Annotated in this window: 105 protein-coding genes (1 of these 105 running past the window's edge); 22 read left to right on the top strand and 83 right to left on the bottom strand. The window is 36.7% G+C overall.

Translation table 11 applies throughout. From position 1 onward, the window contains the following. The 12 genes from phaZ to ACWNMY_RS16620 form a co-directional block, all read right to left on the bottom strand. Window positions 1-71, bottom strand: partial view of an intracellular short-chain-length polyhydroxyalkanoate depolymerase gene (gene phaZ, locus ACWNMY_RS16675; RefSeq protein WP_449539385.1) — the beginning only. Its footprint begins 841 nt before the window's first position; only the first 71 of its 912 coding nucleotides appear in the window; it begins with the start codon at window positions 69-71; its stop codon lies off the left edge, out of view. Then, window positions 71-1,084 carry a 3-oxoacyl-ACP synthase gene (locus ACWNMY_RS16670; protein ID WP_449539384.1) on the bottom strand — a complete coding sequence of 338 codons (1,014 nt, stop codon included), beginning with the start codon at window positions 1,082-1,084 and terminating at the stop codon, window positions 71-73. Before ACWNMY_RS16670 ends, phaZ begins: the two co-directional genes overlap by 1 nt. A gap of 6 nt (window positions 1,085-1,090) precedes the next feature. Further along, window positions 1,091-1,270 (bottom strand): hypothetical protein, encoded by a 180-nt coding sequence (locus ACWNMY_RS16665; RefSeq protein WP_449539383.1) that lies wholly within the window; start codon window positions 1,268-1,270, stop codon window positions 1,091-1,093. Window positions 1,271-1,282: 12 nt separating this feature from the next. Further along, the gene (locus ACWNMY_RS16660; RefSeq protein WP_449539382.1) at window positions 1,283-2,287 is read right to left on the bottom strand and encodes a branched-chain amino acid ABC transporter permease; all 1,005 of its coding nucleotides are present in this window, start codon (window positions 2,285-2,287) and stop codon (window positions 1,283-1,285) included. A gap of 4 nt (window positions 2,288-2,291) precedes the next feature. Continuing rightward, window positions 2,292-3,152, bottom strand: a complete 861-nt coding sequence (locus ACWNMY_RS16655) for a branched-chain amino acid ABC transporter permease (protein WP_449539381.1) — start codon at window positions 3,150-3,152, stop codon at window positions 2,292-2,294. A 198-nt stretch (window positions 3,153-3,350) separates the two neighbouring features. Then, entirely contained in the window at window positions 3,351-4,058 is a 708-nt protein-coding gene (locus ACWNMY_RS16650) for an ABC transporter ATP-binding protein (RefSeq protein ID WP_449539380.1), read from the bottom strand. Further along, window positions 4,042-4,809: an ABC transporter ATP-binding protein gene (locus tag ACWNMY_RS16645; protein ID WP_449539379.1), complete on the bottom strand. Its 768-nt coding sequence runs from the start codon at window positions 4,807-4,809 to the stop codon at window positions 4,042-4,044. Before ACWNMY_RS16645 ends, ACWNMY_RS16650 begins: the two co-directional genes overlap by 17 nt. Before the next feature lie 66 nt (window positions 4,810-4,875). Continuing rightward, window positions 4,876-6,081 carry a substrate-binding domain-containing protein gene (locus tag ACWNMY_RS16640; protein WP_449540471.1) on the bottom strand — a complete coding sequence of 402 codons (1,206 nt, stop codon included), beginning with the start codon at window positions 6,079-6,081 and terminating at the stop codon, window positions 4,876-4,878. Between the two features lie 290 nt (window positions 6,082-6,371). Next, a complete protein-coding gene (locus ACWNMY_RS16635) occupies window positions 6,372-9,617 on the bottom strand; it encodes a BTAD domain-containing putative transcriptional regulator (protein ID WP_449539378.1) in 3,246 nt (1,081 codons plus the stop codon). A gap of 113 nt (window positions 9,618-9,730) precedes the next feature. Further along, on the bottom strand, window positions 9,731-10,285 hold the full coding sequence (lepB, locus tag ACWNMY_RS16630) for a signal peptidase I (RefSeq protein WP_449540470.1): 555 nt from the start codon (window positions 10,283-10,285) through the stop codon (window positions 9,731-9,733). Between the two features lie 25 nt (window positions 10,286-10,310). Then, a complete protein-coding gene (locus ACWNMY_RS16625; protein WP_449539377.1) occupies window positions 10,311-10,931 on the bottom strand; it encodes a TVP38/TMEM64 family protein in 621 nt (206 codons plus the stop codon). Between the two features lie 167 nt (window positions 10,932-11,098). Further along, window positions 11,099-13,090, bottom strand: coding sequence for a S9 family peptidase (locus ACWNMY_RS16620; RefSeq protein WP_449539376.1), 1,992 nt, complete (start codon window positions 13,088-13,090; stop codon window positions 11,099-11,101). 178 nt (window positions 13,091-13,268) lie between these two features. Here ACWNMY_RS16620 and ACWNMY_RS16615 point away from each other — a divergent pair, with 178 nt between their 5' ends. Further along, the gene (locus tag ACWNMY_RS16615) at window positions 13,269-13,625 is read left to right on the top strand and encodes a hypothetical protein (RefSeq protein WP_449539375.1); all 357 of its coding nucleotides are present in this window, start codon (window positions 13,269-13,271) and stop codon (window positions 13,623-13,625) included. On the opposite strand, the gene ACWNMY_RS16610 is transcribed toward ACWNMY_RS16615, so the two are convergent. Both ACWNMY_RS16610 and ACWNMY_RS16605 read right to left on the bottom strand, forming a co-directional pair. Beyond that, window positions 13,626-14,192: a competence protein ComK gene (locus ACWNMY_RS16610; RefSeq protein WP_449539374.1), complete on the bottom strand. Its 567-nt coding sequence runs from the start codon at window positions 14,190-14,192 to the stop codon at window positions 13,626-13,628. It abuts the gene before it with no gap. Between the two features lie 146 nt (window positions 14,193-14,338). After that, the gene (locus tag ACWNMY_RS16605) at window positions 14,339-14,551 is read right to left on the bottom strand and encodes a hypothetical protein (protein WP_449539373.1); all 213 of its coding nucleotides are present in this window, start codon (window positions 14,549-14,551) and stop codon (window positions 14,339-14,341) included. 154 nt (window positions 14,552-14,705) lie between these two features. On the opposite strand from ACWNMY_RS16605, the gene ACWNMY_RS16600 reads away from it, so the two are divergent. Next, the gene (locus ACWNMY_RS16600) at window positions 14,706-14,942 is read left to right on the top strand and encodes an IDEAL domain-containing protein (RefSeq protein WP_449539372.1); all 237 of its coding nucleotides are present in this window, start codon (window positions 14,706-14,708) and stop codon (window positions 14,940-14,942) included. A gap of 73 nt (window positions 14,943-15,015) precedes the next feature. On the opposite strand, the gene aceA is transcribed toward ACWNMY_RS16600, so the two are convergent. The 3 genes from aceA to ACWNMY_RS16585 all read right to left on the bottom strand — a co-directional run bounded on the left by aceA (window position 15,016) and on the right by ACWNMY_RS16585 (window position 20,588). Next, complete coding sequence (aceA, locus tag ACWNMY_RS16595; protein ID WP_449539371.1) at window positions 15,016-16,293, bottom strand: isocitrate lyase; 1,278 nt, start codon at window positions 16,291-16,293, stop codon at window positions 15,016-15,018. 32 nt (window positions 16,294-16,325) lie between these two features. Then, window positions 16,326-17,915 carry a malate synthase A gene (gene aceB / locus ACWNMY_RS16590; RefSeq protein WP_449539370.1) on the bottom strand — a complete coding sequence of 530 codons (1,590 nt, stop codon included), beginning with the start codon at window positions 17,913-17,915 and terminating at the stop codon, window positions 16,326-16,328. Between the two features lie 1,410 nt (window positions 17,916-19,325). Further along, window positions 19,326-20,588: a M48 family metallopeptidase gene (locus ACWNMY_RS16585; RefSeq protein ID WP_449539369.1), complete on the bottom strand. Its 1,263-nt coding sequence runs from the start codon at window positions 20,586-20,588 to the stop codon at window positions 19,326-19,328. Between the two features lie 661 nt (window positions 20,589-21,249). Between ACWNMY_RS16585 and argS the strand changes: the two genes are divergently transcribed. Continuing rightward, the gene (argS, locus tag ACWNMY_RS16580) at window positions 21,250-22,935 is read left to right on the top strand and encodes an arginine--tRNA ligase (RefSeq protein WP_449539368.1); all 1,686 of its coding nucleotides are present in this window, start codon (window positions 21,250-21,252) and stop codon (window positions 22,933-22,935) included. Window positions 22,936-22,956: 21 nt separating this feature from the next. Here argS and ACWNMY_RS16575 read toward each other — a convergent pair whose 3' ends face one another. From ACWNMY_RS16575 to ACWNMY_RS16545, 7 genes are all read right to left on the bottom strand, one after another. Further along, a complete protein-coding gene (locus ACWNMY_RS16575) occupies window positions 22,957-23,265 on the bottom strand; it encodes an MGMT family protein (protein WP_449539367.1) in 309 nt (102 codons plus the stop codon). Window positions 23,266-23,276: 11 nt separating this feature from the next. Further along, window positions 23,277-23,582, bottom strand: coding sequence for an AzlD domain-containing protein (locus ACWNMY_RS16570; RefSeq protein WP_449539366.1), 306 nt, complete (start codon window positions 23,580-23,582; stop codon window positions 23,277-23,279). After that, window positions 23,575-24,300, bottom strand: a complete 726-nt coding sequence (locus ACWNMY_RS16565) for an AzlC family ABC transporter permease (protein WP_449539365.1) — start codon at window positions 24,298-24,300, stop codon at window positions 23,575-23,577. The genes ACWNMY_RS16570 and ACWNMY_RS16565 overlap by 8 nt, the downstream gene beginning before the upstream one ends. A gap of 207 nt (window positions 24,301-24,507) precedes the next feature. Then, window positions 24,508-25,284, bottom strand: a complete 777-nt coding sequence (locus tag ACWNMY_RS16560; protein WP_449539364.1) for an enoyl-CoA hydratase-related protein — start codon at window positions 25,282-25,284, stop codon at window positions 24,508-24,510. A 171-nt stretch (window positions 25,285-25,455) separates the two neighbouring features. Continuing rightward, on the bottom strand, window positions 25,456-27,009 hold the full coding sequence (locus ACWNMY_RS16555; protein ID WP_449539363.1) for a fatty acid--CoA ligase family protein: 1,554 nt from the start codon (window positions 27,007-27,009) through the stop codon (window positions 25,456-25,458). A gap of 168 nt (window positions 27,010-27,177) precedes the next feature. Further along, complete coding sequence (locus ACWNMY_RS16550; RefSeq protein WP_449539362.1) at window positions 27,178-28,167, bottom strand: lipoate--protein ligase; 990 nt, start codon at window positions 28,165-28,167, stop codon at window positions 27,178-27,180. Window positions 28,168-28,173: 6 nt separating this feature from the next. Further along, window positions 28,174-28,905, bottom strand: a complete 732-nt coding sequence (locus tag ACWNMY_RS16545) for an MBL fold metallo-hydrolase (RefSeq protein WP_449539361.1) — start codon at window positions 28,903-28,905, stop codon at window positions 28,174-28,176. A gap of 179 nt (window positions 28,906-29,084) precedes the next feature. Here ACWNMY_RS16545 and yhfH point away from each other — a divergent pair, with 179 nt between their 5' ends. Further along, complete coding sequence (yhfH, locus tag ACWNMY_RS16540; RefSeq protein WP_449539360.1) at window positions 29,085-29,213, top strand: protein YhfH; 129 nt, start codon at window positions 29,085-29,087, stop codon at window positions 29,211-29,213. 36 nt (window positions 29,214-29,249) lie between these two features. Here yhfH and hemY read toward each other — a convergent pair whose 3' ends face one another. From hemY to ACWNMY_RS16520, 4 genes are all read right to left on the bottom strand, one after another. Then, the gene (gene hemY / locus ACWNMY_RS16535; RefSeq protein ID WP_449539359.1) at window positions 29,250-30,677 is read right to left on the bottom strand and encodes a protoporphyrinogen oxidase; all 1,428 of its coding nucleotides are present in this window, start codon (window positions 30,675-30,677) and stop codon (window positions 29,250-29,252) included. Between the two features lie 76 nt (window positions 30,678-30,753). Beyond that, window positions 30,754-31,689: a ferrochelatase gene (gene hemH, locus ACWNMY_RS16530; protein ID WP_449539358.1), complete on the bottom strand. Its 936-nt coding sequence runs from the start codon at window positions 31,687-31,689 to the stop codon at window positions 30,754-30,756. A 39-nt stretch (window positions 31,690-31,728) separates the two neighbouring features. Further along, a complete protein-coding gene (gene hemE, locus ACWNMY_RS16525) occupies window positions 31,729-32,766 on the bottom strand; it encodes a uroporphyrinogen decarboxylase (protein WP_449539357.1) in 1,038 nt (345 codons plus the stop codon). 338 nt (window positions 32,767-33,104) lie between these two features. After that, window positions 33,105-35,243 carry a transglycosylase domain-containing protein gene (locus ACWNMY_RS16520; RefSeq protein WP_449539356.1) on the bottom strand — a complete coding sequence of 713 codons (2,139 nt, stop codon included), beginning with the start codon at window positions 35,241-35,243 and terminating at the stop codon, window positions 33,105-33,107. Window positions 35,244-35,551: 308 nt separating this feature from the next. Here ACWNMY_RS16520 and ACWNMY_RS16515 point away from each other — a divergent pair, with 308 nt between their 5' ends. Both ACWNMY_RS16515 and ACWNMY_RS16510 read left to right on the top strand, forming a co-directional pair. Beyond that, window positions 35,552-36,055: an antibiotic biosynthesis monooxygenase gene (locus ACWNMY_RS16515; RefSeq protein WP_449539355.1), complete on the top strand. Its 504-nt coding sequence runs from the start codon at window positions 35,552-35,554 to the stop codon at window positions 36,053-36,055. A gap of 224 nt (window positions 36,056-36,279) precedes the next feature. Then, the gene (locus ACWNMY_RS16510; RefSeq protein WP_449540514.1) at window positions 36,280-36,588 is read left to right on the top strand and encodes a hypothetical protein; all 309 of its coding nucleotides are present in this window, start codon (window positions 36,280-36,282) and stop codon (window positions 36,586-36,588) included. 148 nt (window positions 36,589-36,736) lie between these two features. Here the strand turns inward: ACWNMY_RS16510 and ACWNMY_RS16505 are convergent, their stop codons facing one another. The 9 genes from ACWNMY_RS16505 to ACWNMY_RS16465 all read right to left on the bottom strand — a co-directional run bounded on the left by ACWNMY_RS16505 (window position 36,737) and on the right by ACWNMY_RS16465 (window position 46,820). Next, window positions 36,737-37,777: a GntG family PLP-dependent aldolase gene (locus tag ACWNMY_RS16505; RefSeq protein WP_449539354.1), complete on the bottom strand. Its 1,041-nt coding sequence runs from the start codon at window positions 37,775-37,777 to the stop codon at window positions 36,737-36,739. Between the two features lie 88 nt (window positions 37,778-37,865). After that, a complete protein-coding gene (prpB, locus tag ACWNMY_RS16500) occupies window positions 37,866-38,771 on the bottom strand; it encodes a methylisocitrate lyase (RefSeq protein ID WP_449539353.1) in 906 nt (301 codons plus the stop codon). A gap of 27 nt (window positions 38,772-38,798) precedes the next feature. Continuing rightward, complete coding sequence (locus ACWNMY_RS16495; RefSeq protein ID WP_449539352.1) at window positions 38,799-40,241, bottom strand: bifunctional 2-methylcitrate dehydratase/aconitate hydratase; 1,443 nt, start codon at window positions 40,239-40,241, stop codon at window positions 38,799-38,801. A 25-nt stretch (window positions 40,242-40,266) separates the two neighbouring features. After that, window positions 40,267-41,778 carry a tripartite tricarboxylate transporter permease gene (locus ACWNMY_RS16490; RefSeq protein WP_449539351.1) on the bottom strand — a complete coding sequence of 504 codons (1,512 nt, stop codon included), beginning with the start codon at window positions 41,776-41,778 and terminating at the stop codon, window positions 40,267-40,269. A 14-nt stretch (window positions 41,779-41,792) separates the two neighbouring features. Then, on the bottom strand, window positions 41,793-42,242 hold the full coding sequence (locus ACWNMY_RS16485; protein ID WP_449539350.1) for a tripartite tricarboxylate transporter TctB family protein: 450 nt from the start codon (window positions 42,240-42,242) through the stop codon (window positions 41,793-41,795). Between the two features lie 61 nt (window positions 42,243-42,303). Then, window positions 42,304-43,347 carry a Bug family tripartite tricarboxylate transporter substrate binding protein gene (locus ACWNMY_RS16480; protein ID WP_449539349.1) on the bottom strand — a complete coding sequence of 348 codons (1,044 nt, stop codon included), beginning with the start codon at window positions 43,345-43,347 and terminating at the stop codon, window positions 42,304-42,306. A gap of 253 nt (window positions 43,348-43,600) precedes the next feature. After that, the gene (locus ACWNMY_RS16475; RefSeq protein ID WP_449540469.1) at window positions 43,601-44,275 is read right to left on the bottom strand and encodes a response regulator; all 675 of its coding nucleotides are present in this window, start codon (window positions 44,273-44,275) and stop codon (window positions 43,601-43,603) included. A gap of 13 nt (window positions 44,276-44,288) precedes the next feature. Further along, window positions 44,289-45,884 carry an ATP-binding protein gene (locus ACWNMY_RS16470; protein ID WP_449539348.1) on the bottom strand — a complete coding sequence of 532 codons (1,596 nt, stop codon included), beginning with the start codon at window positions 45,882-45,884 and terminating at the stop codon, window positions 44,289-44,291. Window positions 45,885-45,953: 69 nt separating this feature from the next. Continuing rightward, window positions 45,954-46,820: a LysR family transcriptional regulator gene (locus tag ACWNMY_RS16465; protein WP_449539347.1), complete on the bottom strand. Its 867-nt coding sequence runs from the start codon at window positions 46,818-46,820 to the stop codon at window positions 45,954-45,956. A gap of 169 nt (window positions 46,821-46,989) precedes the next feature. On the opposite strand from ACWNMY_RS16465, the gene ACWNMY_RS16460 reads away from it, so the two are divergent. Continuing rightward, window positions 46,990-48,132, top strand: a complete 1,143-nt coding sequence (locus ACWNMY_RS16460; RefSeq protein ID WP_449539346.1) for an MFS transporter — start codon at window positions 46,990-46,992, stop codon at window positions 48,130-48,132. Window positions 48,133-48,173: 41 nt separating this feature from the next. Here the strand turns inward: ACWNMY_RS16460 and ACWNMY_RS16455 are convergent, their stop codons facing one another. After that, window positions 48,174-49,595 (bottom strand): aldehyde dehydrogenase family protein, encoded by a 1,422-nt coding sequence (locus ACWNMY_RS16455; RefSeq protein WP_449539345.1) that lies wholly within the window; start codon window positions 49,593-49,595, stop codon window positions 48,174-48,176. Window positions 49,596-49,749: 154 nt separating this feature from the next. Between ACWNMY_RS16455 and ACWNMY_RS16450 the strand changes: the two genes are divergently transcribed. Next, window positions 49,750-51,855, top strand: coding sequence for a transglycosylase domain-containing protein (locus ACWNMY_RS16450; protein ID WP_449539344.1), 2,106 nt, complete (start codon window positions 49,750-49,752; stop codon window positions 51,853-51,855). A gap of 104 nt (window positions 51,856-51,959) precedes the next feature. On the opposite strand, the gene ACWNMY_RS16445 is transcribed toward ACWNMY_RS16450, so the two are convergent. The 3 genes from ACWNMY_RS16445 to trhO form a co-directional block, all read right to left on the bottom strand. Then, complete coding sequence (locus ACWNMY_RS16445) at window positions 51,960-52,583, bottom strand: NUDIX hydrolase (RefSeq protein WP_449539343.1); 624 nt, start codon at window positions 52,581-52,583, stop codon at window positions 51,960-51,962. Window positions 52,584-52,599: 16 nt separating this feature from the next. Continuing rightward, window positions 52,600-52,872: a hypothetical protein gene (locus ACWNMY_RS16440; RefSeq protein ID WP_449539342.1), complete on the bottom strand. Its 273-nt coding sequence runs from the start codon at window positions 52,870-52,872 to the stop codon at window positions 52,600-52,602. Between the two features lie 116 nt (window positions 52,873-52,988). Next, the gene (trhO, locus tag ACWNMY_RS16435) at window positions 52,989-53,957 is read right to left on the bottom strand and encodes an oxygen-dependent tRNA uridine(34) hydroxylase TrhO (protein WP_449539341.1); all 969 of its coding nucleotides are present in this window, start codon (window positions 53,955-53,957) and stop codon (window positions 52,989-52,991) included. A 260-nt stretch (window positions 53,958-54,217) separates the two neighbouring features. Here trhO and ACWNMY_RS16430 point away from each other — a divergent pair, with 260 nt between their 5' ends. Then, window positions 54,218-55,033, top strand: a complete 816-nt coding sequence (locus ACWNMY_RS16430; protein ID WP_449539340.1) for a bifunctional hydroxymethylpyrimidine kinase/phosphomethylpyrimidine kinase — start codon at window positions 54,218-54,220, stop codon at window positions 55,031-55,033. A gap of 191 nt (window positions 55,034-55,224) precedes the next feature. Further along, window positions 55,225-55,470 (top strand): XRE family transcriptional regulator, encoded by a 246-nt coding sequence (locus ACWNMY_RS16425; RefSeq protein WP_449539339.1) that lies wholly within the window; start codon window positions 55,225-55,227, stop codon window positions 55,468-55,470. A gap of 39 nt (window positions 55,471-55,509) precedes the next feature. Here ACWNMY_RS16425 and modA read toward each other — a convergent pair whose 3' ends face one another. The 8 genes from modA to ACWNMY_RS16385 form a co-directional block, all read right to left on the bottom strand. After that, window positions 55,510-56,277: a molybdate ABC transporter substrate-binding protein gene (gene modA, locus ACWNMY_RS16420; RefSeq protein ID WP_449539338.1), complete on the bottom strand. Its 768-nt coding sequence runs from the start codon at window positions 56,275-56,277 to the stop codon at window positions 55,510-55,512. A gap of 81 nt (window positions 56,278-56,358) precedes the next feature. Further along, window positions 56,359-57,852: a tagaturonate epimerase family protein gene (locus tag ACWNMY_RS16415; protein WP_449539337.1), complete on the bottom strand. Its 1,494-nt coding sequence runs from the start codon at window positions 57,850-57,852 to the stop codon at window positions 56,359-56,361. Between the two features lie 97 nt (window positions 57,853-57,949). Beyond that, complete coding sequence (locus ACWNMY_RS16410) at window positions 57,950-58,594, bottom strand: hypothetical protein (RefSeq protein ID WP_449539336.1); 645 nt, start codon at window positions 58,592-58,594, stop codon at window positions 57,950-57,952. An 82-nt stretch (window positions 58,595-58,676) separates the two neighbouring features. Beyond that, window positions 58,677-59,516 carry a sugar phosphate isomerase/epimerase family protein gene (locus tag ACWNMY_RS16405; protein WP_449539335.1) on the bottom strand — a complete coding sequence of 280 codons (840 nt, stop codon included), beginning with the start codon at window positions 59,514-59,516 and terminating at the stop codon, window positions 58,677-58,679. A 28-nt stretch (window positions 59,517-59,544) separates the two neighbouring features. Next, window positions 59,545-60,219: a rhamnogalacturonan acetylesterase gene (locus tag ACWNMY_RS16400; protein WP_449539334.1), complete on the bottom strand. Its 675-nt coding sequence runs from the start codon at window positions 60,217-60,219 to the stop codon at window positions 59,545-59,547. A 10-nt stretch (window positions 60,220-60,229) separates the two neighbouring features. After that, entirely contained in the window at window positions 60,230-60,907 is a 678-nt protein-coding gene (locus ACWNMY_RS16395; protein WP_449539333.1) for a YesL family protein, read from the bottom strand. Between the two features lie 27 nt (window positions 60,908-60,934). Further along, window positions 60,935-62,230: a Gfo/Idh/MocA family protein gene (locus ACWNMY_RS16390; protein WP_449539332.1), complete on the bottom strand. Its 1,296-nt coding sequence runs from the start codon at window positions 62,228-62,230 to the stop codon at window positions 60,935-60,937. Window positions 62,231-62,233: 3 nt separating this feature from the next. After that, window positions 62,234-63,346: a glycoside hydrolase family 88/105 protein gene (locus ACWNMY_RS16385; protein ID WP_449539331.1), complete on the bottom strand. Its 1,113-nt coding sequence runs from the start codon at window positions 63,344-63,346 to the stop codon at window positions 62,234-62,236. Between the two features lie 295 nt (window positions 63,347-63,641). On the opposite strand from ACWNMY_RS16385, the gene ACWNMY_RS16380 reads away from it, so the two are divergent. Continuing rightward, window positions 63,642-65,945 carry a helix-turn-helix domain-containing protein gene (locus ACWNMY_RS16380; protein ID WP_449539330.1) on the top strand — a complete coding sequence of 768 codons (2,304 nt, stop codon included), beginning with the start codon at window positions 63,642-63,644 and terminating at the stop codon, window positions 65,943-65,945. Between the two features lie 127 nt (window positions 65,946-66,072). Here the strand turns inward: ACWNMY_RS16380 and ACWNMY_RS16375 are convergent, their stop codons facing one another. The 14 genes from ACWNMY_RS16375 to ACWNMY_RS16310 form a co-directional block, all read right to left on the bottom strand. Beyond that, window positions 66,073-66,969: a pectinesterase family protein gene (locus tag ACWNMY_RS16375; protein ID WP_449539329.1), complete on the bottom strand. Its 897-nt coding sequence runs from the start codon at window positions 66,967-66,969 to the stop codon at window positions 66,073-66,075. A gap of 16 nt (window positions 66,970-66,985) precedes the next feature. Beyond that, window positions 66,986-68,542, bottom strand: a complete 1,557-nt coding sequence (locus tag ACWNMY_RS16370) for a glycoside hydrolase family 43 protein (protein ID WP_449539328.1) — start codon at window positions 68,540-68,542, stop codon at window positions 66,986-66,988. A 245-nt stretch (window positions 68,543-68,787) separates the two neighbouring features. Further along, on the bottom strand, window positions 68,788-70,338 hold the full coding sequence (locus tag ACWNMY_RS16365) for a glycoside hydrolase family 43 protein (RefSeq protein ID WP_449539327.1): 1,551 nt from the start codon (window positions 70,336-70,338) through the stop codon (window positions 68,788-68,790). A 22-nt stretch (window positions 70,339-70,360) separates the two neighbouring features. Further along, window positions 70,361-71,389 carry a dienelactone hydrolase family protein gene (locus tag ACWNMY_RS16360; RefSeq protein ID WP_449539326.1) on the bottom strand — a complete coding sequence of 343 codons (1,029 nt, stop codon included), beginning with the start codon at window positions 71,387-71,389 and terminating at the stop codon, window positions 70,361-70,363. A 33-nt stretch (window positions 71,390-71,422) separates the two neighbouring features. After that, on the bottom strand, window positions 71,423-72,949 hold the full coding sequence (locus ACWNMY_RS16355) for a glycoside hydrolase family 28 protein (protein ID WP_449539325.1): 1,527 nt from the start codon (window positions 72,947-72,949) through the stop codon (window positions 71,423-71,425). 42 nt (window positions 72,950-72,991) lie between these two features. Further along, the gene (locus ACWNMY_RS16350; protein ID WP_449539324.1) at window positions 72,992-74,086 is read right to left on the bottom strand and encodes a hypothetical protein; all 1,095 of its coding nucleotides are present in this window, start codon (window positions 74,084-74,086) and stop codon (window positions 72,992-72,994) included. 169 nt (window positions 74,087-74,255) lie between these two features. After that, the gene (locus ACWNMY_RS16345) at window positions 74,256-75,131 is read right to left on the bottom strand and encodes a carbohydrate ABC transporter permease (RefSeq protein WP_449539323.1); all 876 of its coding nucleotides are present in this window, start codon (window positions 75,129-75,131) and stop codon (window positions 74,256-74,258) included. Between the two features lie 51 nt (window positions 75,132-75,182). Further along, complete coding sequence (locus ACWNMY_RS16340) at window positions 75,183-76,115, bottom strand: ABC transporter permease (protein ID WP_449540468.1); 933 nt, start codon at window positions 76,113-76,115, stop codon at window positions 75,183-75,185. A 262-nt stretch (window positions 76,116-76,377) separates the two neighbouring features. Then, on the bottom strand, window positions 76,378-77,622 hold the full coding sequence (locus ACWNMY_RS16335) for an MFS transporter (protein WP_449539322.1): 1,245 nt from the start codon (window positions 77,620-77,622) through the stop codon (window positions 76,378-76,380). Between the two features lie 120 nt (window positions 77,623-77,742). Then, window positions 77,743-79,224 carry an extracellular solute-binding protein gene (locus tag ACWNMY_RS16330; protein ID WP_449540467.1) on the bottom strand — a complete coding sequence of 494 codons (1,482 nt, stop codon included), beginning with the start codon at window positions 79,222-79,224 and terminating at the stop codon, window positions 77,743-77,745. A gap of 284 nt (window positions 79,225-79,508) precedes the next feature. Further along, a complete protein-coding gene (locus ACWNMY_RS16325; RefSeq protein ID WP_449540466.1) occupies window positions 79,509-80,987 on the bottom strand; it encodes an extracellular solute-binding protein in 1,479 nt (492 codons plus the stop codon). Window positions 80,988-81,268: 281 nt separating this feature from the next. Further along, complete coding sequence (locus ACWNMY_RS16320) at window positions 81,269-82,432, bottom strand: acyl-CoA dehydrogenase family protein (RefSeq protein ID WP_449540465.1); 1,164 nt, start codon at window positions 82,430-82,432, stop codon at window positions 81,269-81,271. A 150-nt stretch (window positions 82,433-82,582) separates the two neighbouring features. After that, the gene (locus ACWNMY_RS16315; RefSeq protein ID WP_449539321.1) at window positions 82,583-82,900 is read right to left on the bottom strand and encodes a GGDEF domain-containing protein; all 318 of its coding nucleotides are present in this window, start codon (window positions 82,898-82,900) and stop codon (window positions 82,583-82,585) included. Between the two features lie 105 nt (window positions 82,901-83,005). After that, on the bottom strand, window positions 83,006-83,347 hold the full coding sequence (locus tag ACWNMY_RS16310) for a DUF2680 domain-containing protein (RefSeq protein WP_449539320.1): 342 nt from the start codon (window positions 83,345-83,347) through the stop codon (window positions 83,006-83,008). 166 nt (window positions 83,348-83,513) lie between these two features. Between ACWNMY_RS16310 and ACWNMY_RS16305 the strand changes: the two genes are divergently transcribed. Together ACWNMY_RS16305 and ACWNMY_RS16300 are read left to right on the top strand one after the other, a co-directional pair. Further along, window positions 83,514-83,675 carry a hypothetical protein gene (locus tag ACWNMY_RS16305; RefSeq protein ID WP_449539319.1) on the top strand — a complete coding sequence of 54 codons (162 nt, stop codon included), beginning with the start codon at window positions 83,514-83,516 and terminating at the stop codon, window positions 83,673-83,675. Further along, a complete protein-coding gene (locus tag ACWNMY_RS16300; RefSeq protein ID WP_449539318.1) occupies window positions 83,675-84,433 on the top strand; it encodes a serine/threonine protein kinase in 759 nt (252 codons plus the stop codon). The genes ACWNMY_RS16305 and ACWNMY_RS16300 overlap by 1 nt, the downstream gene beginning before the upstream one ends. A gap of 39 nt (window positions 84,434-84,472) precedes the next feature. Here the strand turns inward: ACWNMY_RS16300 and ACWNMY_RS16295 are convergent, their stop codons facing one another. Then, window positions 84,473-85,162: a TerC family protein gene (locus tag ACWNMY_RS16295; protein WP_449539317.1), complete on the bottom strand. Its 690-nt coding sequence runs from the start codon at window positions 85,160-85,162 to the stop codon at window positions 84,473-84,475. Between the two features lie 186 nt (window positions 85,163-85,348). On the opposite strand from ACWNMY_RS16295, the gene ACWNMY_RS16290 reads away from it, so the two are divergent. Continuing rightward, complete coding sequence (locus ACWNMY_RS16290) at window positions 85,349-87,490, top strand: GDYXXLXY domain-containing protein (RefSeq protein WP_449539316.1); 2,142 nt, start codon at window positions 85,349-85,351, stop codon at window positions 87,488-87,490. A 191-nt stretch (window positions 87,491-87,681) separates the two neighbouring features. After that, window positions 87,682-88,881: a M20 family metallopeptidase gene (locus ACWNMY_RS16285; RefSeq protein ID WP_449539315.1), complete on the top strand. Its 1,200-nt coding sequence runs from the start codon at window positions 87,682-87,684 to the stop codon at window positions 88,879-88,881. A gap of 54 nt (window positions 88,882-88,935) precedes the next feature. Here the strand turns inward: ACWNMY_RS16285 and ACWNMY_RS16280 are convergent, their stop codons facing one another. The 3 genes from ACWNMY_RS16280 to ACWNMY_RS16270 all read right to left on the bottom strand — a co-directional run bounded on the left by ACWNMY_RS16280 (window position 88,936) and on the right by ACWNMY_RS16270 (window position 91,682). Further along, window positions 88,936-89,649, bottom strand: a complete 714-nt coding sequence (locus ACWNMY_RS16280) for an EcsC family protein (RefSeq protein WP_449539314.1) — start codon at window positions 89,647-89,649, stop codon at window positions 88,936-88,938. A gap of 70 nt (window positions 89,650-89,719) precedes the next feature. Continuing rightward, window positions 89,720-90,949: an ABC transporter permease gene (locus ACWNMY_RS16275; RefSeq protein ID WP_449539313.1), complete on the bottom strand. Its 1,230-nt coding sequence runs from the start codon at window positions 90,947-90,949 to the stop codon at window positions 89,720-89,722. Further along, window positions 90,942-91,682, bottom strand: coding sequence for an ABC transporter ATP-binding protein (locus tag ACWNMY_RS16270; RefSeq protein ID WP_449539312.1), 741 nt, complete (start codon window positions 91,680-91,682; stop codon window positions 90,942-90,944). The genes ACWNMY_RS16275 and ACWNMY_RS16270 overlap by 8 nt, the downstream gene beginning before the upstream one ends. A gap of 599 nt (window positions 91,683-92,281) precedes the next feature. On the opposite strand from ACWNMY_RS16270, the gene ACWNMY_RS16265 reads away from it, so the two are divergent. From ACWNMY_RS16265 to ACWNMY_RS16250, 4 genes are all read left to right on the top strand, one after another. Next, window positions 92,282-92,707: an HIT family protein gene (locus ACWNMY_RS16265; RefSeq protein WP_449539311.1), complete on the top strand. Its 426-nt coding sequence runs from the start codon at window positions 92,282-92,284 to the stop codon at window positions 92,705-92,707. Window positions 92,708-92,867: 160 nt separating this feature from the next. Further along, window positions 92,868-93,950, top strand: coding sequence for a 3-phosphoserine/phosphohydroxythreonine transaminase (gene serC, locus ACWNMY_RS16260; protein WP_449539310.1), 1,083 nt, complete (start codon window positions 92,868-92,870; stop codon window positions 93,948-93,950). Between the two features lie 194 nt (window positions 93,951-94,144). Continuing rightward, window positions 94,145-94,663: a tryptophan transporter gene (locus ACWNMY_RS16255; protein WP_449539309.1), complete on the top strand. Its 519-nt coding sequence runs from the start codon at window positions 94,145-94,147 to the stop codon at window positions 94,661-94,663. Between the two features lie 324 nt (window positions 94,664-94,987). Beyond that, the gene (locus tag ACWNMY_RS16250; RefSeq protein WP_449539308.1) at window positions 94,988-95,185 is read left to right on the top strand and encodes a sporulation YhaL family protein; all 198 of its coding nucleotides are present in this window, start codon (window positions 94,988-94,990) and stop codon (window positions 95,183-95,185) included. Window positions 95,186-95,457: 272 nt separating this feature from the next. Here the strand turns inward: ACWNMY_RS16250 and ACWNMY_RS16245 are convergent, their stop codons facing one another. Then, window positions 95,458-96,312, bottom strand: a complete 855-nt coding sequence (locus ACWNMY_RS16245) for a peptidylprolyl isomerase (protein WP_449539307.1) — start codon at window positions 96,310-96,312, stop codon at window positions 95,458-95,460. 304 nt (window positions 96,313-96,616) lie between these two features. On the opposite strand from ACWNMY_RS16245, the gene ACWNMY_RS16240 reads away from it, so the two are divergent. Continuing rightward, window positions 96,617-96,700 carry a YjcZ family sporulation protein gene (locus tag ACWNMY_RS16240; RefSeq protein WP_449540464.1) on the top strand — a complete coding sequence of 28 codons (84 nt, stop codon included), beginning with the start codon at window positions 96,617-96,619 and terminating at the stop codon, window positions 96,698-96,700. A 155-nt stretch (window positions 96,701-96,855) separates the two neighbouring features. On the opposite strand, the gene ACWNMY_RS16235 is transcribed toward ACWNMY_RS16240, so the two are convergent. Continuing rightward, on the bottom strand, window positions 96,856-97,053 hold the full coding sequence (locus ACWNMY_RS16235; RefSeq protein ID WP_449539306.1) for a hypothetical protein: 198 nt from the start codon (window positions 97,051-97,053) through the stop codon (window positions 96,856-96,858). Between the two features lie 116 nt (window positions 97,054-97,169). After that, complete coding sequence (locus tag ACWNMY_RS16230; RefSeq protein WP_449539305.1) at window positions 97,170-97,706, bottom strand: DUF3267 domain-containing protein; 537 nt, start codon at window positions 97,704-97,706, stop codon at window positions 97,170-97,172. Window positions 97,707-97,938: 232 nt separating this feature from the next. Between ACWNMY_RS16230 and ACWNMY_RS16225 the strand changes: the two genes are divergently transcribed. Then, window positions 97,939-98,286, top strand: coding sequence for a DUF1878 family protein (locus ACWNMY_RS16225; RefSeq protein ID WP_449539304.1), 348 nt, complete (start codon window positions 97,939-97,941; stop codon window positions 98,284-98,286). Between the two features lie 2 nt (window positions 98,287-98,288). Here ACWNMY_RS16225 and ACWNMY_RS16220 read toward each other — a convergent pair whose 3' ends face one another. From ACWNMY_RS16220 to ACWNMY_RS16185, 8 genes are all read right to left on the bottom strand, one after another. Next, window positions 98,289-98,867 (bottom strand): HTH-type transcriptional regulator Hpr, encoded by a 579-nt coding sequence (locus ACWNMY_RS16220; protein WP_449539303.1) that lies wholly within the window; start codon window positions 98,865-98,867, stop codon window positions 98,289-98,291. Window positions 98,868-98,977: 110 nt separating this feature from the next. Continuing rightward, window positions 98,978-99,337 carry a YtxH domain-containing protein gene (locus ACWNMY_RS16215; RefSeq protein ID WP_449539302.1) on the bottom strand — a complete coding sequence of 120 codons (360 nt, stop codon included), beginning with the start codon at window positions 99,335-99,337 and terminating at the stop codon, window positions 98,978-98,980. Between the two features lie 88 nt (window positions 99,338-99,425). Further along, window positions 99,426-100,265 (bottom strand): hypothetical protein, encoded by an 840-nt coding sequence (locus ACWNMY_RS16210; RefSeq protein WP_449539301.1) that lies wholly within the window; start codon window positions 100,263-100,265, stop codon window positions 99,426-99,428. Between the two features lie 113 nt (window positions 100,266-100,378). After that, window positions 100,379-101,323 carry a 3'-5' exoribonuclease YhaM gene (yhaM, locus tag ACWNMY_RS16205; RefSeq protein ID WP_449539300.1) on the bottom strand — a complete coding sequence of 315 codons (945 nt, stop codon included), beginning with the start codon at window positions 101,321-101,323 and terminating at the stop codon, window positions 100,379-100,381. Between the two features lie 75 nt (window positions 101,324-101,398). Next, the gene (locus ACWNMY_RS16200; RefSeq protein WP_449539299.1) at window positions 101,399-104,416 is read right to left on the bottom strand and encodes an AAA family ATPase; all 3,018 of its coding nucleotides are present in this window, start codon (window positions 104,414-104,416) and stop codon (window positions 101,399-101,401) included. A 5-nt stretch (window positions 104,417-104,421) separates the two neighbouring features. Further along, window positions 104,422-105,654 (bottom strand): metallophosphoesterase family protein, encoded by a 1,233-nt coding sequence (locus tag ACWNMY_RS16195; protein WP_449539298.1) that lies wholly within the window; start codon window positions 105,652-105,654, stop codon window positions 104,422-104,424. Between the two features lie 144 nt (window positions 105,655-105,798). Further along, window positions 105,799-107,052: an ABC transporter permease gene (locus tag ACWNMY_RS16190; RefSeq protein ID WP_449539297.1), complete on the bottom strand. Its 1,254-nt coding sequence runs from the start codon at window positions 107,050-107,052 to the stop codon at window positions 105,799-105,801. After that, window positions 107,045-107,944 carry an ABC transporter ATP-binding protein gene (locus ACWNMY_RS16185; RefSeq protein ID WP_449539296.1) on the bottom strand — a complete coding sequence of 300 codons (900 nt, stop codon included), beginning with the start codon at window positions 107,942-107,944 and terminating at the stop codon, window positions 107,045-107,047. Before ACWNMY_RS16185 ends, ACWNMY_RS16190 begins: the two co-directional genes overlap by 8 nt. Before the next feature lie 277 nt (window positions 107,945-108,221). Between ACWNMY_RS16185 and ACWNMY_RS16180 the strand changes: the two genes are divergently transcribed. After that, on the top strand, window positions 108,222-108,404 hold the full coding sequence (locus ACWNMY_RS16180) for a YhzD family protein (RefSeq protein WP_449539295.1): 183 nt from the start codon (window positions 108,222-108,224) through the stop codon (window positions 108,402-108,404). 62 nt (window positions 108,405-108,466) lie between these two features. Here the strand turns inward: ACWNMY_RS16180 and ACWNMY_RS16175 are convergent, their stop codons facing one another. The 5 genes from ACWNMY_RS16175 to ACWNMY_RS16155 form a co-directional block, all read right to left on the bottom strand. Further along, a complete protein-coding gene (locus ACWNMY_RS16175) occupies window positions 108,467-109,255 on the bottom strand; it encodes an enoyl-CoA hydratase (RefSeq protein ID WP_449539294.1) in 789 nt (262 codons plus the stop codon). Between the two features lie 113 nt (window positions 109,256-109,368). Next, complete coding sequence (locus ACWNMY_RS16170; protein WP_449539293.1) at window positions 109,369-110,988, bottom strand: long-chain fatty acid--CoA ligase; 1,620 nt, start codon at window positions 110,986-110,988, stop codon at window positions 109,369-109,371. A gap of 76 nt (window positions 110,989-111,064) precedes the next feature. Further along, window positions 111,065-112,210, bottom strand: coding sequence for an acyl-CoA dehydrogenase family protein (locus ACWNMY_RS16165; protein ID WP_449539292.1), 1,146 nt, complete (start codon window positions 112,208-112,210; stop codon window positions 111,065-111,067). A gap of 239 nt (window positions 112,211-112,449) precedes the next feature. Continuing rightward, window positions 112,450-113,964 carry a coproporphyrinogen III oxidase gene (locus ACWNMY_RS16160; protein ID WP_449539291.1) on the bottom strand — a complete coding sequence of 505 codons (1,515 nt, stop codon included), beginning with the start codon at window positions 113,962-113,964 and terminating at the stop codon, window positions 112,450-112,452. A 274-nt stretch (window positions 113,965-114,238) separates the two neighbouring features. After that, the gene (locus ACWNMY_RS16155) at window positions 114,239-115,102 is read right to left on the bottom strand and encodes a Cof-type HAD-IIB family hydrolase (RefSeq protein ID WP_449539290.1); all 864 of its coding nucleotides are present in this window, start codon (window positions 115,100-115,102) and stop codon (window positions 114,239-114,241) included. Window positions 115,103-115,343 lie beyond the last annotated feature (241 nt).

The raw sequence follows: 115,343 nt of genomic DNA, 5'->3' as shown, positions 1-115,343 counted from the left end.
CCTTCACGCTCACGATAGCCTAATGTTTCTCCATTTGCTAGTTTGACAGATTTCAACTCAATAGCAGACATTAACAATCCCCCCATTTTAGTACCGTGGCACCCCACGCGTAACCGATACCTGCACTTACTAAGACAATAAGATCCCCTTCCTTTATTTTACCGTTTTTTACCGCTAATTCCATAGAAAGTATTTGATCTATTTGTCCAATATGCCCAAATTCATTTAAATAAATAGACTGATCTTCTGATAGTCCTAATTCCTTTAAAACATAGTCATGGGCAGATCTTTTCATATGAAGAATTCCTAAGTAATCTATATCTGCCTCTGTATAGCCGCTTTTTTTAACTGCTATACGAATGACTTGGAGGAAATTTCGCATTGATTTCTCTTCAAGCCGCTGTTTCATACCTACTGGATCAAGAACATCAAGCATATTTAATTTTTGGTCAAGGGCATCTTTTGTAATTGGATGCTTTGTTCCTCCTGCTACCACGACTACATCTTCTGAAAAAGCCCCATCTGTTATAATATGACTTTCGAGCACGTGATTTTTAGAGACTCCCTTTTGTAAAAGTATGGCACCTCCACCTGCACCAAGATTATACATAAAACGTGTTCTTGGATTCTCGTAATCAATAAAATCAACATTACGATAACCGCCAGCTACTAAAACGGTTTTAATGGAGTCATCCGATTTCATCATGTCATTTGCAACTTTTAAAGCCATAATTGTGGTTCCACAACGCATAGCGACATCAAATCCCCATGCATTTGTTGCTCCTAGCTCCTGCTGCATTTTTATTGCAGCTGTCCATAAAGGATATTCCTTGTGTTCTTCTCCTATATAAAGAATCAAATCTATATCTAACGGATCAATGAATGCCTTTTGAATTGCTTCTCTTGCTGCTTTTATACCCATTTCACATGTATGGTCGTTTGGCCCCGGGATTGGCTTTCTTAGTATCCCTAGCTTTGTTTCAACAACTTCCTTTGAAATTCCTGATTTTTTTGAGATATCTTCAGCAGTGAGAAACTCGTTAGGAAGGTAAATACCAGTACTAATTATTCCAACAGTTTGCAAAGCTTGTCACTCCTCTATTACACGTTTCATAAAACGTATCGCATCATCCATATCAGTAACAACTACCTCGTTCTCTCCCTGAACATGACTTACCTTTATACGCCATTGCTTTTTCATCGTCTTATCATCTACTTGAATAAGGGAACATCGGACAACGAATGAAGTAATGGGTTGATTTTCATTCATGACCCTCTCTCCTTAACCAGCCAATTTTTTATCCTTGTCAACCTCATTCTTTTTTTTTCTTCTTTTTGAAAACCAAGACTTCACTGTACCAACTATTCCCATCGGGAAGAACATAACAACTACTATATATAAGATTCCAAAGAAGATCATCCAGCGTTCAAATATCCAGTGAACCTTGGTAAGACCTGTTAACCAGTGATGTGCAAATTCAATTAATCCCGCACCAATTATTGCCCCAACGAGGGTTCCGACTCCACCGATAATCGTCATGAGAAGAGCATCTAACGTAACATCTAGTGCAAAAACAGATGTATTTACGAACCGAAGCGTAAGTACATACATCGACCCTGAGATACTTGCAATAATCCCCGCTACTACACTTGCAATAATTTTATAGTGAATGACATTGTATCCAAGAGACTCTGTTCTAGGCTCATTTTCACGAATGGCTTGTAGCACACGACCCAGTGGAGATTCTGTGAATCTTTTTAACAGTAAAAAAACAACAATCATTAAAGCCAAGGTCACAAAGTAAAGAGTCAAGCGGTCTTTCAAAATATCTGGAATGCGGAAGGTAAATCCATCATTCCCAGCCGTTAGTGACCTCCATTTTTCTGCAACCACTAAAAGTAATCCTGAAAATGCTAGAGTAAGCATGGCATAAAAGTGACTTTTTAGTCGTAACGAAAGTAATCCCACAATATAACTTAATATGGCTGAAAGGACGATTCCGATAAGAATGGAAAGTATGAATGTTGTAAGTGTAGGCTCAAAACGCTTTAAGAGAATTCCCGTTGTATATGCACCTATCCCAAAAAACATGGCGTGCCCAAATGAAACGATGCCTGTAAAACCTAGTAATATATCATAGCTCATGGCAAAAACAGCGAAAATAAATATCTGTGTAAATAAAATTAATATACTCCTTGTGTCGTTAATAAATGGGTAACATACTAGGAATACTGCGAACGCACTATATACGATAGTGGCTTTTGAAGATTGATTGAGTAGCTTCATTTCCTCACCCCTTTACACCGAATAATCCTTGTGGTCTAAAAATTAACACGACCGCCATCAGAAGCATATTCACTGCTAGTGATAATTCCGGGACATAGTAAGCCATAAACGAACCTGATAAACCTACTAAAATAGCTGCAAATAGTGAGCCCGTAATACTTCCCATACCACCAATGACAACAACTATAAAGGCAAGTATTGCAAATTCCATTCCCATTTCCGCATAAATTTGGCCAGAATAGGGACCAAGCAACACCCCACCAAGGGCAGCCATTGCAGCTCCCACCATGAAAACAAGCATAAAAATTCGTTTAATATTAATACCTAATGCTTGCACCATTTCCTTGTTAATAACTCCAGCTCGAACAACTAACCCGATTTTTGTATTTTTTAAAATATAATAAATCAGGAAGAAAACGAGGAACCCAATCGTAATAATAAACAAGCGATACTTGATTAAGATAATTCCCCCAAACTCCCAGCTCCCACTTAAATAGGATGGTGTTTGTGCACTCAACTGATTTGGTCCCCATACTACCTTTAGCATTTCAGAAAGGACAATCATCACACCGAGAGTTATCAAGATTTGTTGTATATGGTTTCCATATACAGGTGTAATGATAAACATTTCCATTAGTAAGCCTAAAATCAATCCGGTAATAAGTGCTGTCAAAATTCCTAGTAAAAAACTTTCAGTAATGGAGTATGACCAAACACCAGCATATGCTCCCCAGGCAAATAAACCACCATGAGCAAAATTAAGGACATCCATAAGTCCAAAAATTAAAGTTAATCCTGCCGCAAGTAGAAAAACAAGCATACCTGTTGCAAGTCCATTGACAGTTAGATTAATTAATACATCCACTTATGCTCCTCCTCTCATCACATCTCAAGAAAAGCTCAAGGTGCCCACTTATCGACGAAAAGGTCAAGCGCTAGAAAAAGCTGATCATGCTTTAACAACGATTGTTTATGTCCTTTAGTCGATAGGCTCCTGTAGCTAGACATCGAAAACCTCGATCAAAATTTACTATTCTATGAGAAAATCGCTCTTGTTTTCACATTAAGCGATACCTAGATATTGTTTACGGAGTTGTTCATTTTCCCTTAACTCCTGCATTTTGCCTTGATGAACAGTCCTTCCATCGTCAATAATATAAAAGTGATCACCGATGTTACTTGCCATAAAAAAGTTTTGTTCAACAAGTATAATCGTCGTTTTTGATTTCATTTCCTGAATGGACTCCATTACCTTCTCAACAACTATTGGTGCAAGGCCCTTACTTGGTTCATCAATTAGTAACAGTTCATTGTTATTGACATAGGCTCTTGCAATTGAAAGCATTTGTTTCTGCCCACCACTTAGGTTGCCGCCCTTTCTCTTCCAGAACTTTTTCAAGTCGGGAAAAAGATTGAGAATATAAGCTAGACGTTCCCTTGTTTCGTCATTTTCTTTTTTTATGGCAACCCTCATATTTTCTTCCACTGTTAATTCTCCAAATATCCCTTGGTCCTCGGGAACATACCCAATACCCTTTGCAGCGATTTGATAGGTTGGTAGTCCCGCAATATTTTCTTTATTGAATTCAATGTTTCCTTTTGAGGGTGGATTTAGCCCCATGATTGATCGAAGTGTTGTTGTTTTACCTGCACCGTTTCGCCCTAATAAAACGGTAACTTCTCCTTTTTTTGCCTCAAACGACACACCCTGTAAAATATGAAACTGATCTATAAAGGTCTCAATTCCGTCTACCTTAAGATGTAGTGTCATCGTATAAACCTCCTAAATACGCTGATTGAACTGTTTCATTGTCCATAATCTCCTCAGGTGTTCCATTGGCTAGCAATCTACCATTGAACAAAACCACCACACTATCGGAAAGGTCGAGGATCATATCCATCTTGTGCTCAATTAAAATGATTGTCCGATTTCCTTCAGACTTAATCTTTTTTATCACTTCTAGAATGGTAGGAACCTCTTCAAGAGACATCCCAGCGGTTGGTTCATCAAGTAACAGGACTTCTGTCTCCAATGCCAAGAGCATGGCAATCTCTAATTTCCTCTTTTCGCCATGAGCTAAGTTTTTTGCAATAGCATCTGCTTTATTATCAAGAAGAACAAGCGATAAAATGTGGAGTGCTTTTTCTTCGAATTGTCGATATTTGCGAAAGTGGGTAAACATTTGGTAACGAACACCGGCTTCCGATTGTACAGCTAACCGAACATTTTCTAGTACAGTTAGATTCGGGAATACATTCGTAATTTGAAAGGAACGACCAATTCCTTTTCTTGTTCGTGCGGTTGAGGGTAGCTTTGTTATATCTTCACCTTTTAAGAAAACCTGGCCATTTGTTGGTAAAAGCTGACCACTTAATAAATTAAAAAAAGTAGTTTTCCCTGCTCCATTTGGACCAATAATGGATGTAAAGTGATTCTGTGGGACTGTAAAATTAACACGATCGACTGCAACATGCCCTCCAAAAGCTATAGTGAGATCCTTCGTTTCAATAATATGTGTCACTGTACTTCACCTCTTTATTTAACAGTAAACTTCGGTAGTATTCCTACCGAAGTTCACGTAAGTATTTTAGTTACGAACTGGTGGTGCTGTTTCCTCAGGACTTAACTCTCGCATTAAAACTGGCACTGGGTAATCAACACCATCAACCTTCTCTAAGCGGATGGCATATAGAGTTTGTAGGGCCTGATGATCTTCTTCGCGGAAGGTCATTTCACCTTTTGGTGTGTTAAAGCTCATTCCTTCCATTGCCTCAATCAGCTTCTGTGCATCTGTATCTCCATCTGTCTTTTTGATTGCCTCAACAATTGCTAGTGCAGCAGTCATACCTCCTGGTGTAAACAAGTCAGGAACTTCGCCATTGAATTTTTCCTTATGTTTTTCAACTAACCAATCATTCACTTCATTTTTAGGAAGACCATGGTAGTAAACAGTGAATCCTTCCATTCCAACTAATGCATTCATTGTTGCAAGCGCTGGAATATCTGGCGCACCTGTAGAAATCTTAATTCCATTTTCCTGTACCTTCATATCCGCAATTTGGTTCCATGGTGAATTTGCACCGGCCCATACTACGAATAGATAATCTGGCTTTGCTTCAATGATTTTTTGGATATTTGATGTAAAGTCTGTTGCTGCTGGATCGGCATATTCTTCATGGATGATTTCAGCACCTAACTTTTCTGCAGCTTCTTTAAAGGCTGCAACCCCATCACGACCAAATGCATAATCTGGTGCAAGTGTCGCAATTTTTACACCATCTTTTGCAATTGCTGCAGCACCTGCTACTGCATCCTGTGAGGAGTTTCGGGCAGTTCTAAAAATGTACTCATTCCAATCTGCCCCTGTAATACTATCCGCTGCAGCTGGCTCAACTATCATAATTTTTTCATATTCCTCGGCGAGTGGTAGCACTGCTAATGTATCCGCTGAGCTCGATGAACCTACTAAGAAATCAACTTCATCTTCTTCTATTAATTTTGTCGCTTTTTGAATCGCTACCTCTGGTTTTGTTTCAGTATCTTCTACTACGAATTGGATTGGATGGCCATTTACCTCCATCTTTCCATCTGTTGCATATTCAAGTCCTAGTTCAAATCCTTGTGTTGTTTGCTTCCCATACGACTCTAGCCCCCCGCTTAATGAAGCAAGTACACCAATTTTGATTGGATCCTTTGCTTCTTCCGTCGGTTTGTCTGAGTCTCCCGAACCTTGATTCTCTTCTTTAGTTGTAGAAGAATCCGAGCTACAAGCTGCTGCAACAATCATTAACATCGCAAGCAAACTCAAAAACAGCATTCTTTGAAATGAGATTTTCTTCAATTTTCCCTTCCCCCTTTTTAGCTTTGAAACTCCTAACACTTTCTGCGTTTATCGTACTTGAGTGTAGTTACAATTGGGTTACACCAAAAAGTGCTTAATGAGAATAGGGCTTGTCAGTAATGATTACGTTCGTAAAAAGGTTACTACCTTAGACTTATGCTTGTTTATGCCAATTTATATATTTTTAGATGATTAAAAAAGGCTGCAACTACATAGAGTAGTCACAGCCTTAATCCCAAAGATTATTTCTCTAGTTTTGATGTTTGAAGAATCAGGTCATACATTTGTAAGGTTGGTTGCATTGGTTTCACACTCAACTCTTCCTCCAATGCAGCTACACATTTCTTGAACCATTTTATCGCTTGTGGACGATTGTTTTTTTTGTAGTAGCAAAACATTAATAGACGGTAAGCTTCCTCCCATGTACGTTCCTTTGACAAAATTTGTTCACACCAGTAAATGGCTTCTTCATAGTTTGAAGTCTGCACAAAGGCTTGTGCAATTCGCTCAGCACCTCGTAAAAACAATACTTGAAGACGTTCTCTTTCATTAAGGCACCAATCCTCATACCTGCGGTTTGGTAAATAATCGCCCTCGTAAAGTTCTAACGCGCGGCGCAAGCATTTAATAACGTGCTCCGTATCTTTCTCGTGTAGCCCTTCATGAATCCATTCTTCAAATTCAATGATATCGAGTTGATAACCTGCTTGTTGGTTCAGACCATATGAGGAGCCATTTCGCTGGATGAAAAAGGGAGTGGATCTTGCAACACGGTTTGGCTCTAATGCATTGTTTAGAGCATTTAAAGCAACTTTAAAATCCCTAGCTGCAGCTGCCTCCTCATGTTCTGGCCATATCGTGTCAAAGATTTCCTCTCTTGCAATCGTTGAAAAGCGTTTCGTTACAAACAATTCAAGTAATTCCTTCGCTTTACCACGCTGCCAATCAGTTTCCTCAACTTCCTGATTACCGAGCCATACCCGAAATCTCCCTAATGTTTGGATGCGTAACGTATACCCTGGGTGTGAGGTAATTCGTGAATACCCAAAATCAGTAAGTAATTTCGTTACATATTGTAATTGAATACCTTCCTGCTGGGCATCTAACAAAAGAGGAATTACATTATATAGATCTGATGGACCAAAGGTAGTTCGTTTTGTCAGAATAAAATCATATCCGCCAACCTGCATTTTTTTTAGAAACTGGCCTATCGCTTCCCTAAATGAATCTCGGTTCTTTTGATGATAATGCAAAAATGAAAGCCAGAGCTGTGTCAATACAATTCCATATTGATCACCACAGTTGGAAAATAAAGCTTCACATCTCGATAGGTAGTTGTGGGCCTCCTCCCACTTTTCATTATGTACAGAGGAAATTCCCATACATAATAAGATTAAGGCAGATAACCATGCGTCTTTTACCTTCTCGGTTTCTTCCAAAGCCTTATTCCCAAACTCGATTGCTCGATCGTAAAGACCCTTGTTACCATATAGAACGCACAAACCCATTAGGGGCTCCGCTTTTCCTCTAGACACATTGATTTCATCCATAATTTCAAGCGCTGTCTCATAGCATTGAGTAGCTAATGATACATCATACTGGTCTAGTTGCTGTACCGCATGTCCCATACGTATCCATCCACAGGCTTCTACAAAGGGAGCCTGAAATTGGACACCCTGTTTGATCCCAGATTCGGCTAGCTTTTTTGCCGCTTGCCCATTCCCCATAAATGCTTCAATTAGGGATAATAAAAGATCTGTTTCACGGTGGGATTGTTGCAAATGTACCGTTTTTTCTTTCTTTTCAAACACTTTCTTTTGTAAAAGGATCTTCTTTGCATCTAGTAGTTTACCAGTTCGTAAATATAACCTCGCTTCTAAATTCCCATCCAAAAGTGATACATTTAATTCTTTTCCTTTTTCGTACCACTTTTTCGCTTTATTAGCTTGGCCTGCATTTGCTAGATTTTCAGCCATTAATTGGTACAACTGACTTTTATCCTCGTTAGACGATGACTCACTTTGCTCAAGTGCTTCAATTGCTTGTAATAAATAACGCTCAGCTTTTCCTGGTTGAATTGTATCGAGATATATTTTCGCTTGCCCCTCATTTGCCTTACTCAGCCCTTGGTAATCCTTAGCCGCTTTTGCCAATTGTATCGTTTTTATATAACAGTCTTCAGCCTCGTCATAGGAACAACGGTATCTAAGGGCCTCTCCCCTATAAAGCCATAGAAGATAATAATGATCCAAAAGTGTTTCTGGGATATTTTTCAGTCGATCAAGAAGTCCCTCAAGCTGTCCATTTTGAATCATTTTCTCTCCATAATGGTGAAGGATTTCTGCTATTCTTTCATAATCTTTTGTTGCTTCTAAATGATAGATTGCTTGATTATAATTTCCCATTCTTTGATAATATCTTGCTGTTTGAACATGTATATTATAAAAATGTCGTTCATTCGTGGAATATAGTCGCTGCTCCAGAAATTCTTTAAATAACGCGTGATATCGATATTGTCCTTCCCCAATTGATAGTAAAAAAAGATTACGGTCAGAGAGCTCCTCTAACATCTCACCTGAGCTTCTTATTCCTAATACTTCATCACATATCCTTCCATTCAACTCTTCAAAAATACAAGTGTTTTCTAAAAATTGTTGAATCATTGGGGGTTGTTTCATAAACACTTCCATTGCAAGGAATCGAAACAGCTCATCTAGAGATTTTGATTTATTTGAGAGGATTGGCTCAATTCCCCCATCAGAAGATAGTTGTTGGCGAATCATCCCTATCGCAATAATCCATCCTTCTGTTAAAGAAAAGATTTTTTCTATATCCGTTTCCGTTATTTCTCCTTCATACAAGTCACGTAATAAGACTTCAACCTCATCAAAGGAAAACATAAGATCCCGCTGCTTAACCTCAAGTATTTCACCCTTCACCATCATAGAAGTAAGAAAATCCCAGTTAGGTTTAATCCGACTTGAAATAACTAGATTCACATTCATTGGAAGATGACGTACTAGCCATGACATCCATTGGTCAATTGAAGAAGAATGATGAATTAAATGATAATCATCAATTACCAGCAATATCTTGGTATTAAGTACAAGTAGCTCATTAATAAACAGAGAGCAAAGTGTCCTTATTTCCTCATCCCGAACATAGCGTTCAATATTCTCGACATAGAGAAGGAGCTCTGTTCCAAAACCTGGGTGATTTTTTCGAATTGCATAAACAACATAAGTTATAAAGGGAATAATGTCATCATCACTGGACCCGACACTATACCAGCACGATGTTGCTTTTTGATCATGAATAAATGAAGCAAGCGCAGTGGTCTTTCCATAACCAGCCCCAGAATGCAAAATCGTAAGCGGATAGTTTGAAATCGTTTTCATTTTCTTCATTAAAGAAGGTCTACGTAATATTGTATCCTTAACATTTGGTGAAGTAATTTTTGTTTGAAGAACATGTATTTTAGCACCCATTTCACTCCCCCTTTCTGTCTAAAATTTTCATAATTTTGGTACCATTTTATCATATCTATGCAAAAAAAGAACTCGAATTTCGGATGAGTTCTTTGTGGAAATGATATTCTTCATTAATGTAAAAGCTCCATTTTATCGAACGGCCAGTATTTTATATTTACCTTACCAACAACTTGGTCCATTCTTACAAATCCAAAATGACGGCTATCCCAGCTATCCAGACGATTATCACCAATTACAAAAATATGGTCGTCCGGAACTGTTGTTGCACCAGTCACTTCTTCAAGAGTAAAGTCCCCAGTTAATTGTCCGACAAAGATTTTCTCTTTAAATTTATCCAAATAAGGCTCTGGTACACTTTTTCCATTTATGTAAAGTACGTCATCTCTATACTCAACCTGATCCCCTGGCAAACCGATCACACGCTTTACAAAATCTTCTTCTTTGTTTTTGTGGAATACAACAATATCAAAGTGGTCCAGTTCCCCTATTTTCATGCCAATTTTATTGACCATCAAAAGATTACCATCCTCTAGGGTAGGCATCATAGATTCGCCTTCTACGATATAATTCGTAAATAGAAAGGTTCGAAAAAAGACAACTAACACGAGACTAACTCCCAAAGATTTTATAAAAGAGAAATTTTTCTTTGCTGGGGCTTCCTCCATTCCAACTCCACCTTTCCCAATATGTTTACGCCTCATCCTCCTTGAGGAGTTTTGGTTTTACTTTAAGCCATGCTTCCACCCTTTTTCCGACAAACCATAGCACAAAGATAATAATCAATACAATAATCGTTCGGACCGGTTGCTGAAAAAGTGCTCGTATATCATAGCCTATGAAGCTTATGGTGAAAATCATTACTAATTTTCCACTTAATACTGCTAAAACAAATTGAGGTGTACTTACCCTTGATAACCCTGCTACAAGATTTATCGCTGCTGATGGAGTAAAGGGGAAACATAAAAGTAGAAATAATGGACCAAATCCATGTCTTTCAACCCAGTTTACAAGACTCTTCACTTTTTTGTGTCGACTTACAAATGAAAAAAATCTCTTTTGTCCGTACTTTCTAACCAGAAAAAAAACAAGAAGTGATCCACCTATTGCCCCAATCCACGAATATAAAAAGCCGAGCCAAAGCCCAAATGCATTGGCATTAGCGACTACGAATGCAAATAATGGGAGAAATGGGAGAAATGCCTCTAGCATTGGAAGAAGAATTCCTGGTAGCGGACCAAATGACCGGTATTCCTTTAATAAATCTTCTATATTATTTAATGTAAGTAATTCTTTAATTGTTTCTAAATCCATATAGTATCTCCTCTATACAATCAAATGCGACAGATGCCTACTTTTTTAGTTGAAGTAGCATAGTTACTTACATATATTGTACACCCAATTGGGCAATCCTACCAAAAAATATCACTTGAAAATATATAGAAAAAAGACACTAGCGGCCTAGTGTCTTACTTTCATTTTTATTTGAGATAGTCAACAAACCAGTCTTTGATATGGTTAAGTCTTGACAATCTTAATTTAGGATGACCACTTCTTGATAATTCATGGTTCGCTCCTGGGAAACGCACAAATTTTGTTGGCTTCTTTTGATGCTTCAAGGCAACATAAAATTGCTCTGCCTGCTCAATCGGGCAGCGGAAATCCCGTTCACCGTGTAAGATTAATAACGGTGTTTCTACATTTCCAACATATTTAAGTGGTGAATGTTCCCAAAGCTTGTCAGCATCCTCAAGCAAGTTCCCCTTAAGCTCCCATTCTGTAAAGAAATACCCGATATCACTTACGCCATAAAAGCTAAGCCAGTTTGAAATAGATCGTTGTGTAACTGCAGCTTTAAAACGATTTGTATGTCCTACAATCCAGTTCGTCATGAAGCCACCATAGCTTCCACCTGTAACCCCTAATTTTATTTCATCGACATAATCAAAATGGTTGACTGCATAATCGGTTGCTGCCATTACATCCAAGTAATCTTTACCACCGTAATCTCCTCTAACAGCATCAACGAATTCCTGACCATACCCATGACTACCACGAGGATTTGTGAAAACAACAACAAATCCCTTACTTGTTAACACTTGAAACTCATGGAAATATGTATTTGCATACATCGCATGTGGACCACCATGTACTTCAATAATCGTTGGGTATTTTTTTCCTTCTTCAAATCCAAATGGTTTCATTACCCAACCATTTATTTCCCAGCCATCTGGTGCCTTGAAAGTAAAAGGTTGTGCGTCTGATAATTCAACATCCTGTAAAAATGCATCGTTTACATATGTGAGTCGATTCAATTCTCCAGTACTTAAATCCAAGTAATAAAGGTCCCCAGGCTGTGTTGGCTTACTGATACCTACAACCGCCTTATGATTATTCACTGCAAGAGCATAAACATGCTGGTTTTCAAATAAGGATGGATAAATTTCACCATCAATTGAACCATAATATACGCCAGTGCTTCCATGGTTCGTTAAGATAAAATAAAAACTTCTGCTATCTTCATTCCAAATAATACCTGGATTCGAACCACCTAACTGAAAATCCGCAGCTACACAATCTCCTACATAAGCATCTAATTCACTTGTCAAGCATGCTAGATTTGAATTTTCAACGGTATATAGCCAAATTTTTGGCAATGTTGCACCAACAAATTCCTTTTCGTGCCCGATTAATGCTATGTACGTACCATCTGGTGACCAAGAAGGATTTCCAAAATTTCCGTTACTTTTTGTAATCTTATAATAGCTCTTATCTTTCACGTTCATCACGTATACATCTGAAGTAAGGTTATAATCGGAATCCTCGCTTATATCAGCAACAAAGGTTATTTTACTTCCATCCGGTGACCAACAACCTGCCGCATAGTCATGTTCGCCTTTTGTAAGCTGCTCTACTTCTCCCGAAACTATATCAAGAACACCAAGGTGCTGATTCTTATCATCTAGAAACCCTGAGGCATCTGATTTATAACGGATTCTATCTACTACTATAGGTTCTAGCTTTTTATCGTCTGTTTCTTTTTTCTTACTTTCCTTATCTGTGATGTTCTCATCTGGAGCAAGAGAGGTTGTAAATAAAATTTTTGCTCCGTCAGGAGACCAAATTGGATTTCTCGCACCATTTACACAATATGTAACTTGCTTTGGCTCACCGCCACTTGCATTCATTACATATATTTGTTGTTTACCTGAACGATTTGACACGAATGCAATTTTTTCACCATTTGGTGACCAACGTGGTGAGCCATCTCTTACATCCCCAAATGTCCACTGAGTTACTGTGCCATCAAAGGTACCTACATATAAATGTGAGTTATACTCATTCTTTTCTTTATTAATTTCTGTTTCCACAAATACAAACTGTTCCCCGGTTGGAGAAAACTGTGGATCATTGACTGATTTTAATTCATATAAATCCTCTGCGACGATTCCTCTGTTCTTCTTTTCTGTCATTCTCTTCCCGTCCTTTTAAAAAATGTCAATTAATTGGAAGAACATATTTCATTCTCCTACATGTTCCTACAGTAAAAGTATTTCGACACTAGAAATACTTTTTCCTTCACCTTCTTGATTCTTCTATAAAAATATTTTATTATATATACAAACGTATGTTCTTTTAGGAGAGGAAATCATGACAAGAATACCCGATGATGACCGTGAGATTTTTGAAAAAGCAATATTTTTGCCAATGGTACTTACCATTCTGAACCGTGACCTTTCAGCAATAGACTCTGCTGGTTTTAAATTAAAGAAGCCATATCTCCAATTAATCGAACACACAATGAAAAAAGTTCAAAAAGATCTCTATATAGTCAAACAACGAATGAAACAGAAAAATATGAAGGTATGGGAAAAGCAAAGAGATGAGGCATTTACCTTGTTTTCGTTCATATATAGAGGTTATGAAGAGGAGCATAACTACTTTAACCCACGAATCCGAAATGAGGTACAACAACTACTCGAATCTTATTTAATTGAAAAACGCTAATTACTTACTTGGTTGAAACTGATCTGGACTAAAAGATGATATTTCTTCATTTTTGGGGTTTATTACAAAATTAATATGTTTATTGTGTTTATCCATTCTATTTGTAACAATTGTCCGGAGCTGTGCAGTTCTATGGAGTTGGTTTTGAAAGGAGCCTTTTGAAATTTGCAACTGGATTGCTTGCTTATTTGAAAAGATTACAGTTGTATTCTCATGTTTGTGATACGTACATTCTGAAATATAGTGATGCGATAGCCATGCACAATCATGCTTAGTTGGAGAAGCAGTCGGAAATAGAAAAATTTTATTGGACGCCTCTACAATAATCGGAGCTTTATGGGTAACTCCCATCATTTCACGCGTACCTTCCTGTCTACCTTTTAATGAACTACCAAAATAACGACAGCTATGATCGACAATGTCGATTGGTTTCATAGCTACTACGTATTCACCTTCAACTTCAAGCACCCTAGAACATGTATTATTTCCTATTTCAATAGGAAGAACTGCCATAGTGTCCGGATTAATTTCATATTCCACTAAATAACTCATTTGCTTACTTTCCATCTATACATCCCCTTTTTATGTTTGCTACTTTTTATAAATGAAAGCGTTTTAATACTATCATTTCTAGGTATATTTAACTATCCTTTTCACAAAATGTTCACAAAAAAAGTGGTATTCTTTAGGAAGAAGACCACTAGACACTTACATTATGAATTTTCATTAATTTGACCTAGTTCTTTATCTGCGATATATGCGTTTGCTTGTTCTAATGTTGTATGCTCATCAACAGAATTGCCCGCATAAACAGATTCTGAAAGAAAAGGGTTATTTGTATCTAGAGAATTTGACATCCCAAATACAGGGTTTAAGGGAGTGTTCACGGGTATGTCATTGTTCGAACGCTCATTTGGATTTTTCATTTTTTACACCTCCACAATTAGCTTGGTTTTAAATACCAAATATCATACAAGGAAATCGAATATTCCAACTAAATTTTTAAAAAATCCAAAAATTCAGTTGATTTTCCTTACCCTCGTAAATATACTAGTAAAAAGGATTTAGGGGTGAGCTTTCATGAAAAAAAGAAAAACGTATACAGAAATCATGAAGTCACGTGATACAAAAAATTTCAGGTCACCTAGAGAAACGGTTTTAGACATATATATTCAGATGATTATTGATGAGAGCCTATTTATCCGAAAAAAAGCTTTGTTAGAATTGAAAGTGAATGAAGCCATTGATACTAGAAATGAAGATTTATTTATGGAAGCATCGGCAGAGTACCGCAATTTGTTTCGAAAGACAATCTAGCGTCTTCTAAGCCATATATTTATGAAAAAAACTGACTAACATCAACGTGTTAGCCAGTTTTTTTGTTTGCTACTTATTTTGTGAATTGTGCTTCCTCAGTTGATCCTTTTAATGCCGTTGTGGAAGAAGTTCCACCTGTAATTACTTGAGCCACTTCATCAAAATATCCTGTTCCAACTTCCCGCTGATGTCTTGTTGCTGTATATCCGTATTCTTCACTCGCAAACTCTGCTTCTTGTAACTCTGAATAAGCACCCATGCCTCGTTCCTTATAGCCTCTTGCTAGCTCAAACATACTGTGGTTAAGTGCATGGAATCCAGCTAACGTTACAAATTGGAATTTATAGCCCATTTTCCCTATCTCTTTTTGGAAATTTTCTATCGTATTATGATCCAATTTCTTTTTCCAATTAAAAGAAGGAGAGCAGTTATAAGCTAATAGTTTACCAGGGAACTTAGCGTGAATAGCATCTGCAAAACGCTTCGCTTGCTCTAAGTCTGGCTCTGATGTCTCACACCAAATTAAGTCGGCATATGGTGCATATGCTAAACCACGTGCAATCGCCTGATCAAGTCCGGCTTTCGTACGGAAGAAGCCTTCAGGTGTTCGTTCTCCCGTGATAAATTCTTGATCTACTGGATCGATATCACTAGTGATTAGGTCTGCTGCATCAGCGTCTGTTCTTGCCACTAAAATAGTAGGAACTCCCATTACGTCCGCTGCCAGTCTTGCTGAAATCAAATTACGTACAGCCGTTTGAGTTGGTAATAGAACCTTGCCACCTAAATGACCGCATTTCTTTTCAGATGATAACTGATCTTCAAAATGGACACCAGCAGCTCCCGCTTCAATCATTCCCTTCATTAGTTCAAATACATTCAACTGCCCACCAAAGCCTGCCTCTGCATCCGCAACAATTGGAGCGAACCAATCCGTGTCTCCTTCGCCCTCTAAATGTTGAATCTGATCTGCACGCTGTAATGCTTGGTTAATTCGTTTAACAACGCTTGGTACGCTGTTTGCCGGATATAAGCTTTGGTCTGGATACATATGTCCTGATAGGTTTGCATCAGCAGCAACCTGCCAGCCACTTAAATAAATTGCCTTAAGACCGGCTTTTACCTGTTGTACTGCCTGATTACCAGTTAATGCCCCCAACGCGTGAACATAATCTTCTGAATGAAGAAGGTTCCAAAGCTTTTCAGATCCTTTACGAGCTAATGTGTGCTCAATATCAATGGACCCACGAAGGCGAATGACATCCTCTGCAGTATATGGTCTTTCAACCCCATTCCATCTAGAATTCATTTCCCAGCTTTCTTGTACTTTCTGTGCTCTTTCATTTGTCATTGTTTTTCCTCCTAGTTTTATATTCTTGTAATTTATAAAATTTCATATCCAGGCAATGTTAAAAACTCAACAAAATCGTCTGCAGAAATTAATTCTTCAAAAAGTCTTGTTGCTTCCACAAAACGACCAGCTTCAAAAGACTCTTTCCCTACCTCTTGTTTTATTTTTTCAAGCTCTTCTTCTTTCAATTGTTGAATAAGCTCAATCGTAACTTTTCTGCCATCCTCTAAAATCCCTTTAGGATGACGGATCCACTGCCAAAGTTGAGCTCTTGAAATTTCTGCTGTAGCTGCATCCTCCATTAGGTGATGAATTGGTGCTGCTCCCCGTCCTCGCAACCAGGATTCAATATATTGAATTCCAACATTAATATTCGTTCGAACTCCCTGTTCCGTAATACTTCCTTCTGGAACAGCAAGTAAGTCCGCTGCAGTAACCTGAACATCCTCACGTTTCTTATCAATTTGGTTTGGTCCACCCATGACCTTATTAAAAACATCCAATGCAACAGGTACAAGTCCTGGGTGGGCAACCCATGTACCATCATGTCCATTATTGGCCTCTCGTTCTTTATCTGCCCGAACTTTCTTGAAGGCGTCTTCATTTGCCTTTGGATTGTTTTTTACAGGTATTTGGGCAGCCATTCCACCAATCGCATGAACATTCCTTTTATGACAAATTTTAATGACATGTTGTGAGTACGCACTCATAAATGGAACTGTCATTGTAACCACTGACCGGTCTGGTAATATAACATTCTTTGCATTTCGGAATCGCTTTACATAGCTGAAGATATAATCCCATCTTCCACAATTTAGTCCCGCAGAGTGTTCTTTAAGTTCATATAAAATTTCATCAACCTCAAATGTAGCTAGAATTGTTTCAATTAATACAGTTGCTTTAATAGTCCCCTGTGGAATGCCGAGTTCCTTTTGTGAAAATACAAATACATCATTCCATAATCTAGCTTCATGATGGCTCTCCATTTTTGGTAAATAAAAATAGGGACCACTACCATTTTCAATCAAACGTTTTGCATTATGAAAAAAATATAGGCCAAAGTCTAGTAAACTTGCAGAAATTCTTTCCCCATTTAGGATGATATGTTTTTCTTCCAGGTGCCACCCACGAGGACGGACAACGAGTGTTGCAATTTCTTCCTTTAACTCATACTTTTTCCCATTCTTATTTTCAAACACTATCGTTTTTCTAACTGCATCACGTAAATTGATTTGACCCTCTATTACATTTTCCCAAGTTGGAGAATTCGCGTCTTCAAAATCGGCCATGAAAACCTTCGCACCAGAATTTAGTGCATTAATAATCATTTTCCTTTCAACAGGTCCAGTAATTTCGACTCGTCGATCCTGTAAATCCTTTGGTAGTGGGGCAACTGTCCATTCTCCATTCCTAATATGTTCTGTTTCAGGTAAAAAGGTTGGCATCACGCCTTTATCAATTTCTCGCTGCCTCTCTTGTCTTTTCTCAAGTAGATGCTTTCTAATTTTTCCAAAATTACTTTCTAGTTTTTCAATGAAGTGCAAAGCACTTGGTGTCAAAATTTCATCATACTGCTCATTCATCTTTCCCATAATTTGAATACCAGAGGTTTGTGTCGTCATTTTTTCCTCAACACCATCCTTTTATTGTTATAATACAGATTATTAATACTAAAAGTATTATATAACAGAGTTTTTAGAAATGGAACAATTTTCTTTATTTTTTTATATAGCAATTTACAAAATAGTGATTCTGTACTATAACAAAACAGATAATAAAAACCTTGTTCACAGAATTACAACTGTGAACAAGGCTTATATATGTAGATTATTGAGGTTTAAATGATTCTAGCCACAGTTTGGTATTCTAAGGAATAATACTCCAGTTGTGAATGTACCTCTGAAGGAAATGCAAAAATAGCATTCGCAAACAAAGGATACGCATGCTTTTGAGAGTTGGAGTTAGTATAATCCATTCGCAAATTCCAGAATAAGGTAATAACAGGCCTGTAACGGACTGGTTTTTCAATAATCTTCCAGTTGCGAATGCTTTTCCTGTGTAAATGCAAAATTAGCATTCGCAAACAAAGGATACGCATGCTTTTGAGAGTTGGAGTTAGTATAATCCATTCGCAAATTCCAGAATAAGGTAATAACAGGCCTGTAACGGACTGGTTTTTCAATAATCTTCCAGTTGCGAATGCTTTTCCTGTGTAAATGCAAAATTAGCATTCGCAAACAAAGGATACGCATGCTTTTGAGAGTTGGAGTTAGTATAATCCATTCGCAAATTCCAGAATAAGGTAATAACAGGCCTGTAACGGACTGGTTTTTCAATAATCTTCCAGTTGCGAATGCTTTTCCTGTGTAAATGCAAAATTAGCATTCGCAAACAAAGGATACGCATGCTTTTGAGAGTTGGAGTTAGTATAATCCATTCGCAAATTCCAGAATAAGGTAATAACAGGCCTGTAACGGACTGGTTTTTCAATAATCTTCCAGTTGCGAATGCTTTTCCTGTGTAAATGCAAAATTAGCATTCGCAAACAAAGGATACGCATGCTTTTGAGAGTTGGAGTTAGTATAATCCATTCGCAAATTCCAGAATAAGGTAATAACAGGCCTGTAACGGACTGGTTTTTCAATAATCTTCCAGTTGCGAATGCTTTTCCTGTGTAAATGCAAAATTAGCATTCGCAAACAAAGGATACGCATGCTTTTGAGAGTTGGAGTTAGTATAATCTATTCGCAATTTCCATAATGAGGAAAAACATCCCTTTGATCACACTTCCGTTTTGTATGGTTTTCCTAAGTAAAAGCAAGTAAAGCATGCGCAAATGAAGATACGCATGCTTTAGGAAGGGGATATAAGAAAATCCCATTCATAAAACCCATAATAAGGAAAAACACCAGCTGTAATCGCAAAAATCCCTAACAACAAACAGGTCTTTAATGATCTAACATATTTAGTTTCCACCAGTTAGATGACGGGAAACTGCCCCCCCTACCCGTTAGTATTTCTAGTCTCATAACTTACTCCTCTTTCTTCTCAAATTCATTTGTATACGTTATTCTCTCCAGCATAGTTGGATGTCCATATCTAAACAACTTCACTAAAAATGGTGGATTCACTTGGCTTAAGCCTGCTTTTGACAATTCTTGAAAAGAGGAAACAGCAGCTTGATTGTCCTCTGTCATTTCAAGTGCATACAAATCTGCAGCCTTTTCTTGATGTCTTGAAACCGCATTTGAAACTGGGTCCGATACAAAACTAAGAACAGAGATTAACAATAGAAATACGGGTAGGACGGCAATATCCTTCACGCTTGAAATCTTAAACATCTTGCCCCATTTTCGAATCATAAATGTCATAAGCTTGCTGATAATAAAAAGTCCAACTAGGGTTAACAAGAGATATCCCGCAATCCCTACATAAATATGCTTCATCACATAATGCCCCATCTCATGTGCCATAATGAACAATATCTCATTATCATTTAACCGCTGAAGTGTCGTATCCCAAAGAACTATGCGAGAATTTGACCCAATGCCTGTCACATATGCATTCAACGCATTTGTCTTTTCAGACATATTTACCTCAAACACATGATCAGCTGGTATTTCTGCTCGATCTGCTAAGGCGAGTATCTTTGATTCAAGATCCTTATCTGTTAATGGGAAAAAATCGTTGTAAAGCGGATCGATGATAACCGGTTGAACAAACATGAGAAACATGGAAAACGGGATGGAAAGGAGCCATGCGTGAAACCACCATCTTTTCTCATTCCTTCGAATCAACCAGAACAGAACTCCGATGATCACAATCATAAGTGCATAATTTACCCAAAAGTCAATTAAAAGATCTTTCATCCAGCTTTGAGTAGATTGAACGGTGATATTATACGTTTTTGACAAATTGTAACTAATCCATGATAGTGGAAACGATAACACTTCAACTAATAACGAAAGCCAAAAAAGATAGATAGCCGTCTGAAGAATCGAGAATTTTGTTGAAACCTTTGACCATTCTCGGAACTTCGCTGATATGCCGATTACTAAAACAAGTATATAAATCAGCCATTCAAAAGGCACAGATAAGAAAAACAATAGATTTCTAATTTGAGAATACTCTTCACTTAATAAAAGTTCCCGTTCATTCATGAAGGTCTGTGGATCGGCAGGACTTCCTTTTAACTGTGCAGGGATGTCCGTATTCGCCCCGAAAAATAAATACCACGCAATAAATAATCCAAAGACCACATAAATTCCTAGTGACCAACCAATGACTTTTTTCACAAAGCTGTTCCCCCTTTATGTACAACCCTTCTATTAGTATTTTAGTAAAAAGTAAGGCCACTTAGAACAATGACTTTATATCTAGTATCTCCAAGTATTGTTATCTACATGTTTGTCGGAGCTTAAATTACCTTGTAGCCTCTAAGTATTCGTTGACTTCTATTTTAAAATTGGATATTATGAGAAAAATATATTGAAAATTCTATGAAGAAGAGAGTAATCTTGATGAATTTCTAAAGCGAGTTAGGGATGGTGGAAGCCTAACGGAAGTATCAAGATGAACCGCACTTCTGAGGAGCTAGCCCGAAATTTTAGAAAGGTGTGTTCAAAAAGGAGGATGAAAAGGACCGCGTCGACAAGAACGCCACATCCTGTGGCATTGTCGACACTAACACATCCTGTGTGTCGAAAGGTCGAGGCGGCGCAGCTTTGAGTACCGGAGCGTATGCAGTTAATACGTGAGGAACGGAGAAGCAAGCCAACGAAGAAATTCGATGTGTCATTTTCACCGGACTTTTTGAACTTCCCACAGTAGGGCTTTGCCGGGAAAACCCGTTACTTATTAAGATGGTTCAATTGAACAATTTGAGTGGTACCGCGGGTGAAATCTCGTCTCTTTTACAGAGACGGGATTTTTTTATTTTGTAAGGAGGTTAGTAATGTGAACGTTAATAATGTGTTTGCTGAAGAAATGCGTAAACAACTTCAAGGTATTTTTACTGAAGAACAAGTGCAAAAGCTTATCGAGAAACCAAAATTTCAGGACCTGGGTGATCTATCGTTCCCGTGCTTTACACTTGCAAAACAGATGAGAAAGTCTCCAACTGAAATTGCAAGTAATTTGGCTATTTCCATTCAAAACCCCCTATTTCAACAGGTAGTCGCAAATGGTCCATATGTAAACTGCTTTTTAAATAAACAGGTTATGAGTAAAATCGTATTCCAAAAAATTCTAACTGAACAAGATGCATACGGAAGTCATGACTTTGGTAAAGGGGCAACCATTACAATTGATTTTTCCTCTCCAAATATAGCTAAGCCTTTTTCAATGGGACATCTGCGTTCTACTGTAATAGGGAATGCTCTAGCAAACATCGTGCAAAAATGTGGGTACCAACCTATCCGGATTAACCACCTTGGTGACTGGGGCACTCAATTTGGAAAATTAATCGTTGCTTATAAAAAGTGGGGAAATGAAGTTGCTGTTAAACAAAATCCAATAACGGAATTACTCAATTTATATGTACAATTTCACAAGGAAGCAGAACGTACACCAGGACTTGAAACTGAAGCCAGAATGTGGTTCAAACAGCTTGAAGATGGCAACGAGGAAGCTAACACCCTGTGGCACTGGTTCAGAGAGGAATCTCTTAAAGAGTTTTCACGTATTTATACTCTTCTTGATGTTGAATTTGACTCATACAATGGTGAAGCATTTTATAATGACAAAATGGAAGCAAGCCTAGAAAAGCTGCAAGAAAAAAAACTACTATCCGAATCAGATGGTGCTTCAGTCATTGATTTGTCTGAGCATAACCTTCCGCCCTGTTTAATAAAAAAATCAGACGGTGCAACTCTTTATGCGACGAGAGATGTAACAGCTGCTATCTATCGCCAGGAAAATTTTCATTTTGAAAAAGCTATTTATGTCGTTGGTCATGAGCAGAGTCTGCATTTTAAACAAATTTTTCTCGTGTTAGAAAAAATGGGTTATGAGTGGGCTAAAGAAATGATCCATGTGCCATTTGGCTTCATTCTGAAAGACGGCAAGAAAATGTCTACTAGAAAAGGAAAGATCGTCCTTTTGGAAGAGGTTATTGAAGAAGCCATTCAGTTAGCGAAACAGAATATAGAGTCAAAAAACCCAACCCTAGAAAACAAGCCTGAAATTGCCAAAATAGTTGGTGTAGGAGCAATCCTCTTCCATGATTTAAAAAATGAAAGAATCAACAATATTGAATTTTCGTTAGAGGAAATGTTGAAATTTGAAGGCACTACCGGTCCCTATGTACAATATACACATGCGAGAGCTTGTTCAATTTTACGAAAAGCTCCTCATGTCAAAACCGTAACCAAAGGACTGAATGATCCTTACAGTTGGTCGATTGTGAAGCTTCTAATGGAATTTCCATCAGTTATTGAAAGAAGTATGCAGCTTTATGAGCCTTCTGTTATTGCTAAATATGTTATTGAGCTCTCGCAGGAATTTAATAAATATTATAGCCATGTTAAGGTCCTACAAGAAGATAATGAAATGAATGACAGACTTGCACTTGTAAAGTCTGTTACTACGGTACTAAAAGAAGGCCTACGTTTACTAGGTATAAAAGCTCCGGATGAAATGTAAAAAAGCCCATCTACTGGGCTTTTATTCTGGAACATACTGATATTTTGCTAATTTAATTTTGTTAGGACTTTCAAATTCCACACCCTCATCTTGGAGAAATATTACTTGTGCAGCATGTGTCTCTTCATCACGAATTCCAATCTCACCCTTTGCGTTAACAACACGAAACCAAGGTAGATTGTATTTTTTACTCAGCGTATGTAGAATCCGTACAACCTGCCTTGCCCCTCGAGGGCTCCCAGCAAGCTTTGCAATCTGTCCGTACGTCATCACTCTTCCAGGGGGGATTTGATCAATGATTTGTATTACATTTTCGGTAAATGGCTTCATATCCTAGTCCTTTACATAAAAAATGAATAAATACTTAAGGCAATGATTGAGCTAAGTACAACCACAATAACATTTGCTCCTAAATAGGCAACTACAAAAGCAACTACAGCACCAATAATACCAAACCAAATATCTTCATTTATTGTGAAAATACCAGGTATTATCAGAGCTCCCAGTATCGCAAAAGGAACATTTTTTAATACATTTTGTAGAAAGGGTGGCAATTTAACTGAGTTAAATACGACTAGCGGTAGCATCCTTGGGATATACGTGACAAGTCCCATTCCAATTATCATGATTAGTATTGTCTTATCCATGCTGTTCACCTTCTTTACCTTTTCCTACTAGACTGATAACAGCTTCAACCCCTATTGCTGCAACAAGTGTAGCTACAACAATCGACCAACCTGGCTCAAGGAAGAAACTAAAAATCGTATTTAATATAGCGGCGCTTGCTGCAAGAACAACGACCTTTCGCTGCTTTTTCAAGGATGGTACAAGTAAGCCAATAAACATCGCGTATAAGGCAACTGACATGCTCTGCTGAAGAACCTGTGGAAGACTTGCACCAATTACATGCCCAATTCCTGAAAAAATAACCCAGCTTCCATAAGAAATCGAAATTACACCAAATAGGTATCCGGTCGTAACAGTTCCTTCCTTCACAGCTGCAACTGAAAATGTCTCATCTGTAATCCCAAAGGAATATAACGCTTTTTTTACTGGATGATCCTCTTCAACCTTTTCATTGAGTGACGCGCACATTAAAAAGTGACGAATATTTAATATAAACGTCGTGAGAATAATTTCAAATATACCTGTACCCACTGCAATTAATTGTAGAGCTATGTACTGAGATGCTCCTGCAAAGACTATTAGGCTCATCATTACTGTCTCAGTAACAGTTAGACCTGTGGATTTAGCCAGCAAGCCAAATGTGAGCGCAACTGGCATGTATCCTAGACCAATGCTAATTCCCGCTTGGACTCCACTTCGAAATTCTGAATGCTTATTTGCATATACTGTTGTTGCCATTCCCTGCATAATCCCCTTTAATGTTTTATTAATTATTGTCTTAAATTTATCATATTTTTTCAATAATTTCGGCTTAGGATTATTGGAAATTTTTATTCTAACGATTTTATTTAGCCTCATTGTAATTCTATCTATTTTATTTGTAATCTATCGATTTTACAGAATGACATAAAAAAGGTGCCTCACCTCAAGGCACCTCTACTGACTCTATTTTCCTTTAAAGTTCGGTTTCCTCTTTTCGTTAAAAGCAGCTAGTGCCTCTTCTCTATCCTCCGTTGGAATAATCACTTCATATGCTTTTCTTTCAATCTGAAAACCTGTATGTAAGTCTGCATTCATCCCCTGCTTAATTGCAAACTTAGCTTGCTGTAATGCGAGTGGTCCATTTTTCAGCATTGCATTTGCTAGTTTCAGAGATTCTGGTATTAGTTCTTCTGGCGAAACAACTTTTGATACAATTCCATAATCCTTCGCTTCTGATGCACTTAGACGTTTTGCTGTTAAAATAAGCTCCATTGCTTTCGTTTCTCCAATTAATCGAGGCAGACGTTGAGTTCCTCCTGCACCTGGGATAATCGCAAGACTCGTTTCAGTTAGTCCCATTGACGTCTCTTCTACTGAAATTCGAAAATCACAGGCAAGTGCAAGCTCCATTCCCCCTCCAAACGCATAACCATTAATGGCTGCTATTGTAGGTTGAGGGAGGTCTCCGATGCTCTCAAATACCTGCCCAATTTTATAAACATTTCGTCTTACCTGAGACTCATTTAGTGTCTTCCTTTCTTTTAAATCAGCTCCTACACTAAATGCCTTTTCTCCAGCTGCAGTAAGGATGACCACACGAACATCGGCGTTTGTACGAATATCTTCGACTACGTCTGCAAGAGCTTGTAACATCTCATAATTAAAACAATTCATGGCCTCTGGACGATTTAATGTGACAGTTGCAATATGATTTTCAATCTGGTACAACACAGTAGTCATGATTCCACCTCTTTCACAAAAAATAATACCGCTTACATCCTATTTCGCTTTTAATCAAAAAATTCCTTTAATAAAAATCTCCTCGGATATCTGTGCCTGAATTTTTTACGTTAAATTGCTGAAAACAGCAAAAAATAAAGGAACAAGCATACAAGCCTGTTCCCTTATATACTATTTATTTGAAACTAAATCTTTTAAAGCCCGACGTAGTATTTTACCCGTTGTGTTCTTTGGGAGCTCCTCTAAAAATTCTATTTTACTAGGAAGCTTGTACTTTGCTAAATGCTCTCGACAATAAGCCAATAGATCTTCTTTAGTTAGATTATTGTTCTTTACAACGACATAACAATGGACTGCCTCGCCTTGATTTGGATCGGGAACTCCGACAACTGCAGCTTCAACAACATCTGGATGATTATAAAGAACCTCTTCTACTTCACGAGGATAAACATTATATCCTCCTACGATAACCATATCTTTTTTACGATCCACGATATAAAAATAACCTTCTTCATCCATCCTTGCCAAATCACCTGTATATAACCATTCATTACGCAATGTGGCAGCGGATTCTTCAGGCAACTTATAATAGCCTTTCATAACATTTGGTCCCCGGACAATAAGTTCACCTACTTGCCCCACTGGGACCTCTTCTCCATTTTCATCAACAACTTTGTTCTCTACATTCACAATGCTTGTCCCAATTGAACCTGGCTTTCGAGGACGATCCAATGGATTAAAGCATGTAACGGGAGATGCTTCAGAAAGCCCATATCCTTCTGAGACAAGAACGTTGAATTTTTGTTCAAACCCTTTTAGAAGTGCAACAGGCATCGCAGCTCCTCCTGAAATACATAAACGCAATGTACTCAGTTCCTCAGGTTTACCCTCAGGATACTGGAGGAGGAAATTATACATTGTAGGTACACCAGCAAAGACCGTCGCCTCATATGTACGCGCTATATGGAAGATATCCTTTGGACTAAACTTTGGAACAATAAGTAATGTCCCACCATTCATCAACGGTGCGTTCAGTGCAACTGTTAAACAAAAAACATGGAACATTGGCAAAGTTGTAATCACCTTATCTTGTTCGCCAATTTTTAGGTAGTCTGCCACATCCCTAGCATTGCTATATATATTTTTATGTGTTAACATTGCTCCCTTTGGTTTGCCAGTTGTACCTGAAGTATATAAGATAACTGCAACATCATCATCATCAATTGTTGGACCAACATATGTTACATCACCTTCACCCACAACACTTGTAAACGATTTCATTTTTGGATAGATTGAAAGCTTTGATGCATCTATCCCACTATTTACCCCCTGTGGTGTTTCGCATACAATAATATGCTCTACACTTGGTAGGCGGTCAATCATTTTTTCAAAGAGTGGTACAAGCAAGTCTAACGTTATAACAGCCTTTACATCTCCATTATTAATGATATAACCAATCTCATCTGGTGTATAAATTGGATTAATTGGTAACACTGTTGCTCCCAGACGGAGAGCTCCGTAAAGGCCGATGACAAAATGGGGTGTATTCCCCAAAACAAGCGCAATATGGTCTCCCTTATTTACCCCTAACTTTTCTAAGCCACTTGCAAACTTTGTTACAGCTCCATCTAACTCAGCATATGTACTTGAAGTATCTTGAAAAATATATGCTGGTTTACTAAAGTATTTCTTTGCTGTTTCCCCTAGTTGTGTTGATATATTCAAATTCTCCCTCCTCCCGTCATGTTATGAATGAATAATCATTCATAACATGACAAAAAATAATATTCTAAATTCATTATATTGAAAGAAAATTATTCTATCAAGAAGGATTCTATATTTTTTTTAAAAGGCTGTTTATGATATCCACACAAACAGCCTTGCTAATGCTTCTTAATAAATTAGATTAATAAATTCTTCTTTTGATATTTTACCGAAATAATGTGAAACAGTGACATCCGCTAAAGCCTTTTGTAATTCGGATTTTTCATATCTTTTTCCTATTAACAACGTTTCAATTTCTTCTACATCACCAACACCAAAAAAGTCACCATATATCTTACAATTTTCAATTATTCCTTTTTGTACCTCTAGACGAACATCAATTGACCCAACTGGGAAACGATGTGTATGCTGCAAGTTAAACTTAGGTGATTTTCCATAGTTCCAATCCCAATTTTGATAACGCTCCTTTGAGATTTCATGTATCTTCTTCCAATCTTCTTCTGTTAATACATACTCAGGAATGTCTCCATCTGTTTTGAAAATATACTGTAACAGTATTTTTCTAAATTCTTCTATTGTTATCTTTTCAGTAAGGAATTCACTAATATTGGCAACTCTGCTTCTTACCGATTTAATCCCTTTTGATTCTATTTTATCTTTTTTCACTTTTAATGCAGACACCACATGATCAATTTCTGAATCAAACATTAAGGTTCCATGACTAAACATTCTCCCTTTAGTGGAGAATTGCGCATTTCCTGAGATTTTTCTTCCTTCTGCTTCAATATCATTTCGTCCACTCAGCTGTGCATTTACTCCAAGTTTATGCAATGCTTCAACTACTGGCTCAGTAAACTTTTTATAATTGTGGAAGCTTTCCCCGTCATCCTTTGTTATGAAACTAAAATTCAAATTACCTAAATCATGATAAACAGCACCACCACCAGATAAGCGTCGTACTACCTTTATTCCGTTTTCCTCTACATATTGGGTATTGATCTCTTCTATTGTATTTTGATTCTTTCCAATGATAATGGAGGGTTCATTAATATAAAAAAGTAGATACGTTTCATTAATATCTAAGTTTTTAAGTGCAAATTCTTCGATTGCTAAATTAATTTGTGGATCATGTATTCCTTTATTATCAATAAATAACATTTACTTTCACTCCCAAGTTAATCCTGATTTTGCTAATTTAATAGGTCCATTAAATTTTTCCGCTGCTTGTTTAACTAAGTCTTCATGACTTCCAAAATGGGGAAGATGTGTTAACCATAGTTCTTTTACATTACTCTCCCTTGAAATCATTCCTGCCTCTGTGCTTGTCATATGACCCATAGTTGAACCATCTTGGTCATCATATAGATTACATTCACAAATAAAAAGGTCTGCGTCTTGAGTGAATGCAATAAACTCTTGTAAGTAGCTTGAATCTGCCGAAAAGACCACAGTTTGACCACCAGCAGTAATCCTCATTGCATAACAAACAACAGGGTGCTTCGTTTTTAGAAAGGAAATCGAAAATGGTCCAATTTCGATTTCATCTTCTGGATTGTAGGCTACAGCCTTTGTATGCCCTTTGTGCTCTAGGCGAGAAAATCCTTGTTGATCAGCTGTATGACCATAGATTGGAAGTTCCTTATGTAGATTATGTATTGCACTTGTTACAAGAACTGCATACTGCAATGGGCCAATATCCGCCACATGATCATGATGGTAATGAGTTAAAATAATTGCATCAAGCTCATCGATTGATATATAGTTTTGCAACTGTGATAGTACACCACTCCCACAATCGACTAGTAAACGAAAACCTTCATGTTCGAATAAATAACCGGATGTCGCTTCATTTGCTGCAGGAAATCCGCCCCAATATCCAACAACAGTAACTTTCATGTAATCACCCTTCTTTTACCATTTTGCTGACACATCAATGGTTTAGCCTATCCTCTACCACTATAATCTATTCTAAAAAAAATTTCATGTTTTTTACCAATTGTTACAAAACAGTTATTGACATAAATTAATCTGTTATAGTACACTATAAACAATAAGAGAAACGGAGGGGTTAAAAAATGTTAGTAAATAGTACTGAATTTTTCAAGAATCTCCCACCTAAAAAATGTGCTGAATGTGGCCATGAAATCGAAGAGCAGCATGAATGCTATGGCAATAAATGCGATCATTGTAGTCAAATAAAATAATAATAAAAAGGAAGGCAGACGCCTTCCTTTTTATTATTACACTAAGATTGGTGTATTAACTTTTAAGTAATCAAGTACCTTCTGCACAGCTGCTTCGCCTTGGTCTATACAATCAGGTAATCCTAAGCCTTCGTAAGAACTGCCTGCTAAAAATACACCAGGGAGATGTTCTGCAATGTTTTGATTCACAAATTGTACTCGTTCTTTGTGTCCAACCGTGTATTGGGGCATAGCATCCTTCCATCTCGTTACAATCGAAAATTCTGGCTGATCTGTTATATTCATTGTCTTATTAAGATCATCAAGTACCACTTTTACAATTTCCTCATCCGATTGGTCGACAATTGCTTCATCTCCAGCCTTACCAACATAACAGCGGAGGAGCACCTTTCCATCCGGAGTTGTATGCGGCCATTTTTTATGAGTCCATGTTACAGCTGTAATGATATAGTCATTATTTCGTGAAACGACGAACCCTGTTCCCTCTATATCCTTTTTAATGGCATCCTCTGGAAAGGCCATTGCAACAGTAGCTACAGAGGTTGATGGCATATCCTTAAAAGAGTCGAAAAATGAGTATTGATTGAACATAGACTGTGTAACATGGTGCGGTGTCGCTACAACCACGCTATCCGCCATTACTTCTTCTCCATTGCTTAATTTAATGACATATTTCTCTTGTTTTTCAACGGAATCAACCTTAATTCCTTTAAACACCGTTCCTTGGTCAAGCTTAGCTTCAATTGCATCAATGAATGATTGAAGTCCTGTTGTTACTGTTAGAAATTGTCCTTTTGGAGCAGATGTCTCTTTCCCGCTTGTCTTTGGTTTCGGTGGAGTCGTCTGCTTCATACCTACGATAAGACTCCGATATTTTTGTTCAACCTGATAAAATTGAGGGAAAGTGGACAGTAAACTTAACTGATCAATATCCCCTGCATAAATACCTGAAAGTAATGGTTCAATAAGGTTTTCAACAACCTCATCCCCAAGACGTCTTCTGAAAAATTGACCAAGGGATTGGTCTGATCCGCCTTGTGTTCGAGGTAAAACAAAATCCATAGCGGCACGCATTTTACCAAGGGGAGAAAACAAACCTGTTGTAATGAAAGGTCCAATTTGAGTTGGTATTCCCATAATAGAACCACCAGGCATTGGATGAAGCTTTCCATTTACAAGAACATATGATTTACCAGCAGTATTGTTGACCAACTTATCTCCAAGTCCAACCTCTTCTACTAGACGGGATGCACTCTTTTTCCTAGCTAAGAAGGAATCAGGACCCCTTTCAATCACAAAACCATCTCGTTCAACGGTTTGAACCTTTCCACCAAGTCGATGGCTTGCTTCCAAGAGTATGCAATCTATCTCTAAGCCCTTCTCCTTTGCTTCTTTTTGGAGATAATAAGCCACAGTTAAACCAGTAATCCCACCACCTATTACAACAACCTTTTGATTACTCACTTAACATCGCCTTCTTTGCATTTAATTCAAGTAAGAGGATGTTTGTCTGGTGAACATCCTCCTTACCTCGCTTGTATTATTTATTTTCAAGTTCTTTAAGAACAACAGTTGCTAAACAATCAATAAATTCTGGTTTCGCGTTTGGCATTTCAGGGCGGTAGTAGCTTACACCTAGCTCTTCTGTTACAACCTTACATTCATAGTCATTATCGTATAAGACCTCTAAATGGTCAGCTACAAATCCAACAGGAATATAAACAAATGCTTTATATCCCTTTTCTTTGTAAAGGTCTCTTGTTAGATCTTGTACGTCTGGACCTAACCAAGGTTCAGGTGTATTCCCAGCACTTTGCCAACCAATCTCGTAATTCGTAACACCAGCCGCTTCAGCAATCAAATCGGCAGTCTCTTGAAGCTGCTGTGGATATGGGTCACCTGCAGCAATAATTTTTTCTGGAAGGCTATGAGCAGAGACGATTAGGACTGCATGTTCACGTTCTTCTTCAGGCATTGATGCAAACACTTGCTTCACTTGGTTTGCCCAATACTGGATAAATTTCGGTTCCTTGTACCAGCTCTCAACTGACGTAATTGTTGGACCGCCCAGCTTTTCTGCTTCCTCTTTCGCACGTCCATTATAAGATTTTACACTAAAGGTTGAGAAGTGCGGTGCTAGAACAATACTAGCTGCTTCTTCAATGCCATCTTTATTCATCTGAGTAACAGCATCCTCAATAAATGGCTCGATATGCTTTAGTCCCTGATACATTTTAAACTCTATTTCGTCTTGAATGTGATTTAAGTGTTCTTCAAGCTTTTGACCTTGTTCCATCGTAATCTTTGCAAGGGGAGAAATTCCACCAATTGCCTCATAACGGCTACGTAAGTCTTCAAGCATTTCCGGTGAAGGCTTACGTCCATGACGAATATGTGTATAATAACGTTCAATATCTTCTTCTTTATAAGGAGTACCGTATGCCATTACGAGTAATCCCATTTTCTTTTTAGTCATTACATCCACCTCTAAAGCTATAATTTAGTTCTACTTATCTTAGTTGTTTTTTGAATATTCATGGATAAATGTAGTCAAACGCTTGAGAGTCTCTGGTTTAACTGAAGGGAAAACACCATGTCCAAGGTTAAAAATATACCCATCTTGCTGCATACCTTGATCCAATATTTCCTTAGCTCTTGCTTCAATAACTTCCCATGGAGCCAATAATATAGCAGGGTCGAGATTTCCTTGAACTGCCTTTGTAATACCAAGTTCTCTTGCATTTATTATTGGTAAACGCCAATCAAGTCCTACTACATCAAGAGGTAAGTCATGCCATTCTAACGCTAAATGACTTGCCCCTACACCAAACATGATAAGTGGTACACCTTCCCCGCGAAGTTCTGTGAATATCCGGTGCATAACAGGCTTTATATAGTGACGATAATCCGCTACATTAAGTGCCCCTACCCAAGAATCAAATATTTGTATGGCTTTCGCACCTGCCGCAATTTGAGATTTTACATAAGTAATGGTCATATCTCCCAATTTGTCCATTAATGCAAACCATGCCTTTGGCTCAGCATACATGAATGCCTTCGTTTTATTATAATTTTTCGAAGGTCCGCCTTCAATCATGTAGCTTGCAAGTGTAAACGGTGCACCTGCAAACCCAATCAATGGAACTGATAGCTGTTCAGTTGTTAATAGTTTAATCGTATCAAGTACGTAAGGCACATCATCTTCCGGATGTATTTCTCCCAGATTTTCAACATCCTTTAGAGATTGAATGGGATTGCTGATGACTGGCCCAATACCAGCCTTAATTTCTACATCTACACCAATTGCAGGAAGCGGAGACATGATGTCCTTATATAAAATCGCCGCATCAACATCGTATTGCTCAACTGGTAGCCTTGTCACATACGCACATAGTTCCGGTTGATGAGTTATTTCAAACAAACTGTATTTTTCTTTTATTTTCCGGTATTCCGGCTGTGATCTTCCCGCTTGACGCATGTACCATACAGGCACGTGGGATGTCTTTTCACCTCTTGCAGCCTTTAATAAAGTATCGTTAAACCCTTTTTGCATATGTATTTACCTACCTTTCAAATCTTCACCCAAATATTTCTATAATAACACAATCAATTAGTCTGGTAAAAATGTCACGATTTAGAAGATCTTCGACTAAATACAAACGTCTTGTGTCGAACATCGAAGTCACCACATTTCCTGTGGAAGCCACTCTACAACTATAATTGTTTCTACTATCCTTGTATAGCAAACTTCTTCAAATGTCAAAAAATTGACGAACATTAATTCTACTTTTTGACAATTTAAAGCAAAAGACTTGCTTAATTCGAATAAAACATGCCACTAACGGAGTTAGTACGCTCAAAAGGGTGGTGAGAAAACTCCACCACCCGACATTACTTACTAGAAAACAGAGTAGGCTTTACTGTTTGGGATTGAATACCTTCTTCTTTTGTCTGTGAATTATATGGAACAATAAAATAGGTTGGCATAGAAAAAATGTTTACATTTTCAATTTCGTACTTTCCGCTCCCTCTAACGGAACCCACATACTTTACGGACTTTGAATTTTCTTCATATATCCGGTATTCGATGCGTTCATCCGCCGCCGGTGTCCAATTTAAAGTAACTGTAAATAATCCTAGAGGCTTAAAAGTAATGTCTGCTTTAACGTCATTTATTTCGGTAAGATGTATTGGAGGTTCAAGTTCTTCCACATCCTTTGGTGCAGAGAAGGCAGTTACCTTTTTTAGCTCAGATTGATCAAGAATCTTTTTAAAAAGCTTTGTCGGAGATGCACTCCCGCCTTTAAGGTAATGAGTTGAATCTGTAGAATCATAGCCCATCCATAATGCTCCAACCACAGAAGGTGTGAATCCAACAAACCAAGCATCTTTAATCCCATTATCAACTCCTGGTAAATTGGTTGTCCCGGTCTTACCAGCAAGAGCACCAGTATAGGTCCCAACTTTTCCGGTACCATTATCGATGACGCCTTCAAGCATTCTTGTCATATACCAAGCCGTCTGCTTCGAAAAAGCTTCGGTTTCATGTATAGAGGCTTCACCTATTACTTTCCCATTGCGGTCTTTAATCTTGCTAATAACATGTGGTTCAATCACCTTTCCATCTCGAGCAAATGCACGATACGCTTTTGCCATTGCAATTGGGGATATCCCTTCTTGTAATCCTCCTAAAGCAATTGATAGCCCTTGATCTGGAATGGTTATTCCGGTTTTTGTTAGATATTCTTTGGCTGTGTCAATCCCAAGGCGATCTAACATCCAAACGGCCGGAGCGTTCGCAGACTCTACCAATGCATCATACATTGATATTTTTCCTTTATAGATGCCTGAGAGATTGCTTGGCTCGTATTCACCATATGACATTTTTTTATCAACCAATAAAGAATATGGCTCAAATTGATTTTCATCTAACGCAGGTCCATATACAGCTAACGGCTTGATTGTTGAACCTGGCTGTCGTTTTATAAGAACCCGATTTAGTCCCCTACTAACATAATGGCGTCCGCCTATACTTGCTAAAACCCCGCCGGTATCGTTATCAAGTAGGACAAATGCCCCTTCTACTTGATCATCAACACCTGGAAAGTTGTCACGATTCTTAAATTGCTCATAGGCTGTTCTTTGAATCTCCAAATGCAGGGGAACAGTTATTGTATACCCACCTCTAAGTAATTCTTCGTTTGATAAATTGTAGCGTGTCTTAGCTTCTTCAAACACCATATCAATATATGTTTGAAGCGCAGGATCTTTTTCAACTTCCTTAACCTGTAAAGAAAGTGTCTTTCCTTGTACCCTTACTGCTTCTTCAGGCTGGAGAAATCCCTTTTTCTCCATTAATGAAATAACTAAATCTCTACGCTGCTTACTTTTTTCTGGATGAAGTATTGGGGAATAAGTTGAAGGCGCTTTAGGAATTGCTGCTAATAAAGCACCTTCCTCAACCGTTAGTTCACTTGCATTTTTATTAAAATAATAGTTCGAAGCAGATTGGATACCATATGTACCATGGCCGAAGTAAATTTGATTAAGGTACATCTCAAGTAACTCCTGCTTGCTATACTTTTCTTCTAAATTAATCGCTATGATAACTTCCTTTGTTTTTCGTAAAAAAGTTTTCTCATTCGTAAGGAAGACATTCTTAGCAAGTTGCTGGGTTATTGTACTTCCACCTTCAACCTTTCCACCAGCGATGATATCCTTATAAATGGCCCGTCCAATCGCTTGTAAATCAATCCCATGGTGCTTATAAAATCGTGTGTCCTCAACAGCAATAAATGCCTGTTGCACGTACTCTGGAATATCTTTTATAGAAACAATATCTCGATTTTCAAAATATAGTTTGGTAATAAATTGACCCTCTTCATCAACTAGTTCTGTTGCAGAGTTCATGACTAGTTTTTTGTCATCAATGACATAGTCACCTGCATATATGATAAGCAAGTACCCAAATAATCCAAGGACAAACGAACCGACAATAACTAAAAATGAGAGAAATAATTTCTTTTTCATAAAGTAACCTCCTTGGAATAAGTAAAAGCGGAAGAGACTTGAAAGAATAACATCGATTACATACTTCCATCCTGGGGCAAAAGTCGACTTCAGCACTTCCTCTGCTATTCTCAAAAGTGTAAGAAAAGCCTGCATGAAGGATCTATTTTATCCTTCTTGACGTATTGGTTTATGACCTCGAAGAGCTAGATACAATAAATTTATTAAGAGGACTTACCTATTTTTACCGTTAAATGTTTATGTTATCTTTTAGTATAACTGTAAAAGTTTCTCACTATGTATGGGTAAGCAGATAAAGGAGGAATAATATGAATTTTTTTATTGCATATGGCACCGTTGATTTTTTAGCGAAACTTAGAGAAAAGCATACGAAACAAAATATGTTTGCTTTTTATAATAATGAAACGGCTATTTTACTACACGAAACAGATAAAAAATCAGTGTTTGCAGCACCACGTAAATATGAAGTCCTTACTGGTATAGGAGAAATAGACTCCGCGGCATTTGGTGCATTGACATACATTCCCGTTACAGACGAAGGGAAACCATTATTTGAGTACAATGTCACACAAAAGAATGTGCTCTTTGAGAATATTCCTGGATTTGTGGCTTATCGAGCACTGCGTCCGATCAAAAGTGACACCTATTTGGTTGCAAGTTTTTGGTTAAAAGAATCATTTTATTTGGACTGGACGCACTCTAATTCATTTGAACATCTGGAAAAACTTATCGAAAATACAAAAGCCGGTATTAATCAAACTGTCTTTTCTGGACCTGTCTACACCAAAACATATCATTCTTTAAAAGAGTAACAGTCTTCTCTTGAAAATTTTCTGTCACTTCTCACATGTTTCCCCCTACTACATATTCTGTATTACAAACATAGGTGAACGTGCAGTTTCCCTTGCTTGATATAGGAATAATTGAATGGGGGTTTTACGATGTTAGTGGAATTAACTGCCCTACATTGGATTTATGTATCATTTATAGTCCTAATCATTGGTTTTATGGTGATGAGGAGAGACACTTCACTTATATGTATCATCGGTATATTTCTTCTTGCTATTACAGCTTATATATTGAGTTGATAAATATTGAGTATAGGTACTATGTATACAGAGAACAGGAAAAAGAAGAACAAAGAATGATAAAGGAACAAATGAAACAAGAGGCAATGGAGAGAAAATTGTTAGAAGAAGAGAAAAAGAAGCTTGAAAGTGAAGAACGTAAATTCAAAATTGAAATGGAAACAAATAAAGAGTTATTATCGAATGAGACAGACCACGACGAAATTGAACAATTAAAAGAACTTCTAAGAGTTAGAGGCTCAAATGATGAGTATTGAAGGAAAAAAAAAAAGAAATTGCTAGTCTTGCACTTGGTAAAGCAGGCTATGTTTATATATACATATAGTCCTTCTATTAGTGAAGGACTTATTATTATTCTGTTTATTGTGTAATTGTTTTTGATTGACAAAAGAATCCCTTAGCCTTTCACAGCTTATTACAATAATCATTAAATATAATTGCCGCCTTTTCAATATCCCTCAAACTTACCCCACGATATGTAGTTAATCGGACATATTGATCAGACATGCTTTTTATCTTTAATCCACATTTTTCAAGTTCATTTTCAAATTTCTTCGCCGAATAACCACTAAGGGATACATCAACAGTAACAATATTCGTATCAACCAGATCAGGATCTACCTTTATATTTTTATTATCTTTAATTTTATTTACGAGTATCTTGGCAAGTTTGTGATCTTCCTTTAGTCTTTCTACTTCATTTTGAATGGCAATTATTCCAGCCCCCGCAACAATACCTGCCTGTCGCATTCCTCCCCCAAGTAATTTTCTGATTCTCCTTGCCTTTTTTATAAATTCTTTCTTTCCGCAAAGTAGTGAGCCTAATGGAGCCCCTAAGCCTTTTGACAAACAAAACATGACTGAATCAACTGGATTTAACAATTCTTGCACAGGAATGTTGTAAAATGTTGCTACATTAAAAATCCTTGCACCGTCCATATGAATTGGAATCTTGTATTTTTTTGCAAGGGAACTTATTTCTTCAGTTTTTTGAACAGACATACATGTTCCACCCCTAAAATTATTTGAATTCTCCAAGCACAAGAGCTTAATAACTCCATCTTTTAAAATTGTTTGTAGGTGGTTTTTTTGGGGGACACCTTTCTTATCTGTATCATAAAAGACTGGTTGTAAACCAAAGTATTCATTCATAAAAGGTGATCTTTCACTATAAAAAATATGGTTAAACTGACTTATAGCAACAGCATCTCCCCTCTGACAGTGTGTCACTAATGCAATAATATTTGCCATCGTACCACTGTTACAGAACATTGCGTCTTCCTTGCCTGTAATTCGTGCTGCCAAAGATTCAAGACTATTTACCGTAGGGTCTTCCCCCTTTCCCTCTTCATTTACTCTTCCATCATCACCTACTATCGCTTGAAACATAGCATTCCTCATAGCTTTGGTAGGTTTTGTTAAGGTATCACTTCTTAAGTCAATCATCTATTTTCCCCACTTTTAAAGGCTTTTTTAACATAAAAAGGAAAGTGAAGCAAACCAATTTGATTTATATCTTCACTTTCCTTATTTATTAATTTTCAGACAATACAGTTTTAGCAATATCTGTATCTAGCTTTTCAAAATCATAGTAACTAATCGTTTCATATAATTCTTTTCTATTTTGCATTCTACTAAGGTATTCCTTCTGTGTGCCAGTGACCTTTATTTCCGTATAAACATCCTCTATAGCTTTTGCTGCTACCCTTAATGATGTAACTGGATATATCACCATACTATATCCAAATATTTCAAATTCCGCAGCATTATAATAAGGGGTCTTTCCAAACTCTGTCATATTAGCTAGCAAAGGAGCATTTACCGAACTTTTCACTTTATGAAACTGTTCTTCTGATGTAAGTGCTTCAGGAAAAATCGCATCGGCACCCGCTTCAATATAGAGATTTGCTCTTTCAATGGCCAGATCTATTCCTTCTACCGCAACAGCATCTGTTCGAGCGATAACGACTAATGTTGGAGCCACCTCTTTTATTATTCTGATCTTTTGGGCCATTGCCTCAGGACTAACCAGTTTTTTTCCATTAAGATGACCACATTTCTTTGGTAAATCCTGATCCTCTAATTGTACTGCCGCTACTTTAGCCTCGACCATTTCACGGGCAGTTCTAGCAGTGTTAAGAACTCCTCCAAACCCTGTATCAATATCTACTAAAAGTGGTAAGTCTGAAGCTCGGATTAAATCCTTTGCACGTACTGCAACTTCTTCGGAAGTAACGATCCCCAAATCTGGTAGTCCTCTGCTTGCTGTGTATGCTGCTCCTGAGAGATACAAAGCCTCAAAACCCGCTTTTTTAGCAATAAGTGCACTTATCCCATCATGGGCACCAGGTATTTGTAGAATCGGAGTATCTTCCATTTTCTTACGGAAAGCTGAAGCTAGTTCTTCTTGACTTCGTTCTTTTTCAACAATCCAAGCCATTTTATTCACCTCATAAATTTTAGTCTTTTAGATTACTAACTTCGACATAAAATCATTCACATACGTCGAAGAAAGCTTTTCTAAATCCGAACATAATTGATAGATTTCGTAAGCTTGCTTTTGTGGGAATCTTGTTTCTAAATTGTTAGCGAATTTTCTTTCTAATAAAGGAATCCCTTCATCGCGTCTGAAACGATGTCCTAGTGGATATTCTCTTTCAACATTAGAAGTAGATGTTCCATCTTTAAAGAAGATTTGAACAGCATTCGCAATAGATCTCTTATTTGGATCTAGATAATCTTCACTATATTGTTTATTTTCAACTACTTCCATTTTTTCACGTAGGGAATCAACTCTTGGATTTCTAGCAATTTCCTCTTCATAATGATCAGCATTAATAGTCCCATATAATAAACCGATTGCTGCAATATATTGAATACAATGGTCACGATCAGCTGGATTATGTAAAGGACCCTTTTTATCTATGATTCGAATAGCCGATTCATGTGAAGTAATGACTATTTTATCAATATCATCTAATCGATTAATTATTTGTGGATGAAGTTCGACTGCACATTCAGCAGCTGTTTGGCCATGGAATTCAGCTGGATAAGAGATTTTAAATAGAATATTTTCGATTACATAAGATTCTAACGGTCTATCTAATGTAATTTCCTCTCCTCCAAATAAAACATCCTGGAATCCCCAGTTCGGTGCAGAAAGCGCTGTTTTATATCCCATTTCTCCATTCACAGCCATTAATGCTAGTCGAACAGCACGGCTTGTAGCGTCTCCAGCAGCCCATGACTTTCGAGAACCTGTATTAGGGAAATGGCGATAAGTTCTCAAGCTCGAATTATCAATCCAAGCATTCGATAATGCGTTCATTACCACTTCTTTAGTTCCTCCAAGCATTGCAGTAACTACAGCAGTAGATGCGATTTTCACAAAAAGAACATGGTCTAAGCCTTTACGATTCAAACTATTTGTTAAAGCTAGTACTCCTTGGATTTCATGTGCCTTAACAATTGCTTCAAGAACAGTAGCCATCTTTAGTGGTTCTTTACCCTCTGCAATTTGCTTTCGGCTAATATAGTCTGCAACCGCTAATATTCCACCCAGATTATCGGATGGATGGCCCCACTCAGCCGCTAGCCATGTATCATTGTAATCTAACCATCGAATGACACACCCAATATTGAACGCAGCATGAACCGGGTCTAATTCAAATTGCGTACCTGGTACTCTACTTCCATTTGGAACAACTGTACCTGGAACGATTGGACCTAGGTGCTTCGTACACTCTGGATATCTAAGAGCCAAAAATCCGCATCCAAGTGTATCCATCAGTACATATTTTGCCGTTTCTATTGCTAGTTCACTCTCAATAGGTTGATTCAATACATAATCCGCTATTTTTTCAATGATTTCATCTGTTTTTAGATCTGGATTTGTTTTAATTTCTTGCATGATATACTCCTACCTCCCGATAAACTCATAAATTTTGATCCACTGAAATATCTATGTCCTTTTTCTTTTTTAAACTCTTAATGATTGGAACAATAAACGATAGCGCAGCAACAATAAGAAGTGCACATGAAATTGGCTTTTGAACAAATATCAGTAAACTTCCGTTAGAAATTGTTAAAGCTTGTCGTAATGATTGCTCCATCATCCCACCAAGGATAAATGCCAATAGCATTGGTGCTGCTGGAAATTTGTAATACGCCATAAAGTATCCGATGATACCAAAGATGACTAACAAAAGTAAATCAAACGTTCTGAAGCTTATTCCATAAACCCCGATTATACAGAAGATCACTACTAATGAAATAAGCAATGGACGTGGGATTTTCAATATTTTTGATATATATGGGATTAAAGGCAGATTCAAAACTAATAGGATGATATTCCCGATATACATACTAGCAATTACTCCCCAAAATACATCTGGGTGGTCATTCATTAAGAGTGGACCTGGTTGTACACCTAGTACAATCAAAGCCCCTAACATTACTGCTGTTGTTCCTGAGCCAGGAATTCCTAAACTGAGTAGAGGTACGAAGGCACCACTTGAAGCACCATTATTTGCAGCTTCAGGTGCTGCTAATCCAACAATTGATCCTTTTCCAAATTCTTGAGGCTTTTTAGAAAGCTTTTTTTCGGAAATATACCCTAGGAAGGAAGCAATAGTCCCACCTGCACCAGGTAAAACCCCGATTAAAAAACCCATAACTGACTGTCTTCCCATAGGAGCAGCCATTTCTTTATATTCTTGCTTTGACAAACGAAGACTTCCAAGTTTATTTGAAAACCCACCACTTTCTTTACGTTCGAAAATAAGTGAACTAACCTCAGCTAAGGCAAATAAACCTAAAGCAATTACTAAAAAGTCAATTCCTTCTAACAAATTAACATTACCGAAAGTAAACCTCGTGGTACCTGTTTGACCATCTATGCCTATTGTTGCAACAATAAATCCAATTGTTGCGGAAATTAGCGCTTTTATTGTAGAACCATCTGAAAAACTAGATACCGTCATTAATCCCATAAGCATTAATGCAAAGTATTCTGTAGGTCCGAATGATATCGCTAAAGTTGCGAGGGCTGGTGCAAAAAGTGTTAAAAGAATAACACTTATCGTTCCACCTACAAAGGAGGCAATTGCCGCTATTGCTAGTGCCTTACCAGCTTTTCCTTGCTTAGCTAATGGATATCCATCAAAGGTAGTCGGTACAGACATAGATTCACCTGGTGCATTCAGTAAAATCGAAGATGCTGCACCCCCATAAGCCGCTCCATAATATACTCCCGCCATTAACAATAGAGCCATAGCAGGATCCATACCATATGTGATAGGAATCATAACGGCAATCGCAGTAATCGGGCCTAAACCTGGTATCATCCCTATTAATGTTCCAACTACTGCTCCAAGGAAAACAAATAGCAACCCTTGCAAACTTAATGCCACCTTAAAACCAGTAATTATTCCATCAAATATTTCCATAGTGCTTCCCCCTTCTAGAAAGGCAGTATTCCTTGTGGTAGTGAGATTTGTAAGAATTCGCTAAATAAAAAGTAGATTACTAGAGGGATGGCTAAAGAAACTATCAGATTACTTTTCCACTTCTTGTATCCCAAAAACCATGAGTTTCCAAAAATAAATAATGCAGTTGTTAATATGAACCCCAAAAATTCAAGAAGAATTATAAATAGGAGTACAAACCCAAGGACTGTAAGGATTACTCTCTTTTCACTATTTGAAATTTTTTTACTACCTTGTGAATGATTGTCTTTTTGGAAAAATAGTAAGATAGATAATAATAACAAAATAAAACCCAGTGCTATTGGTACAGCATCTGAATCAACCGGAACATAAGGATATGCCGGTAAACGGAAGGCTAATACTAAATAGCCTATTGAAACTAATGAAAGTATTAATGATATCTTCTTATTTACAGTATTTAGCATATATCCACCACCTTTTTATAAAGAAGCCCATGAATTTTTTTCATCGGCCCCTTCGTTTACCTTATTTTCCTAACCCTAGTTCATCAAGAAGAGCCTTCATTGAATCTCTTTCTTCAGCTAGGAACTTCTTATACTCTTCATGATTCATATACATTGGAGCCCATCCATATTGGTTACGAATATCAGCCCATGCATCTGACTCACTTAATTCTTTAAATTTCTCTTCATAGTATTTCACTGCAGCCTTATCCATTTCTGGTGGTCCGAAGAAACCTCTCCAGTTTACAAAAGTTGCGTCGATACCCTGTTCTAAAACTGTTGGGAAGTCTTCTAATACTTCTCCTTCTAAACGTTCTTCAGAAGTAACACCGAGAACTTTAATTTTTCCTGCCTTAACTTGTTCAACAGTTTCAGCAACACCAGTAGAGAATACTTGTACACTTCCATTAAGAAGTTGTGTTAATGCACCACCATCTTGGTCAGATACATACTTAATCTTAGTAATATCTACACCAGCAGCCTTTGCAACTTTGATAAATTGAATGTGGTCCATACTTCCAGGAGAAGAGGCACCTACTACTGAAATACTTGCTGGATCTTTCTTCATGTCTTCAAATAATTCGTTTAAATTATTCCACTTTGCATCCGCACGAACAGCAATTGCCGCATAATCAGCAATTACATTCGCAAGTGGGGTAAAGTCTTCAAAATCAAATTCCGATTGTCCATTTAATGGAACCAATAACATTGGTGGTGACGTTACGAATAAATTATGTGGACTATCCTTTAATGAATGGATATACGCCCAAGCAACTGCTCCACCACCCCCAGGCTTATTGACTACCCCTAGTCCCTGGTCGATAATTTTTTCTTCTTCAAAAACCTTTGCAGCCATACGCGCAGTTGTATCCCAACCGCCACCTGCTCCAGCTGGGGCTACAATCTCAATTGCTTTTTCTGGCTCCCAACTTCCTGATCCTTCATTTCCTTCCGACTTTTCTGGCTCTTTACCATTATCATTTGAATTATTTGAAGTCGAGCTGTTAGAGCAAGCAACTACAAACAACAACAAAAGAATGAAAAGTAACGAAATAATTTTTTTCATAAATCCAATCCCCCTCCAATTTGAAAAAGTATTAAAGGTTGTACAATTCCCTTAATGTAAAAATCATACAAAACTTTTTTAAGAATGTAACCGTTTACAATTTAATGAATATAAAATGTTTTTAGAACATTTTGTTCATTTTGTTCACGTAATTGTCACAAATAAAACCTCAACCTGCAACAATCAAAACGTAAAAAAACCTAGAGATTGCTCTCTAAGTTTAATAAAAGAAACGATTCACTTATATATCTTATTATTGAATTCGATACTTTCTTTCGGGTCTTCCCACGATTCCGTATTCAAGTTCAGCTGTTGCCTCTCCTGTGGAGATAATATATTCTAAATATCTTCTCGCAGTTGTTCTTGAAGCACCCATTTTTTCTCCCATTTCTTCGGCCGAAATACCATCTACGACTGTTTTCATGATATCAATTACCTTTTGAAGGGTTAAGGGGTCAATCCCTTTTGGCATAACTTCAGCTTGTTTGATCTTCAGTTTGGTATGTCCAAAAATAGAATCGATTACATGTTGGTTTATTTCTGAATTATTATCCAATAACTTTCTTCTTTTTTTGTAATTTTCTAGTGTTAAAATAAACCTTTCTAAAGAAACTGGCTTTATTATGTAATCTATCACCCCATTTTTCAAAGAGGTTTCGACTAATGCCTTTTCAGTTGCTGCTGTAATCATGATAACATCTATATGAGGAAAATTGCTTCTTATAATAGGTAATAAATCCGTTCCGAGTTGATCCTGCATATAAATATCGAGGAGTAATAAATCAACTTTTTCTTCTTTTAATAGTTTAAGTGTTTCTTCACCTGTCAACGTTTTACCCACCACATGAATACCTTCAATTTTCAAAAGAAATCTTTCATGAATCGATGCAACTCTAAAATCATCTTCTGCAATCGCAGCTCGTATCAAACTATTCCCCCCTTTAGCTAACATTCTTCATCTCCTTAGGAATAAACACTGAAAAGACTGCTCCTCCACTACTCTGATTATGTATTTCAATCGTTCCGTTTAATTCAGAAACAACCTGCATAACACTAGCCAATCCAAATCCCCTATTTTGTCCATTTTTCGTGGAAAAACCTTTTAAAAATAAATCCCTATGCTTATCAAAATCAATGCCATTACCGGTGTCAGCAACTTCAAAAATAATATCATTACCAATATCGGTTGTAAAAAAAGCAACTTCTCTTTTTGTACCTTTTATGACTTCTTCAAATGCATTATCAATGATATTACCTAAAATAGTAATTACTTTTGATAAATCAATATGTTTAGGAAGCGGTTTCAAACAACTATTTGGGTCAATTATAAATGTAATTTTATTCTCAGAAGCCTTTCCGATTTTTCCAAATAAAATAGCCTGAACTTTATGATCATGTATCTGTTCAGCAAGTATTTTACTCTGAATTTGATGATTAGTAGATTCCGTTTGGATAAAATCGATCGCTTCCTTATATTCTCCTAACTGAAGTAAACCAGAAATAGCATAAAGCTTGTTTGTAAATTCATGTGTCTGTGCACGTAGATCCTCAGAGTATTTTCGAACCTCAGAAAGGGTATTAACCATCTCTGTAATTTCTGTTTTATCCCTAAAACTTGCGACTACCCCTACAATCTTATTTTTTTCAATAATAGGTGTCCTATTTACTATTACTACTTTATCCTTCAAGATCATTTCCTGATCGCTTTCAAAAATACCCGATTCTAAGACTCTATACATCTCAGTATTTGGAATTACCTCATCAATTGGTTTATTGATAGAATAATCATTTAATCCCAATATATTCATCGCAGTATGATTCATTAAAGTAATTTTACCATTCTCATCAACCGCAATAATCCCTTCTTTAATTGAAAAAAGAATAGCATTACGTTCTCTATATAATGAAGCAATTTGGTAAGGCTCTAGCCCCAGAATATCTTTACGGATATTTCTGGCTAATAGAATGCCGGCACCAACTGCTAGTAATAAAACTAAAAGAGCAACCATGCCATATCTAATTAATCTATTAAAAATTACTGCCCGTATATCCTCTTGCATAAATCCAACAGAAACTATTCCAATGATATTTCCTGTAGAGTCAATGATTGGTGCTTTTCCACGCAATGAAGGTCCCAGCGAACCGGTAGCCTTGGAGGTATAATATTCTCCTTTAATTAGGGCTTTTCCATTATCTCCACCAACCATTTTTTTCCCGATTTTCCATTCCTGAGGATGTGAATATCGAATACTCTCGTTATTTCCTACAATAATAAATTCTGCCCCAACCTCTTTCCGAATTTGTTCAACCATTGGTTGAATGACTTCAGACGGATTTTCTAATTGAAATGCCTTTTGAATTTCTGGCATAAAGGACACTGTTGTTGCCACCTGTAATGCTAACTGACCTATATGTTGTTCGGTTTGCTTCGACTCAAAATATGAAAAAATTCCGGTTAAAAAAACAATTACAAATAATAATATCGATATAATCAGAGTTAGAAGTTTCGTTTGTAATGAGACTTTAATGTTAACCACTTCCCCTTCAACGGTGGAACTGATAGCAAGACCTTTATCCTATCCTAATTTTAAACAGAATAGTCAGAATTAATCAAGTTCATTTATGCTCTTTATGAATGAAATAAAGGCGCGTATTACATTTAATTCAAGTCCTTCATCATGATAGAGCATCCAGGTTTTTCGCAGTATTGGTTTTCCTTCTTGATCAGTTAAAAAAATTTTATTTATTTCTTCTACTCCATCTAAGATCATACTAGGCATTATTGCATATCCCAAACCATTTGCAACCATTTCCTTACAAGTATCGACCTGATCAACTTCCATAGTAATTAATGGTGGTTTTGAATAATTTTCAGACCACCAACCTTCAACTAGTGACTTTAGTAAATTATCGGTTTTGTAATCTATTCTCGGAAGATTAGGAAGATCTTCAAGATTTACTATGCTTTTTGAAGCAATACATAACTCTTCTTCAAACAATAACTGTTTCTTTTCAGGCCAATGATAATCCCCTCGTACAATTGCAATATGGATATCTTTCTTATATAAGGCATGAAACATATCTCTACTCCAACCGGTGGTAACTTGAAACTCGACATTTGGATACTGATTTTTAAAAAGGCGCAAAAGACGTGGAAGCTTATATTTTGTAAAAAAACTCGATACCCCGAATTTGATTGTACCAACTACTTCATTGTCCATATTTGAAATGTTATCTTTTATTTCTTGTAGCTTGATTATCATCTCTTCTGCACTTTTCGCTAGATACTCGCCCTGTGGGGTAAAATGGACTCCCCTATGTCCCCTATTAATAATCTTTGTACCAAATTCCTTTTCAATTTGTTTAATTCTGTTGGTGAGTGCTGGTTGTGAAATGTATAAGTTTTGAGCAGTTTTTGTTATATTTTTATTTTCAAATAAAACCTTTAAGATTTCCCAATCCTGACTTCTCATAACATTCCCCTTATTAGGTATTCATTTTAATTATGGCTAACAATCAAAATACAGTATTTTACTTATAAATAATAGTATACTATATTTTCAATATAGGATTTACCTTTGGATAATAGTGAATAACAACTTACTTGAATAGTAATAATCAATTAATGAGAGGGTAATCCAGATGGTTGTATATGTTGTTTTATTAATTATTTTATTTTTTCAAACAGTAATGAATATGACAAGAGCAATTATTTCTTTGTATGCTACAGATTTGGGCGCCTCAACATTCGATATTGGTATGCTGACTGCTGTTTATGCATTTTTCCCATTAATATTTGCAATTCATGCTGGGAGGATTGCGGATAAGATTGGAGATAGAATACCAGTTTTGGCAGGACTGTTTGGAATTGCAACCGGTATGGCAATTCCATTTTACTTCTCTTCTTTAATTTCATTGTATATTTCTCAATTAATTGTTGGTGTATCAGCAGTTTTTATTACTGTATCTCTTCAAAATCTTTTAGGTAATATCTCAAATGAAAATAACCGGGATCGTTATTACAGTTATTTTGGAATGTCTGTTGCTTTTGGATCAATGATTGGGCCAGTGGTGGCAGGGTATATGGGACAGCATATTTCGTTTTCATCCGTTTTCTTTGCCTCCATTTTCATTATGTTTGTCCCTATAATACTGGCGCTATTTATTCCAATCATAAAAAGAAATGAAAAGGTTAAAAAGGTTAGACTTCATTCATCTATTAGTTTATTAAAAAGCCCAATCTTACGGAAAGCCTTAATTGCAAGTGCTCTAGTTCTTTATTCAAAAGATATTTTCGTTGCTTATTTTCCATTGTTTGCTAAGCAGTATGGGATATCTACATCGACAATTGGATGGATTATTGCGATACAGGGTTTTGCAATTATTTTAGTTCGATTGTTTTTACCTGCATTAACTGAAAAGATCGGAAGAGACAGCATATTAATTGCCTCTGTATTTATGGCAGGTATATCGTTCTTGTTAGTTCCGTTTACCGGAAATGTAATTTTGCTTGGTGCCTTAAGTGCTCTTATGGGCATAGGACTCGGCTGTGGTCAACCACTATCTATGACCACTACCTATAATGCCTCACCAAAGTCGAGAACAGGTGAGGTTCTTGGATTACGTCTTGCCTCAAATCGATTGTCTCAGCTGATAGCTCCTGTCTTTTTTGGTTTGGTTGGCTCATGGGCCGGGATCTTTTCTGTATTTTTCATCAGTGGTACATTCCTGATTGGCGGCTTATTCGCTATCAAGCCTGAGAAAAAGAAAAAGCTAGCATCATAATTAATAAAGCCTACAGCATAAGCTGCAGGCTTTATCAATTTTTATAGTTTAAAAGATACAAATTTTAATTCTGTCATTTCCTCTGTTGAGTATTTAATTCCCTCTTTTCCTACTCCACTATTTTTGACACCACCATATGGCATATTGTCAACCCTGAAGGTAGGGATATCGTTTATAATGACGCCACCCACTTCTAATTGATCCGCTGCTTCAAACGCTTTTTGAATATTTGTCGTATACACTCCTGCTTGTAAACCATATTCCGAATCATTCACGAGTTTTATAGCTTCATCCCATGTCTTATAAGAATTGACGGATACAACTGGACCAAATACCTCGTTGCAGGAAATGGAGAGATTTTCATCGCTATCTACTAGTATAGTAGGTTGGAAAATAGAGCCTTCCCGTTGACCCCCATGGACAACCCTTGCCCCTGAATCCTTTGCTTCTTGAACCCAGGTTTCAATACGCGCTGTCTCGTTCGGATTAATTAGGGCAGAAACATCTGTGTCCTCTGATCTTGGGTCACCTAGCACTAATTTTTCTGTATAATACTTGACCTTCTCAACAAATTCGTCAAATAAATGTTCTTTTACATAAATACGTTGAACGGAGATACAAACCTGTCCTGCAAAGTTAAAGGCACCCTCTGCACAACGGGCTGCTACCGACTCAAGGTCATCTGTACTATCAATAATCACAGCAGCATTCGAACCTAATTCCAACGTAACTCGCTTTAGACCAGCTTTTTCTCTTATTCTAGTTCCTACAGGTACACTACCAGTAAAGGTAATCATTTTTACTCGAGGATCTTGAACTAGAAGGTCACCTACTACACTTCCTTTTCCTGTAACAACATGTAATGCCCCTGATGGTAATCCAGCTTCTTCAAAAAGCTTAGCCGTCATAAATGCACTTAGTGGTGTCTGTGAAGCAGGCTTTAATACAACTGTATTTCCCGCTGCAAATGCTGGACCAAGCTTATGTGCGACAAGGTTAAATGGAAAATTAAATGGAGTAATCGCTGCAATTACACCTAGTGGCTCCCGCTTGGTATACCCAAATCTACCTTTTCCACTTTTTGCAGCATCCAAAGGTACCGTTTCCCCATGGAGTCGTTTAGCTTCCTCTGCTGCAAATTTATAGGTTTCAGCCGTTCTCATAATCTCTGCCCTAGCTGCCTTTAATGGTTTGGCATTTTCAGCAGCTAATATGAGGGCACATTCTTCCAATCTTTCGATAAATAAATCTGATACTTTCTCCAAAATCTCTGCTCGTTCAAACGCTGATAACTCTCGCATTAGCCTTGTTGCCTGCTGTGCACTAGCAATTGCCTCTTCCACATTTTCCTTTGTGGCTAATGGTATCAATCCTATTATTTCTTGATCATAGGGAGAACGTAATTTTTCATATTCAACACCGTCCACCCATTTTCCACTAATAAATAATTTACGTTTTTCCATCTATATCGCCTCCCAATAATCTTGAGAAATCATCGTATAACCAAAACTAGAATACTCCTAACAATCCTCATTGTATAATTATATTATAATTTTCATATCTAAATAACTGTTATACAATATAACTTAGGTAATTTGTAAGATTGGAGAATAAATAATGAAGAGTATACTCGAGAACCTAAAGCTGTTTATCACCCGTCTCTGGCAATCTATCAGACGCTTTTGGCGTGACAAGCACATTACAAAAATACTGTTACTCATCGTGTTGGTATTCATTTTACTGTCGATGCTTTTCTTTGCCTTTATGGCTACTCAGGCAAACGTCCAATCATTAAAGGATGGATTAAGACAGGCAACTGTAATTTATGACAAAGATGATGCTGTTGCAACAAATATAGTGACCAATCGAACCGATGGTATACAAGTAGAAGAGCTACCCGATCATGTAAAAAATGCGGTGATTGCAATCGAGGATGAACGCTTCTATTCACATAACGGATTTGATCTTAAAGGTATCACTCGTGCCTTTTTTAATAATCTATTCGCTGGAAGGATTACTGGTGGAGGTAGTACCATTACCCAACAGCTTACAAAGAATGCTCTCCTCTCTCCAGAAAAAACGTATAAACGTAAAATAGAAGAGCTATTTTTAGCGTTAGAAATTGAAAAGCATTATGAAAAAGATGAAATATTGCAAATGTACTTGAACCAAGTATTTTTCGGAAATGGTTCGTGGGGGATTAGCCAAGCTTCTAAAAAATACTATAATAAGGAAATTGAAAATGTGACAATTAGTGAAGCTGCCTTACTAGCAGGACTACTTCAAGCTCCTTCTGCTTTAGATCCTTTTAAAAATTACGATGGAGCTATTAAGCGAAGAAATACAGTTTTAGTAAAAATGCATGAATTGCAGATGATTAGTAATGAGGAGTATGAGCAAGCGAAAAAAGAGGAAATCAAGCTTCAGGATGGTGGCGGAAGCTATATTGAGCGCAATTATCCGTACTATGTTGACGCAGTATTAGATGAGGCAATTAAAAGATATGGGCTAACCCAGGAGGAAATTTTAACTCGTGGATATCGTATTTATACCGAGATGGACCAAGACATTCAAGCAGCCCTTGAAGCAGTATATAAAAGGAACTTCTTGTTTCCAAAAGGAAGAGATACTCTAGTTCAAAGTGGTGCTGTTTTTCTACATCCAGAGACGGGAGGTGTACTTGGATTAATAGGTGGTCGTGGAGAGCATGTTTTCCGAGGCTTTAACCGAGCCACCCATTTACAAGCACAGCCTGGGTCTACAATGAAGCCACTCGCCGTTTTTACACCTGCACTTGAAGAAGGCTATGAGGTAACCTCAGTGTTAGTAGATGAACGAAAGACATACGGAGATTACACTCCGGAAAACTTCTCAAAAACCTATCAAGGTGAAGTGAAACTATACGAAGCTGTTGAACATTCATTGAATGCACCTACAATTTGGCTATTAGACCAAATAGGGCTAGAAAAAGGTATGGATTCTTTACGTAGATTTGGTATCCCGCTCGTCAAAGAGGATGAATACCTTGGTATTGGTCTGGGAGGAATGCATAAAGGAATTTCTCCACTACAGTTAGCAGAGGCTTACTCCGTTTTTGCAAACGAAGGAAAGCGAACTGAAGGACATCTCATCTCGAAAATAGTAGGACCAACTGGAAACGTGATTGCAGAACATAAGGAAAAGTCAACTCGAGTTACATCTAAGAAAGTAGCAAATGATATGACTTCAATGCTCTTAAATGCAGTAGAAACAGGCACTGGTAAAGGAACGAATATATCTGGTATTGAACTTGCTGGTAAAACTGGAACCACACAGCTACCTTATAAAGATATTAATGGCACAAAAGACCAATGGTTTGTAGGATATACACCAAATCTCGTCGGTGCCGTATGGATGGGCTATGACAAAACCGATCAAACCCATTATATCCCAGGTAGCAGCTCAGATTATGTGGTTCCCTTATTCAGAGCAATTATGGAGGAAATGCTCCCATCTATTGAGGTAGAGCCATTTGATGTTGTTTCAGTTAATGCAAAACTTGCTGGTAAAGAAGATAAAAAAGGAATTACAAAAGATGAAATAAAACAACAGGCCGAAAAAATAGAAGAAACAATTAAAGAAGAAAGCGGAAAATGGAAGCAGGTATTAGAGGAAGCTAAGCAAGACCTTAAAGAAGTAAGTGAGATTGCCCGAGAAAAAATTAGAGGGTTATTGAATAACTAGTATGCTAATTGGAGTATTTGTCTTCTTGACAATGCTCTTTTTTGCTATTTATCATTTATGACTAGGTATTTATCTTAAACTAAAAAAAGCCTACATTAGGCTTTTTAATTATCGGTATCAAGGACATCAATAAAATGCTTTAAAATTCCAGCTGTTAAACCCCAGATTACTCGATTTTCATAATAATAAAAGACTTCATCCATTCCCCTTACCTGCCATTTATAATTCTCACCGCCTATAATATCTCCATATGGAAAGTTCTTATCAGGCTCTACATGAAACTTGATTTTATGGACTTGAGGAGGATTGGATTGAAAGAATGACAATGGTACTGTAAATACCTCTCCGACCTCTGCTCCATTTGGATGTATCTCATCAGGATTGTTAATTACACCTATAAATGGATAAATAATGGTACCAAAAGGTGATACGAAATAATCCAATGGACTTACATTTGTAATGTTGTTTTCTTTAATGCCAAGCTCCTCCATTGTCTCCCTTATTGCTGTGTGTTGTTCATCCTTATCGGTAGGATCCATTTTCCCGCCCGGAAAACAAATTTCCCCAGGCTGCCTTCTTAATTGCTTTGATCGTACCTCAAAGAGAATATGAATCCCATCCTCTTTTTTTAGTAAAGGAAGAAGAATGGAAAAACGCGTAAAATTCCCGTGACCTAATAAAGAAGGAGTTCTTTCTTTGACTACTTTAACAATTTTATCGATTTCCATATTTCACCTCTATCTCTTATTTCTCATTTTTTAAGCATTTAAATAATTGAATAAATTCTATTGGGTCTTCTTTTGTATTGTAGGAAATTACTCCTTGGTTTGTGTGAAGGTATAAAAAGTTTGTACGGTAGGATATATCATACACATGGTCTAGATGAAATTCATAGGTAGAAGAAAGGATTCGATCTTGAAACAAGCGTAGCTTGTGCTGTGTCTCAATATATTTTTGTTCGTTCCACTCTATTTTTCTGTTTATTACAACATATGGATGGGACGCGATATATTTCACATTTCGCTCCTTTCTTTTCCCTATATTATACCAAAAAATGTTCTGGATTAGGGCTAGCTATGATTTTAAAATGAAAAAACCACAGTGAAATTACACTGTGGCCTTAGTTTCTTTCATTATTGTGAAACTGCTTCTTTTTCAAGTTTTTGTAGTCGGTCTGTTACTTCTGCCTCTGTTAAACCATGTTCTGCCACATATCGGTTTCTCGGATGAACACGACATTCATGTGTACATCCACGTAAATGCTTATGCTCATTTTCTTCAGAACAGATAATTTGCTTATTACAATCAGGATTTGCACAGTTTACATATCGTTCACATGGTTCTCCAGTAAAGTAATCTTTCCCAACAATAACATGTTCTTTATGATTTACCGGAACAGCAATTCTTTCATCAAACACATATAATTGCCCATCCCAAAGATCACCTTGTACTTCAGGATCTTTTCCATAGGTTGCAATTCCACCGTGAAGCTGGCCAACATCTTCAAAGCCTTCTCTAACTAACCAGCCTGAAAACTTTTCACAACGAATTCCACCTGTACAATATGTTAAAATCTTTTTGCCTTCAAGCATTTCCTTATTTTCACGTACCCATTGCGGAAGGTCACGGAAGGTTTCAACATCCGGTCTAATAGCTCCTCTGAAATGGCCTAGATCATATTCATAGGTATTTCTAGCATCCAGAATAATGGTATTCTGATCCTGCATTTTCTCGTAGAATTCTTTAGGACTTAAATACTTCCCTGTTAGTTCGAGTGGGTTTATATCATCCTCAAGACTTAAGTTTACAAGTTCAGGACGAGGTCTAACGTGCATTTTCTTAAATGCATGCCCGTCTGCTTCATCAATTTTAAATACGATTGTAGTGAAGCGAGGGTCTTTTCTCATTTCTTCCATGTACTTGTTAGTTTGTTCAACAGTTCCTGAGACGGTTCCATTAATTCCTTCGTTCGCAACTAATATGCGTCCTTTTAAACCAATGTCTTTACAGAAAGCCAAATGCTCTGCTGCAAATTCCTCAGGATTTTCAATAGTGACATACTGATAATAAAGTAAAACTCTATAAGGTTTTGTTTCTGTCATCATTTTCGACCACCTATCATTAATATTTGCAAGATATGAATGTACTTTGGATCGAAGTATCGAATTATTCAATTATAATTATACACTTTCTCTTACAACAGAGTATTTTATCAAACTTTATCCTATAAAATCAATAGTTTAGCATTTCCTATTATTGTAAGTACCTTTTTCGAGTATAACATTATGTTTTTTCTATCAATTTCTCACAATTGATATATAATATTACTTGTCAAACTTTTTTTAAGATGGGGGTTTCAAACATGAGTTTACCAAAAGCGTTAACGATTGCAGGTTCCGATTCTAGCGGTGGAGCTGGTATTCAAGCTGACATAAAAACGTTTCAAGAGCACGGAGTTTATGGCATGTCTGCCTTAACTGTAATTGTTGCGATGGACCCAAATAATCACTGGAGCCACCAAGTGTTCCCAGTTGAACATGATATTATTAAGGCGCAATTAGCAACAATTCTTGATGGTATCGGCGTCGATGCTGCAAAAGCAGGAATGCTTCCAACTGTAGAGATAATTGAAATCGCTGCAGATGCAGTTAAAAAGCATAACCTACAAAAATTTGTAGTTGATCCTGTAATGGTTTGTAAAGGAGAAGATGAAGTTCTTTTCCCAGATCATGCAGTGGCACTTAGAGAAATTCTTACACCACTTGCTACAGTGATAACTCCGAATCTTTTTGAAGCTGGCCAATTAAGTGGTATCGGTTCAATTACAACTGTAGACCAAATGAAAGATGCTGCTGTTAAAATTCATGACCTTGGTGCCAAGAATGTACTTGTTAAAGGCGGCGGCAAGCTTAAGCATGAAAAAGCAGTAGATGTTCTATTCGATGGTAAAGAATTAGAGGTACTTGAAGGTGACCGCTTTGAAACCACGTTTACACATGGAGCTGGTTGCACATATTCATCCGCTATTACTGCACAGCTTGCAAAAGGTTTAGACGTAAAAGATGCTGTATATGAAGCGAAAAAATTCATAACTGCTGCTATCCGTCATTCCTTTGAGCTGAATCAATATGTAGGTCCAACAAACCACGCTGCACGTAGACTTTTCGGCGATAAATAATGTATTGAATGGCTGCAGACAGGTTCTGTAGCCTTTTTCCATCCATAGCAGAAAAACCTACCTAGACGAAAATTATATATGATGGTAAGATTGTGAATATCATAGAATAATAGAAACGTAATTTTAAACTGACTTATAACTACTCTAATATATCTTATCTTCAAATGAGCCGTAGGTAAGGAGTGTAAAAAATGCCTGGGATGAATAAAGAAATTGTAAAGTTTATTCGAAAAAGAAATAATATGACTCAGCGTGACTTTGCAAAAGCAGTAAATTGTAGTTTTGCTTTGATTGCATTGGTTGAAGTTGGAAAACGTAGAATTACAAGTAACCTTGAAACAAAAATTAAAGAGAGCTTTAATTTAGATGATAAGAAACTTCAAACTCTTGCATCTATTGTTGATGAAGTTGCTAAAGGAGTTCCACCGTTTATATAAAAAGGCAATTGAGCATATATTATGCTCCAATTGCCTTTTTTAATTTACCCTCTTAAAACCATATTCCTCAAAGACGGTAACTGCCTCATCACTAGATAGATACTCGTAAAATAATTTTGCTTCACTTATGTGCTTAGAGGATTTCATAATACCTATTGGGTAAATAACTGCCGAATGCAAACTACTCTCAATACGATCTACGATTTTTATTTGGTCTGATAGTTTCGCATCTGTTTGATATACAATTCCAGCATCTACATTTCCCGTTTCTACATATGTAAGTACCTGCCGAACATCTTTTGCATAGATAATTTTATTTTCAACTTCATGCCATACACCCTGATTGACTAATGTTTCCTTCGCATATTTCCCTACAGGAACCGATTCAGGTATCCCAATTGATATTCGCTCGGCTTTTGTCTTCATTTCTTCCATTGAAGTAATGTTTCTCTCACTCGTTCGAGGGACAATTACTACAATTTCATTTCCAATTAAGTTTCGTTGATACTCTTCGTGTACGAATCCTTCATCTACTAGAGCATCGAACTTTTCCAGAGAGGCTGATAAAAATAAATCCACTGGGGCTCCCTGAGAAATTTGTTGAGCTAGTGCACCTGATGCCCCAAAATTAAAGTCAATTCGTATAGTTGGATATTGCTTTTCAAAGGAATCCTTTATTTCCTGAAGTGCGTTCTGCATGCTTGCTGCTGCAGACACTGTTAAATCTTCCTTGTCATTATTTTCAGGAGATGTACCGCACCCACTTAGGAAAAAAATCAATACGAATAAAAGAACTTTTTTGTACATAAAAACACCTTCCCCCTGCTCAGTATAGCCAAAGGGAAGATGTTTTGGAAGGTAAAATAGCGTTTGCTATATTAATATTTTTTAAAGATTTAATAATTCAACGTGCTTGCCGATATGTTGAACAAGAGCTTGTCGATACTCTTCTTCTCTTTCGTTCAATGTGTTAAAGAATTCATCTTTGAAGATAAAATTCCCGTTTTCGTCTTTTACCGTTAGTAATATTCCATAAGTTACATGAATGACTTGTCTTGCTGCATCATTGTTCATATATTCAGGAAGCTCAGAATCTTGAACGCTTTCAAGCGGAGCAATGCTGCTTAGATCTGGTGTAATATGATAATATGCAAGAGCTTCATCTAAATGTTCAAGTGCATATGCGTGCATTCTTCTGTATAGGTCAGGGTTAGTCTTAGAAATTACACGAACTGCTTCAAGCCAGTTTGTACCAGCTGTCTTAACATGAAGAACTCCATTTGTGTACTTCGCAATAATTGGGAATGCTGTGAATTTGTCACTACCACTATGGATACTTAATTTATAACCAAAGTATTCAGCAATCAAAGCATGTTCACTTAGTTCTTTTTCAAATTGCTCGATATCTCCAATGTAATCGATTCCTTTTTGGAATTCTCCACAGAATCTTGGTGCAAGACTTGTCACTGTCACACCACGATTTTTTAGTTCATTCGCAACGAAGAAGTGAGCTGCTGGAGCTGTAACAGTTTCTGTTTCATCAATTGAGATTTCAAAATCGATATCGCGTTCAGCCTTTTGAATATAAGCGTCGTTTACATGGACCATATAATCTAACGCTTTTCCATATACTAATGCAAACTTCATTAGAGTCTTTTCGTCAAATACGATTGGAAGACCGTTCACATCAAACTCTTTATTTAAATACACTTCTTTATAATGAGTCTTTGTTTCCTCAGCAAGTGCGTTGAATTCTTCACTAATCTCCTGCTCTGTTAAACTTTCCACACGATTTTGAATGTGGTCTGAACAGTCTAATGTTAGCATTGACATACCTAGTGATAATGCCATTTTAATATCTTCTTCTTCTTTTAAGTGGTCACCGTCTGCACCAAATCCACCTGTGTAACCTTCTTGGAAAACAGCAAAGCTAGCAGCATCGATTACATCATTCAATGAACGATTCGTTAATGTAATTTCACGAATACTTTGCTGAGCAAGTACTGGCTTTACATTGTGATCTTTTACAGTTTCAATATGACCTGGTGATGCTAATCCTAGGCGGTCACCAAGACCCATTGTTGCCACTTTCGTACCAAACGCTCTAGGAACGGTATAATCAAAGTAACGATTTAATACAACGCGGTTTTCATGGGTTAGTGGGCATGCTTTTCCATTTTCTCCAATAGTAGTTCCCTGTAATTCTTCAAAAAGGGCACCTTCACCAGCAGCTATTAGCCACTTTTGTTGATTATCCTTTACCATGACAAGGCTTACATTGTCATGAGTAGTATAGGATTTGTCATATATCTTCACCTGATCTAATTGAATGGAAATACTTCCTTGTTTTAGTTCTTCAACTACTTGTGTTAAATGTTGCATCCTTTTTGCCTCCTAATGATAGTTATCTACCTACAAGTGAAATAATATCGTAATATAACAATAAAGTTAATAAAAAAATGAAATTTCTACTATATTTCTAATCTTCAAACAATGTCTGGAGTAGTTTACTGGTGTTTTCTACTCTCTCACTATTGACAAGTACACCCATTACCACATTCCTATCGTCAATTGCTTCGTTAAATAGGGGTACTGCAGATGCATCTATTCCGGTTACTTGATTTTGAGAATCATAGAAGATATTTTCCTTATCAATAGGGAGGTCCCCGTCTATAAGTTTAGTAAGATCTTGAAAATAGCCATCTTCGTTCATCATATCAAATTGATCTTTATCAATAAAAAGCAAATCAAGTTCTTTAGTTGAGATTTCACCTGATACCCTTTGTAAACCAGCCATCACAATGCTATAATCCGCTGCGTCTGGTGCATATGGTATAACCTGAATGGATACCTCGTGTGTTTTTCTTTCTTCATCAGTAAGTATTTGTTTATTTAGTTCTGCTTGTATTTTATTGATTTCATTAGGATCAACTAGGTCCCCTAAAATTGTAATGGTAAGAGCAGATTCCTTTTTGTCAGAATAGTCATTTACTAGAACAATACCAACAATGATAATGACTAGGAAAGCAAAAAAATAGTATCGATAATACTCCCAAATATACTTGAACTTATCTGGTGTACTCATTGTCCTAAACAATTCTTTGACTTTTCTATTTTCATTCAAGAACTCCTACTCCCCTTCAGGCATGATGTGTGTGTTTTAGGGAATATAGTTAATCAATCCCAACAATCTCAAAGGTCTACTATTACGCATTTTGGTATTTTTCGTTTAGAAAGCAAATACTCTCATCTATATTTGGATCAGTAGTACTCTCTAATAAAAATTGGATATAAGGCTTTTTCGACTTAAGTAATTCCATTACCACGTCATAATGTAATAATCCCTTTCCAGGAGGAGCAAAGATTAGCTTCCCATCTTCGATCACGTAATCCTTACAATGGACAATGATAATACGATCCCCAAATAAGGAAATTGCTTCTTTAAATATCTCATCCTGATGCATGTGATTCTCGACTGTTAATAGATTTACAGGATCAAAAATAACTTGTAGATTATTTGAGTCAACTTCATCCAGTAGTCTTTTTAAAAGAATTGGACTATATACAGGGTGGTTAACTCCTGCCTCAATCCCGACAATTACTCCAAATTTTTCAGCCTCTTTGACCAATACTTTAACACTTTCCACTACATCAAGGAAAGGCTTTTCTTGAAAATTATCAACAGTATAGCCCATTTTTGCATGCACATTACCAGTTTCTGTTCCAACAACGCTGCAACCAAAATCTCTTGCAAAGCGGATATGCTCTTTAAATCGGTCTAACGCTTTTTTTCGTTCTACCAAATCCGGATGAATCATGTTTATATAACATCCCAAAACCGCTATTTGTATGTCCTTTTTTTGAAATGCATTACCCATATATTTCGCAAATCCAGGGGATAAGCTTCCCAAATTGGTATTCAGATGTGGAAACGATTTTGCTATCGCTAATTGGACTGAAGATAATCCTTTATCTGCAATTGTTTCAACAAGCTCATCCAAAGAGTTTGCTTTTATGTCGTGCGCTCTTATACCAAGATTTAACATAGAAGCACCTCATCTTTCGCTAAAGTATTCACTTTAAAAAAATCGCTAAATCAGGGATATTTCTTTTTATTTCTTCGGTAATAAACCGTGCAAAGATATTTGCGCCATATTCACAAAAGTGAGTGTCATCACTAATACCAGTTGGATAGTTTGAATGCTCACCTGGTTGTAGCCAAATAAACAACTTCTTACACGCTTCTGGACCTATGGATTCGTAGATTTTTTTTGATTCAGTCCATAAATCAATAAGCTTGACACTCTTCTCTTCTGCGAGACTTATCATAGCTTTTGGATAATCTCCTAAACTATTGGTCACATAACCATTTTCATTAAAAGTTCTTCGGTGCATAGACGTGAATAGAACTGGAATTGCACCTTTGTCTCTAGCACCATCTATATACTTACTCAAGTACGTTTGATAGGATTGATATGGCTCAGTTCTTCTTTCATCTAGTTTCTGATCATTATGACCAAATTGTATAAATAGATAATCATTTGCTTGGATATTATCTAGAATAGAATCTAGTCTACCTTCGTCGATAAAACTTTTTGAGCTTCTGCCGCCAACTGCGAGATTATGAATCTTTACATTTTCATTAAAAAAAGATTGAAGTACTTGCCCCCATCCTGCTCTCGGTTCCTCATTAGGAGGACAATCAGAAACAGTGGAATCACCAGCTATATAAATTTGTACTTTTTTCATTGGTACACCTTCAATTATTTAGATTGATATTATCAGAAACTAGTTTTCCTTCGTTAGCTGCTACCTCGTTTTTATCTTTTACTTTTTCTTCAATTCTTGCAAATACTTTTAGGGCCAACCACATAATCCCGTAAGCTAGTACACTCGCACCTAAAAATGGAAGAAGGGATGGTACAAAGTTAAAACCAACGTATAGTGCCATAATTCCTAAGACCATAACAAAGGTAATTAAAGGGAATGATAGTCCGTACATCACGGCATTTTTCAAATATGTTTTTATGTTCCCGTTAAAATGAACATACACTGGGAAAATGTAAAGTAGCATTACAATAAAAATTGAACAAACTGCAATGAGTGCATAACGAATCACAATATATAACGTACTGGTCGTCGGAAGAAATGCAAGATCAACATAAAGAATATATCCTGCGATAAATAAGAACAGTCCTAGGAGATTGGATTTTAAGAATTCCTTTTTATATACACCCCAAAATGTTGAGAAAATAGGGATATCCTCATCTCCCAATATTAACTTCCTAGTTACTGCAAACAAGGCAACTGTTGCAGGAAAAAATCCTACGATTACAAACCCTACTACTGTAAATAGAAGCCATACTAAATTTAAATAAACTAATCGTGAGATAACCCCACACCAGCGGTAAAAAGGACTATCCAATCCTCCTAGCATCTGTCTCTCCCCTTCCATTTGTTGAATCTACTTTTGCTCTTGATAGCTCTTTAATAATTCCTGAATCGAGACTGGTTTTTTCTCAGCAACTGATTTCCAAACCGCTTCACCTAAAGCAATGGAATAAGCCCCTGCTTCTGCACCTGCTAATATCTCATAATTCCGACGTGGATCAATACCTTGATAGAGATCATGGATTAAGACCGGATCTCCACCACCATGTCCTCCAGGGGTTTGTACAACATGGATGATTTCCTTTGATCCAAATAACGGGTAATAATCAATCGTTTGTTCCGGTACTTCAAATGGAACTCTGTTAGGAGCATGGAATTCTTGAGTTTCAATTCTCCCCTTTGTTCCATTAATTGCTAAACGATAACCTTCAAATGGAGTTGAAAAGTTGATTGAATAGCTTAATAGAGCGCCCTTATTATATTTTACCGATGCTGTGTACGTATCTTCGATGTTAATCTCAGAATCAAAAATACACGCATCTGGTCGATAGTTCGTATATTTGTTTTCTTTTTTGTCTCCCATGTTTAGGTGGTCATCCTCAACTGCCTCAGCAAATTCACGTGGATTCCATCTCAGGTAGTAATCACAATCATCTTTCACATGGCAAGTAGCACAATATCTGTTATCTGTTGTCGGATCAGGATTTAGTTCGCCATTAGGGCCATAGTAGTTCAATGCCCCGTGAGCAAAAACCTCTTCAGGGTATTGATCAATCCACCAGTTTACTAAATCAAAATGATGTGTTGATTTATGGATTGATAGTCCACCAGACAGTTCTCTCACTCGATTCCAACGTTTGAAATAACTTGCACCATGATACGTGTCGATATACCAATTTAGATCTACAGAAGTAACTCTTCCTATTTTTCCTTCTAGGACAAGCTCCTTTATTTTTCGATGATAAGGACTATAACGATAATTGAATGCCACAGTCACTGTACCTCTACTATTCTTTTCTGCCTCAATTACCTTTGTTGCATCCTTAGCAGTTGTAACCATTGGTTTTTCTGTAATGACATCTACATCATGCTCAAGTGCTTTAAGAATATAGTCAATATGTGTATCATCGCGACTTACAACAATAATTACATCCGGTTTTGTTTCTACTATCATTTGATCAATCTGGCTTGGTGAATATGAAGGAGTTTGTGCTAATTCAGGAAACTTTTCCTTACACAATTCAACTCGATATTCATCACTATCTAACAAGCCAACAATTTCGCTTTGCTTCCCGAACTTTTCTAGTAAAGGTGGAATAAACATTTTAAGTGCCCTGTTACTTAATCCACATACGGCATATTTCTTCATTTATTAAACCCCCGCATTCTCAGTTAGCAATTTTTGTACTTCCATACTTGCCATGATAAATGCACCAGCACCATGTAAATCGTTATGGCTACGTTCACGTGTAATATAATAATCATATACACCAATTGAAGTTCCAATTACTATATCATCGATTACGATAGTACCTTCATCGGTTTCTTTAACCTTATATTCTAGTAATCCTTCGTAACCTTTACGTGCTTTACTAGCAAATTCTTCTCCAACATATCCTTTGGAAACTGCTTTTGCTATTACATAAACAAATAAGCTAGATGAAGAAGTTTCGAGCCAGTTATCCTCTAGATCACCTTTATCTACAACTTGGTACCACAATCCAGTTTTCTCATCCTGGTACTTCACAACATCCTGTACATAATCTTGAATAAATGCAATCCAGTCTGCTTTATTCGGATTATCTTCCGGTAAAAGATCAATCATATCGATAACAGCTAATCCATACCATCCTAATGCTCTTCCCCAAATTTCTGGAGCTTTACCATCAGGTCTTGCCCAAGGTTGAACAGCTTTTTCATCCCATCCATGGTGATATAAGCCAGTCGCTTCACTCTTTGTATGTTTACGCATTAAGTTTTCTTGATGGATGACCATGTCAATTAATTCTGGTTCATTAAATTGCTTTGCATAATGAAGAGCAAAAGGTCCTCCCATATATAATCCATCTAGCCACATTTGATAAGGATATTTATCCTTATGCCAAAATCCGCCTTCACTAGTCAAATTTAATGTAGGAAATAAATTACGCAAACGGCGTGCAGCCTCTTGATATTTTTTAAGTCCAGTAGCTTGATATAATGGGAACAATAAAAGGCCAGCTTGAATGGAATCTAACTCATCTCTCGCAAATAATAAATTTCCTTCTTCATCGACATTATGATCGACATAGGCTTTATAATAATCAAAGTACTTTTGTTCTCCTGTTTTGTTGTAAACTAAATCCATTCCACATAAAAATACGCCTTGATGGTAGTGCCAGCGCCCACCTGGTGGTAGCTCCTCTGGAGTAAACTTTTCCATTAACGTATCGCATGTCAGCCTCGCATAATAAAGTGGTGATTTTTCAACTTGAGTGTTATTCAAGAACATACATCCTTTCTCACAGTGATAATCGGTAAAATTTGAAAACGGTAACAACTCTCCTGATTTCATGCTAAAATATTTATGTGATAATGACTATAATCATTTGATTTACTTCTATATGTTTTCGATAATCATTGACTTTATAAGAGATTTCCTAATAATATGAATACAATGTGACATAATGATTATTCAAATTATCTAAACTTACCTATATAATAAAAAGAACCTCGAAAATTGTAGGTATTTAGCAAATTATAATCATCCCCTCACATTTGAAAAGATTTGGAGTGATAACATGAAACTTAAGTTACCCGGAAGTTTCTTCCACAGGATGATTTTATTTGTTAGTATTCTAGCCATTATACCTGTCATTATAGTCGGAATATTTTCATTCGTTCGATCAACTTCTGTTGTAGAAGATTACGTAGCCAAAGAAAAAGAACATACTGTGTATCAAATCCAAACAAATGTTGAGCAGGTTATCAAATCTGTTGATCAATCATTAACACAGTTAGCTTCATCATCCAAGATTATTGAGTCATTACGAGAACCACTTACTACGAGACAATTTCAGTTGTATAACCAATTGCGAGACGATCTTAGCCACCAACAAACATTTGATACACGCTTAACAGATGTGGCACTTATTAGTCTTCAAAATAATTGGCTTGTTAACAATTACGGACTACAACGACTTTCTGAAGGTCAACTAAATGAAATCTCTGATCGTTATTTATCACTTAAGACAAGTTCAATATGGCTGTTAGAGGAAAAATCAGAACAACCGTTATACAAAAAGGTTGCTGCTCGATCATGTGGGTATAATCTAAATCTGATTAAGAAAGTACCTGCTATTTCGTCCAATAAAACTGGTATGATTATTGCTAATATTCCTACTTGTAGCTTTCGGGATATAATAACGAGTAATAGTTCATTAGAAACATTCTATATTTTAGACGAGAATGGAAGCGTTGTCTTGCATAATGACAATCAGAAGATTGGACAAGCCTTCGAGTTTGGAGATGTATTATCTGAAAACACTTCCTTGGAAAAGGAAACAGGACAATTTACCTTAACATCAGATAAAACGGACTATCTCTTTACCTATAAAAAGTCGTTTTATAACGGTTGGATTTATGTCTCTATTGTTGAACTAAGTGAACTGACAGGACAGGCAAGATCAATTGGATGGCTGACTTTAATGATTACTATGGTAATTGCTGGTCTTTCGTTGTTGCTAGCCCTATTTGGAAGTAAAATAATCTATAAACCTATTAAACAACTACAGAATGTTATCTTACATTCGTTAACCAATAAGGATGATCGAAAAGATAAAAATGAGTTCGTTTTTATTGAAAATTATGTAAAAAACATGCTGCAGCAAAATGACTATCTAGAAAAATCATTAGAAAACCAAATTAATCAATTAAAGCAATTTTTTACACATCGTCTATTATCCGGTAAGGTAACGGAAGAAGAGCTAGAAGGTAGAATGAAATATTATGGATATACCCTTGATTTCAAATGGGTTAGTGTTTTAACCGTTCAAATTGATAGTCTTGAAGGCACATCATATAAGAAAAAGGAAGAGGATGTACTATTATTTGTTATTAATGGTCTTGTAGAAGAATTAATTCCTTCTCATGAACGTTTGATACCAATTGTTAATAAACAAACACAGGTAACGTTATTATTAAGCAATATCGAGTCGAAGGAAGAATTTATCCAGTATGTAAATGATCAAGCTGAAAAGATTCAGAAAAAAGTCAAAGAAGAATACAGTGTCCCTGTAAGTATCGGGATTAGTGAGCCATTTGGAGACATTCTTCAAGCAAGAAATGCCTATAAAGAAAGCATAGAAGCACTTAAATACACCCTTAAATATGGTACTGAATCCATTATTTTATTTGAAAATCTTGAAATCGGAAAAGGCATACACACCTACTTCCCTAAGCGAATTGAAAATGAACTTTTTGATGCGATAAAAGTGAATGATAAAGAAAAGGTATATGATCTTTTAAATAAGCTTGTTGATGAGATCTTTACTGAGGATTTAACTCATATCCAATATCAAACTTCACTTGTCCGATTTTTAAGTGACTTAATTGAATTAATGCATACACTTGCTATTAATGTACTAGATATAGAGGACAATCACTCTATATTCGAAAATATATATGAACTTAAATCAAGAGAAGATATTAAAGAGTGGTTTATTACAGTTATTATCGATCCCCTTCTTCAAAAAATTGACGATCGCTCTGAATCTCAATATAAAAATATCTCGGAAAATATTGTTCATATTATTCATGAAGAATTTGAGTCCAATATCACGCTAGATATGATTGCGAACAGACTTCATTACAACCCGAATTATTTAAGTAGTATTTTCAGAAAGGAAATGAATATCTCATTTAGTGAGTATTTATCGATGTATCGAATCACAATGGCAAAAAAATGGCTAGCTGAAACAGATATTTCCGTCAAAGATATTTCTGACAAACTAAACTTTAATAACTCACAAAACTTTATTCGCTCCTTCAAAAAGATTGAAGGAATAACTCCGGGTAAATACCGCGAATCAGTTAAAGCACAGTAGAAAGGTATAGGAATTATACAAATTATAAAGATTGTATGAAAGTAGACAAAGTCAAGTTTGATCTTTGTCTACTTTCTTTTTATAAAGAGGAGTTCAATTCTATAATGTCTATACTCTAGTGTTAATGTTAGAGTACCCATTCATCCTTCGAATTAAAAATGGTTTCTACCGTGTATGTAGAGGCTTCCTCATCTGTTAGTTGTTTTGCCCACCCTACTCGCTTGGACAAATTACTTCCAGGTCCAGTACTGTTATATTCAAAATAACGTGCCGTTTTCTCATTAGCCTCATTTCTCCAATTATCCCAACCATGTGGATGAATATGTTCATCCATCCATGTATTGATAAACACTGTATGAGCATATTGTCTCCAAGGGCGTCCTAAGTAGACACCAGATGCTTCCTTAGAACCTGTAAGTTTACAGTTTAGAAAAACATAGCCATATTCATTTTCCTTAGGTGTTGAGGCTGCTGTTATATAGCCCTTACGTAAACTATGGATCGTACATTCCTCAAACACAGTTGTACTTGCCCCAAATATAAAATCTACATGGCCCTCAATATAGCAATGTTGAAAATAATGTCTTCCCTTAGAGGTATACAAGGTGTCCTGATTTCCTAATAACCTTACATCTTTTATAATGCATTTATCACCAGCGATATATAGAGCAAGTGCCTGGCCAATTTCTTCACCATAGCCAGCTTTGTTCTCAATTGTCAGATGTTCCAGTTGAAACTGATCAGCAAATGCATGAAAAATCGAAGTTTCAAAGGTACCAATTTCATTACCTTTCGCATTTTTCATTCTTGCATATTTGTTTCCAGTAATGATAGTCTTTTCTTTCCCTGCTCCAGTTATTGTGATATTTGGTTTGTTTTCCGGTACTGTAACAATTTCTTCATATACTCCTTCTTCAATATAGATCATTACTGGTTCAAGTGGAAAGACACGTACAGCATCGATTGCTGCTTGAATTGTCGAAAAGTCTCCATTCCCTTTTTTTGAGACTACTAGTTTTTGCATAAAAGTGCGCCCCCTTTTACTCTACTCCCATGTACTCAAAATAATCAAAATCAACATGATTCTCTGATGCTGAACCATTGGAACTTGCATACATTCCTAGGTAAACTCCTGTAAAACCACCTGCAATATCTGAACTTAAAATTCTTCCATCAACATTTTCTTTTAGGAGTTCCCAATTCTCTGAGACTTCTGCAACATAAAAGTGGTAGGACTGGCCATATGCCTCAACTTTAAAGAATACTTTCTCTTGGTTGAAAGGTCGAGTTGCCAGTATTTCCTCTTGACCTGCTTCTCTTTTAATTAATCTGACATCAGATTGAACGTATTCCAGTCGATAGTGGAACTCTGAATTTTGATATAATACAATACCTGCAACTTCCTGTTGATTGGTCGGAGAGAATTCCATTTTCGTCCGCGCAGTAAAGTTAATATGACATTGTCTACGCCCTACAAAGGAAGGGTTCCCATCTTCTACAATCGTTTCTGGCTTTAACCTCAATCGTAGATACCCTGGACGTTCTTGTAATGACCAAAAATTACCACGAGGTGTGCGGATAAAGTTCCACGGTAGTTGTAATGTTTCACTATCAAAATGATCGCATGCTGGTCCAGTTGACCATTTCTTTTCTGTTAAACTAGGTTTTATTCCCTCTACCTCAACAATACCTTTACCTGGATTTATGACTGGCCACCCATTCTCCCATACGAGAGGAACAAGAAACGATTCTCTGCCAAGATTTCGATATCCCCCTCCATATGGACGCGTTCCTAGGCAAACCATCCACCACTCACCATTCCCTGTTTCAACTAAATCTCCATGACCAACATTGGAAATTGGATAATCCTTTCCTAGATGTCGATGTGTTAATATCGGATTGGTTTTCGCTCCTTCATAAGGTCCAGTTATTGAGCTACTACGTGCGACAGTAATTGAATGTGTGAAACCGGTTCCACCTTCAGCAATAATCAAATAATACATACCATCCACTTTATAGATATGTGGTGCCTCCTGAGCATGTATGTATTTTAATGCCCCATCCCAAAGACTATACTTTTCACCAATTAGTTGCTTTGTATCTACGTCGAGTTCCTGCATCCATATTTCCATATGCTTTGGATACATCTGTCCACCTGGTGGCCTCCTGTTAGCCGTAACATATGCTTTGCCATCATCATCAAAAAATAAGGATGAATCAATTCCAGGACAATCGTCTAACCAGAACGGATCTGACCATGGACCTTCTGGATTTTCTGCTGTCACAAAGAAATTCCTTCTTGCACCTGTTTGACTTTCTACAAAAGTTGTAATGACGTAAAAGATTCCTTTGTTGTATCGAATTGTAGCAGCATAAATCCCTTTAGAATTAGGTGTTCCATCTAGGTTAAGTTGCTCTGGTCGAGTTAACACATGTCCAATTTGATTCCAGTTAACCAAATCTTTACTATGAAAGATTGGAATACCAGGAAAATATTCAAATGTGGATGTGACTAAATAAAAGTCATCTCCTACTCTACAGATAGATGGATCAGGATAAAAACCAGGTATAATTGGATTCTTAAATGTTGTAGACAAGATACTCATCCCCCATTTTTAAGATAGATAAAAAGGGCAATTTCTGCCCTTTTAACTTTATTCATCAGAAGTCCCCTATTTCTATAAGTAAGGGATCAATGCAAAAAAGGTATACAATTCAATCGAGGTACAAGCTTCGACTGAATAAAGTTAAAGCCTCCGGCGGATGCCTCAGATTTTTAGAGGAAGTTTCTCTAGCAAGCTCGAAAAAAATCTGGGCGCAAATACGCCAAGGCGTATTTGATTTAGTTGTGTACCCAAAAATAATCAAATTCTGCATATCCATTACTTGTTTCTTGGCCACTTGTACAGCAATAAATGCCGATTTGTGCACCAACCCATTGGCCAGGAGTTGCTTTAAATAATTCCCCAACATTTGTAAAGTCATTACCGTTCTCACTATAACTAAAACTACAAACTGCCTCTTTAGAAACTTCTATACGAAATAACACTTCATTTCCTTTGATGCTCGCGATACATCTTCCATTTTCAAGTTGACTTTCATTACCTGTTACATAAAAAATGCCGAAATGATCCCCAACTTGCTTTAAGGTAATGGACGCATATTGTTTGCCTAAGACTAGCAAGCCTGTTTGGTCTTGCTCGGTTTCAGGATGTAAGCGTACCTTCGTTGTAACATTAAAGACCTCCGCAGGAAACTTCTGTGTCATGATATTAGGAATCTGATATAAATTTGTCTCTCCAGAATGCCCGATTGCATGCAACCGTAGCTGTTGATCATGTAGACTGTACCAGTTCGATTTTTGATTTGCCTGCCATTGCCATTGAAGCCCTAGTGATTGTGATGAAAAGTCATCACTTGTTTGTGGAACAAGTACCTCTGTATCAATCTCTGATTGTGGTTTTTCCCACTTATGAACTGGTTCACCAATGCCTTCATCATTTTGATTTTGCCCCATAACAGGCCAGTCATCTTCCCAATACATTGGCTGTAAATGAACAATACGACCATATGCATCTTTATCCTGAAAATGAAGGAACCATGATTCTCCCGTTTCTGTTTCAACCCATCCACCTTGATGTGGCCCATTTATATCAGTGCTCCCTTGATGCAAGACAATTTTATCCTCATAAGGACCAAAGATGTTTTTCGAGCGTAGGATTGTCTGCCATCCAGTTGCCACTCCACCTGCTGGGGCAAAGATATAATAATAGCCGTTCCTCTTATATAGTTTCGGTCCTTCTATTGTCGGATGATGTTCAGTACCATCAAATACATGAACGCCTTCATCTAACAACGCTGTTCCATCTGGTTTCATTCTGCTTACATGGAGAATACTCTTAAATCCAATTCTGCTTTTGGCGAATGCACTAACAAGATAGGCTTGGCCATCCTCATCCCAAAATGGACAGGTGTCAATCCAACCCTTCACTTTTTTCACCAAATGTAAAGGAGTCCATTCTCCGGCAGGGTCCTCTGCAGTACTCATAAAGATTCCCTCATCAGGTGCCCCAAAGAACACCCAAAACTTCCCATCATGATAGCGAATGCTCGGAGCCCATACTCCTTCCCCATGACGTGGCGTATCATAATGAGAGTATGGTAAGTATTCCGCTACATGATTAATAATTTTCCAATTAACTAAGTCAGTAGAATGTAAAATTGGCAAAGATGGTGACATGTGAAAGCTTGAGGATACCATATAATAATCTTTTCCTACACGTATTACATCAGGGTCTGAATAATCTGCATGTAAAACCGGGTTTTGGTACATTCCATTTTCTAAGTCTGCTTGCCACACATTACGAATTGCAAGATTCTTTGATTCTGACATGTAACTATCAACTCCCATTCGATTATTTCGAGTGTTCTTTCTCCTTATTCAAGGTTGTATCTAACCAGTCAAATGATATTTCTCCGCTAATTTCATGACCACCATCAAAGAGATGCCACTGAAGAAGATCAGTCACTTTATGACTTGAGTATATCCCTTTAAGCTTTTCAATTGCTTTTTCTGTTTCCTTGATTGGAAATAGATGGTCCTTTTTCCCTGCTTCAATAAACAATGGGCGAGGAGCCATTAGGCCAATTAATTCAGGCATCTCAGTATACTCTAAAATCCCGGGTACATAATTATCTAAACAATGTCTTCTTTCAATAATGCTTCCTTTAAATGTGTTTGTATAACATGAAACAACTGTAGCGCTAATGCGTTTATCAAGAATAGATGTATAGGCAGCAACAAGTCCGCCTCCTGAAATCCCCATACAACCGATACGTGTTGAGTCTACTCCTTCAAATGTTGAGAGGTAATCTACTACTCTCATACATTCAAATACCCTAAGTCCAGCAAGTGTTTTTCCATAAAGCAGTAACTGACTAGCTAGTGAATAACATGAATTGTCTGCAGGCGATTTTCGTTCATCATTTGAGTAAGTTCGCTCACCAAATCCTATTAACTCAGGTGCACAAACGACAAATCCTCTTTTAACAAGTTCGACTGCAAAATCTTTATGCAATCCCGGATCACCCTCCCGGTCATTACCAGAAGGGTCTAATCCAACAATATCCTTATTTCCATACCCATGCCCATGTAACGCAAGTACAGCTGGAAGTTGCTTCTTACCATGATTTTTTGGAACTAAGACATACATCTGCATTCGAACTTTTGGTAGGGTAGTTATTTCAACGCTATACCTTGTATATTGATCATATTCTTTTTGTTTACTAACTACAGGTGAAAGAGGTTCTTCGCTTTTAAATGTACCAATTAAATCCTGAAACTTAGATAGTAGTTCAGTCTGCCATTTATCATCATATTCTTTTACATGTGTTTGAATGGTTTCCTTATATAAATCCTCTAAAAATGGATGTTTTACCCACATATACATCCTCCTAATTTGTAAAGTATATGTCTACTAACCTAGTACTACTTTACTCTGTTCGTCTGTTTGTAAGTAATTACCCTCAGATGTTTGTCTAACATTACCTTCGATGCTGGAATCTTCTACTCTATTTAAAATTACGACTGGTGTAGAATCATGTTTCTTTCTCATGGCAAAATGGTCAATGTTAATGTGCTCACTATCCTCAATCTCTAGCCCAGCACCCTGTCTTGTCTCAACTCGAACATGGTGAATTTCTAAATTAGAAATATATTTTCCGAAGATACCTGCACCGGCCATTACTAATTCCTCTTGAACCATATCAGGCTCTCCACCCACTTCGTTCGGGTCTGCAGTCATCTCGATCGTAGAATGTGAGATTGAGATATCATTAATTGGTCTTTCAGGTAGTCCATAAATAAATCCAGCCGCAGCCCTGCAATTTCTAGCCGTAATATGACTGATTTGAATATGTTCAATTGTTGGTGTTCTTTCTGTTATCGGCTGTGCATCGAGACTATTAATAGTAGGATCCTTCTCATTCACACCATGTTTATAAAAAGAATTAATCGCGATTGGACATAAAACATCTTCCATATATATGTTGTTAACAAGGATATTTTTTACATATCCTCCACGTTCACGGTTTGTTTTAATTCGTATTCCACGATCTGTTCCAATAAATGTACAGTTAGACACTGTTACATTTTTAATTCCACCAGACATTTCACTGCCCAGCACTACGCCTCCATGACCATAATGCATTGTGCAGTTTGTTATAACTACATTTTCAGTTGGTTTTCCGACTCTTCTTCCATCCTCATTAATGCCTGATTTTATTACTAGACAATCATCGCCTACAGAAAAGTGACAATCAGATACACGTACATTTGAACAGGAATCTATATCAAATCCATCACCATTTGGTGTATCAGCTGGATTTTCAAACGTTACATTCGTTACGGTAACATGATCACAATAGACAAGGTGCGTATTCCAAAAAGGTGAATTTTTTAGAGTAACTCCTTCAATCGTGACGTGTTCACTATTCATCAATTGCAATAATGGTGGGCGTAAGAATTGAGAATCCCATTCTACAAGATTGGTTTCAATCGGTTCAACGAAGTCATGGTTTAGTTTTGCAATTTTTTCTGTAGTTTCTGAAGAGTATGCTTTGCTGTTTACACGGAGTTGTCGATTAACCTTCCACCAAGCCTGTCCTTGTCCGTCAAAGGAACCTTCCCCTTTGATTGTTACATTCTTAAGGTTATCTCCATAAAGCAGTGGGGAATAACCGTAACATTCGTAGCCTGACCAACGAGTTTTTACAGGCTGGTATCGATCAAAGTCGTCTGAAAATAATATTGTTGCACCTGCTTCTAAGTAAAGTGTGATATTACTCTTAAGCACAATTGGTCCTGTTACATATACACCTGCAGGAACATAGACTGTTCCACCACCATTACCTGCGCTTTGATTAATCGCATTTGCAAATATCTCAGTATTGTCCGTACTGTTATCTCCAATTGCTCCTAATTGTGTGATGTCTAAAAATGCCATATAAAATCCCTCCAACAATTATTTGCTCGAAACTTACTAATTTTAAATATATTTATAGAAATTCTCTGCGCCTTTAATAGGATCTACCTTCAGCCCAGCCAATTTATGAAGCTGTAAACGTATTAATGTCGCTTGTGTACCAGCATTCATATCTCCCTCATAGAGTCCTTTTCCAATATGTACTGCCTCTGGCATAAACGGATAAAACTCATCAGATTTAACCTGTGCAACGTTTGGTGCAGTTGGTGAATGTTCGATTTCCCTTGAAAAACCACCATCAGCCCGCTTCAGCTTTTCAATATTATCTACTGTGATTTGGATAATTTCTGCAAGTTCCTCTTTCGGAATATCAAGATTCATATAAGATAATAAATCAATTGGATTCCTTATATAGCACATGTCCTTTGCGATTTCTGTTCGTAGGCAATGTAGGATACTTTGATACATTTTTTCAACCCTAGGCATTGGAAGGTTAAACTTATGATAAAAGGTATGAAGCTTAAATGTACCCGATATTTGGACATACATACTACCTTCTCCCCAAAGACCTGTATCTGGATTTTGAATACTTTCCAAATAATCCGCAGCAATAGGAATCATTTTTTCTTGTCTTTCTTTGTCCATTTGACCGATGTACATGCATGAAGAAGCTAATAAGTCACAGCCACGCCAACTATTCACTAAACTAATGCTTTTCCACTTTTTAATATATTCTTCTTCAGAAAATACATAATCGGGTGCTTTGTTTAGTTCAACGGGTGAAGGATAAAGAGGTTTCCCACCTAATCGTTGTAAAGAGTGGACAGAATAATTAAAAGCACGACTCACCATTACTTCATCATGCTTCATTAAGTGATTCTCATCCAGAAAGTACCCTGTCTCAGGGTCTTGTTTGCCCTGGAAAAACGAGATGAATTTTTCCGTTAATTCTACTGGCATTTCAGTAAATAACTCGTTTCTAGATAAAATATTTAGAGCTTGTGCAGTCGATTCAATGTCAGGAGTAAAGGAACTATCAGATACAGAGCTTCTTGCATAGTAGAAACCTCCTGTAATCGGATCGTATTGGCCAGCCAGCCATTCAAAGAATCCCTCGAAAAGGGAATCAAATTTTTCAAAGGCTTCAGTATTATCCATCGTATCTCTCCTTCTTAAATAAAATGCGCCACCTTGACGTTTTTTCAAACGAGGCATCCGCGAAGGTTACCTTAGTTCAGCCACCACTTAAATTGTATAAGCTCAAGTAAAAAATTTTTGGCTTTGTTAAACGAATTTAACAAAGCCATTTTTCTAACCTATAACGTAACTATTCCTTCATGGAGCCTAGCATAGCTCCTTTTGTAAAGTACTTTTGTAGGAATGGATATACCATTAATACTGGAATTGTTGCTACAACGATAACAGCCATTTTTATTGTAATATCTGGCGGTGGAATCTCTGTAAATTCCGCACTATCATAACTTAATCCACTTGCTAATACGACGATTTGTCGTAATAATACCTGGATTGGCCATTTCACAGAATCATTGATATATAGGATTGCATGCATATACGTATTCCAATACGTTACCGCATAGAATAAAGAAACTGTAGCTAATGCTGGCTTTGAAATTGGTAAGATGATTCTAAATAAAACACCGAAATCGTTACAGCCATCAATTTTAGCAGATTCAATTAGACCTTCCGGTAGCCCCATAATGAAGCTTCGTAGGATGATCATATTAAACACATTTATAGTTACCGGAATAATTAATGCTGCATAGCTATCAAGTAGACCCGTACTTTTTACGATCATAAAGGTTGGAATCATACCACCACTAAATAGCATTGTGAATACAAACAAGAACATGATTTGTCTTCTACCAACGAGGTCTCTTCTAGATAACCCGTATGCAGTTAATAATGAAATAAACATACTCCATAATGTTCCGACTAGTGTAACACCAATGGAAACACCTAATGCTTTAAAGATTGTATTTGTTGAAAATATATAACTATACGCATCTAAGCTAAATACAGTTGGAAATAGAACGAATCTTTTTTCCGCTAATTCAGCACTGGTGGTGAATGATGCTGCGATAACATGTATAAATGGTAAGACCATTACAAGTGCTATCACTGCTAAGATTAGATTATTACTCCAATTAAAGATGCGGCTTCCAAGTTGTTTTTCCCCTACCATGCTCTCACTCCTTATTCGTTTACTACCTATCAAATTTGTAAGTCACAAGAATTAATAGATACCTTCTTCTCCAAATTTCTTTGCCATTTTATTTGCAAATACAACGAGGATCAAACCTACAAGTCCTTTAAATAGACCTACTGCTGTACTATAACTATACTGACCTTGTAATAGACCTGTTGTGTACACATACGTATCAAAAATCTCAGCAACACCACGGTTTGAAGAGTTCAATAATAGGTAGACATGCTCAAATCCAAGTTCAAGTACATCTCCGATCTTCAAGATAAGTAAAACAATGATAACTGGTCGAATCGCAGGCAATGTAATATGCCAAACTTGACGTAGTTTACTTGCTCCATCCATTTTCGCTGCTTCATATAAGCTTGGATCAACTCCAGAGATTGCAGCTAAATAAATGATTGTACCCCAACCAGCACTCTGCCAAACTACCTGAATGATGTATGTTGGCCTAAACCAATCAGAACTCATAAGGAAGTTAATCTTTTCGAACCCAAGGGATACTAATAAATTATTGATTAATCCACCGTCTAACGTTAATAAAACAAAGCTGATTGAAACAATAATTACCCAACTCATGAAATGTGGAATGTATATGAGTGACTGAACTGTTCTTTTAAAGAAGAGATTTTTCATCTCATTTAACATTAATGCCAGTACTATTGGGATTGGAAACGCTATTAATAAATGTAATCCAAAAAGAACAAGTGTGTTTCTAAAAATCATCCAAAAATCTGAATCTGTAAATAAACGTGTAAAGTGTTCGAACCCTACCCACTCACTTCCAAGAATACCTTGATATGGTTTGTAATCTTGAAAAGAAATAACTAGGCCAAGCATCGGAATGTATTTATAAAGTAACAAATACAATAAACCTGGAAGGATCATCAAATATAATAGTTTATTTTTAAATATTCGTTTCTTAATTTCAGCCTTAAAGCTTTTTTCTAAATCAGTACGAATCTTTTTCTGGTTAATTTGTAGCTCCGTCTGATTGTTCTGGTCGATTACTGTTTCTGACTTCACCCTCATCATCCTTTCATTTCAATATATTCATCATAAATAGATTCTTAAGAAGATTTGTCTCACATGCAAATACAATAGGAGTTGTTACCGCCATATGAGACAAACCTTATATTCGTATTTTCTTAATTTTTTCACATATCGTAAATAATCAAAGTTTCATATATCTGTTCACAGTACTAGATTACTAGGTTTTTACTGCTTATCTTAGATTATGATTATAGGTACTCCTTCTATTTTTCGTGGCAAAGGGTTGTTTATTTACAACTAAATAGGGAATGATCCACTGGAATACTGCCAAAGCAAAAAGTACAATTGGAATACTATCTGCTTGGACTCCACTCACGAAAAATAAGAAAATGATTATACCAAAACCTCTACCTAGATTAATAATTGTCTCGCGTAATACAACTGCCTCTGTCCTAAAGTTCGATCCTAAAGGTATTTGCCCTATCCAATTATAGTAGAAGGCTTCATAGGCATTGCTCTGTAATGGCTTAAATAGTGAGTATATTGACATGAACAAGATAACGGTTAATGCGGACAATTCTGAAATCATAAATAAAGTTGCTATCGTGAAACCGGCTGCTGAAATGAGCAAATACTTAACAGTTCCTTCCGATTTTGCAAATCTCGAAATTAAATAGCTTGATAATATCGATAATGATAGAAACACAATATTTAGATAGGCGACTGTCTGTTCTTTTAAAAAGATTTCATATAGTAAAATCGAAGGAATAAAGGATAGTATTCCATGAGGAAAACCAACAATAAACCACCCAATTAACGATTTCTTAAATCCTGGTTCCCGTTTTACGATGAGAGGTAAGTATTTCATATAGTAAGAAGTATGGTGATTCTGTTCTTTTTTTAGCTTTAAACTTCCTAATGCAGCAATTGCAAACATAATAAAGGCTGCACCAAATACGATCATATAGCCTTGAAATCCTGAGTACAAACCGATAATATATCCTGCAATTGCTGGACCTGAAAGGTTAGTTCCGTTCATGACAATTGTATTTAAGCCCAATACTCGCAAACGGTTTTCATTTGTTGATACTTCATGGACAATCGTAAAGTAACCCAACCAATATAATGCTTGCGAAACACCTTTTATAACTGCAAAAAGCAGATAAAACGTAACGATTTGTTCTTGAGCTAGTAGAATAAATAGATAAAAGCAAGCAGTGATAAAGATTCCTACTCGATAAGCAAGCAACTTCCCTTTTCGTTTCGTTAATTTACCAATTGAAAATGTAGTAACTGCCTGTGCAAGGATGGCAACTAAGTTAAAGACTGCATTTATGAATAAACTATTTGTCAATCTCCATAAGTAGATATTGAGAAATATCAAAGACATAGAATTTCCAAATTGATAAATTGCGTGATTTACGAGGGAAATGACGGCTTGTTGATTTAATCTTCTCGCTTTTTCAATACGTAACATAGATACACATCCCTCAAATAAAAAAAGTAGAGTTTTCTGTGCCTTTACAGCAAAAAAAGATGAGTAAATAAAAGGCTGTGTTTGACAGCCTTTTATTTACTCTTTTGTCGATACAATGGTTTACTTAGACTTTTTTAAAGACTCATTAAATTCTTTAATTACATCTTCTCCGCCATTTTTCTTCCAATCAGCAACTACTTTTTCGAAACCTGCTTTATCAAGGTCACCTAAGATATATTGATAAGTTGCATCTGTAATTTTTTGATTTAGAAGTTCTCCTCTTTCAGCAAATGTTGCAGAATCAAGTGCATTTACTGGATTGTGAATTAGGTAGTTTTCATTATCCAGAATTAAAGCCTCTGCTTTTTCCTTAGCTGGTAATGTGAATACCCCTTCATATCTTCCATTTGTTTTCGGCTCACCAATTTCAAGCGCTTGGTATGCTTTAACTTCACGGTTTGTTAAATCTTGATCCTCAGACGCAAGAGCTCTACCATCTTGTACTTCATAGTGCTCACCTTCTACACCCCAGTATGCAATGTTCGCAACTTCTGGAGTAGCCATTTTGTCAAAGAATCCAAGGATCCCTTTTAATTCTTCTTCAGTTTCAACTGCTGATTTCGGGAATAACACTACATTTCCGTAACCAGGGATTGCCCAAACACCAAATTCTCCATGTGGACCTTCGATTTTATTTTGAACCTCGAATTCAATATCAGGATTTAATGCAACAGCATCCTTATGAAGGCTTACTACATCTCCCATTGAACCAATATACATTCCGGCTGTACCATTTTTGAAGAATGCTTGTTGATCTTCTTTACTAGTCACTGGGAAATCTTGGTTAATGTATCCGTTATCACGAAGATTTTTAAAGAAATCCATTGTTTGAAGATATTCATCAAACATAAATTCAGGTTGTAGCTTTCCGTCCTTTTCGCCCCACTCGTTTGGAGTACCAAACCAAGAAGCAACTGTTTTATATGCTCCATATACTAAATCACCACGGTCAGTAATACCAAATGTATCATCTTTTCCATTTCCATCTGGATCTTGTTCCGTAAATGCTTTAGCCATTTCATAAATATCTTCAGTTGTTTCAGGTGCACCTAGTCCTAATTTTTCCGCCCAGTCTTTTCTATAAATTAAACCTTGACGAGATAATGGTCTTCCTTGATATAATGAATAAATTTTTCCATCAACAGCTGTATTCTGTAAAATTTGTTCGTTTAATTTGCTTAGATTTGGAAACTCATCCAAGTAAGGACCAATTTCCCAGAATTGACCATCACGGATTGCTTCTTTAAATTGAACAAAAGTTGTTTGGTTCTTTAAGAAAACTGCTTCTGGTAAAGTCTCCGTTGCAAATGCAGTATTCAGTTTTTCCTCATAACTAGTATCTGGAGTCCACTGAATAGTAAGATCTACACCTGTTTTTTCTTCTAATAGTTTTTCCACCTTATCAGATGGAACCTCAGGTGTATGAAGGTTAGCCATAATTGTAAAGCTAACTTTCTCATTAGACTCTTTCGGTTTGTCAGAGCCTTTTGACTCTGAAGCGCTTTCATTTGAACATGCAGCTAGTCCACCAACCCCAAGCATCAATGCTAAGGAAAGGCCTAAAAACTTTTTCTTACCTTGTTTCAAATTAATTCCCCCTATTTATTTTTTTGATGTTGCACCTTAAATTTACTTCCAAGGCATGATTATGTGAATAATCAAAATCTCATATATCCCTATAACATTCAGCATTGAAAGCACTTTCAACACTTTTTATAAGAAAATGATTATCTTATTTACAAAAGGTTTTGAATCTTTAGGAAGGTAATGATATAAAAAGCAGAAGGCTATGTAATAGCCTTCTACTTTACAAGGTGATGTCCTAGTTATTTTGTTTTTTGGTAGGATTCGTTAAATTCTTTAATAACATCTGCCCCACCATTTTTCTTCCAATCCTCAATCGCTTTTTCGAAGCCTGCTTCATCAAGATCACCTAAAATATATTGATATGTCGCATCAATCATTTTTTGATTGAGAAGTTCTCCTCTTTCGGCAAAAGTAGGTGATTCAAGTGGAATAGTTGGGTCATGTATTAAATAGTTCTCATTTTCTACAATTAGTTTTTCAGCCTTTTGTTTCGCAGGAAGTGTATGGACTCCGTCATATCTGCCATTTGTCTTTGGCTCACCAATTTCTAGAGACTGATATGGTTTTACTTCTCGTGTCGTTAATTCTGTATCTTCTGATGTAAGTGCTCCGCCATCCTGAACGGTATAATGTTCTCCCTCAATTCCCCAGAAAATCATGTTTGAAATTTCAGGTGTAACTAATTTATCAAAGAAACCAAGAATCTCTTTTAGTTCTTCTTCACTTTCAACTGATGATTTCGGGAATAATACAACGTTACCATATCCAGGGATTGCCCATATACCGTACTCGCCATTAGGACCTACAATCTTATTATGAACTTCAAATTCAACATCTGGATTAAGTTGTTTCGCATCTTTATCAATACTAATAACGTCTGACATTGATCCAATGTACATTCCTGCAGTTCCGTTTTTGAAGAATGCTTGCTGATCTTCTTTACTCGTTACAGGGAAGTCTTGGTTAATATACCCGTTGTCACGTAGATTTTTTATGAAATCCATTGTCTCTCTATACTCGTCAAACATGAACTCTGGTAGGAGTTCACCATCTTTTTCACCCCAATTATTAGGAGTTCCAAACCAAGATGCTACAGTTTTAAATGCACCATATGACAAATCAGCACGGTCTGTAATACCAAATGTGTCATCTTTACCATTTCCATCTGGGTCATCTTCCGTAAATGCTCTTGCCATCTCATAAATGTCTTCAACCGACTCTGGAGTTCCTAAGCCTAATTTTTCCGCCCAGTCTTTTCTATAAATTAAGCCCTGACGTGACATTGATCTACCTTGGTATAAAGAATAAATTTTTCCATCTACCGCAGTGTTTTCTAGTATTTGTTCATTCAGCTTACTTAAGTTAGGAAATTCACTTAGATATGGACCAATCTCCCAAAACTGTTCATCACGTATCGCTTCCTTAAATTGAATAAATGTTGTTTGATTTTTAAGGAATACAGCTTCAGGCAACGTTTCAGTTGCAAATGCTGTATTTAACTTTTCTTCGTAGCTCGTATCTGGAGTCCACTGAATTGTCAAATCAACACCAGTCTTTTCTTCTAAGAGCTTTTCGATTCTATCAGAAGGAACCTCTGGAGTAAATAAGTTTGCCATAATTGTAAAGCTGGTTTTACCATCAGAATTTTTGTCGCTCGAAGCACCTGAGCTCGAGCATGCCGCAAGACCGCCTACACCTAGCATCAATGCTAGTGACATGCCTAAGAGTTTTTTATTACTATTTTTCAAAACCAATTACCTCCTATTACGTTTCTATATTACCTCCTAAATCTAATAAACTATTAAGGTTCCGTATATAATCAATATCTTAGCTACTCTTATTATACAAGGGTTTTCAGACATTTTCGACATCTGATAGTAATATATTGATTACCTATTTATCCTAAAAATTATTATTCTAGACGAGATAATTTATTATTCCGAATATGTATAATTTTAAAAAAGTAGCCATTAACTAGATAACGGCTACTTCCTTATCTCTATTCCATTTCCTTAAATGCCACCTCTGCTAGTTTCGCTAACGTCATATCATCCATCGGTGGGTTATGAAGACCTGCTCTCACATCCCGGTAATATCGTTGCAATGGATTAGACTTTTGTAAACTTTGAGCACCTACAATTCTCATTGCTTTATCTACAACTGATATTGCACTATTTGTAGCTATGTACTTGGCTAGACCTAATTCAGGTCCTAAATGACTTCGATCTGCTGATTGATCCCATTTTTCAGCGATTGAATAAAGAACATGTCGTGCCTGTAATAGCTCTGCTTCCATCTCCCCAACCACTCGCTGTACATTTGGGATTGTTTTGATAGGTCCTGTTATACTATTAGGCGAATATTGATTTGCAAAAGAAACTGCGTAATTCCTTGCTGCAATTGCAATCCCTATATAACAAGCAGGGATGTGAAGAAGCCATCCACTTGGTTTCGCCTTTATTTCAGGTGTTACTATTTCAACCAACTCATGTTTTTCAAGGGCTACTTTTTCTAGAACGAGATCATGACTCCCTGTTCCTCTCATGGAGATTGTATTCCAAGTCTCATCAATCGATACTCCCTCCTTGCTTCGTTCTACTAGGAACTCGCCAATTTGATCTGTACCTTCAAGTGTTGCCATGACACCTATATAATCAAGAACCGGCGCCATTGTGGTAAAGGATTTTCTGCCTGAGAGAACCCAGTTATTTCCCTCTTTTTTTGCAGTTGTTTGTGGTTTACCACCTCTAGTAGGGCTTCCTGTTTTAGGTTCGGTTGCGGCACGATTATACAAAGCACCGTTTAATACCTCGGCTGCAAAGGAAGTTAATTGTTCTTCTTCCCACCGCTTTTTTTCAAAAAGATCCATAACAGCACCTAAATGCCATCCTATTGAAAGTGCAGTAGCACCATCCCCTTGAGCGAGTCTTTCTTGTAACAGGACAAATTCATATAAGGTTAGGCCTTCTTTTCCCCCATATTCCTTTGGAATCGTTAAGGCTGTATAGCCAGAATTTTTTAGGTCCTCTATATTTAATACAGGAAATTCACCGGATTCATCATAGCTAGCAGCCCTATCATGGAAAGTATCTGCCAAATTGCTCACCATTTTAAATAACCGTTTCTGCTTCTCTGTTTTACAGAATGAAGTAGGCACTTCCATCTCTCCTTCCCGAATAATCCGCTTATCTAAACGTACTATTTTCATTATACTATTACGTGCCTAAGAAATAAAAAAGGATGCCCCATACAAAAACCCCAACTGTAAGTATGAAAAGTCTTTACTTACAACTCGGGGTATTCTACTGTCCTATTAGCTTATAATGTGGAGTCCGTCTTCTATATAGAGTGTTGTACGATTTCTTCCATTTGTTTTTGATTTATAGAGAGCATTGTCAGCTCTTTCTACAATTTGCTTTCCATGTTCGTCATTCTTATAGAGGGAACTGATTCCTAAGGAAATTGTTATCCTTTGACCAGTAGGGTTTGGGCTTACTTCGACCAAATTCCTAAGAGTTTCAGCTAGAAGAAAAGCTTCTTCTTGATTTTTATTCTTAACCACGACACCAAATTCCTCCCCTCCGTACCGAAAGATAAAACTTAAAGAATGTATTTTAGTAATAATTTTCAATACTAAATCATATCAGTTTTTAAGTAAGAGTGAAACAGATATTTTTGTAAAATTATAACAAAAAAAGCTAGACAAAACAGAAACTGTTTCACCTAGCATTTTACATTAATCATTATCCTCTTTCTCATCTTTATCATCATGCTTTTTATGATGATGCATCGGTACATACCCATGTTCTTTTACTTTTTGGTAGTGCTCTTCTAGCCATGCAAGCTTTTTATCAGCCTTCTCTTTAGAAAGTACACCATATTCTACATATTTGTTGAGAAGCGTTTTCTTCGTTTCAAGAAGTTCCTTGTAGAGCACATCAAGCTCTTGCTTTTGCTGTTCAGTAAGCTCTACTTTCTTCCCTTCAACATTTTTATCCATTTCTGCACTCGTTTGAATACCTCCTACTAGGAAAAAACTAACTAGTAAAAGGAAACCTGTCATAATTATTTTTCTCATTTGTATACTCCTTCCTTGTTATGTAAAAAATTCCTTTATAGTATCTATCGTTATACGGAGAATATACCCTTTTGTAAAAGTTATCCATCTATTTTTGTGCAACTTTTTAGGAATCCAATCGTAAAAAGAGTATACCCATTCTTTATAATGTAAAAGGAGGAGTTAGATGTTAAAGAAAATTTTAAAGGCAGTTTTAAAAGAGGCGGTAAATAAGCCGAAGAAAAGATACCATCATTCAAGTAGTGATTATAAATACAAGCAAAAACACTCCCACTTAGGCCACCATTATTACAAAAAAGGCTACAAGAAGAAGTTCTTCTCAAGCTAATGAATGGCTTATGGAAATTGATAGATAAACCTTTTAAACCAGGAACTATTTTATCGAATTATTGTATCAACGAATTTATTGGGATGGGGAGCTACGGGTTGATTTATCATGCGACATCGAATGTTTCAGGAATAGAGGTTATCATCAAGCAACTTCGTACCCGTAAACGAACCAAAAATGGTGTCGCCTCATTCGAAAAAGAAAAAGAACTGTTACAGCTTCTTTCTCATCCATCCCTGCCCACTTTTATCGACTATTTTCAATACCAAAATCGTCCATTCCTGGTTATGAGTCGAATGAACGGCCAACCATTAGATACTTTACTTTTCGAGAAACATAAGGCCTTCTCAAAGCATGAAGGATTTCAATTAATTGAAAATGTGTTGGAAGTGGTTCATTATGTACACTGCCAAAAAATTGTTCACCTAGATTTACGACCACCAAATATTTTAGTGGAAAACCAACAAATCTCAATTATTGATTTCGGGTTAGCAGACTTTATCAATTCACCAGTAAAGAAAGCTTCAAATTCTTTAATGAGAGAGACTCAGCCAAAAAGTGATTTCTATGCGTTAGGACATACCCTGCTCTTTATTTTGTATTCTGGGTTTATTCCCCAAACAAAGAAGAAAAGAAGTTGGGAAGAGGAATTAAATCTTTCAAATGAGGAAAAGTTTTTCATTCGAAGACTTCTACAAATAGAAGAACCTTTTACAGACACAAGTGAAGCTTTAACCACTGTTAGACTATTATCGTAAATGAAAGAGAGTAGAAAGGCAGCTGAAAATGCTGCCTTTTTAAGATGCCTTTTGTTTTTCTTTTAATGCTTGAGCTTTTGTTTTTTTCGCTCGTGTCCCAATGTATATAACTGCAGCTACGACAAGGATTTCAAATATATATCTGACCCAAGCATTTTCAAAAAAGTCTTCAATGAATGGTTCTTCGACAATCATTTTTGATGCTGTCCATGCAAGTATTGCTGCACCAAATGTAACGATAATTGGAAAACGATCGACTAATTTTATAAACAACGTGCTTCCCCAAACCATAATTGGGACTGATATAATTAACCCAATGACAACTAATGTAAAGCTACCATGGGCTGCACCTGCAACCCCGAGAACATTATCAAGTCCCATTAACGCATCAGCTACAATAATCGTCCTGACTGCTGCCATAAAAGAACCTTGTGCTTCTATTTCATGTTCTGTATCATCCGTGAGTAGTTTGTAGGCAATCCAAACTAGGAGAATTCCTCCAATAAGATGTAGGCCAGGTATCTCAAGGAGCCAGACTACAGCTAAAGTTGCAGCTGCACGAATAATGATTGCTCCGACTGTTCCCCAAATAATCGCCTTTTTCTGCTGTGGCTTAGGTAAATTTCTTGCGGCTAACCCGATTACTATCGCATTATCTCCCGCTAAGACGAGATCAATTACTACGATCGCTAGTAGAGCTGAAAAGAACTCTCCTGAAAACAATTCCATAGATAATTCACCTCGTAATTAGGTTGCCCAAAATCAAATTTTATCTATAATGAAACGTTCATTAAATATTGGTATCAAAGGTGGAAAAATATATTATAATCTTTACAACGATTACTGATTTTAACATATAGTACTAATACAATGGTCTTACGTATTTTTAATTTGAAGGGGAAATGAGGAGTATTAATGAAGAAGCTAATTCCATTTGGTTACTTTGCTTCAATTGTTTTATTACTGTCTGGTATACTTTATTTTTTTGCAGCAAACTGGCCGGAATTTTCTAGATTCGAAAAGCTTGCATTAGCAGTAGGTGCTATGCTGTTGTTTTATTTACTCTCATTGATAACAACAAGGTTCTTGTCACACCAAGTGTTCTTAGGTAAGTGGTTCTTAGTTGCCAGTGGGATCGTTTTTGGGCTTTGTGTCGCCTTAATTGATCAAATATATAACTCACATGCAGATAGTTATTCATTGTATCTAATTTGGCTCATTCCTGCCTTATTGTTTGCAATAACTACTCGATATGCTCCTTTCGTCATGTTGAGTTATGTCCTATTTCATCTTGCATATTGGTTTTATATGAACCCCTCATCTTATTCCATTGTTCGAACAGATTTTCAAGAATGGCTTATCTATCTAGTTATAGCAGTCATTAATGCCATCCTATTTATTGGATCATTCACACCTTTACTGAACAATAACATAGTCCGCTATTTCTCCTACACCATGACACATATCATGCTTATCGGAATGAGTATTTTCGAACTATATGAGCCATACAGTGGGTGGACGAATGTTTTGTATATTCTCTTTGCTACTATCTCCTATTTTTACCTTGTTACAAAAAAAATAGATAAATACATCTCCATTATTTTATTTACTATGGTAAGCCTTTACGTCTGTACAAAGATTATCGAAATTCCATTTTTGTTTGGAGATGCAATTGGCATTTTAGGATTGCAAATTCTCGGTTCACTGGCCTCAATTGCTCTTATTATTGGTGGAATAATGTTTGCACGCCATTTATCATCAAAGCATATTGAAACGCCAGTTGGGCAAGCAATTAAAGGGATATTAATTGTAATTGTGACACTAATAGGTTCATTTATGTTTTCAATAAGTTTTGGTGGTGTGCTTTATCTTATTTTCTCTAGTTTTTATGCAACTGTAGTTTTAAGTATATTGTTTATAAGTGTTGGGATATTTATCAAAAGGCTAGGTCCTTATGTGAGAAACACATTAGTATTAATTGGCTTTTTCTCAGGGATTCTAGAAGCATTTTTTCTATCAACAACTATCACATTATTCTTTTTAGCCTTATCAGTAGTTGTAACAATTGTTATGAAGGCTGGGATAATACGATTCATAAGCTATACAACCATTATCGCCTGTACATTCAATCTGTTAGTTGATCAATTTAGATTTTGGGATCACTTGGAAGCTATTTTTATTGGATTCGCACTTCTAAATGCTGGGATCTATTATGTAGTGCAAGCCAATTTAGTTCTTAAAAGAATTAGCTCTTTTTACGCACTGTTCTTTTTCTACACACTTACATTTTTTGAAAATCATCTTTGGCAAGAAATCATGTATAGTCTCGTGTTTTTTATTATTACAACTTTTCTTATCATTTTCTTTTCCCGTAGAGATGAGATATTTCTCTATCGGATGAGTTTTATATTCTGGATTGCTCTTTTTATTTCGACCTATTATGATCTTATTTGGTCTCTTGTCCACAAGTCACTCTCACTCCTTATCTTAGGGCTACTGTTCTTTACTGTTACCCAGATAGTCGAACGTAGGTCTGGATTAAATAGGAGTAAAAAAGTCATTTCTTTTACTCGTAAACAATGGAGTTTTATTGGGGTTATTCTACTTTTACAAATTGGCTTTGTTGGTTATCAAATAACAAGTCATGAATCCTTGCTGAAAAACGGTAAGGAAATAACACTTGAACTTGCCCCAGTTGACCCACGGTCAATGCTTCAAGGAGATTATGTCATACTCAGATATGAAGTTGCCGAGGTAAACGAAAACGAATTGAAAGATACCCATTACGGAAATCGAGTATATATACTTGCAAAGCAAGATGAGACTGGAATTTATAAACGCGAAAAAATACTTACCTCTATTAATCCCGCTGAATATAAGCTTGCTGAGGATGAGGTTCTACTTACAGGTAAATATAATGGTTATAATGAGGTAATACTTGGCATTGAAAGTTATTTTGTAAAAGAAGGTACTGGTTTAGATCTTCAAAGAGATGCAAAAACCGCTAAAGTAAGAGTTGCAAAGAACGGGAATGCGATATTAGTTTCCATTCATTAGTTAGAAGAACAAGTTGCAGACAAAGGCATAGATCCGTCTCCCTCTGATGCATACCATATTTGGATGTTGTAGAAACATGTTTTTCAAAGGAAGCCCATGTGCTTCCTTTTTTTTATGCAAAATTCTAATAATAATTAGTTTGCCATGATATAATTTATCACATACAGCCATTGTAGAGGGGAGAAACGAAGATGTTACATACTTTATTTGATGCTTTAGATACAAAGTATACGGAAATGGTTGAAATTCGTCGTTATTTACACCAGCACCCTGAAGTTTCTTTTAGGGAGTATAAAACAGCAGAATACATTGCAAACTTCTATAAGAGTCTTGGCATAGAAGTCCGAACAAATGTTGGCGGTAATGGTATAGTTGCCAAAATACAAGGCGGCAAACCAGGACAGACCGTAGCTATACGAGCAGATTTTGATGCACTTCCAATCCAAGATGAGAAAGATGTTCCCTATAAATCAACTGTTCCAGGAGTTATGCATGCCTGCGGCCACGATGGACATACAGCAACCTTACTTGTATTAGCGAAAGCTCTTAATGAAATGAAAGAACAGCTTACAGGAACGGTTGTACTTATCCACCAACATGCCGAAGAGTTTGCTCCTGGCGGTGCCATTGCCATGATTGAGGATGGCTGTCTTGAAGGAGTCGACGTCATTTTTGGCACTCATTTATGGGCAACTGTTCCGACAGGTACAATTGAATATCGTGTTGGGCCAATCATGGCTGCAGCCGATCGTTTTGAAATAAAAATACAAGGTTCAGGTGGTCATGGTGCACATCCACACACAACAAAAGATGCGATCGTAATAGGCTCTCAGCTTGTCATGAACTTACAACAAATTGTTAGTAGAAGAGTTGATCCTATTGAATCTGCTGTTGTTTCCCTTGGTTCGTTTGTCGCAGAAAATCCATTTAACGTAATTGCTAACACAGCCAAACTAGAAGGAACGGTTCGAACCTTTAGTGAAGATGTTCGTACCCAAATTGAAGAAGAAATTGAACGTATTGTAAAAGGAACTTGCATTGCGACCGACTCTTCATACTCATATTCGTTCCACCGTGGTTACCCTGCAGTTGTAAATCATAAGAATGAAACAGATATTTTAATAGAAGCAGCTAAGCAAATACCGAGCGTTTTACAAGTAAAAGAGACTGCACCGCAAATGGGTGGAGAGGATTTTGCTTATTACTTGCAACATGTCCCTGGAACATTTTTCTTTACGGGGGCAATGCAACTTAACAAGGAAGATGCCTATCCGCATCATCATCCAAAGTTTGATATCGATGAAAAGGCGATGCTAGTAGCTGCGAAGACATTAGGTAGTGCTACCCTAAAGTATCTTTCACTTGTAGAGTCAAAACAAGCTACAGTATAAAATACAAAAGCAAGAATGATTAATTAACGAATCATTCTTGCTTTTTTGCGATTACTATTGTGAGAGTATCCGTAAACGATAACAGTTTTTCACGGTTTCCCCTAAATGTTCAAGAAGATTATAATTAGCATACGCACCAACAACAGCTCCAACGCCTGGTAATAACTGAAGCATTTTAACAAAATCAATATAATCGCGATATTCCTGTTGAAACACACGCCAATCCATTTCAACGAGCGTATGCTTTTGTTCTTCCCAGTTTTCAATGATTTCGAAGGTTCTCTTTTTATGTTCATCACTTGAAAAAGCTAGTTGAAACACATGTAACAGAAAGAGACGCTCATCATAGTTCTTTGTATCAAATCCATGGATTGCGGCTACTTCAAATAAAAACTTCATTTTGATGGAAAGTAACAAAGGAAAATCAGCTAAAGCCAGAAGAAAACCTCCTGCTCCAGTACCAGCCCCCTCTGCCGCGGCCGTTCTTTTATAAACCGTTAGCTTCTCATGTATTAGTTTTTCTTTTACCTCTAAAGTGAGGTTTGGCGGATAGGTTCCTTTTGTTGTATATTCCGAGCCAACTAATGTTGCTTGAACCATTTTTTTGATACTTTCCGTTATTATGTTGTGTGCCTTTTCAGGTATCATTTCATTGACTTTGACTTGGGCTTTTTTTGATACACGATGTAACAATGTTGATTTCTTAATCAGTTTTCTACGCCATTGAAATAATTCCTCTTCAACCATACTCATGTACGAGTCTGTCATTCATTCTCTACCCTTCTTGTTGGTTTTAGTTACTTTTACGTCTGAGCAACAGAAAAGGTTTCACTCTTATCTACCCAATGATGCGATCAAGCTTTTTTACCTTCGCTTTTGCATACATAAATACAAACAGATAAGCAAAAACAAGACCTAGGAGTAAAAGAATAAGTGAAACTGTTATTTCTATCGTTACAAGTAAGACTAGAGTAAACAGAACACATTGGATAAAAAGTAACTGAAATAAGAGCAACAAATAAGAAGCGAGTTTTGTTGATTCATTTACAGGGTATAGCCGAACCCAAATTTTCAGGTTATGGTGTCTCCATAATGTAATGAGCTGGTAGCCTGTTAAATACAGAAATAAAATCATGATAAAAGCCTTCCCATATTGAAAAGGTACAAAGTAGAGCACAAGTCCTCCAATGATGGTTAACCTTACATATAATCCTAAATAATCACTTGTTCGTAAAAAGGTGCGCATGTAAAGGTATTGAAACGTATTTTTCTTCGAATATGAAATAAAGTTAGTAACCCAGTTTAACCATGGGCGTTTTTTTACTCTTTCCTTTAGTTTTGGAACATCCGTGAAGAGATTAGCAATACGATAAAATGTAAGCATACGCTTGGATTCCAGTTCGATTAACGTATTCCATTTTAATCCCTTACTCTCCGTAGCCTTATGAAAATAAAGAAGCAGGCCGACCATGATTGCGACAACACTTCCAATAAATAAAATTGACGCACCTGAAAATAGTAAATACATCAAAATACAATTTAAAAGTAGTCTAATACAAATATCCACATAATACGTTGACGACTCGGTATAGTGCTGTGTAAACCAAGTAATTAACAGGTTCCAAGCCTTTACTAACAAAACAATGACCAAGATCCCTAACAAGGATGAAAAAGTTTTATTTGTTACCGCAAGATAGAGTGGTGCTGCTATCGCAAATACAATCAATAACAAATAAAGCTGTGAGAAAAGACTATACCAAAAAGCCTTTTGAAAATAGGTCGAAAGCTTTTTTTCAATTGGTAATAAAAAAACAAGGTCAGCCTCTTTTACTAAGGTTTGGATTCGACTTCCCGTTAAGATAACTCCGAGAACGATACCAATTAAAATAGCGTAAGGAAAACCAGTGGGAACATTTTGCAACCAATAGTTGTAATAGTATGCTCCTCCCCCACCTAAGAATAGAAGAGCAATTAATAAATGATCATTAAGCATATATCGTAAATACCTGCTTATTTCTTTAAAATGTTGAACCTGACGTTTATCCCATAATTCTTTGATATCAATCATTTTCTTCTTCCTTTGTAAGGCTGATATATATATCATCAAGGGTTGCATGCTCCATTTTGAATTGAGTACGGAGGTCCTCCAAGCTTCCTGACGCCTTCACTTTCCCATTATGTAAGATAATAAACGAATCGCAATATCGTTCAGCAGTCGCCAGAATATGGGTTGACATCAAAATCCCTGCCCCTTGACTTTTCATGTTGTTCATCATTTCTAATAGTGATTGGATACCAAGAGGATCTAACCCAACAAATGGTTCATCTATAATATACAGGGAAGGTTCGACTAGGAAAGCACACATAATCATCACCTTTTGTTTCATTCCCTTTGAAAAATGAGATGGGAAAAATTTCACCTTTTTCTCCATGCGAAATTCCTTTAGTAAAGGATTGATTCTCTCTTCAAACACCTGCTTTTCAATCCCATATGCCATCGCAGTTAATTCTAAATGTTCATATAAAGTAAGCTCATCATAAAGAATGGGTGTTTCCGGTATGAAACTAAACATAGATCGGTAAGCTTCCATATCTTCTTGAATGGTTTTTCCATTGATAAGGATTGTCCCTTTTTTCGGCTCCATTAGTCCAATGATATGTTTAATTGTGGTACTTTTCCCCGCACCATTTAATCCAATTAATCCTACAATTTCACCCTTTTTAACTTGTAAGGAAACGTCCTTAAGTACTGGATTTTGTGTATAGCCACCGGTTAAATTATTTATCTCTAATAGCGCCATGTAAAGCTCCCTTCTAACCATCTTTCTTTCTTTTTATCATATCAAAAATTGCCAAATTTACCTAGTAAGAAACTTGTATATAAGAATGAAAAAAGGTCATACTAATTTTTGAAGAGGGCAAGAAAAAGCTTGATGATTATCATCTACCTGGAATGAGGTGTTTGTTAAAGACAATATCCTTATTTTAGACGAATGCTTTTCAAAAGTGTTATAAGGGGATGGTAACGTTGGGAAATGTGAGAGTAAAAAACGGTTCGAACAAATTACCACTAACAAAATAACTCTATTTTGTAAATGAGGTGTTTGTTAAAGATCATCCAGTCGCATTATAAGTTGTGAAACTTATATACAAAAGACAAGGGGATGGTTCGCTTGAACTATTGTTTTGACTCACTCCATTAGATAAAAACTTTCATTTCAAAAAAATGAGGTGTTTATCAAAGATACCCTAAACCTATAACAGTAGCCTTCTTCAGAACAGGATGCATCCTTTGCGATCGCATCCTGTTTCTTTTTTATAAATACACATGAAAATTTTTACATCTTCTGCACATGTGATAAAATACTTTTAGATAAGTGAAATTGAAAGGATGGACAAAATGAGCGATTGTATTTTCTGTAAAATTATTAGTGGCGACATTCCAAGTGCTAAGGTATTTGAAAATGAGCATGTCTACGCATTTTTAGACATTAGTCAGGTTTCAAAAGGACATACGCTTGTCATTCCAAAAGTACATAAAGAAAATGTCTTTGAGTTAACATCAGAGATCGCCCAGAATATATTTGAGGTCGTACCTTCCATTGCTAATGCTATCAAAAAAGAATTCAACCCTATCGGCATGAACCTTTTACAAAATAATGGAGAACAAGCTGGACAATCTGTGTTCCATTTTCACCTCCATCTTATTCCACGTTATGGAAAAGGGGATGGATTTGGAGTTGTATGGAAATCTCACGAAAATCAATATTCAGGAGAAGATCTTCAAACGATTGCATCCACCATTTCAAAAGCAATTCAAAATTAACTTTTTAGGGCGAGGCTTCAAGTCTTGCCTTTTATTATTTTATGATTGAAAATTTTTATCTTTCATGAAATTTTCACGCTATTTTTTCTAAAAACATGATATTATAGGACATATCTTTTTTACTTTATTCGAGTAAAGCAATAAAATAGGAGGAATTAATATGCAACGAGCCTACAACTTTAATGCCGGTCCTTCTGCCTTACCAAAAGAAGTACTAGACCGCGCGCAATCCGAACTAGTTAATTTTAAAGGAACAGGTATGTCTGTTATGGAATTAAGTCATCGCAGTAAAGAATATGATATGGTTCACGAACAAGCTATTTCTGATTTACGTTCCCTCATGCACATTCCTGATGATTATCATGTTCTCTTTTTACAAGGTGGAGCCAGTCTTCAATTTTCTATGATTCCAATGAACTTCTTAGCACCTGAGTCCACTGCGGATTATATCTTAACTGGTTCGTGGTCTCAAAAAGCACTTGAGGAAGCACAACAGTTTGGTGACACAAATGTAATTGCTTCTAGCAAAGAGGAGAAATATAACTTTATACCTAACATAGATACGAACAAACATTCAGCAAACTCTTCTTATGTGCACATTACTTCAAATAACACAATTTACGGGACACAATGGGAAAGGTATCCAACATTTACAGATGTTCCTTTAATCGCAGATATGTCAAGTGACATCTTAAGCAGAGAAATTAATGTGAATCAGTTTTCAATGATTTATGCAGGAGCGCAAAAAAACCTAGGTCCATCAGGAGTAACGGTTGTTATCCTAAAGGATTCCCTTTTACAACAAGCAAATAAGAACCTCCCAACAATGTTAGACTATAATACTCATGTAAAGTCGAATTCACTTTATAACACACCACCTACATTTTCCATCTACATGCTCTCACTTGTCCTCGAATGGGTGAAGGAGCAAGGCGGTGTGCCTGCAATTGAAGCTAAGAATAACGAGAAAGCGTCACTCTTGTACAATACAATTGATGAATCAAATGATTTCTATAAAGCACATGCCAAACAAGGTAGTCGATCAAATATGAACGTTGCGTTCACGCTTCCTAACGAAGATTTAACAAAAAAATTCCTTGCTGAAGCAAAGGAAAAAGGATTCGTTGGATTAAATGGACACCGCTCCATCGGTGGGTGCCGTGCATCCATTTACAATGCAGTACCATATGAATCAGTCGATGCACTTGCAACATTTATGAAGGTATTTAGAACTGAGAATTAGTTCTTTCATTCACTACTGTTCCTATCTAATGGAGAGAAGTGTAACTACTAAGCTTGGAAAATTTTGCTGAATATAGATATACAAAATAGTCTGATAGTCTGATATACTTATATGTAAGATTTTCGCAATAGGCGAGAGCGCACTATTGGAGAGTCTAAAAATTATAGCTTAGATAAGCTGAGGAGAGATGAGAAATGAATACAAAGGTTTTAGTGTTTTTATCATTATTAATTGGAATGGGTGCTGTACTGCATGCTGCTATGCCAGGTATCTACTTAGGTATGAAGCCTGACTTATTAGTAATCATGATGTTTTTAGGAATTATGTTGTTTCCTGAAAAAAAATATGTACTGCTCGTTGCTATTGTTGGTGGTATTATCTCAGCATTGACAACAACTTTTCCCGCAGGACAAATTCCAAACATCATTGATAAGCTTGTAACAGCATTTGTATTTTATGGCATGTTTACTATTGGCAAAAAATACAGCCAGTCCCTAGTAATGGTATGTGCTATTACTGCCGTAGGCGTTTTAGTTTCTGGTAGTGTCTTTTTAACATCTGCACTTCTTCTTGCTGGACTCCCAAATACATTTATAGCTTTGTTTATTGGTGTAGTTGTTCCAGCAATCGTAATGGGTACAATAGCAATGGCTATTATTTATCCGATTGCACAACAAATTATTAGACGTACTAAATTTACAGTAAGTGCATAATTCATTTTGATGGGTGTCCGACTATTCGTCGGGCTCCCTTTTTTTAGGCTTATTTATGGAAGGAAATCCTGATATAATCCGTTGATAGATTTATATGTAAATTCACTAGATTACAAATTCGCCTGAAACCTAGTACAGCTACCATTCTAATTAGTATGAATCTCTAACGACATAACAATAATTGATATACCTCTAGGACCCTATCGATATAAAGCTATGCTGAATGAATGAATCCCACCACTAACAAAATCTATGAAAAGAAGTGATATCTAGTCAATTCTATGCATATAGTAGTAGTAAAAAGTGGGACAAGGAGTGAATGCAATGTCAGCAATACCTTGGTTTGTATATGTAGCTTTATTTGGAGTACTTTTAAGTGCCTATATGGTGATTCGCACAACTAGAGAAGAACGCCAAACAGAGAACTCATACATCGAGCAGGAAGGCAATGTTTATATTGAGCGTATGAAAAACGAAAAAGAAAAACGAACCAAACAAATAAATAAACCAGAAGCAATGTAAATAGAAAAGCGCATGCGCCTTGTATTGCCCCGACAAGCACAAGACGGGACGGCTAGAAGGTTGGCTCTTTAACCTTCTTGACGGGCTGGCTTGTGACCTCGAGGGGCAAGGCGCTGAAGCTAGACAAATTAGAAAAGCTGCGCCTCGAAATTGATCGTCCACTAAAGGCTGCCACTTCCTGTGGCAAACGCGGACATCAGTCAATGCGCTTGCCCTAGACAAACGTAAAAAAGGCCCGTTTACGAAAGTAAACGGCCCTTTTTCTGTTACAATTATTGTGCAGTTGGTGTTTCAAATAAATCTTTAAAATCTTTATCCTTAATCTCAACATTTGCATCTTCAACTGCTTTGTCTAGAGCTTTTTGAACTGCAGTTTGGTCACCTTGAAGTAGCGCAGTACGAATTTCATTTTTTTCTTCTTCGTCCATCTTATCAAAGTCTTCTACTGTTCCTGTTACACGAATAATATGATAGCCATATTGTGACTCAATCACATCGCTTGTTTCGCCTTCTTTAAGTGCAAATGCTGCCTCTTCGAATTCAGGTACCATTCTTCCTTTTCCAAACCAGCCAAGGTCTCCGCCATTTGCAGCAGAACCATCATCAGAGTATTCTTTAGCTAACTCATCAAATTTTCCGCCTTCATCAAGCTTTTTCTTCGCTTCGTCTATCTTCTTCTTAGCTTCTGCTTTTTCTTCCTCAGTAGCTTCAGGTGCTACTCTTACCAGAATATGGCTAGCCTTAACAACTTCGCCTTCTTTCACTTCAATTTCTTCCAATGCTGCTTTTTCTTTCAACATGTCAGACTTTAGAAGTTCACGAACAAATTCTTCTCCATTTTGCTCTACAATCGTATCAAATTGTGCGCCTAATGCAGTTTGCATTTCTTCATATTTTGCATCTAATTCTTTATCTGTTACTTCATACTTTTCTGATAATACTTTTGTATACACTAAATCTTTAAGAACCACTGCACCCGCTTGATCCTTCATTGCATTGTACAATTCTTCTTTTGTAACATTTCCTGCTTTTGTTTCTACAAGCACTGCTGAATCATCTGCATTATTACAAGCACTTAAAGCAAATATACTTACAGCCGCCGTTAGAGCAATCATTGATTTTTTCATTATACACACTCCTACTAGATCCATTTTTATGTACGATTTGTCCAACGCTACAAAAATTACTATAACATACTTTTAAAAAAGAAAGAAAACATTTTCACAATAAACTGCAAAAATATGGGACATTCGCACAGTCATATAACCCTTATGGGAATAGGATATATTGAACATGAAAAACAAGGATTAGTCCTTGAAGGTTCAGAAATTCAGTAAACGTGAAAAAGATTTCTAAATGGCGAGACAATCGCCTATTCGTTCACAAATGATTTCGCATAAGATATCTTACCAAAGCATTGGAGGTGTTATTATGGGTCAAGGTTACGGTGGTGGATTCGCGTTAATCGTCGTGTTGTTCATCCTTTTAATCATCGTTGGAGCTGCATGGTTCTAAGAAAAAAGTAAGCGTTGGAGCGGAACGTCCACTAAAAGAAGCCACGTTCTGTGGCTAACGCAGACGTCAGCTCTTTCTATGCCAGTCCAACTAGCATAAGAAAAACTGGCTAGAACGAAAAAGGATGGTCATTAATGACCATCCTTTTTTCTTTCCTAGGTAAACAGTACCTCTACATAGGAAGAGATAAGTAAAATTGTAATTAAGATATTAATTGTTCTATATACTTTTGGCTGGCGGTCATCAGGAATTTCTTTTTGCTCACAGAGTCTGTAAGTCATTTGATTAATGTAAAACAAAATAAAAGCCGCAAATGGAATATAAAATAAGATCACTCCTAATCCCCCCAACATATAACTTTATTCAGTCAGGGTTTAAACCCCGACTGAATTGAATACATATATTCATTCATCTCCCACTTAAGAAACGGGTGACTTCTGCTGTAAAATAAAAATCATAGTTCTTTTCATTAATTGTGTATCAGAATATCATATCCGTCTTCTATTTCTTCAACAGTACAGGACCTAGGAGCTTTGATAAACTGTGATAAATAAATAAAATCAGGTACACATAACCCAAAGTTTATCGCTGCAACAATAGAAAAATAATGAATATAACCAGGAAAGGCCATACAGGCAACTATCATTAAAGTCGTTAGAAATAGAAATGGAGTAACCATAACTAGAATCATAAACGGCTTAGAAAGTGATTTTTTTGATCGTTTTGAAATAAATGGAATTCCGTACATCCACTTAAACGAAAAAGCAAGTTTTTTCCTTGTCATCCAAAACGGTAATACATGAAGAAATGCATGTAATGGGTATAGAAACAATACGGCCATAAAAAAGTAAATCGATCCATCTGCTTTTAGATCAATTGAAGAAAACATTAGATTCATCGGTAAATAAAACAGGATAAATGCTATAAGCATCGATATCAGGGATATCAAAATAATTCGATGGAATCCATAATCCTTTGTGAGATTAATGGTTTTCCAGCAAGTCATACAAAATCACCATCCGCAATCATGAAGTCAATAATTCAGAATTCACCTTTTATAAGGATACTCTAAACTTACTAAACTACTTTACTTTGTTTCTAAAAAAATTGCAATAGGTATCCAAAAGAACGATAAAATACATGTTTTTTCGACTTTTTTCGCGGTTTTTGGGTATTATACTTTATAGAAAAGTTATTTCTTTTTGGAATATATACTGATAAAAATTGGAGTGGCAAAAATGAAAATGGAATCAATCGAAGAACGCTTGGAACGACTAGAATTTTATCAATCATTAATCATGCCATTTTTAGGGGACAAGCTTTCCCCATTTAATAAAATGATCATTGATGCAAAGTTATCTAAGAAAGATGTAGAACATTTGCTTTTAATTTGTGAAGAACTGAGCAAAGAGTTCAAAAGACAAAAAGCGGAGGGATTTGTTGGTTTCACACCGCTTTTAACTCAATTTGTAGGAATGCTACATCCAAATTTAAATCCTAAAACAACGATTGACGTACTCATAAGCGAAGAAAAATATACCCCTTTAATGCTTGAATTTAAAGGGATAATCGATACAATTAGATAACATTAAAGTTCTATCTTTTCTTCAACTCGTTTGTAAAGTTTTCCATCTACCTCAATAAAATCATCTTCAATATTTCTAAAGGACTTTTCAAAAATCTCCATATAATCGTCTCCGTAAATATTGCGCACAATGCTCATAACCTCAACAATTTCTGGAAACTTCCCATATAGTTTTTTTAGTGGAAGCGCTCCTTCCAAAACTCCATTTTTAGTAGGATTATAGGATTCCAAAATTTCAAGGAATATTTCTTCTCCTTTTGGAGTTAACTCTATATACGTATTTCGTTTATCATTCTCTTTCTTTGAAAATTGTAGAAGTCCACGTTCCTCCAATTTTTTAGAAAAGTTAAATGCAGTCGAAACATGCATAACTCCAAACTTAGCAATCTCTGAAATAGAAGCGCCTTTCAAATGATACGCTATCCAAATAATATGATGCTCATTAATATTTAAGTCATAAGGCTTTATCCATTGTTGCCAATCCTTTTCAATAGATTTCCAAATTGCCTTACTCAGCTGTGCAATTCTCTGGCTAAAAAGTAGCGCTTCTTTGATGGAGGCCATTTGTTCTTCTTGTTTCATAGATTCACCCACTTTTCTGTTTATTCTTACTACTATTATGCCAATAAAATAAAAATTAATAAAGATGTAAATTTACGAAATTTTTGAATATGGCGAAAAAAATTTGTTTCTTACTGACTTATTACCTTTTTTTCTAGATTTTCTAAAGCGTTTTCAATTTCTAAAAGCTCTTTTTGAATACTTTTTTGATTTTCTTCAATTTCTTTTTTCCAAAGATTAATTGAGCTCTTAAGTTCGCCGGATACTTCTGTAATTGTATTTGCTGCTTGTTTGGTCGATAAGGCAACCTGTTCTTTTAACTTTTTTCCTTCTTTGATAACTTCAGATAAGGATGAAGTTATCTGTATTTGATTATCTTTCACTTTCTTTCTAATTTCTTTCCCAGATGTAGGCGTGCTTAGAAGTACCGAAATACCTCCAAAGATACTTCCAACTATAACACCACATAATAGGGATTTTGTAGGGGTCATAATGATTCACTCCATATCGTTATGGTTATTTACAGAATTCTACAAAAAGTGGAAAAACCCTTTTTTAACAATCATCTTTTTTATAAAATTAGAGGCCACTCTCCAATTCTTCCTGTTGGATATACCAACGATCTACGATACTATTTCGAACCAAAATAAATAACATCTTCTTCCGTTCTTTTCCTTGATTTTCACGATAAATTTCAACTTCTACGGGTATCTCAATTTCTAACAGGCCATCTAAGTCACTCAGTGGCAAATATGTCATATGTGTAATTGTAAAAATGCTAATACTTTCGATCCTTTTATAAAACTCTTTTTCGTTTGACATTGGAATAAGAGTTTGCCTAATTATTTTATTATCAGATTGATTTAGTCCTGTGGCGAAAATTTCAATAAGGTGATATGGATCCGCATTGTTTACGTAGTCCTCTAACTTCCCTCCCGCTTTTAACAACATAAGCATATGGGCAAGGTCAGGATCTTTTGAACCATGAGTTGTACTTCCTAAGAAGTGAACACAAAAGTGTCCTGGAAAACCATTTTTTAATGCACCCGCACCATGTGGCATTCCATGCATGGATGCAGCAATCATTTGATCATTATGTTTTACAATAATGGCTCTTCGTTTCCAGCTCCATTTGCCACTATATATTTTTTTCATTATTTTTGTATCTTCTATTGTTAGTGGTTGAACATCTGCATGTCTACTCCCAGCTCTTCTTTGAACACGAAACTGTAAACCTGTTTCAACATCAATGATGGAAAAAAAGGATTTTCTAGGAAGAAGCTCATCCACAATACCCCACGGAACCAATTCAATTTTAAAGCCCAAAGGGGTATCATTTTCTTCATATGAGGGAGCAGCTTGAGCTGTAATATGTGATGTTAGTAGAAGAAAACATACTAAAAATAATATCTTCGCCATTTTATCATTACCTCTTTCTACATATAGCCTTCCATAAAATGCAAAATTCTATTATCTTTCCGCAAAAAAAACTCGACCCATTAAATTAGAGCCGAGTTTACTGAAACATTTCATTATTTATCAAAGGTTGGTTTATAAAAGCTTCGATTATCTAATGCAAATACACGTTCTGAAAATTCACCTGGTTTTACACGTTCTAATGCACGATCTAACATGTTCATTTTTGCATCTAGATTATCTATATGATGGAGAATTTCAGCTTCTTTAATTAGAGGAGGCTTGGGGCTTCCCCATTCAGCTTTTCCATGATGACTTAGAATGATGTGCTGTAGAACTGTTACCTCTTCTCCTTCAATCCCCAACTCTTTGGCCGCTTGTCCAACCTCATTTACCATGATTGAAATATGTCCCAATAGGTTTCCTTCAACTGTATAGGTTGTCGAAATTGGTCCTGATAACTCAACCACCTTACCTAGATCATGAAGGATAATACCAGAATACAATAAATCAGTGTCTAAGGAAGGGTATAAAGTAGCAATTGCTTTTGCTAAATCAAGCATAGAAACAACGTGGTACGCGAGGCCTGACACAAATTCATGATGATTTTTAGTTGCAGCTGGATATTCATAAAATGCACTCTGATGCTTTTTCAATAAATGCCTTGTTATGCGTTGTAGTTTAGGATTTTTCATTTCGAAAATATATTGCGTAATCTTGGATGCCATTTCATCTTGAGCAACTGGTGCAACCTCAAGAAAGTCTGAAATAGTAACTCCATCTAGCTCTGTTACGGGTCGGATATTCCGAATCTTTAACTGATTCCTTCTTCTATAACTATTTATTTCTCCTGCTAGCCTTACAATTTTTTGTGCTGCATAATTGACTTCGTCTTCCGGAGATGCATCCCAAAGCTTTGCTTCAATTTCTCCACTTTGGTCTTGAAAAAGTAAGGTTAAGAATGGTTTTCCATTACTTGCAATTCCTTTAGTAGATGATTTGATTAACAAATAAACATCAACCTGCTGTCCTACATCATAGTGAACAATACCCTTTACCATATTTTCTCCCCCTGCTTGTCTATATGCCGTGTATGATCTATTTCTTTCATTTTATTACTCTCTATCTTTATCAAATTATAACACACTTTTTTGATTTTCCCTGATTTCTTCAGAACCTAATTTGATAGGTTCAGCATCCTCAAAGCCTTCTACAACATGATGATGACATGTAAATAGTAAGACTTGGTTTTCTTTCGCAACTTCCTTTATTAGTGAGATTGCACTTGTTAAACGTTGTGAATCGAAATTAACAAAACTATCATCGATAATAAATGGGAATGATTGTTTTGGATGCATAGTATTTGCTAAAGAAAATCGTAATGAAATGTAGAGCTGTTCTGAAGTAGCCTGACTAAGTTCATCTGGATTATAACGTATTCCCTTGTTATCTTCTACCAAAAAACCGTCTACTTCATTGTCTAGGTAAATTCGGTGATACTGCTTTTCCGTCAGAATGGAAAAATATTTTTCGGCTCTCTCAATCACCATAGGCAATCGTAGCTTTCGGTATTGGGTAACCGTTTTAGAAAGAATATCTTTTGCAATTGCAAGAGTAGCCCATTTCTTCGAATAATCTCTTACTACTGATTTATTGCCTTCGAACGAGTGGAGTAAGTCTGCGTACGTTCCTCCCTCTTCAAGCTCATGAATTCGATGATGAATAGCAGAAAGTTGATTTCTTAAGTTAGTTTCACTAGCATGTAATTGATTCATTTCATGTGTGATTTCCTCTATCCATATTTGATAGTTGGTTTCTAGATTACATTTTTGAGCTAGGTCACCGTATCGGCTAAGTTGAGCATTCAGTAGGTCGATACGATTTCTTAATTCCTTTGCAGTACCGTTCGCTTGTCCTTTTTCTCTATACTCTTCCTCATTGGTAACCATTGCAATGTCCCACAATAATTGACATTCATTTTGTAAATGGGCAATTGTTTTCGAATAATGGGAGATTTGTTGTGCTACTTCCTTTTCTTTATCCTCTATCTGGACGAGCTGTTCATATTTTCTTTTTTCTTCCTGTAACCGTAGTGCAAGCTGATCAATATTAATACGAGGGCCTTGTTCAATTTTGTTTAGTCGCTTGCCTACCTTATTAATACTATCTTGGAACATACGAATTTCAGTTTGAATTTCTGACCATTCCTCAGCAATTTTTTTCTTTCTCACTGTTTTTTCTTTTATGGCTTCTAGAATTTGAAAAGCATCTACTAATCGTTCATTACTAATTTCAGTAGATAAGCCGTATCTTTGCTTTAATCTCGCTGCTTTTTCTTCAAGCATGTATCTAGTGCCTTCCCATTCCTCAAAACCTGCTACTACCTTTTCATACGCTCGTTCATATTGTAGAAGGGTTGCTTGTTCAATTTCAATTTGCTGTCTTACATGTTGGTCCCGTAGAAGCTTTTTCGTGACTTCCTCTACATTTGTGGATTCACGGTGCAATAACTGATCTTGAATGGAGTCTAGTTTCTTGAAGATTTCCTCTTTATCCGCTAAAAGCTCATCAGCGATGGAGGAGGAAAAATGAGAGGAAACTATTTTTCCAATTGGCAGCATGAAAATAGCTAAGATTGTTAGAAAACCACCTAGTACCCATTCCTGTGATAGGTAAAAATAGATGGAAGCAAGAATCGCTACAATACCTATTCCATAAAACAAGGTGATAATTTTGGCCTTATTCCTTGATTCTTTTGCTTTAATTCTATTTACCTTTTGATCAATTTTCTTTACTTCATCCTCTAGGTACTCTTTTTCCATATAAAGACTATCTTTCGTTGTTTCTATCTTTTGTGTTTTTTCAAGAAGTTTCCTTTCTTCAGTTGAGAGTACTCGCTTTCTAAGGTCCTCTATTTTTTCTTCGCTGCTTTCTAATGCACGCTTCGCTTGTGCAAAGCTATCGTCTAAAAAGTGTTTATGCTGTTTTGTTCTCTCTGCACCTGCTACAATTTCGGAGAACTGATCCTTTGCAGCAATACTACTATCCATCTCAAGTATGTCTGATTCAGGTAAAGATACATTAATTCTGTTTTTTAATTGTTCCAACTCTTCCTCTACCTGTTGAAGCTCTTTCATTAAGAGGTTACACCTATTCTTTTTTTCAATAAATAAGCTTTTATTTTCTACTAATTCAAGGATATCCTGTTCATTTTCTAAATATTGTACAGATACTTGTATTGAAAGCTTTTGTTCCTTTAATTTCTCAAGTTCATCACACGTTGCTGTCAATTGTGCCTCATACGGCATTATTTGCGCCTGTAATTGTTCAAAGCGTTTAAGCCCGTCATCCGGGTATGGTTCATAAGAAGGTAAACTCCCTATTCTGGTCTCTAAGATTTGATACTCTTCTACTAATGGTTGGATAGATTGCAAGCGCTCCGCTTTTTTACTACTAGCTTGTAAGACTTGTTTTCTGTCATCATGATCTGCGAGTTCATTCTCAATAGTACGCTGTTGTTGAAGTAACTGCTGATACTCACCATTATTTTCTTGCCATTTTATAACCTTCAAATGCTCTTCCTTTAACGTAATTAGCTCCTTATTGAGAGGTGGCTTTTTCCCATTTGCTTTAAAGATGGCATCCATTTCTTTTGTTAGTTTATTTTCTAATTCTAGCAATGCGTCTGTTCCAACGGCTCCAGCAGAAAATAAATATCTTCCTACATCCTCACCACTTAGGTTATGTACCCCTTGCAGGCCATGTAAATTGAAAGAATATATATTTCGATATAAATGTTTATCCATTCCTTGAAAAAGTTCAGTAATAAAGTCATCTCCACGAACTGTACCATCTGGCAAATAAACGGTTAGGTCACCTGTCGCCTTTCCAGGTAATCTTTCAATACTAATTGTCCCATAATTTTCGGTCTGAACAATAAGCTTCCCACCATACTTTGCTCCGGACTTTGGGATATATCGTTGTTCATTTTGTTGCTTCGTAGGAAATCCAAATAATATGCTATGTATAAAGGACATAAGGGTTGATTTTCCTGCCTCATTTGGGCCATAAAAAACTTGAAGATTACTTATGTTCCCTATTTCCACATTTTCTAGCTTTCCATATCCATATACCTCGATACCAATAATCCTCAATCTCTTCACCTCCCGTTCGAACGATAGAGTTCTTGTAGAATCATTGCTTCTGCTTCTTTAAGAAGCTCAGATAATTCTTCTTCCGAAAATGGTTCGACATACCTACGATAACTTTGATGATTACGTAAAGGGAGAAGTGCATCATCGAAGCCTTGGTAGACCTCCATATTCTCTAGAAGATCACCAATAAAATGCGAGTCTTGTTTCAACTTTTCACGTTCAATTTTTAGGTTCGTATTCACCTTTATATCAACTATATATACAAAGTTCCTTCCTACTATCTCCTCGTTCAAAAGAGAGAGTAAATCCTCTTGCATGGTTTTCTCTTGAAGCATTTCATGGAGAGGACCCGTTCCGTTATATTCAATGGTTAAAAATAAACCCTTGTTATCATTCCTTAGCATATCCATATGACTAAGTGTCTGATCAACAAGCTTGTCAAAGGTATCAAGTCCCGTTACATCTAGTGTTGTATGTTCCCAAATTAAATCAGCTGTTGAAACAAATGTATAAGTGGTTCCTGCATTTGATAGCTTAACTACGTAACCACCTTTATCCCCTGTTTCCTTTCTATGACGTCCCTGAATGTTCCCAGGATAAATAATCGGTGGGTCTTGTGACAAAATCTCTCTCGTATGGATATGCCCTAAAGCCCAGTAATCGAACCCCTTTTGTTGTAGCTCAGATAATAAAAAAGGAGCATAGCGACTGTGAGCATTTTCTCCTTCTTTACTTCCATGTAAGAGCCCAATATGAAACAGAGCCCCCTCCTTCTTACAATAAAAAGGAGTTTTGTTTTCTAATACCGCTCGCCGCCCGTAGCTAAAACCATAAATATAAGCGAGAAGTTCTCCATTTTTTTGATATGGAATTGCATCAACGTTTTCACTTGTAAATACATGAACATTGCTTGGCCACTCAAATTGAGGCCATGTTCCACCTAAATGATCATGATTTCCGTGAATCACAAATGCTTTAATTTGATGTTCTTGCAGACGTTCCATTTCCCGTCGAAATCTAGACTGTGCCCGTAAACTTCTATCCTCTCCATCAAATATATCCCCTGCTATCACAACAAAATCAACCTTTTTCTCAATTGCAATGTCTATTAATCCTGCGAAAGAAGTAAATGTACTTTCTTGAACACGTTTAAAAATCTCTGATGGTAGATTTGATAATCCTAAAAATGGGCTATCTAAATGCAAATCTGCTATATGTAAAAAACTTAGTGACCCCATCACAACGTCCCTTCCTACTCTTAGTACCTTTATTCTATCACCTCCACGATACGAATGCACGTTCTTATATTAGAAATCCATTTGAATTCTTTCTTATAAAAAAAGTCAAAATAACGCACAACAGTGAAGTTGTGCGCTAACTCATTATTTTTCATTTTTTGTAAGTTGCAAAGCTTTTCGAATATCCTTAAAGGAGGATGATTTGCCGTACATTAGTACTCCGCCTTTGTAAACTCGTGCTCCAAATATTGCTAATAGGGTAATTGTGAGTACAAGTATGCCAATTGACAATGCGATTTCCCAGGTAGGCAATGTTAGCATCCCAACACGTAAGAACATGATCATCGGTGCAAAGAACGGAATATATGAAGTAATTGTAATAAATGATGATTCTGGTTTTGTTAAACCAAACATCGCAATCATAAAAGCAGCCACAATTAATAGGGTCATTGGTGTAATCATTTGTTGTACATCTTCTATTCGGCTTACCAGTGAGCCTAAAAATGCCGCTAATGTGGCAAATAAGAAATATCCTAGGATAAAGAAGATTCCTGCATAGACGAAGGTAGAAATTGGTAAGTCGCCAAATCCAAATACCTCAAAAAAGCCACCTTCCATTCCGTTCATGCTCTGCTTTAAGGAACCATAACCCACGGCTAAAATAACAGCAAATTGAGTTAAACTCAACAATGCAATTCCAAGTATCTTTCCAAACATTTGCTTAATAGGTGAAACACTCGAAATTAATATCTCCATTACACGTGATGACTTCTCAGTTGCAACTTCCATGGCTATCATGTTTGCGTACATAATAACTGCAAAATAAATTACAAATAATAAAACATACACTAACCCACGTGCCTGACTTAATTCTTCCTCAGATTTTGCGTTTTCTTCAAGTGCTACTTTCTCAAATTGGACAGGTGAGTATAATTGTTCAATTTGGTCAGCCGTTAATCCTGCTTTTGTTGTAGCAATTGTCACTTTCAGTTGTTGTAAAGCTTGCTCAAGTTGTGTAGTCACTCCAGAATCAGTAATAGATGAAGCTTTATACGTCCCTTGCGGAAGTCCCTCGTCGCTTTCTGTAAGAATGAGATAGCCTGTAATTTCCTCTGAGACTACTTTATCCTCTGCGTCGGTCTCAGAGCCTTCCATTTTTTCTAATACAATCTCACTTGATATAGCTGATAAAGTCTGTTCGTATGCCTGGTAAAGGTCAGGAGAGTCAGCTAGAACTGCCACATTACTAGTGTCATCCCCATCAAACTTTTCAATTATTGATTGTATATTTGCTAATCCAACAATAATAAGTGCTGTAATTAGTGTAGTGATGATAAATGATTTTGTTTTTAGCTTACTCACATATGTGTGAAATAAGATTATCCAAAATTTATTCATAAGAAGCACCTACCTTTTCAATGAAAATATCATTTAAGGACGGTTCTTCAAGTACGAACTTTCTAATAAAACCTTTACCTGCTATCGAGCTGAGGATTTTTTGTGATATTTCCTCACTTTCAACCTGTAACTGAAGACCCTCTGCTGTTTGCTTTGCCTTCGTAACACCTGCTAATGTTTTTAAATGACTAATATCAAAATCAGCATGCACAATCACATTTTTCTTTCCAAATGAGCGCTTTATATCTTTTAATGAGCCATGCACAACTGGACTGCCGTGATGCATAATGCATAGATGCTCACATAGTTCTTCAACATGCTCCATCCGGTGACTAGAAAAAACAATAGAAGTACCATCATTTTTCAAATCAACAACTGCTTCTTTTAGTAACTCAACATTCACAGGGTCAAGTCCACTGAACGGTTCATCGAGAATTAATAGCTTTGGCTTGTGAATCACGGAAGCAATAAATTGTATTTTTTGTTGGTTCCCTTTTGATAGTTCCTCTACTTTTTTTGTTGCATATTCGGGTACTTTAAATCGTTCCAACCAGTAATCTATCTGTTTTACGATATCTTGTTTCTGCATCCCTCTTAGCCTTGCTAAATAGATCAGCTGATCTCGAACCTTCATCTTCGGATACAAACCTCTTTCTTCAGGTAAATAACCTATCAGATGGCTTGTATCATAATTTATTTTTTTACCATCCCAATGAATTCGACCGTCACTAACATCTAATAGACCCAGTATCATACGGAATGTTGTTGTCTTTCCAGCACCATTTGCTCCTAGAAACCCAAACATTTCACGCTCAGGAATTTCGATAGATAAATTGTCAACTGCTGTGAAAGTACCAAATCTTTTCGTCACATTTTCGAGCTGTAATGCCATTTTCATTCCTCCCTCTCCATTTTTTACTACGTTTAGGTTGGTAAAAAGTTTCAAATTTTAACACGCTTTTTTAGGATAACACATCTGAGATGATTTTTTGTTGCGAGAAGCCTATCAATGAACTACACTCAAAGTATCAGAGTTTACCAAGAAAAGTGCAATGTTCTCATCTCTGATAACAAGCAACAGACCTCTTACAGTAGTTGTTTGTTGTCACCTTTTGAAAGCGCTATTTTTGTAATCTCATCCGAAAATACATATGGGGAGGGCATCCAATATGAACTACGTGTTAACTGTGTTTGATAAAACGGGGGAAAAACTGCTTGAAGAATCATTTGTGGCTGCTACTGAGAAAGAAGCAAAAGAAACAGGGGAAAAAATCCTGAAGGAAAAAGACTTTTTAGAAACGACCCATCGTTGCACAAGCGCTGCAGGAAAATTGGTGTTATTCCATCGATGATTATCTATCTTTTTTCATGATAAAAAATCCTGCCGAACCTATTTCTCGGCAGGATTATTCTTTTACTTACCAACAAAAATTGGTTTCCTTTTTTCAATAAATGCATTAATACCTTCACGATGATCTTTTGTATTCCTCATAGCCTGCTGCCCTATTTTCTCTAATTCTAGTACCTTCTCAAGTTCAGCAAGGTGCATTTGATTATAAATAAACTTTGATTGAATCATAGCTCGTACGGGCTTTTTTTGCCACTTTTTCACCTTATGGAGTACTGCACTTTGAAGATCTTCCTCAGCAACTTCATCAACTAATCCAATTGTATGTGCATCCCCTGGAGATAGCGGCTTTCCTTCCCAAATTATATGCTTCGCTTTTGCTTCCCCTAGTCTTTTTTCAAGGAAGAAATGTGCACCGCCATCTGGTATTAGCCCAATTCCAATAAAATTCATGGCAACTCTAGATGTTCGATCAACAACTATATAATCCGCTCCTAATGCAAGGCTTAGGCCCAGGCCTGCTGCCGCTCCATGAATTGCACTGATTACGAGCTTTGGTAAAGTATAAAGCGTCTTTATTATTTCTGAAATAAGGTCCATAACCGGCGAAAAAGCCGAATCATCTGTTGAACGTAACATTGTTTTTATGTCCCCACCTGCAGAAAACGCACTCCCGCTTCCTGATAAAACAAGAATATCGACTTCATCATTAGAAGCCACTTCTTTTAAGTTATGTAAAATTCCTTTTAACATATCTATATCCATTGAATTAAGTACTTGTGGACGATTAAGAGTTAGATGCGCAACACGGCCATCAATATGAAGAAACACTTTTTCAACTTGTTCTGTTGTCATGATCATACATCCCCTTTTAATGGTGTTGCTATCATTATACAATTATCTCAATCTAAATGAAATCGTTTTCAAAAATATTTAGCCATCCAATAAGCATGGATGGCCTTACGAGATTAATTTACTTTGGACATATAGTCTTTTAATTGATCACGTAGTGCTCTCTTTAAGAACTTTCCTACCGAGGTTTTCGGAATATCATCGAGGAAGACAATATCATCTGGTAACCACCATTTTGCAAATTGCGGTGTTAGAAATTCTAGGAGATTCTCTTTCGTTATTTTTCCCTTTGCCTTCTCTTTTAGGACAACACAGGCAATTGGGCGTTCCTGCCATCTTTCATGTGGTACCGCAATCACAGCCGCTTCAAAGACATCTTCATGTGCCATAAGAGCATTTTCAATATCAACAGAGGAAATCCATTCACCTCCACTTTTTATGAGGTCCTTTGTTCTATCAACAATCTTTACAATTCCTTCTTCATCAACAGTTACAACATCACCAGTATGGAGCCATCCATCCCTAAATGCTTCATTCGTACGTTCATCTTTATAGTATTCATCAGCAATCCAATTACCTCTTAATAATAGCTCTCCCATTTGCTTTCCATCCCAAGCAACTTCCCCATTAGGACCTACCACCTTCATATCTACTAAAGGAACCAACGATCCTTGCTTCGAACGTATTTCTAGCTTTTCCTCATATGGCAGGTCGTTCTGATAGCTTTTTAATCGAGAGGCTACAACTAACGGCGTTGTTTCTGTCATTCCATACGCATGAATAAATGGAATATTATATTTTGTCTCAAAAGCTTTAATCATACCTTTCGGCGCTGCAGACCCACCACATAGAATACGGGTTAAGCTGCTAGTTTCATAGCTTCCTTGTTCAAGTTCGTGTAATAGTCCAAGCCAAATGGTTGGCACTCCAGCAGTAATCGTTACCTTTTGTGATTCAATTAATTCGGCCAAAATCTTGGGAGTAAAATATGGGCCAGGCATGACCATAGTTGTACCAAACCACGTAGCGGCAAAAGGTAATCCCCAGGCATTAACATGGAACATTGGTACAACTGGCATTGCGATATCACTTTCTGTTAATCCAGAGCTATCAGCAAGACCAAGCGCCATACTATGAAGTACAATTCCACGGTGTGAATACACTACTCCTTTTGGATTTCCAGTCGTAGCAGAGGTATAGCACATTCCTACTGGATCGTTTTCATCGATGTCTTTCTTGAATTGAAAGGAAGGATTACCTTCACCTACTATTTTTTCATAATGATAGAGAGGCTCTAAACTCGTTTCAGGTAGTTCATCTTTATCTGTCATGATAACGAAGGCCTCAACTGTTTTAAACTGATCCTTCATTTTCTCTAGTAACGGGAGCAAGTCCTCATCAAAAAGTAACACTTTATCCTCTGCATGGTTTACTATATAGGATATATGAGCTGGTGATAGACGAATATTGATTGTGTGCAAAACTGCTCCTAAACCAGGTATGGCAAAATAAGCCTCAAGATGGCGATGATGATTCCAGGCTAACGTTCCCACCCTTTCTCCCTTACCAACACCCAACTTTTCAAGAGCACTTGATAATCTCCTTGTTCTCTCTCCTATTTCTTTATAGGTATGGGTAACAATTCCAGTAGATGTTCTTGATACAACCGTTTTCTTTGGAAAAAACCTTTCCGCACGTTCAAGCATTGAAGAAACTAGCAAAGGTAAATTCATCATAGTCCATTCCTCCACATCCAATATAGTTTTTAGAAAGATCAATCATCAACTCAATTATTTCATACCTTAGGTTTGGTTAAAGCCCAAGCCCCATGTTTTTCACAATAATTGTTTTCATTATTTCATTTGTCCCTGCATAGATCGCTGAAACCGGGGTGTCTCGGTATCTTCTTGCAATTTCGTATTCCTCCATATATCCATATCCACCGTGTAGCTGCATACATTCTGAAGCCACTTTTTTTGCCAGATCGGTTAACCACCACTTTGCCATTGAAACTTTTGTAACCACATCCTTTCCAGACATATGCTGCTCGATTAACTCATTTAAAAAAGTTCTCCCTATCTCAATCTCTGTTGCCATTTCTGCTAACCTGAATTGAACAGTTTGGAATGTACTAACCGACTTTCCAAATGCCTCTCGATTTTTTACGTATTTAACAGTCAGCTTAAACATCTCTTCTGCTGCTATTTGGGCTGAAATTGCTACAATAAGTCGCTCCTGTTGGAGTTGTTGCATTAAATAAGAGAATCCTTTCCCCTCTGTTCCTAGAAGGTTTTCAGCTGGAACTCTTGCATCCTCAAAAATTAGTTCTGCTGTGTCCTGTGCATGTAGCCCAACCTTCTCTAACTTTCTCCCTCTTGAAAATCCAGGTGTATCTCTTTCAATAACAAGTAAACTAATGCCTTTATGCCTCTCCTTTGGGTCTGTTTTACAAACAACCACAATTAGGTCTGCATGGATTCCATTTGTTATGAATGTTTTTTGTCCATTTACAATGTAATGTTCACCGCTCTTACTTGCAGTTGTTTTTATTCCTGCTAAATCAGAACCTGCACCGGGTTCTGTCATCGCGATCGCCGTTATGATTTCTCCCGAGATACATTTTGGTAGCCATTTCTTTTTTTGTTCCTCCGTCCCATATTCGGTCAAATACGGTACGACAATGTCATTATGCAAACTGATTCCAATCATGCTTGCGCCAACTTTTTCAAGCTCTTCATTAATCACAACTGAGTATCCAAAATCAGCTTGGAGTCCTCCATATGCCTCATCAACCCACGGACAAAGAAAGCCATTCTCCCCCATCTTTGTCCAAAAGGTACGTGGAATCATTCCGTCCTTTTCCCACTTGCTATAAAAGGGATAGGCCTCTTTTTCTAGAAACTTTCGAAACGCGTCTCTAAAAATATGATGTTCATTCTGTAAATAACGCGCTGTCATGACATACCTCCTTCCAAACACTTAGGTATAACTGAAATAAATTGAAAATGTGTAACTGTATGAAGTAGTTAACAAAATGTGGAGTTACTCTTAGCAGATGCAAGAAAACGCTTACAAAATAAAGTTGATAAAAAGGAGTCTGTTTAACTTTATGAGGACCAGTACTTGAATAATTCCTCATCGGGAGGAAAAATCCTGTTGAAATCTAAAATTTTTTCAGAAAAAAGAGGTATAGTTTCCTATACCCCTTTTGGTACACCCAATATGTCATTTAGAATATCAATTTTTTTATTCGTGTATTCCACAAAATGATCATTGTAGGATTTTGGATCCTTTGGATTAGCAAATTGTGTAATTTTACCCGTAATAGGATCTATGAATTTACTTGCAGCCCCACAACCAAGACCGATAATAGTCTGTTTCTCTTCCATGATCATAATATTATAGATACTTTCTTGTCCTGGAAAAGCATAGCCTACATTTTCTAGATTTCCTAAAATATTTTTCATTCGATATAGATAGTAAGGGACATATCCATGTTTCTTGGTCCACTTAGAGGCATTATTCATCATATGTGTAATTTCATCACGATCAGCGACTTTATACTTATCCTTGTTCCGCGTCATTTCCGATGCACGCTTAAAGGATAACGTATGAACGGTTAGTGATTCTGGCATAAGTTTTTCTGTTTCAGAAAGTGTATACTCGAACTCCTCTACTCCTTCACCTGGCAGACCAATAATTAAATCCATGTTGATATTATTCATGCCCATGCTTCGCGCAAGATGAAACTTGTCAATTGTCTCCTCAACCGTATGGTGACGCCCTATCGCTTTTAATGTTTCCTGGATATAGGATTGTGGATTAATACTAATTCGGTCAATTTTCCACTTGTTTAAAACATCTAGTTTTTCCGGAGTAATTGTATCGGGTCTCCCTGCTTCAACTGTAATTTCACGTATGTTTTCAACGTCCGGGAATGACTGGTACATTTCTTCATACAGCATATCCATCTCTTCGGCTGTGATACTTGTCGGAGTACCTCCACCATAATAGACAGTTGTAATTTTAATATTGTTCTTCTTTAACCAACGGCCAGTCTCACGCATTTCATAATGAAGCCCACCAAGGAATGAATTGACCGACCCTTGTCTTCCATTGATCGCATAAGCCGGGAATGTGCAATATGCACATTTTGTAGGACAGAAGGGGATTCCAATATAAATACTAACCTCATTATGAAGTTGGTATAAATCTGGTACCATTGTCAGCTGACGTTCAACAATTTGTTGCATCAGTTCGATTTTTTCATCTGTAATGAGGTACTCTTCTTTTAATTGTTTATGAGCAACGTCCGGAGAAATACCTTCCTGAATTTTCTTGTGTAAAAGCTTTGTCGGTCGAATTCCTGTTAACATCCCCCATGGTTGTGTAACACCTGTAAAGTCCTGTAAAACAGTTACATAAACATGGGCAACGGAATTTTTAATCTTTTTAAATAGCTCTTTTTCATTTTCAAATGGTGGAAACTCTTTCTCGTAACCACCTTCATACGTCTTTCCTGATGTTACGTCAATTAGCTTCGAATGTGTTGAAATAATAGGGCTGTTATAAGCATACGTAATATCTATAAGAAGTTCCGGATTCTCAAGATCAGTAATTGATATTTCACTTTCTTCGTAGAACAGATTTGTAATTAGCTGTAATGGCCGTACAAATCGCTCATCTTCTAGTCCTTTAAACAAAATACGCATTATATGTCTCACCTTTTCAATGAATTAGCTTATATAAGTGTACAGAATGTGTGTTTTATTATCAATATGAGAATTTTGGTTAGTTTTAGTCTCTGTTCTGGATGAACTTCTGTTGCTCTATCGGCGATAATTTTATTCTATCGGCGTTATATTTATTCTATCGACGATAATTCGTTTCTATCGGCGTTATTTCAATTCTATCGGCGTTAGCAATATCAACACATAGAATTCAAAAAATAAGCCCCCACAAAAGTGGAGGCTTACAACACTGAATCTATTTTTCAATCTTAATTTGTTTTAAAAACTCAATGCGCTGCTGTTTTCTAAAATGTTCTTTTATCATATAGGAGACACCGCTCATATTATTCGAACGCGTCACCCAGTCTGCTGCAAACTTTACTTCCTTAGGTGCATTCCACATAGCAACTCCTAAACCCGCTGCTTCAATCATTTCAATATCGTCGTGAGAGTCACCGATTACTACCGTTTCATGTAATGGAATATCTAGGTGTTTTGCTAATGTTTTTAAACCACTTAGCTTCGAAACCCCCTCTGGTGTAATTTCTAGCTTATGTGGTTCAGTTAGATGAACCTGAATATCCTGGAAATGTTCATTCACTGTTTCCTGAATGGTTTTAAGCTCATCTTCACTTTGTGAATATACCTCAATCTTAGGTGGAGCAACAGGGCTGTCTGTTAAATAGTCACCTAACGAATCAACAAATTGCATCGGATAAAAGAGTGGGTCCCCCGAGCCAAACATTGCTTTGGCAATCAAATTACCTGGGAATCTCATTCGGTTTCCAACAGAAAATTTTTCATGTTGAAGCCGTATACTACATTTAAAGTTCTCTAATACCTGTACGATGTTAAATGTTTTCTCTTCAGATATACGTTTAACATGTATCGGATCATCTAGGTTATTACTTATGAATCCCCCATTATGTGTGATCAATAATGAGTCTAGTTTTAAAGCCTTTGCTATCTTTTTGGTCGATGGAAAATGACGTCTTGTTACGAGAGTCACGTATACTTCCTTCGCTCGAACAAAGTCGATTGCTTCCTTTGTACCGCTTTGAAGCCGTCCATTCGGGCGTAGTAACGTTCCATCAACATTTATTGCAAGTAACCTATACATATAGTGGAGCCTCCTTCTCGATGTAGCTGTCCCTATACATATGGTTATGAAAAAATGAAACTGATTAGAACAAAAGGATTATTGGAAAACCTGGTTACCTAGAAGTTTAAGAGGTTTTATTGTTGCATTAATAACAGAGTTTTTAGCTCATTCATGTGAATCCTTGGATTCACATGCCTTTTCAGCTCTTGGGCTGAAAGGTAGCCTCAGGTAGCATGAAATTTTTGAGCAATCTAGCTTG

Source organism: Ferdinandcohnia sp. Marseille-Q9671, assembly GCF_976954385.1.
The sequence above is the reverse complement of the archived record's forward strand: the minus strand, read 5'-3'. Positions and strand labels throughout refer to the sequence as shown.

Coding starts and splice junctions, on each gene's coding strand:
- ACWNMY_RS16665 (WP_449539383.1), bottom strand. CDS start 1,270: ATGAATGAAAATCAACCCATTACTTCATTCGTTGTCCGATGTTCCCTT.
- ACWNMY_RS16660 (WP_449539382.1), bottom strand. CDS start 2,287: ATGAAGCTACTCAATCAATCTTCAAAAGCCACTATCGTATATAGTGCG.
- ACWNMY_RS16650 (WP_449539380.1), bottom strand. CDS start 4,058: ATGACACTACATCTTAAGGTAGACGGAATTGAGACCTTTATAGATCAG.
- ACWNMY_RS16640 (WP_449540471.1), bottom strand. CDS start 6,081: ATGTTAATGATTGTTGCAGCAGCTTGTAGCTCGGATTCTTCTACAACT.
- ACWNMY_RS16635 (WP_449539378.1), bottom strand. CDS start 9,617: ATGGGTGCTAAAATACATGTTCTTCAAACAAAAATTACTTCACCAAAT.
- lepB (WP_449540470.1), bottom strand. CDS start 10,285: ATGGAGGAAGCCCCAGCAAAGAAAAATTTCTCTTTTATAAAATCTTTG.
- ACWNMY_RS16625 (WP_449539377.1), bottom strand. CDS start 10,931: ATGGATTTAGAAACAATTAAAGAATTACTTACATTAAATAATATAGAA.
- ACWNMY_RS16620 (WP_449539376.1), bottom strand. CDS start 13,090: ATGACAGAAAAGAAGAACAGAGGAATCGTCGCAGAGGATTTATATGAA.
- ACWNMY_RS16615 (WP_449539375.1), top strand. CDS start 13,269: ATGACAAGAATACCCGATGATGACCGTGAGATTTTTGAAAAAGCAATA.
- ACWNMY_RS16610 (WP_449539374.1), bottom strand. CDS start 14,192: ATGGAAAGTAAGCAAATGAGTTATTTAGTGGAATATGAAATTAATCCG.
- ACWNMY_RS16605 (WP_449539373.1), bottom strand. CDS start 14,551: ATGAAAAATCCAAATGAGCGTTCGAACAATGACATACCCGTGAACACT.
- ACWNMY_RS16600 (WP_449539372.1), top strand. CDS start 14,706: ATGAAAAAAAGAAAAACGTATACAGAAATCATGAAGTCACGTGATACA.
- aceA (WP_449539371.1), bottom strand. CDS start 16,293: ATGACAAATGAAAGAGCACAGAAAGTACAAGAAAGCTGGGAAATGAAT.
- aceB (WP_449539370.1), bottom strand. CDS start 17,915: ATGACGACACAAACCTCTGGTATTCAAATTATGGGAAAGATGAATGAG.
- ACWNMY_RS16575 (WP_449539367.1), bottom strand. CDS start 23,265: ATGAAGCCATTTACCGAAAATGTAATACAAATCATTGATCAAATCCCC.
- ACWNMY_RS16570 (WP_449539366.1), bottom strand. CDS start 23,582: ATGGATAAGACAATACTAATCATGATAATTGGAATGGGACTTGTCACG.
- ACWNMY_RS16565 (WP_449539365.1), bottom strand. CDS start 24,300: ATGGCAACAACAGTATATGCAAATAAGCATTCAGAATTTCGAAGTGGA.
- ACWNMY_RS16560 (WP_449539364.1), bottom strand. CDS start 25,284: ATGACTACTGTGTTGTACCAGATTGAAAATCATATTGCAACTGTCACA.
- ACWNMY_RS16550 (WP_449539362.1), bottom strand. CDS start 28,167: ATGTTATTTATTGATAATAAAGGAATACATGATCCACAAATTAATTTA.
- ACWNMY_RS16545 (WP_449539361.1), bottom strand. CDS start 28,905: ATGAAAGTTACTGTTGTTGGATATTGGGGCGGATTTCCTGCAGCAAAT.
- yhfH (WP_449539360.1), top strand. CDS start 29,085: ATGTTAGTAAATAGTACTGAATTTTTCAAGAATCTCCCACCTAAAAAA.
- hemH (WP_449539358.1), bottom strand. CDS start 31,689: ATGACTAAAAAGAAAATGGGATTACTCGTAATGGCATACGGTACTCCT.
- hemE (WP_449539357.1), bottom strand. CDS start 32,766: ATGCAAAAAGGGTTTAACGATACTTTATTAAAGGCTGCAAGAGGTGAA.
- ACWNMY_RS16520 (WP_449539356.1), bottom strand. CDS start 35,243: ATGAAAAAGAAATTATTTCTCTCATTTTTAGTTATTGTCGGTTCGTTT.
- ACWNMY_RS16515 (WP_449539355.1), top strand. CDS start 35,552: ATGAATTTTTTTATTGCATATGGCACCGTTGATTTTTTAGCGAAACTT.
- ACWNMY_RS16510 (WP_449540514.1), top strand. CDS start 36,280: ATGTATCATCGGTATATTTCTTCTTGCTATTACAGCTTATATATTGAG.
- ACWNMY_RS16505 (WP_449539354.1), bottom strand. CDS start 37,777: ATGATTGACTTAAGAAGTGATACCTTAACAAAACCTACCAAAGCTATG.
- prpB (WP_449539353.1), bottom strand. CDS start 38,771: ATGGCTTGGATTGTTGAAAAAGAACGAAGTCAAGAAGAACTAGCTTCA.
- ACWNMY_RS16495 (WP_449539352.1), bottom strand. CDS start 40,241: ATGCAAGAAATTAAAACAAATCCAGATCTAAAAACAGATGAAATCATT.
- ACWNMY_RS16490 (WP_449539351.1), bottom strand. CDS start 41,778: ATGGAAATATTTGATGGAATAATTACTGGTTTTAAGGTGGCATTAAGT.
- ACWNMY_RS16485 (WP_449539350.1), bottom strand. CDS start 42,242: ATGCTAAATACTGTAAATAAGAAGATATCATTAATACTTTCATTAGTT.
- ACWNMY_RS16480 (WP_449539349.1), bottom strand. CDS start 43,347: ATGAAAAAAATTATTTCGTTACTTTTCATTCTTTTGTTGTTGTTTGTA.
- ACWNMY_RS16465 (WP_449539347.1), bottom strand. CDS start 46,820: ATGAGAAGTCAGGATTGGGAAATCTTAAAGGTTTTATTTGAAAATAAA.
- ACWNMY_RS16460 (WP_449539346.1), top strand. CDS start 46,990: ATGGTTGTATATGTTGTTTTATTAATTATTTTATTTTTTCAAACAGTA.
- ACWNMY_RS16455 (WP_449539345.1), bottom strand. CDS start 49,595: ATGGAAAAACGTAAATTATTTATTAGTGGAAAATGGGTGGACGGTGTT.
- ACWNMY_RS16450 (WP_449539344.1), top strand. CDS start 49,750: ATGAAGAGTATACTCGAGAACCTAAAGCTGTTTATCACCCGTCTCTGG.
- ACWNMY_RS16445 (WP_449539343.1), bottom strand. CDS start 52,583: ATGGAAATCGATAAAATTGTTAAAGTAGTCAAAGAAAGAACTCCTTCT.
- trhO (WP_449539341.1), bottom strand. CDS start 53,957: ATGACAGAAACAAAACCTTATAGAGTTTTACTTTATTATCAGTATGTC.
- ACWNMY_RS16430 (WP_449539340.1), top strand. CDS start 54,218: ATGAGTTTACCAAAAGCGTTAACGATTGCAGGTTCCGATTCTAGCGGT.
- ACWNMY_RS16425 (WP_449539339.1), top strand. CDS start 55,225: ATGCCTGGGATGAATAAAGAAATTGTAAAGTTTATTCGAAAAAGAAAT.
- modA (WP_449539338.1), bottom strand. CDS start 56,277: ATGTACAAAAAAGTTCTTTTATTCGTATTGATTTTTTTCCTAAGTGGG.
- ACWNMY_RS16415 (WP_449539337.1), bottom strand. CDS start 57,852: ATGCAACATTTAACACAAGTAGTTGAAGAACTAAAACAAGGAAGTATT.
- ACWNMY_RS16405 (WP_449539335.1), bottom strand. CDS start 59,516: ATGTTAAATCTTGGTATAAGAGCGCACGACATAAAAGCAAACTCTTTG.
- ACWNMY_RS16400 (WP_449539334.1), bottom strand. CDS start 60,219: ATGAAAAAAGTACAAATTTATATAGCTGGTGATTCCACTGTTTCTGAT.
- ACWNMY_RS16395 (WP_449539333.1), bottom strand. CDS start 60,907: ATGCTAGGAGGATTGGATAGTCCTTTTTACCGCTGGTGTGGGGTTATC.
- ACWNMY_RS16390 (WP_449539332.1), bottom strand. CDS start 62,230: ATGAAGAAATATGCCGTATGTGGATTAAGTAACAGGGCACTTAAAATG.
- ACWNMY_RS16380 (WP_449539330.1), top strand. CDS start 63,642: ATGAAACTTAAGTTACCCGGAAGTTTCTTCCACAGGATGATTTTATTT.
- ACWNMY_RS16375 (WP_449539329.1), bottom strand. CDS start 66,969: ATGCAAAAACTAGTAGTCTCAAAAAAAGGGAATGGAGACTTTTCGACA.
- ACWNMY_RS16365 (WP_449539327.1), bottom strand. CDS start 70,338: ATGTCAGAATCAAAGAATCTTGCAATTCGTAATGTGTGGCAAGCAGAC.
- ACWNMY_RS16360 (WP_449539326.1), bottom strand. CDS start 71,389: ATGTGGGTAAAACATCCATTTTTAGAGGATTTATATAAGGAAACCATT.
- ACWNMY_RS16355 (WP_449539325.1), bottom strand. CDS start 72,949: ATGGCATTTTTAGACATCACACAATTAGGAGCAATTGGAGATAACAGT.
- ACWNMY_RS16350 (WP_449539324.1), bottom strand. CDS start 74,086: ATGGATAATACTGAAGCCTTTGAAAAATTTGATTCCCTTTTCGAGGGA.
- ACWNMY_RS16345 (WP_449539323.1), bottom strand. CDS start 75,131: ATGGTAGGGGAAAAACAACTTGGAAGCCGCATCTTTAATTGGAGTAAT.
- ACWNMY_RS16335 (WP_449539322.1), bottom strand. CDS start 77,622: ATGTTACGTATTGAAAAAGCGAGAAGATTAAATCAACAAGCCGTCATT.
- ACWNMY_RS16330 (WP_449540467.1), bottom strand. CDS start 79,224: ATGCTTGGGGTTGGTGGACTAGCTGCATGTTCAAATGAAAGCGCTTCA.
- ACWNMY_RS16325 (WP_449540466.1), bottom strand. CDS start 80,987: ATGTCACTAGCATTGATGCTAGGTGTAGGCGGTCTTGCGGCATGCTCG.
- ACWNMY_RS16320 (WP_449540465.1), bottom strand. CDS start 82,432: ATGGAAGTGCCTACTTCATTCTGTAAAACAGAGAAGCAGAAACGGTTA.
- ACWNMY_RS16310 (WP_449539320.1), bottom strand. CDS start 83,347: ATGAGAAAAATAATTATGACAGGTTTCCTTTTACTAGTTAGTTTTTTC.
- ACWNMY_RS16305 (WP_449539319.1), top strand. CDS start 83,514: ATGTTAAAGAAAATTTTAAAGGCAGTTTTAAAAGAGGCGGTAAATAAG.
- ACWNMY_RS16300 (WP_449539318.1), top strand. CDS start 83,675: ATGAATGGCTTATGGAAATTGATAGATAAACCTTTTAAACCAGGAACT.
- ACWNMY_RS16295 (WP_449539317.1), bottom strand. CDS start 85,162: ATGGAATTGTTTTCAGGAGAGTTCTTTTCAGCTCTACTAGCGATCGTA.
- ACWNMY_RS16290 (WP_449539316.1), top strand. CDS start 85,349: ATGAAGAAGCTAATTCCATTTGGTTACTTTGCTTCAATTGTTTTATTA.
- ACWNMY_RS16285 (WP_449539315.1), top strand. CDS start 87,682: ATGTTACATACTTTATTTGATGCTTTAGATACAAAGTATACGGAAATG.
- ACWNMY_RS16280 (WP_449539314.1), bottom strand. CDS start 89,649: ATGACAGACTCGTACATGAGTATGGTTGAAGAGGAATTATTTCAATGG.
- ACWNMY_RS16275 (WP_449539313.1), bottom strand. CDS start 90,949: ATGATTGATATCAAAGAATTATGGGATAAACGTCAGGTTCAACATTTT.
- ACWNMY_RS16270 (WP_449539312.1), bottom strand. CDS start 91,682: ATGGCGCTATTAGAGATAAATAATTTAACCGGTGGCTATACACAAAAT.
- ACWNMY_RS16265 (WP_449539311.1), top strand. CDS start 92,282: ATGAGCGATTGTATTTTCTGTAAAATTATTAGTGGCGACATTCCAAGT.
- serC (WP_449539310.1), top strand. CDS start 92,868: ATGCAACGAGCCTACAACTTTAATGCCGGTCCTTCTGCCTTACCAAAA.
- ACWNMY_RS16255 (WP_449539309.1), top strand. CDS start 94,145: ATGAATACAAAGGTTTTAGTGTTTTTATCATTATTAATTGGAATGGGT.
- ACWNMY_RS16250 (WP_449539308.1), top strand. CDS start 94,988: ATGTCAGCAATACCTTGGTTTGTATATGTAGCTTTATTTGGAGTACTT.
- ACWNMY_RS16245 (WP_449539307.1), bottom strand. CDS start 96,312: ATGAAAAAATCAATGATTGCTCTAACGGCGGCTGTAAGTATATTTGCT.
- ACWNMY_RS16240 (WP_449540464.1), top strand. CDS start 96,617: ATGGGTCAAGGTTACGGTGGTGGATTCGCGTTAATCGTCGTGTTGTTC.
- ACWNMY_RS16235 (WP_449539306.1), bottom strand. CDS start 97,053: ATGTTGGGGGGATTAGGAGTGATCTTATTTTATATTCCATTTGCGGCT.
- ACWNMY_RS16230 (WP_449539305.1), bottom strand. CDS start 97,706: ATGACTTGCTGGAAAACCATTAATCTCACAAAGGATTATGGATTCCAT.
- ACWNMY_RS16225 (WP_449539304.1), top strand. CDS start 97,939: ATGAAAATGGAATCAATCGAAGAACGCTTGGAACGACTAGAATTTTAT.
- ACWNMY_RS16220 (WP_449539303.1), bottom strand. CDS start 98,867: ATGAAACAAGAAGAACAAATGGCCTCCATCAAAGAAGCGCTACTTTTT.
- ACWNMY_RS16215 (WP_449539302.1), bottom strand. CDS start 99,337: ATGACCCCTACAAAATCCCTATTATGTGGTGTTATAGTTGGAAGTATC.
- ACWNMY_RS16210 (WP_449539301.1), bottom strand. CDS start 100,265: ATGGCGAAGATATTATTTTTAGTATGTTTTCTTCTACTAACATCACAT.
- yhaM (WP_449539300.1), bottom strand. CDS start 101,323: ATGGTAAAGGGTATTGTTCACTATGATGTAGGACAGCAGGTTGATGTT.
- ACWNMY_RS16195 (WP_449539298.1), bottom strand. CDS start 105,654: ATGGGGTCACTAAGTTTTTTACATATAGCAGATTTGCATTTAGATAGC.
- ACWNMY_RS16190 (WP_449539297.1), bottom strand. CDS start 107,052: ATGAATAAATTTTGGATAATCTTATTTCACACATATGTGAGTAAGCTA.
- ACWNMY_RS16185 (WP_449539296.1), bottom strand. CDS start 107,944: ATGGCATTACAGCTCGAAAATGTGACGAAAAGATTTGGTACTTTCACA.
- ACWNMY_RS16180 (WP_449539295.1), top strand. CDS start 108,222: ATGAACTACGTGTTAACTGTGTTTGATAAAACGGGGGAAAAACTGCTT.
- ACWNMY_RS16175 (WP_449539294.1), bottom strand. CDS start 109,255: ATGACAACAGAACAAGTTGAAAAAGTGTTTCTTCATATTGATGGCCGT.
- ACWNMY_RS16170 (WP_449539293.1), bottom strand. CDS start 110,988: ATGATGAATTTACCTTTGCTAGTTTCTTCAATGCTTGAACGTGCGGAA.
- ACWNMY_RS16165 (WP_449539292.1), bottom strand. CDS start 112,210: ATGACAGCGCGTTATTTACAGAATGAACATCATATTTTTAGAGACGCG.
- ACWNMY_RS16160 (WP_449539291.1), bottom strand. CDS start 113,964: ATGCGTATTTTGTTTAAAGGACTAGAAGATGAGCGATTTGTACGGCCA.
- ACWNMY_RS16155 (WP_449539290.1), bottom strand. CDS start 115,102: ATGTATAGGTTACTTGCAATAAATGTTGATGGAACGTTACTACGCCCG.